Genomic DNA, 115343 nt, shown 5'->3' on the forward strand with positions numbered 1-115343 from the left:
CTCATGCGAGAAAATGGATTATTCGGTATTAGCCCCGGTTTCCCGGAGTTATCCCCATCTGAAGGGCAGGTTGCCCACGTGTTACTCACCCGTCCGCCGCTAACTGAAGGAAGCAAGCTTCCTTCAGTTCGCTCGACTTGCATGTATTAGGCATGCCGCCAGCGTTCGTCCTGAGCCAGGATCAAACTCTCCATAATACTGGCTGACGATATGCCGCGGATTGCGTTGTCAGTTTCACTTGCTCAGTCGGTCACGTACCTAAAGTACGCTCCCTCTTTCGCTCGATCACTTCCTAGCACTCCACAACATCTCGCCAACCAGTTAGATGAAAATTCGATTAGCTCGAGTTTCATTTGCTGGCATCAATTAAGATACTCATTTTGTTTGTGTCACCGCAAGGTGCACAAACTGTATTTCGTTAACGTTTTGCTGTTCAGTTTTCAAGGTTCGTGTTTGTTAGTCGTATAAAAGCGACTTCTCTATCCTACACTCGGTTTTTGTCGAAGTCAACAACTTTTTTAAAAAAGTTTTTTATGTTGTTTTCGATTACGTCCGAAGCGACAAGAACTAATATACAATAGATCGTATAGAGAAATCAAGTGTTTTTCGTAAATAGTTTTTTCTTTATTGCTTTTATATCAATAACAAACAGCAAAACCCCTATCAGGACAACGATTGCACCTCTTAATTGTAGAGAAGTTATTTTTTCGTGCAACACAAAAAACGCAGCAATTGAAGCGAGTACCGGCTCAAACAGAACGGCGATCGACACGACATTTGTGCTCACCCATTTGACTGCCCAGTTGAATAACGTATGCCCCAACAGATTCGGTAAGATAGCCAAAGCTAGAAACCATCCCCAATCCGAAGTGGGATATCCGAAGAAAGGTTCTTGCGTGATGAGCACATAGAAAAACAGTGCAACCGAACTCACGGAATAAATAAGAAAGGTATACGTCACGAGTGATATTCTTTTACGCACATTTTGACCTATTAATAAATATGCGGTAACGAATGCACAAGCGAGTAATGCCAGTATATCTCCAAATAACGCAGCTCCACTTACTTGAAAATCTCCCCAACTAATAATGAAGCTTCCTGTTAATGCAATGAAAACAGCAGTCAGCATCTTTCCTGTAATGATTTCTTTAAAGAACAATGCGGTACCTGCTAAAGCAAAAATTGGTTGCAGCGTCACTAATACAGTCGAGCTGGCAACTGACGTGTAGTTTAAGGATTCGAACCACAGTATAAAATGAACTGCTAGAAGGATTCCTGAACTCGCAGTAAACAGCCAATCCTTTTTTGTTAACGACTTGAGTTCGCTACGATAAGAAATTAAAAATAACGGAAGCATAATAACAACTGAAAAGAACATACGATAAAAGGCGATGACTCCTGCATCTGCAGTAGCCATTTTCACAAAGATTGCGGATAGTCCAATAGTTAGGACACCAATCGCAATGGGTATATAGGGATGTATTAGCGGTTTATTCAAAATATCACTTCTCTTTCTATCTCTCTTCCCATTACAATAGAAGAAGAGGCATGTACCAATCGATTGCCGTATAAAAGAGAGTATATAGGTAATCTTCCTATTTTGTAAGTGAAGGGGGGATAATTTATGTTAACGATCCTTGCCGATTCATTTAATGGAGAAGCATTAATAAAAATCAGTATCGCCCTAGTACTAAGTATCATTATGGGCGTGGAGCGTGAGATCAAAAAAAAACCTATTGGACTAAAAACGAGTGCAGTCATCGCTACCTTCAGTTGTCTATTGACAATCATCTCAATGGAAGCCGCTTATTTAGTCCCCGCTCGTAATGATATTAATATTACAATGGATCCTTTGCGACTATCTGCACAAATCGTCAGTGGTGTCGGGTTCCTAGGTGCCGGAGCTATATTGCGCAGGGACAATGATAATATTACCGGGCTTACTACAGCTGCCATGATTTGGGGGGCAGCGGGAATTGGTATCGCGGTAGGTGCAGGCTTCTATATCGAGGCATTGTTCACTGTAGTGAGTGTAATGATCGTCATCGAGCTAGTAGCGCCTTTATTAGGCAGATTCGGCCCTAAACGCTTGCGCACTAAAGAAGCAAATTGTACGGTCATCATTACTCAAAAGTCTAAAATTGACGATCTCGTCAGGTACTTGAATGAAGAACATATGGAAATTGACCATATGCGTATCAAACAATTTCAAACACCTGAACGCCAATATCACCACGAATTGCAATTCAAACTTATGGCACATCCTAAAAAATCTACCTCCGCACTCTATATAGAACTCACTACGCTTTCCTATGTAGAATCGGTAGAACTCGTTATTTATCCATAATAAAACGCCAAGTCGACGTGACCTGACGTGATAAACTGAAAGCAAACCCTGTACCGGCTATGCTTTCAGTCTTTTTTATGCAATTAACAAATGATTATAGAGGTTACAAACTAGCCTTCAATAAATTGAAAACTTCATCGTTGGATAATTGAGCGAATCTACCGACCGGCCCATTCACAACTGCTTTTTCTACCATTAACTCCAATTTAGAGTCATCAATATCATAATCAGCTAACGTAACAGGTGCGCCAATCTTCTTCCAATAAGCACTTAAAGAGTCAATTCCTTCGATCGCAATTTCCTCGTCCGACTTATCAGCTGGATCTACTCCGAATACACGAACCGCCAACTGAACAAAGCGTTGTGGATTTTTCGGGAATGTTTGCTTCATCCAGTGCGGGAATAAAATCGCTAAACCGCCAGCGTGAGGAATGTCGTAGACAGCAGAGACAGCGTGTTCGATAGTATGCGTACCCCAATCCCCTTTTGTACCCATCGATAGAAAACCATTTAATCCCCAAACTCCTGCAAACATCATGGATTCGCGAAGCTCTACGTTCTCCGGATCTTTCACGAGCTGCTCTCCAGTCTTCATAACGGAACGCAATGCCGCTTCACATAGTTCATCTTGGAACGAAGCATTATTTGCAGTATGGAAGTATTGCTCTAACATGTGGGACATCGTATCAACAATACCATTGACCGTTTGATCGAGCGGTACTGACAATGTATATTCGGGATCCAATATAGAGAACTTTGGATAGTTTAACGGTCCGCCCCATCCATATTTCTCCTGTGTTTCTTCATTAGTAATAACAGAACCCGCATTCATCTCTGAACTAGTCGCAGTAAGCGTCAGCACCGTTCCAAATGGCAATGCTTCTTTAGGTGTTGCTTTGCCTGTTACGAAGTCCCAAGGATCACCATCGTATTTCGCTGCAGAAGCAATCAACTTCGTACAGTCTATAACAGAACCACCACCTGCTGCGATAATCACATCGATATGATGTTCTTTACAAAGGTCTGCGCCTCTTTTAGCTGTTGACAGTCGGGGATTCGGTTCAACGCCTGGCATCTCTACTACTTCAAAATCATTGTCGTTCAATAATGTCATGATCTCATCATACAAGCCATTACGTTTAATACTGCCGCCACCATATACTAAGAGTACCTTTTTACCGTATCTTTCAAGTTCTTCTGGTAAATGCTGCAGTTGATCTTTGCCGAATATTAATTTAGTCGGATTGTTGAAAATAAAATTATCCACATCGTACGCCTCCTTCTTCTTCTTCTTCTTCTTCTTCTTCTTCTTCTTCTTACTTCCTATTATGAAAAAGATGTATTAACGATGCAAGTATAGTGTTCTAAAAACAGGATATACTTTTCATAGGAGGAGATAAAATGGAAACATTGCAAAAAGTTACGTTAGCAATTGCGTTAATCGGCGCATTAAACTGGGGCGTTGTCGGGATTTTTCGTTTTGATGTCATCGCACAACTAACAGAAGGTGCTTACCAGCCATTAGCACGCTTCCTTTATATCTTTATCGGATTATCTGGTCTCATGGCGTTACAAGTTCTTTTTACGTATTGGCGCAGAGAAGAGGAACCGAAATCTACCGAAGAGATCCAATCCACTTCATCCATTAAACAAATATAAAAGGCATCTCCTCACACTCGAGGAGATGCCTTTTATCACTTTTATACCCAACCACGGAAACGGCTTGCTTCCGCTGTTTTACGTACACCAATCATATATGCCGCTAAACGCATATCGATATTACGTGTAGTTGCGATGTTGTAAACATTTTCAAATGCTTGAACCATCTTCGCTGTCATTTTTTCACGTACTTCTTCTTCAGACCAGTAATACCCCATATTATTCTGAACCCATTCAAAATACGATACTGTTACGCCACCAGCGCTAGCCAATACGTCAGGCACTAGTAGAATACCGCGATCTGTTAGGATTTTTGTCGCTTCCGAAGTAGTTGGACCGTTAGCTGCTTCCACTACGATGTTCGCTTTGATATTATGAGCATTTTTTTCTGTGATTTGATTTTCGATTGCCGCTGGAACTAGAATATCACATTCCATTTCGAGTAATTCCGCATTTGTTAGCGTATTGTCGAATAATGTAGTGACTGTTCCAAAGCTGTCACGACGATCAAGTAGATAGTCGATATCTAAACCATCCGGATCATACAATGCACCGTATGCATCGGAAATACCGATTACTTTCGCGCCTGAATCATGTAAAAACTTAGATAGGAAACTGCCTGCGTTACCAAATCCTTGGATGATTACACGTGCACCCTTCATATCAATATTACGACGTTTTGCCGCCTCATTAATAATGATCGTTACACCTTCAGCTGTTGCGCGCTCGCGGCCATGTGAACCGCCAAGTACGACTGGCTTCCCTGTAATGAAACCAGGTGAGTTGAATTCATCAATTTTACTATATTCATCCATCATCCATGCCATGATTTGTGAATTCGTAAAGACGTCCGGTGCAGGAATATCCTTTGCAGGTCCCATTACCTGACTAAGTGCACGCACATAGCCACGGCTTAAACGTTCTAATTCGCCATCGACATTTCTCGCGGATCGCATATGATGCCGCCTTTAGCACCACCATATGGTAGGTCTACAATTCCTGCTTTAAGTGTCATCCACATAGAAAGTGCCTTTACTTCTTCCGCACTAACGTTAGGATGGTAACGAATTCCACCTTTTGTCGGTCCAACAGCATCATTGTGTTGACCGCGGTATCCAGTAAATACTTTCACTTTTCCATCGTCCATACGGATAGGAATACGTACTTCTACCATAAGAAGTGGTTCTTTCAATAGTTCATACATTCCTTCATCATAGCCTAGCTTTTCAAGTGCATCTTTTATAACAACTTGTGTAGACGTAAATAGATTCAGGTTTTCTGTCATTGTATGGCTCGCCTCTTTGTTTGTTTTTGTCTTTCACGGACACATTATAACACGGGCATAGTCAAACATCCAGTCATCGATTCCAAATCTTTTTCGAATTTTTTCGTGATGTAAAATCTCGGTGGTAGTGTATGACTTACTTGTTAAATACTGTGCGAATCTTTTCCAATGCCCAATCCAACTCATCTTTCGTAATAATCAATGGTGGAGCGAAACGAATTACTGTATCATGTGTTTCTTTACATAATAAACCTAGCTTTTTTAGCTCTTCACAATACGGGCGTGCCGGTTCGGTTAATTCCACTCCAATAAACAATCCACGACCACGCACTTCTTTAATTGCAGGATGTGATATTTTTTTCAGTTCATCCATGAAATAATTTCCTAATTCCTTGGATTGTTTCGCAAGCTCCTCGTCTTCCAACACTTCAATTGCCGCTAAAGATACTGCGCACGCCATTGGATTTCCACCAAATGTTGATCCATGAGATCCCGGATTGAATACACCTAGGATGTTATCATTCGCAAGTACACAGGAAATTGGGTATACTCCTCCGCCGAGCGCCTTACCAAGGATATACATATCTGGCGTCACGCCTTCGTAGTTACAAGCAAACATTTCGCCTGTACGACAGAGTCCTGCTTGAATTTCATCCGCTATAAAGAGAATGTTTTCCTCTTTACATAATTCTGAAGCTTCCTTCATGAATCCTTCAGGCGGAATAATGATTCCAGCCTCTCCTTGGATCGGCTCAATTAGGAAAGCAGCTGTATTGGAAGTAATAGCTGCTTTCAATGCATCGATATCCCCGTACTCTACTAACTTGATTCCGGGTAGCAATGGACCGAATCCTTTTTTATATTCAGGATCGGATGACAAGGAAACTGCCCCCAGTGTACGGCCGTGGAAATTTCCTACACATGCAATAATTTCTGCGTGGTTGCCTGCTACGCCTTTCACATCATACGCCCAGCGTCTCGCGGCTTTTAAAGCTGTCTCCACTGCCTCTGCGCCAGTGTTCATAGGTAAAACCATATTTTTGCCCGAAAGCTCTGCCATTTTTTCATACCACGGACCTAATTGATCATTATGGAATGCACGTGAAGTTAGCGTTACACGATCCGCTTGGTCCTTCAGCGCTTGAATGATTTTCGGATGGCGATGTCCTTGGTTGAGCGCAGAATAAGCAGCTAACATATCCAAATACTTAGTACCTTCAGGATCTGTTACCCAAACACCTTCCGCTTCAGAAATAACGATGGGTAGCGGATTATAGTTATTTGCACCATATTTTTTTGTTTTCTCAATCACTCTCGTCGTTTTCGTCATATTCGTTCACTCCTTCAAATTCACCTCAACGATTTACAGCATCTCGGATGTCGTTTTCCCTTGCATATGCAGTTGCAAGTAATCAGGTCCACCGGCTTTTGAATCAGTACCGGACATGTTGAAACCGCCAAAAGGCTGGTATCCAACGATAGCGCCTGTACAACCTCTGTTGAAATATAGATTACCTACATGGAAGTCTTCTCGAGCTTGCTCAATATGGTGTCGGTTCTTCGTAATGACCGCACCTGTTAGACCGTAGTCTGTATCGTTTGCAAATTCAATCGCCTCTGTAAACGATGAAGCTTTTGAAAGCGCCACGACTGGACCGAAGATTTCTTCTTGGGAAATTCGTGCATTTGGATCCACATCTGCGAATACGGTTGGTGCAATGAAGTATCCTTTCGAATCGTCACCAGTACCACCCGCAATGAGACGTCCCTCTCGCTTGCCTATTTCAATATAATCCATGATTTTATCAAAAGCTGCCTGGTCAATAACTGGACCCGCTGTGTTGTTGCCATCGATTGGATCACCCCAGTTATATGATTTCGTGATTTCTTCTACGCGCTTTACTACTTCATCGTAAACATCTTCATGAATGATCGCGCGGGAACACGCTGAACACTTTTGGCCACTGAATCCGAATGATGAAGACACGATAGATTGCGCAGCCAATTCTAAATCCGCTTCATTGTCGACAACAATCGTATCTTTACCGCCCATCTCCGCAATCACACGTTTCAACCAAATTTGACCGTCATGTACTTTGGCCGCACGTTCAAAAATACGTGTACCTACTTCACGTGAACCAGTGAATGAAACGAAACGAGTATCTTTATGGTCGACCAAGTAGTCACCAATCTCAGAACCTGATCCTGGGATGAAGTTGACGACACCAGCTGGCATTCCCGCCTCTTCCAGTACTTCAATAAATTTATAGGCAACGACCGTTGTTGTGGAAGCCGGCTTCAACAGGACGGTGTTTCCTGTTACAAGTGCACCTACTGTTGTACCCGCCATGATCGCAAATGCAAAATTCCATGGTGAAATCACTACCCCTACACCAAGTGGTACATAATCGAATCGGTTATATTCACCTGGTCTACTCTCCACATGCATACCTTCTTTTAGTCTAAGCATCTGACGGGCGTAATATTCCATAAAGTCGATACCTTCAGCGACATCTGCATCTGCTTCATTCCAAGGCTTTCCGGCTTCCTTTGTAAGCAGTGCAGAAAACTCAAACTTACGACGTCTAACGATTGCAGCCGCTTTAAATAATACATCCGCACGAAATTCCGGCTTGACTTTTCTCCACGTTTTGAATGTTTCTTTCGCAGTATTCATCGCTTGTTCTGCTAGATCACGACTAGCTTGCGAGACATCGCCGATGATCTCTTTTTTATTGGAAGGGTTAGTGGATGCTAACTTCTTGTCTGTCATTATGCGTTCGCCACCGATAATTAGCGGATAATCTTGTCCTAGATAACTTTCTACAACTGTTAAGCCTTCTTCATACGCTTGGCGATTTTCTTTAACTGTAAAATCAGTGAACGGTTCGTGTTTGTATGGAATCATTTGGAATCAAATCCTCCTTTATAAGTAGAACGCAAAAATTATTTGCGTTTGATAGCGTTTACATTTATAATGATGCAAGAAAACATTGCACATTGCAAGCTTTTTATTGTAATTATTTTTAAATTCTATTAACTTGGTGACTGAAATACGATAGTACATACAGTAGGAAGGTGTTTCAATTGAAAACATACGAAAAATTATTGAATATATGCAATCAGTTTGCAGTAGACCATGCAAATATCGGTATACACGCTGTGGATCATTCAGGACGAACCATTGTCTATAACCGTAAAATGAAGGACATTGAAGGATTAAATCTTGAAGATATAAAAGATCATTCCATTTTGGAGTTATTTAACTTTGATAAAAATGAGAGTACGTTATTGAAAGTATTACAAAGTGGAGAACCGCAATTGCGTGTGAAGCAGAGATATTGGAATACGAATAAAGTAGAAATCACGACGATGAATGACACGTACCCTATTTATGAACAACAAGAGTTAATCGGTGCGATTGAGTTCGCTCAAGACATTACCGCATTGGAAAGATTTGTTTTACAACCATTGCGTAAAAATCGCGGACCGATTACATTCACTCAAATTACTGCCCATTCAGCTGTCATGAAATCGGTCATTTCCACCGCCGAGAAAGCAGCAGAGGCTGGATTACCAGTTTTATTAATTGGAGAAGCAGGTGTAGGGAAGGATAATCTTGCTGAGGCTATTCACTATGGATCAGTTAAAAACGAGAGGGTTTTCCACACTTTCCATTGTCTACATGCGGATACAGATATCATTCAACAACTCGAAGAAACGTTGCAGCAGCAACCGTCTATGACGTTATTTTGCGAACGTATCGATAATTTATCGATCTCTTTGCAACAGGCATTGCTGTTTGTCTTACAGAAAACATCCAGTCATCAATTCATTGCAAGTATCGGGGATGATCCAGTCGAGCTTATCGCATCGGGCACATTGCTAAAAGAGCTTTACTACTTTTTCGCCTCTTTCACCATTAGGATTCCCCCTCTTCGAAAGCGTCCGGAAGATATTATCCCTTTTGCTGAATCGTATTTAAAGAGTAGAATAGAATCGCTAGGGACAGGATTGACGAAAATCGATGAAAAGGTAAGAGAATCACTTATCGCATACGGTTGGCCGGGGAATTCGCGAGAGCTCGAGCTGCTCCTCGATGAAGTCTCATCCATGCGCACAACAGAAAACACGCTCACTTTTGACATGTTACCTCTGCAATTTAAGATAAAGATAGAATCTACAGCGAATGACGCTTCACAACCAAGAGATTTTATCGTTCAAAGCGATTCAAAGCTAGTACCGTTTGATCAGTATTTACGTGAAGCCGAGAAGTATTATCTTCAAAAAGCAATGGAGCTACATGATCATAACATTACAAAAACTGCGAGCTCTCTCGGTATGAGTAGACAGAACTTGCAGTATCGATTGAGGAAACTGAAGGACTAGATAAGTAGTAACAATAGCAATTTCAAAAACAAAAAGGACAGACGTAGAAGCACTTACCACTTCTACGTCTGTCCTTTTATTAACGTCCGGATTGTTCAATCCAGCCTTGTAGTTTATCTTTCAGTGAATTAAAACCATCAGCGTCTTGCTGATCCACGCGTTCTTGCAATGATTGACGAGAACGAGAGTGATTCAGGTAAGAACTTGGTGGTTCCTGTAATGCACGGATCGACAAGCTGATTTTACTAGCCCCTTCATCCACATCCAATACTTTGACGTGAACTTCTTGCCCAACTTCCAAAAACTCATGAATATCCTTTACGAATCCATACGTGATTTCAGAGATGTGCACTAAGCCTTGCGTTGAGGCATCCAGCGCTACAAACGCACCGTACGGCTGTATGCCGGTAACTTTTCCGGTCAGCTCATCTCCTACTGCAAATTTGTGAGACATGCCAAACAGCTCCCAATCTAAAGTAGTATCTAGTCTGCCACTAAGGCCGCTTCATAGTATACCATATTTTGATGTTTTGAACAAAAAAAGAGCCATCTGAATAGATGGCGTGGAGTAGTTAATATGTAACGATTGATTTGGCTTCATATTTAACAGCAATCAGTTTATAGGATATGTCCATACAGTTCTCTAATGGTATCCAAATTTCATGGGCGTGCTCATAGATATCGCGAATATACTTAGCTAAGTCTGCTGGATGATCTACATGATGGAGTTTCGTCACTATTTCAGTGATTTCTGTACCATATGCATATTCCCCCTCTTGGAATGGATCCCATTGCTTAAGAAGTGAGACTGCTTTTTTATTCATTTCAATGGTTTGCATGATTCGTCACCTGATTTGTGTTTTCTTTTAATGATAGCACAACAGCTAGTAAGAGAACAGTTGGAGGTATTTTGGTAATTTACGAGACTGACTGATTAAAAAAGAACATCCCGATCAATCGATGGGATGTCCTGAGTTGTTATGTTGTTGTCGTTCTTTTAAAATACGTTGTTCCAGCTCTTTCGTTTCTTCTTCCTGCTGTTTGGATTTCTTGATAATCCAACGAAATACGAACAGCATTAGCGTCATGAAGATGACGAAAGAGATTGCTGCTGGGATGTATTCTGATTTATCTTCAGGAAAATAAAGAAACGGCATTAATAGAACGAAGTCCATGCTTGTTTCCCCCTACGAATCAAATACGATTACTTTTGGATAATTTCGATTGATTCAATTTTAATTTCTTCGTTTGGCTTATTATCGCGGTTAGTTTTTGCATTGGCAATGTTGTCGACAACGTCCATTCCTTCTAACACTTGACCAAATACAGTGTGCTTCTGATCTAAGTGTGGTGTTCCACCGTTTTCTTCATATGCAGCTGCAATTTCTTCAGGCCATCCACCCTGTTTCAATTGTGATGCTGAAGCGTTTGCTGAAGAAGCCTGTACGATGAAGAACTGGCTACCGTTTGTGTTGGGTCCAGCGTTTGCCATAGATAAAGCGCCACGCAAGTTGAATAGATCCATAGTAAACTCATCTTGGAATGAGTTGCCGTAGATGCTCTCTCCGCCCATTCCTGTTCCAGTTGGATCTCCACCTTGGATCATGAATTCAGGAATAACGCGGTGGAAAATAATACCGTCGTAGTAGCCATTCTCTGCGTGAGTCAAGAAGTTTTCAACTGTTTTTGGAACGCGCTCTTTAAAAAGTTTTATTTTGATCGGTCCCATTGTTGTGTTCATCGTTACAAGTGCTTCGTTTTCTGCTACTTCAGTTGATAGTTGTGGATACATGATATTCCTCCTCAAATTTGCGTGCTTGTTCATTTTGGTGCATGTTTTGTATATGAAAACAGTCTATCATAGATGATGGCAAAATTCGATCATTGTAACTGTGACAGTTAGTTGACAATGTGTAGTGGGCTGAGAAAAAGCGTAATAGTAGGAAAGGACAACGTTGGTGTACCCGTAGTAGCAATGCGAGTATCGCTCATTAATTCGCGTAACCGCTCAATGGGCCGCGCCATCCGCTCTATCCACGTTTGATGTAAGCACTATGTTTCCTTCGACTGCCGAATTGTTTTATACTGAATATTATCTAAGCATTACAGGAGGAAGGCGGTTCAACGTTGAGTCGACATAAGAAAAATTTCATTATCATCTGGGTCACGAACTTTCTTGTAGCAGGTACGATGACGATGATTATGCCGTTCCTGTCGTTATATATTGAAACATTCGGGGATTATTCTGACGCATATGTCCAGAAGTGGGCTGGGTTAATTTTTGGTGCTACGTTTATTACCGCACTGATCATGTCACCTATTTGGGGACGTTTTGCAGATCGTTTCGGTTTTAAACCTATTTTGCTCATTAATGGTTTTGGAATTACGATTTCAGTTTTTTTAATGGGCTTTGTTAATTCCGTAGAAACCTTTTTCGTGTTGAGACTACTAATGGGGTTGGTTACAGGTTTCTTACCGACTTCATTAGCTTTCATTTCTTCTCAAACGCCACGTGAGGAAGCCGGCAAGATGCTCGGCACGTTGCAAATGGGCGGTGTTGCGGGAATGTTATTCGGCCCCGTTCTCGGTGGTCTGATGGCTGATACGTTTGGGTTTGAGTATGCTTTCATCATCACATCTATTTCCGTTTTGATTGCTACGTTGCTCGTGTTATTTGGAATTAAAGAGCAAGCGCGGGTACAGGTGCGGAAAGTTGCAAAGTATTCACGGAAAGTCATTTTGGGTGGATTGTTCAAGCACCGTCTAATGTTTAACGTGATGGTCGTCACGACGTTGATCCAAGTCGGGAATTTCAGCATTCAGCCATTGTTGTCACTCTACGTAGCGGATTTGACCCATGCTGCGTCCAACGTAGCGTTTCTCGCGGGATTGACGTTCAGTGCAACAGGTCTCGGTAATTTACTATTCGCTAGGTATTGGGGGAAAGTTGGCGACAATGTAGGATATGAAAAAATCCTCGGACTACTGCTGATCATGTCGTTCCTCTTCATTATCCCACAGGCGTTCGTTACGTCACTTTGGCAACTTGTTTTATTGCGGTTCTTATTTGGAATCTCAACTGGCGGGATGATTCCACTTACGACAGCGCTTGTTCGTCGTGAAGCGCCACTGGAAGTTCAAGGTGAGGTCATGGGGTATAACACCAGCTTCCGTTTCCTCGGTAATATTATAGGACCGATGTTTGGTGGAATTGTCAGTGGATATATCGGGATTCCTGCCGTATTCATCGTGACAGGCATATTATTCATCGTCGGGTATTTGTTCCTGTCAATGGCAGTACGACGGCCTACACAGGATTTCGAACATTTCCTAGAAGACCGGCAAGATGAAGCGAATGAACACACATAAATTTAGCCACGCGCGCTTTTCGGTAGCGCGTTTTTTTTATTTCCTATTGATTCAGACGACAGGTGTCGTGTTATGTTATATTTTTCTTTAGCGATATGAAAGTACAGGGGGCTAGTTAGTTGAAACAAACGGTTGGATTAGTGATTACGCTTGCTTGCGTTCCGCTATTACTTTTTATCCAAAATCAAATCTACGCAGAAACCGCGCAGACGAAAACCTTGCATGCTTCTATTCGTGAGGCAGTGCAGTTGGAAGCGCCTGTCATGGTCTCCCCTATTCAAATGAAAGACCGAAACGGGAAATTGTTTGCGGAAGAATATACCGAATGGCGGCAACCCATTCATTTGCAAGATGTGACGTTTTTCACGCGCCAGTTATTTTTAAAAAGTGAAGACCGGACATTTTATGAGCATCGAGGTTATGATATAGCGGCGATCATTCGAGCTTTCACGATTAATGCAGCGGCAGACGCTAAGCAGCAAGGCGCTTCTACCATTACACAGCAAGTCGTGCGAATGCGCCATCTAACAACTGAGAAAACGTACGAACGAAAGTTCAAAGAGCTCTTCTTTGCAGCAGAGTTGGAAAAACAATCGACAAAAGATGAAATCCTGGAAATGTATCTGAATGAAATGTACTTCGGCAATCAAGTGTACGGAATCGGTGGTGCGGCTAGCTACTATTTCAGCCGTCCTCTTGAAAAATTGCATGAGGCAGAAATTGCATTTTTGGCGGCCATTCCAAATAATCCTTCTCTTTATAACCCGGTCAAGCATTTTGATCAAACGAAAGAACGTCAACTACGACTTCTTCGAGTCATGCTCGACCAGCAAGTCATTACACTAGAGCAATTTGAAGAGTATAGTAAGTTGCCCATTCAATTAAACGTTAAGAACAAAGAACAGTTTTATCCAATGTACAGTTCATATGTATTAGAAGAACTGAAAGACCTTATCGCGCAAGCGGAAGGGCTCGATGTGTCGATGGCTAGAGCCAAAACGCCAGAAGAACGACAACGCTGGCAAAGTGAAATCAATCGGCGTACGCAAGAAGTGGCCAGCAAAGGCGTGACAATCGATACGGCACTTGATCCAAACAAGCAACAGCATGATGAAAATCGATTGAATGCACTGATTGGAACAGGCGGTGTGCAGGCTGGAGCTGCTGTCATCGACAATGAGATGCGTGAGATCATCAGTTTATATGCTGGTTCGGGCTATAAAAAAACCGACTTCAACCGGGCTTTTCAAGCTGTTCGACAACCAGGGTCAGCCATTAAGCCATTGCTTGTCTATGCACCGTTTTTCGAAAGTGGGCCGTATCATGCGGATACGCCCGTCAACAGTAGCAATATTTGTATTGCCGGTTATTGTCCGAAAAACTTCGGCCACTATCAGTTTGGTACGACTACGGTACGGGAAGCATTCCGGAATAGTTATAACACAACGGCTGTACGTTTATTGCAACGTGTAGGAATCGACGAGGCATTCTCTCATCTAACACCTTTTCATTTCCGACACATCGTTGCGGCTGACCGCTCCTACCCTGCAGCGCTTGGTGGATTTTCTAAAGGTGTCACGCCACTGGAGCTTGCGGGAGCCACTACGAGTTTTATCGATGGGACGTACGTGACCCCGCATGCCATTCGCTCGGTAAAGGATAGTAAAGGTGAGGTATTGTATAAATGGAAAGATAGGTCAAAAGCGGTTTGGTCCCCATCCACGGTCAATAGCATTCGTTCCTTGATGAAAGAAGTCGTTGTGAACGGTACAGGCGAAGGAATAGCTTACACAACGAGCTATACCGGAGCGAAAACAGGAACGACCGATTCGTTTAAAGACTTGTGGACAATCGGCATGAATGATCGTTATACGTCGGCAGTCTGGATTGGGTATGACAGACCTACACCCATCCCGCGTCTGCGTGATCAAAAAATTCATTTGCGGGCATTCTCCTCAACGTTGCGACCATAAAAGCCTTGCCAGGTCCGTTAGTTGGATCTGCAAGGCTTTTTCATTTATTTCACTGGATTGGCTAACGGGATACTGGCGAGTACTCCGTTGTATAGACGGAAAATGATATACACAAGTCCCGCCACCAAGACGCTCCAAATGATAATTTGAAAGAATATCAAACCGACTGTGTGCGTCAATGGCATAAAGGGACTTAATTTGTACACTACGTAAATAAAGTAAACGAAAGACGTGAGGAAGAAAATCAATGCTAGCATCTTCCAAGATTGAATACCGATTACCGAAGCGAGTGCACCAATAAAGTAAATGATCACACCGGATTTTGAAGCGCTATACGATGCATCTGCTTCTTCTTTTAGGAAAAATAATAAGGCCGTTTCATGAATGGTGACGGCAATCAGTTTTAAAGCTGCAAATAGCATGAAGAATACTAAAGCATACATTGTCAGTAAAAAGAGGCGTAATTGAAGGTCGGTTAAGAACTCCCTCATGCCTTGATAGAGACCAATTTCCTTAAAGAGGATTAGCGTCTCCCCTACGCTATAGACGCCAAAAGTCAAACTGAATAATAAGACGGCGACAAATGGTAAATAGCTGAACAAATATGGATTTTTCATAATACCCCCAAAAAATATTTTTTCCCCTTCTAATAATATAAGAAGGAAGTCGAATAAAGCAATAAATGGTCAACTGTCGTCTATGCAATTTGAAATGTTTTACGCTATACTAACAAATACGCCCACGCTTACGCCTCGGGAATGTGAATAAGTGAAGAACATGGTTGGAAGGAGGATTCTCTTGGAATTCGTGTTATTGATTTTTTTACCTGTAATCTTCGCAATACTCGTTCCTTTTGTTTATAAGAAAATTAAAGGGATACATACAGGTTGGTTTGTTTTAGTAGTACCTCTCGTGTTGTTTGGCTATTACGCTAGCTTTTTGCCGTTAGTCATGGATGGTGGTCATGCTATTTCTGAATTGAAATGGATTCCTTCACTTGGAATTGCGTTTACTTCATACATAGATGGTCTTAGTTTATTATTCACGCTATTGATCACCGGAATCGGCTCGTTAGTAGTATTGTACTCCGTGTTTTACATGGATAGGGAGAAAGAGGATCTCGGTAGCTTTTATGTCTACTTACTGATTTTCATGACCGCTATGCTCGGAGTCGTGCAATCTGACAACACGATGACACTCTATTTGTTCTGGGAGTTAACGTCCATTTCGTCCTTCTTATTGATTGGCTTCTGGTACACGAAGGACAAGTCACGTTTTGGCGCATTAAAATCGATGATGATTACGGTGTTTGGTGGATTAATGATGCTCGGGGCATTCATTTTACTCAGTATCATGGGAGATACGTTCTCTGTTAGGGAATTGATTGCAGAAGCTCCTGAACTCGTGAGTCAACCGTACTTTACTCTGGCATTAGTTTTACTCTTGCTCGGTGCCTTTACGAAGTCCGCACAATTTCCATTCTATATCTGGCTACCGGATGCAATGGAAGCGCCCACACCAGTTAGTGCGTATTTACACTCTGCGACGATGGTGAAGGCTGGTATTTATTTGGTCGCACGATTTACGCCGATTTTCGGCTCAGCGTCCACTTGGATTTGGCTCGTTACAGGAATTGGATTGCTGACGTTGTTCTGGGGTTCATTCTTCGCAGTCAAGCAAACGGATTTGAAAGCGATTTTAGCATTTTCAACAGTCAGTCAACTTGGTTTAATCATGTCATTACTTGGAGCAGGAGCTATCTCGTATCATGCGACCGCAGCCGTGTTTGGCTTCGCGACGTATGCGGCAATCTTCCACTTGATTAACCACGCCGCATTTAAAGGCGGGCTATTCATGATCGCCGGGATTATTGATCATGAAACCGGTACCAGAGATATACGTAAGCTCGGTGGATTAATGAGCGTTATGCCGATCAGCTTTACTGTTGCCGCGATTGGTTCATTATCTATGGCTGGTTTGCCACCATTCAGTGGATTCTTGAGTAAAGAGATGTTCTTGGAGTCTATGGTAGCGCTTCGACACTTTGAATTATTCAACTTCGATACATGGGGGATACTGTTCCCAATCGTCGCTTGGATTGCCAGTGTGTTTACGTTTACGTACAGTATGTATTTCGTTTTAAAAACATTTATGGGACAGAAGAAATTTGATCAATTGCCAAAACAGCCGCATGAAGCACCGATTGGTATGTTAATTTCGCCTATGATTTTGGCATCCATCGTCATTCTAGTGTTCTTCATTCCGAATGTCATCGGAAAGTGGATGATTAAACCGGCCGTTATGGCGATTCAACCAACTTTGTACGCGAATCCATCCGCTATCGATATTCATGTCAAAGCATGGCATGGTTTTGGGGCTGCTGGTTTATGGCTGACAATTGGTGTCGTCGCATTCGGTACGTTACTCTATCTAACCATTCCGAAATGGCAACCGCTTTATCGTATGCAGCCTGACAGCCTATCGCTGAATAACGGCTATGATGCGATGATGCGCGGAAGTGAAAAAGGATTGAATCGGGTTTCTCGTCTTTATATGACAGGCAAGATCCGGACCTACTTATTGTATATGTTCGCATTTATGTCTGTTACGATCATCGCGCTGTTGTTCCTCAAAGACGCATTCGTTCTTGATATGAACAGTTTTGCAGCGATTACTTTATATGGATCACTGAATGCTACCGTGTTGATTTTATCTGTTGCATTTGTGGTGTTTGCGAAGTCACGTCTTGCTGCAATCATCGCGCTTGGCGGTGTCGGGTATTCTGTCGCGTTATTCTTCGTCATTTTCAAAGCGCCCGACTTAGCACTAACACAACTTGTCATCGAGACAGTATCCGTTGCGTTGTTTTTACTGGCATTCAAACATTTGCCGGCACTCAGTACGCACGGGGAAACGAAACGCAATAAAATGGTTAATTTGATTGTTTCATTGAGTGTAGGCGTAATGGTGACATTGGTCGCCCTATCCAGCCACTCACAAAAAATGATTCCTTCAATTTCTCAATACTATAAAGATACGGTCAAGACAGAAGCAGCTGGCGGAAATATCGTCAACGTCATTCTTGTAGATTACCGTGGATTTGATACATTATTTGAGATCGCGGTACTCGCTATTGCAGGGATCGCGGTACTTGGTATGATTCGTTTGCGTGTATCGAGAAAGGAGCCGACTGATGAAAACAAATGATGTTATTTTACAAACCACAGCTAAAGTAGTGTTTTTCATCATCTTCTTGTTCTCCATACACATCTTTTTCGCGGGGCACTATGCTCCGGGTGGAGGATTCGTCGGTGGCTTGTTGACGACAGGTGCGATTGTCCTGTTGTTGTTGGCATTCGATTTACGGACGATTCAACAGATTCTACCGTTCAACTTTACGGTCATGACGGCGATCGGATTATTGCTTGCGTTAGGTACAGCGGCGGGCTCGATTTTCTTTAATGTGCCACTCTTCACGCATGCATTCAGTGATTTTGACTTACCGCTGTTCGGACACACGTCCCTTCACACAGCGATGTTGTTCGATAGTGGCGTGTATTTAGTTGTCGTCGGTTCCGCCATCACGATTATTCAATCGATTGGAGGCGATGACTGATGGAGTTTATTCTTGCGATTCTTATCGGTATATTATTTACGGCAGCCGTCTATTTGATTTTATCGAGAAGTTTACTGAAAGTGATTTTAGGTACTGGTTTGCTCAGTCATGGAGCGCACTTACTCATTCTTACGATGGGTGGACTCGGAGGTTCAGCGCCTCCCGTCCTAATCGACGGAGTGACTGATTTTGCAGATCCCTTGCCTCAAGCATTGATCTTAACTGCGATCGTCATCAGTTTTGGTGTGACGGCGGTCATGCTTGTCATGGCATATCGTATGTATGCTGTACACCAAACAGATAATATGAATGAATTGAGAGGGAATGATGAACATGATTAATCTTCTTTTATTTCCGATCATTATTCCTTTCTTTTTCGCGATGATCTTATTGTTTTTCAAAGAGCAGGTGGTCGTCCAGAGAGTTTTGACACTGATCGGATTGGCTCTCAGTCTAGTTGCTTCTTTTTGGCTTATCGCGACAGTGAAGACAGAAGGAATCCAAACCGTGACACTCGGGAGTTGGCCTGCACCATTTGGAATTACGATGGTGTCGGACATGGTCTCCGCCATGCTCGTCACGACGACAATTATCATTACATTTTTTGTCGTCATCTATAGCTTTTCATCCATCGGTGTAGAAAGAGAGAGATTTTTCTACTATCCTGCGATCCTGTTCATGATTACAGGAATCAATGGCGCTTTCACAACAGGCGATATTTTCAATATGTTCGTATTCTTCGAAGTGCTACTGATCGCATCCTATTTGCTTATTGTGCTTGGCGGCGAGAAACGGCAGCTTCGTGAATCTATCAAATACATATTGGTAAACGTTATTTCATCTGCCATCTTTGTCATTACGGTAGCGTATTTGTACTCTATCGTCGGTACATTGAATATGGCGGATATCTCAGTGAAGATTGCAGAGATCAATCAACCAGGAATTATTTCGGTTATTGCGATTTTGTTTTTGATCGTCTTTGGCATTAAAGGGGCAATCTTTCCCTTGTATTTCTGGTTACCCAATTCGTACGCTGCACCACCGATACCCGTTCTCGCATTATTCGGTGCCTTACTGACTAAAGTCGGTGTATATGCGATTACGCGTACCTATACGTTGTTTTTCGTGCACGACATTGGATTTACGCATCAGTTTCTGATGGTTCTATCCTTACTAACCATCATCGCAGGCTGTATCGGCGCTCTTGCGTATTTCGATGTAAAACAAATCATCATTTACAATATCATCATTGCAGTAGGTGTCATCTTGTTCGGCGTAGCTCAAATGAACACGTCTGGACTCGAGGGCGCGGTTTACTATTTAATTCATGATATGTTGATCAAAGGCGCATTGTTTGTCCTGATCGGTATCATCATCTACGTAACCGGCACTTCGAACTTGCGGCAAATGGGTGGTTTAATTAAGACGCACGGAACGCTTGGTTGGATGTATTTAATTGCTGCGTTCGGTCTGGCTGGCATCCCTCCGTTGAGTGGGTTTATCGGGAAAGTGCTGATCACAAAAGGGGCATTTGAAGCTGACCACGTGATCGGCAGTATCATTATTTTGGCCTCAAGCCTAGTAGTACTGCTGTCTGTCATTCGGATTTTCATTTATGCATTTTGGGGTAGTCAAAAGAACGAGCTACCTGTTCGCGAGCCACGCACGTATCGCCAATTGATGTTCCCGGCTGTTATGTTGGTACTCATTTCGGTAGCGTACGGTGTAGGTACGGAGTGGCTTATGCCATATATGACGGATGCAGCGAATGTACTGGCAGATCCATCCATCTATATAAATGCGGTGTTAAAGGAGTAGAGGTCAATGGCTTTTCAGATACTATTAAATTTCTTTATTGCAGTCGTTTGGATGTTCATGTCAAGTTCATTGACACCTTCTACGTTCATCATCGGATATCTTATCGGGCTATTGATGATCATCATGACACGCCGCTATTTCAGTGGACGCTTGTACATTTGGCGAATCTGGTCTGCAGTGAAACTGACAGCGATTTTTCTAAAAGAACTGATCATGTCGAATATTTCCGTGTTGCTACTGGTGATCAAGCCGGATTTATCGACAATGCAACCGATGTTCTTCGCTTTGCCGACTGAGCTTGAAAAAGATTGGGAAATCACGTTATTATCTAGTTTAATTACGTTAACGCCTGGTACGGTCGTCGTTCATGTTTCAGATGATCAGCGTACTTTGTATATCCACGCGATTGATGTAGACGATGTCGATGAAGCAATCGATTCTATTAAAAACACATTCGAGAAAGCCATTATGGAGGTGAGCCGAGGATGAATGTATTTTATTCTGTCTGTCTCGTGCTAGTTATCCTGTCTATGCTCGGATTACTATACCGTGTATGGAAAGGTCCTTCTGTGCCGGATCGTTTAGTAGCTCTTGACGCAGTCGGTGTCATGCTCATATCAGCGATCGCACTGTTTTCCATCTTGTTCGACACACCTTTCTTCATCGATGCGATTCTATTGATCGCCATTATGTCGTTTATTGGCACAGTGTCCTTCTCCAAATTCATTGAGAGAGGAGAGATTATCGAACGTGGACCTAATCGCTGACATTATGATTGTGTTACTCGTTACGGTGGGGATCATTTTTACGATCGTCACAGTCATTGGAATCTTACGGCTCCCAGATGTCTATACACGCGCACATGCTGCTTCGAAGAGCGCTACGCTTGGCGTTATGAGTTTACTGCTTGGCGTATTTCTCCACTTTTGGTGGAATGAAGGCCATTTCAGTGTGGCGCTGTTACTTGGGATCGTCTTCTTGTTCATCACTTCTCCGATTGGCGGTCACTTAATGACTCGCGCTGCGTATATGTCGGGTGTAAAGCCTACCGAATTAACGGTTGGAGATGATCTAAAAGAAGCTGTAATAGAACTACGCATAGAATCAGATAAAAACACGCCGGATGACGAATAGTCATCACGGCGTGTTTTTTAATAGTATGGATAATAAGGATAATATGGTTGTGGATAGTATGGATAGCTGTTGTAGTAAGGTGGATAATATCCTCCACCGAAGCCGTAACCATAGCCTGGAGAAATAGCATTACCTAAAAATCCGCCAACTAAGCCACCTAGAAAAGGACCTCCGAATCCGCCGAAACTACCAAATCCACCGCCATACCCTCCACCATGATGACGACCGCCACCGTATCCACCTCTATAATTATGTCTTGTCATCCAAGCTCCCCCTTTCCCTATATCCTATGACTAACCGGAAAGAAGGAATGGGGAAAGCGCCTATACGGAATTATTCTTGTGGTTCTGCTTCAGCAGCCAAGCGCTCCACGAAGGTCGCCAATGTACGCACCATTACGCCCGTCGCACCTTTCGGACCGAGCGCATGTGGAGTCGCTGCATCAGACGTACCCGCAATATCTAAATGAATCCACGGTGTATCTCCAACAAATTCTCTGACGAAGCCGCCTCCGAAGATCATATGGCCATCTCGTCCTGGTGAGTTATTTACATCTGCGACATCACTTTTGCGAATTCGCTGACGATCGCTCTCCGTTAAGGGCAGTTGCCAAATGAATTCCCCTGTTTCATCCGCCGCTTCCTGAAACTTTTTATAGAATGCGTCATGGTTGGTCAGTGTACCCGTTTTATCATGACCGAGCGCCACAATGACACCGCCTGTTAGCGTGGCCACGTCAATCAAATACTCAGCGCCCGCTTGCTTCGCATACGTCACTGCATCAGCTAATACTAAACGACCTTCCGCGTCTGTATTCAACACTTCAATTGTCTTTCCGCTTAAGGATGTGATCACATCATCCGGCTTGAACGCTTCACCGGAGATCATGTTATCGGAAGAAGCAATGACCGCAATCACATTTTTCTTCGGTCGTGATTCCCCTATGATCGCCATAGCGCCAAGTACAGCTGCTGCGCCACCCATATCCCCTTTCATGCCAACCATGCCGTCCTTAGGCTTCAACGAATAGCCGCCCGTATCATAAGTAATTCCTTTACCGACTAAACCAATGACATCTTCCCACTGTTCCGTCGCTTGATACTTAAGAACAATGAGTTTCGGTTCTTCAACTGACCCTTGATTGACCGCAAGAATGGCTCCCATGCCCAGCTCTTCCATTTCGGCTTTACCCAGAATATCTATTTCTAAGTCATAGCTTTCCGCCAATTCTTGTGCGTATTCCGCCATCTTGGTTGGCGTCAATAAATTAGGGGGTACATTGACTAGCGTCCTCGCTTCGTTCACTGCATGTGCGGAGATCATGCCCACTTCTCCTGCAGTAGTCACACGATCTTCATCTTCCGTCGTAATGAATGTCACAGTAGTTAAGGAGACATCCACTTCATTGGATGACGTCTTGAACCCTTCATATGTGTAGGAGCCCATTCCAATACCCTCAGAGGCCAGGAACGCTACGTCCTCACTATCTATTTCCTCATTAGAGAACGGCGCTGTCCAGACGCCTACAGTGCGCACACGGTCCTTGTGTAGTTGTTTACCTACGTCAGCGAATAATTCACGCAATAGCTGTTCTGTCAGTCGCTTCTGATTGCCAATGCCCACAAAGTACACCCGGTCGTAACTTTGCTTGGATAGCGCAGGCATTTTGGTAATCGCCTTACACTTCTGTTGAATGTCCTGTGATTTAATCCAGTCTGGCAATAAAGGATGGAAAGATTCAACGAACAAATCGAAACCTTCTACGTTCTCTGGATGATCTGGTATTCCTACAATAAGTACTTCTACTTCTGTCTGATCGATTGCGGATGCTGTTTCTACGTTTATCATGAATGGTTCCTCCCCTTTTCTTTACGCTTTCCCCATACTAGTATAGACTAGTCAGATTAGCACAAGCAACGAGCAGTATTCTGGATTGGAGACAACGAGTAGATCCAGATTATGTTATACTAATTGCTAAACTACTGACAGTAAGGGAGTGGAACCTCTTGGCTATTTTTGAAAACATACCGCTCCTCGTAGCGCTATTCGCCATCTTTTTTGCCCAATTTGTAAAAATTCCTATTCATTTTTTATTGACACGTAAACTCGATTTCGGACTCATGACGTCTACAGGTGGCATGCCGAGTTCCCACTCGGCGGCTGTCACTGCACTCACAACTGCCATCGCATTCGAAGCGGGCCTAGATTCACCATTATTCGCCATATCCGCTATATTCGCAGTCATTGTCATGTTCGACGCAACTGGCATCCGCTACCAAGCCGGACAACAAGCAGTCATCATCAACCAAATGCGCTCCGACTTCCAAATATTCGTCAACGATTTGAAAGATTGGCCGAAGAAAGACAATGACGCAAAAATTCAAGAACTGAAAACCCTACTCGGCCACAAACCAAACGAAGTATTTTTCGGAGCTCTAACAGGTATTCTCATCTCGATCTTTACGTATACCGTTATATTGTAACGTCGATCAACGGTGCCCTCACCTCACCAATCTTTTACTTAGTAGTAAAAAACAAAAAACGGAACTGTCACAAGATGTCGTAATTCACGACTTCCTGTCCAGCTCCGTTTTTTCATATCCACGTATGGAAAAACATCAAAACATCTGATAACCCATCTTGCGTAAAGCTTTCATTACAAAACCTGCGATAATCGCTCCCACCATACCACTCGCCAGAATCACGATATCCACGGCGTGAAGCGACATAAGATTCGCCCCCAGCTCACTAAAAGCAAAACTAGGCTTCGTAATGTACTCATACATCGGCACATCATCAATAATAAAAATTACAATAATCGGATAAATGATAGCCATAAGCCACGTCATACGTAACAACATATTTATTAAAAAACCGATACCGAAAAACATGACAATAAATATCAAGATTGATAGCATCACTTGTGCTATGGATATAGTTTGCATGCTTGCTAACCCCCAGTTCATCACTTCAACATTTTACAGGATGATGCGACGGCTTTCAATAGAATGAGACAGTGTACACAGAACGTTCTTTTCAGATGTCATGAATTCTTAAAATCTGACAGACGATTTTCCCTAATTCAACTACTTCCACAGTTGACTTATTGCCTATTTTCATGCAAACAAAAAGCACTCGCAAAGGCGAGTGCTTTTCTATATTCATTATAATACGTTGAATTTACCTTTTTTAATCGTTAATCCAAGACCGCCGATCATGAATAGAGCACGGTTATCGATCATTTTCTTCATGAAGGACGCCTTCGCACCTGTTACTTTTTTATCGAATACGACACCAATCGCATCGGAATCACCTAGAGAACAAACGCTACCTTTTAAATCCGGTACGAATTCTTTCGTTGGGTTCCCTTTCATCAATGCAATAATATTGTTAGCAATCATCTCGCCTTGTTGCATAGCGATTTGTGCAGTTGGTGGGTACGGACGATTGATCGCTTCGTTGATCATCAATGCACAATCACCTACAATAAATACATCATCGAATCCTGGTGCACGCATATCTTTTTCAACTTTAACACGAGCTCGCATGTTTTCTATACCCGATTCTTCGATCAAGTGGTTACCGCGAACGCCAGCAGCCCATACAACTGTACCCGCTTTGATGAATTCAAACTCATCTTCGCCTTTTTTAATCTTCACGCCTTCAGGAGTCGCTTCAACAACCGGCGTGCCGATAGAGAATTCTATGCCTTTTGCACCCAATTGACGCACCGCGTATTCCACCAGTTCCGGATCGAAACCAGGCAAGACCATTGGCGCTGCTTCTACACAAAGAATGCGCACTTTTTTGGCTGGTACATCATATTCTTTACATAGTTCTGGTACACGGTCTCCTAGTTCACCAAGGTACTCGATTCCTGTGAATCCAGCCCCACCTACGATGATAGTCAAACGGCTATCATCTTTAACTCCTTCAGTAGACCATGTAGCGAATTGATATTCCATGTGATCACGAATGTGACGAGCTGCATTCACATTGGCAATGGATAATGCGTACTTGTCCAAACCTGGGATTCCGAAAGTTTCTCCTTCGAAACCAAGACCAATTACTAAATAATCATATGTGTGAGAACCGAGGTTCGTTTTTACGTTTTTCGTTGCGACATCGATGCCCGTAACTTCAGCTTCGATGAACTTTACTTTATTGCTATTGATTACACTGGATATATCGTAGCGAACTTGTTCTGGAGTTAACGTTCCAGCTGCCGCTTCATGCAACCATGTAGATTCATAGTGATAGTCATTTTTGTTGATTAGAACGATATCTGCTTCATCTGCACCTAATGACTTTTGTAAATTCACAACAGTCATCAAACCGCCATAACCTGCACCCAATACTAAGATTGTTGGTCTTTTCACGTAAATCGAACCACCTTTTAGTTTCTTAAACGCCGAGTACGTGTAAAATCAATCTTACTTATTTTGCAGTGCCGGCATTTAGTTTGATATGAATAGAATCTTACTTTCATTTCCTATAGTAGACCTTTTGCGAACGTATTTCAACAGAATTATAATTGTGCAAATAATCAATTTAGACTAGTAATGTAGCGTCCTTATAATTCCCTCACATTCCGCTCGACTAATCACTTCTTCATTTACTCGCAATCTGCCGGAGCGCCAGCTTTGTTAGCTGTTCTAAATGAAGTACCACAACCACAATTTGCAATGGCATTCGGATTGTCGATGGTGAAGCCGCCACCCATTAAAGATTCTTTATAATCCACTTTTGTCCCTACAAGAATCGCTGCATCCTCTTCTTTAATAACTACAGGAATTCCATGTGCAGTATACGAAATATCATCCTCTTCTTTTTCCTGGGCAAAACCAAGACCGTATGTCAACCCGCTACAACCTCCGCCATTAACGGAAACGCGCAAGAAAGATCCTTCTTCTTCATTATGTGTCATCATTTTTTTTACGTGAAATGCCGCTGCTTCTGTTATCTCTACTGTGTTCGTCATGAATACCACTCACTTTCCACGTTTTCTTTTTATCATATCAATCTTTTTCATCACAATGCAAACAAATAGCCCCCCACTAGGTCTATTATAATGTATAATAAGACTTAGGACAGAAAGGGATGATACTAGTGGAAATTAGCCCGTTTTACGAGAAAAAAATGCAGTGCTTACTGTGTAAAGAGCATTTCCCTACTACTAAAGTTCGTTCTCGCCAAGTACGAGTAGTTGATCATGATAGCGATTTTAGACCTATTTACTTGGACAAGGAAGTTAATCCTATTTTTTATAATGTTGCCGTATGTCCGAATTGCGGTTTTGCATTTACTGATGATTCCGCTCCCTACTTTGCGCCCGGCACAAAAGAAATGATCGCTAAAAACATCACAGCTAAATGGCATAGCCGCTCATTTGGTGGCGTACGGACGAAAGAGCAAGCAATTGAAGCCTATAAATTAGCGTATTTAAATGCCAATTTTAAAAAAGAAAAGTATTTAACGATAGCAGGAATCATGTTACGTATCGCTTGGATTTATCGTAATGAGGGAAACCGTCAGAAAGAAATGCGTTATCTTGAAATATCTCGTGACCTCTACATAAAGGCATTTTCTGAAGGTGATTATATCGGAACACAAATGTCTGAAACCCGTGTGCAATATATCATTGCGGAATTATCTTGGCGCATTCATGATCGCGCAGAAGCCATACGAAACTTCTCACGTGTAATTGAAGCGCAAAACAGATCAACCGAACCTACAATCATCAAAATGGCCAAAGATCGATGGCAAGAAATCCGTGATGAGGAAACCGCTCATAAAACCAGTTGAATAAGGAAAACCGTGCAAAGAAGGTTATACTTCATTTGCACGGCTTTTTTATTTAGTGAAATTAAAATACTTGTTCTACTTCTACTACACCTGGTACTTCCTCAAGTAATGCACGTTCAATGCCAGCTTTTAATGTAATCGTTGAACTAGGGCAAGTACCGCATGCTCCTAATAGGCGCAGCTTTACTATTCCTTCGTCAATATCCACTAGTTCGCAGTCCCCTCCGTCTCGCAAGAGGAATGGGCGCAATTTATCTAGCACTTCTTTTACCGGCTCATATAATTTAATATCTGTTGTCATTGTAAACACACTCTCCTTTCCTTATACTTATTATAAACTGCCCAGCAGAAAAAATCCAATAATGAATCGGAGGTTTGATTAATATGTCGCAATCCCCTGTAACAATTGAAGTATATGGAGCAGAAGTCATCTGTGCCAGTTGTGTAAATGCACCTTCTTCCAAAGATACGTATGAATGGCTTCAAGCAGCAATATCGAGAAAGTACCCTGAACAACCGTTTTCTATTACGTATATTGATATCGATCAAGAATTAACCGAATCACGACAGCGAGAAATCGTCGAAAAAATTCGTGATGATGAGTATTTTTATCCACTCGTCATGATTAATGATGAAATGATCGGAGAAGGCCATATTCAACTAAAGCCTGTTTTTAACGCATTAGAAGCACAAGGTTTTCAAGCCGAATAAATTGAGAAATTGATGGATTAATTGAGAACAATATATTCATTGAAGCGGTCGTTCTATGTGGAACTGACCGCTTCTTTGTATGCAATGAACGATAGGCAATATCATAACTAAAAAAAGCCACTTCATGGAAGTGACTTGCAGATTGTTGAATTTACCCGTTATGCCATTTGTACATCCATAGCAAGCCAGATTTCATTAAACGGGCGATTCTTCCTGTAACGGTACGATCCGCTAAGTACGCAAATCCTTGCTTCTTCCCTAACGAACCCATGAAACCTTTTAATTTCAGCTCCGGCATTTCAAGCATTAGCGGCTCACCTTTCCAAGTGGAGCGTAATACTTGAACGATTTGCTCGCCTTGAACTTCTGCCAACTGAGCGCTTGGTGCATGTGGAAGCGCAGCGATGTCCCCGACAACGTAAATGTTTCGGTAACTTGGAACTTGGTGGTATTGATTGAGTACGATACGGCCTGAACGGTCTTTCTGAATGACTAAATCGTCCACAACCTTGCCTGGCTTAATACCAGCTGTCCAAACGACTGCATCTACATCGATTGTATCTTCATGATTATAGAGAGTATGTTCGCCTACCTTGGTAATGTTCGAATTCGCTACGACTTCTACATCGTTTTGATCAAACCAACCTTTTACGAAGTTACTCAATCGTTCAGGGAAGTCACGTAAAATACGCGGGCTCCGATCGAATAATTTAATCTTCAAATCCGGACGACTCTCACGTAACTCACTCGCTAATTCGATACCGCTAAGTCCCGCACCTACGATTCCCACTGTTGCGCCATCGCCTAGTCCGAGTAACGTCTGATACGTCCGGCGGGATTTCCCAATCGTTTGGATACTCAGCGTATGTTCAGCTGCTCCAGGTACGTTGTGGTAATTATCTTCACTACCTAGTCCGATGACCAATTCGTCGTATGCAAGTGCTTGTCCGTCTGCCAACAACACTTCTTTTTCTTCTGGCTTGATTTCTTGAATCTCGCCTTCTACCACTTTCAATTGGTCATGAACAGGGATCGCGACGCGCACATCGGCATCCGACACAGTTCCCGCTGCCAATGCATAAAATTCTGTTTTCAAACTATGAAATAAGGTTCTGTCGACAAGTGTAATTTCAATATCGCCTGGTAAATCTTTATTTAGTAAACGCAATAAAATTCTCATGTTACCATAGCCGGCACCTAGTAAAAGTAATTTTCTCATAATGTCCTCCTTCTATGTCCATTTTCTCGTGCATCTCATTTGCTAGTATAACAGTATGTGACAACTTTCACAATATGTCATGTTCATTGACGCTTTTGTAAAAAAAGAGTACCATTTCTAGTAGGCGAGGTGAGAAAGATGAATCCCATCGTGGAGTTTTGTATGAGTAATTTGGCTAACGGTGCCTACCCTGTATTCGAAACGTTGGAACGGGACCCAAACATTGACGTACTCGAATACGGCTGTTTGAGCTATTGTACGAAATGTAGCGACACATTGTACGCGATTGTTAATGGTGAACTTGTCGAAGCGGATACAGCGGATGAATTGACGAAGCAAATTTATCAGTTCATTGAAGAAAATCCACTTTTTTAATAAAATACCGTCAACAGGATGTCTTCTAGCGATTACGCTTCTAGAGACATCCTTTTTTTGCTATAATCCACTATCATTGCCCACTATTCCCTAATAGCTACCCTGTTAAACAAAAAGCTATCGCAAGAAGCCGGTGTGTAACGACTTCTTCGATAGCTTCTTATTACTTCAGCCATTCCGCAAGCGAATTCAGCATATAAGTAGGTTGTTGCGCTTTCTTTAGCACATCTTCTCTACGCGTGACTCCTGTCGCGACATACGCTGTATCTATACCATAGCGAATACCCGCCATGATATCCGTATCGTAATTATCGCCGATCAGGATCATGTCTTCCTTCTCGTACATTCCTTGCTGCCGGATGAACTCCAGCATATGCGGCTCTGGTTTTCCAACAATGAGTGGCTTTGTATCAGTCGCCGCCTCCATCAACTTAAGGAAAGAACCGTTAGCTGGTACTAGTCCTTTTTCAGTCGGGAATTTAATATCTTGATTGGTGCCTAAGAAATGAGCACCGTTACGTATCGCCAGACAAGCATTCGCGAGTTTGTCGTATGTAACCTGACGATCGAGTCCCATTACCACCACATCTGGATTCGTTGTGGTGATCGTAATATTTTCGAGTTCCAATGCCTCACGCAATCCTTCTTCACCAATCATCATGACGTTTGCACCGTCATAATGCTGTTTGCAATAACGAGCCAGTGTGGTGGCTGAATTCATGATGAAATCAGTTTCTGTACTCACACCAAAACTTGCTAGTTTCTTCTGTTGCGCAGTACGTGTCAAGGCAGCGTTATTCGTAATGAAATACGTTCCCCTACCCTCAGCTTGGCACGCCGCAACGAAATCTACCGCTTCTTGGATAGGTTCACTACCACGATACATCGTGCCATCCAAATCGAAACAATACGCTTTATATTGTCTCATCATTCTGTCGGAAGAAACGCCGAGACTGGACCTAATTCATTCGTTAAGTAGTCTCGAACTTGTCCTGGGAATTGTTGTAGTTCGTTAAGCGTCTCGCGAATGGATTGTACTACTTTATCCGCATCGACTTCCACGAATTGGCGGACAATCATTGGGCGTAATGAAATGAATGCCTTTAATGGAGTGGCTTGCTCGGATAGGATCACTTTTTCATCTTCAAGAATATCGATTATATCGTCGTAACTTCCAGGGTCACGCATGATGAATCCGTCGATCATAGAATTACCTACGTCAATGATTCCTTCAATCAAACCGTGTGCAATTCGCTCTAAAGCCAGCTTATTTACATCGCTTTGTAGCCAGTTCGTTTCCTTTTTGAAAATATCGATCAACTGCTCCATATACACTAATGTTTTATTGATTTGGTTTTGATCTACAAAATACATACTGTTCTTCCTCCTCATATACCTCATACTTCTATCTTACCATATTTATTGCGAAACGAATGAAGGCTCCGAGCTAATTTGCCCGAAGCTTTCATTTTTATTAGTCTATTTTTGAAGTAGATGGCGTTTCAGAATGTACTTCGTCCACCGCTTCCACTTCCGTTAGTTCCGCTTTTACTTTTCCAATCTTTTTCAAGATAAAATAAGCACAACCGAAATTACAGTATTCATAAATATAATCTTGGACAGTACTAATTTTCGTTTCATATGTGGATTTGGAATTACGGTCATCAAAAAAGCCTTTTAATCGTAATTGACCATATCCCCAGTCACCCAAGATAAAGTCATACTTTAACAGTACTTCGCTAAAGCGTTCGTTCAAGGCTTCTTCATCGAACCCATCGCGAAACTCTTCTGCAATTTCATATTGCATATTCTCTACAATAACCATTCTCTGCTTCACTTCCATTTAACTGCTCGCTTGTCCTTCAAGTTTCAGCAGTTCGTCACCTTGGCGCTGTTTTTCTCTGGCCGAAGCATTAACTTGCTCGTCTGCGTGGTAACTTGAACGCACAAGCGGCCCCGCCTCACAATGAGAGAATCCTTTAGTCATTGCGATTTTCCGCAACTCACCAAACTCGTCAGGCGAATAGTATTTTACGACTTTAGCGTGTTTTTTTGTTGGTTGCAAGTATTGACCAATTGTCATGATATCTACGTTGTGTGCACGCAGATCATCCATTGTCTCAATAATTTCTTCCATTGTTTCTCCGAGTCCTACCATTAGTGAAGACTTTGTCGGGATCTCGGGATACATGTTTTTGGCACGTTGAAGTAATTCAAGTGAACGATCATATGTTGCACGCGCACGAATTCTCGGTGTTAAACGACGTACTGTTTCAATATTATGATTGAGGATATCTGGTTTTGCATCCATCAAACGTTGCAAGTTCTCTATGTCTCCACCCATATCCGATGGCAATACTTCAATAGACGTAAATGGATTCTTCCTGCGTATCGCACGAATGGTTTCCGCGAAAATCGCAGAGCCTCCATCTTTTAAATCATCGCGTGCTACGGCAGTGACAACGGCATGTTTCAAATTCATCAATTCAACTGATTCCGCTACGCGTTCCGGTTCAGCGGTGTCAAGTTCATTAGGTAAACCTGTTTTAACTGCACAGAAACGACATGCCCGTGTACACACAGCCCCTAAAATCATAAAGGTAGCTGTACGTCGCTCTCCCCAACACTCATGAATGTTCGGACAACGCGCTTCTTCACATACGGTATTCAAGTTTTTTTCGCGCATTAATTTCTTTAAACCTGTATAGTTCTCATTGGTGTTCAGCTTAATTTTCAGCCAATCCGGCTTTCTAACATGCTCAGATTTTCTTCCTGTTTCAGGTTTGCATGACAACGCTACCGACTCCATTCTGTTGATAGATTCTTCTCATGTCAATGTAACATAAATTCAGATAACCTTCAATTATAGATGACACACATTGCAAGCAATAAGGTACGCGAGTAGAAATTTGAAATAGGATGACTGATTTTGGATTTCCGCTGTTGTGGTGGATGATTTCTTATACACGTGGCTTTGACCCCTTCCATTGCTTAAGCATCCTCCTGCAGCGTCGATCAATGGTGCACTCACCAACTTACAAAAAAACACCTGCAACCAAATTTCCGGTTACAGGTGTCCATCGTTTACTATTCGATTTTGAATTTCTTTCGAAACTTACTGAGGATCGTAGCGTAAAAGATGCTAATAAATAGACCGCCCCAGATGATTGTTACACCGAGTAGCATCATGAGAATTGCGGAGCCGCTCATTCCTGTATCCATTTATAGCCCCCCTTTTTCTTCTTCATAATCTGTTGTAATTCGTGTGTTGTCTTTCCATTTTAATGATGTGAAAACGATCGACAGAACAAACGCGCCAATTGCTACCGGCCAACCAATCGTCCATAAGAACGATGTGGGATATCCTTCATAGTTTTCTGCGATGTTATCTTTGATGAGGAAGAATAACATAGTTCCTAATACTAATGGTGTGATGAATGTTAATGATACTTTCCACCACCAACCAAGACGAATATCTGATACTGCGTTAGCATGTTGTTCGAACAATCCAAGCTTTCTGAACACCCAAGCCAATAAAATTACTTCGATTAGGCCGATGACCGCGATACCAAATTGGTTGATAAAGTAATCTGCCACGTCTAGGAAGTATAAACCACCGTTCGTTGCATACAGCAGGGAGATGACTGCTGATAATCCGACACCAATCGTAACCGAACGACTTCTTGAAATATTGAATTTATCTGACATACCTGCAATGTACGTTTCACAAATCGAGATGAGTGAGGTGATACCAGCAAGTGTCAGTGACAGGAAGAAGAATGCACCGAAGAGGCCATTTAACCCTGGCATTTGATTAATAATTTCAGGGAATACGACGAACGCTAGCCCTACACCTGCCGTGGCTACGTCTGCTACGTCTACTCCTTGATTCGTTGCCATGAATCCTAGCACCGCGAATACTCCGATACCTGCCAGTAACTCGACAGAAGAGTTTGCAAAACCTGTAATAAAGGCGTTATTTGTAATATCCGATTTCTTCGGTAAATAACTAGAATACGTGATCATAATTGCAAAAGCGATCGATAAACTGAAGAAGATATGTCCGTACGCTGCAACCCATACACGGGGGTTCAGTAACTTATCGACATCTGGTTTAAAGAACGCATCCAGCCCAACCATAGCCCCGTCAAGTGTGATGGCGCGGATGACGACAAATAAGAAGAGTAAGAAAAGAACAGGAATAAATATCCTATTCGCCAATTCAATCCCTTTCTTGACACCACCAATTAGGATGATGTAACAAATCACCCAGACAAGTAGTAAGGGTAATACTACGCCTCCAACGAGTCCTCCGACTTCCCCAGGTTTATCCGCTAAGCTCAGAACATCTCCGAAGAAGAATGCCTCTGGATCTTTCCCCCACGATAAACTAAATGAGTAGACGGTATATTTCATAGCCCATGCAATGATTACGGCATAATAGGTAGAAATAACGAAAGATACAAAGATCCCCCACCAGCCTAGAAACTCGGCTTTTTTTCCATTCAGACGGAAGAATGAAAGGGGAGCTGATCCACGATATTTATGGCCAATCGTGAATTCCATGATCAGGATCGGAATACCTGCTGTTAATAGTGCAAATAAGTACGGGATAAAAAATGCGCCGCCGCCATTTTCATAGGCAACATAAGGAAAGCGCCAAATGTTTCCGAGTCCTACAGCCGAACCCACTGCAGCCAGTATAAAGCCGGCTCTCGTTCCCCACTGTGAACGATTTTCCATACAACTTCACCTCTTTTTTGTTATTTTACAAAACTTTTACCATTCGATTTATTCTGACAACTCTAGTTCTGTATATTTAGTATAAACAGCCTAATTAGAGATGTCAAAACAAATTTAGACTAAGAATGAAGTAATTATCACTCTTAGTCTAAACGGTAAATTATGCTATTTGTTCTGGGTGTTTCTTACCTTTGGCGCTCAAATACGCGAATAAAACTATTAGAGTAATAATAACAGCTGCTAAACCGATCCACACAGAACCCGTCAGCCCGAGCACAACATACCCTATTGCTGCTACAGCAGCCGCGACAAGCGCGTAAGGTAACTGTGTGGACACGTGATCCATATGGTTACAACCTGCTCCAGTAGATGAAAGAATAGTCGTGTCAGAAATCGGTGAACAGTGATCTCCAAATACTGCGCCTGCAAGTACTGCCGCCAATGCCGGTAATAATAATTCGGGTGCTGCATTGACCATAATAGTACCCGCAATCGGCATTAAGATACCGAAAGAACCCCATGAGGTACCTGTTGAGAATGCCATTAATCCCGCTAATATGAAGATCAATACTGGAAGGAACGTGACAGGAATATTCAATTGCTCTACCATGGTAGAAAGGAAAAGACCTGTATCTAAGGAAGCGATTAGCTCAGTCAATCCCCAAGCGAAAATTAAGATGAGAATGGCAGGCATCATCGCTTTCACTCCGCTAATCAATGCACGCCACATCCATGATATACTTGCTGTTTCGTTCTTTTTCATTTGCAGAATATATAACAACATAGCTAGCAAAGTAGCCGTAACACCACCAATTACCAAAGAGAAAGGTACATCAGTATTTTCAAATATTGCCCAAATATCGAAAACGCCCGCTTCTTTATAGCCAGTAACAATCATCATGCCGAGCGTTACCACAATCAACGTCACAATCGGCGCTACCAAATCGCGAACTTTGCCGTGTGTATGCTCAGGGAATTCTTCCTTTAGCTGACCTGGAATTTCTTTACCTTGGTCATAAAGTTCACCTTCATTCATTGCACGGTCTTCATGCTTCTTCATTTCAAAGAAGTCATTATTCGTCCAAGCGAAGAAGAAGACCATGGACAATGTCGCAATGACATAGAAATTCATTGGCGCCATCAAAATAAATGCCGTTAATGGTGAATAGCTCACCGCTGCAGTCGTACCTAAAATAAGTGCAAGTTGTCCAATCAAGAATGCGCCCCAACTCGAGATGGGTGACACGACACAAATAGGTGCTGACGTTGAGTCAATGAAGTATGCCAATTTTGCACGAGAGATTTTGTGCTGATCTGTAATGGGTCTTGCAATCTGTCCAACTGCCAAGGCATTGAAGTAGTCGTCTACAAAAATTGCAATCCCTAGCCCCATCGTCAACAGCTTCGCGCCACGTTTTGTACGGATGCGTTTGACTGCCCAGCGTGCAAATGCGGCGCTCCCTCCGGATAAACTGACGAATGCCGTAACGATACCTAGTAATAATAGAAATAACATAATAAAAATATTGTATGTATTGAGCCCGCCATCCCAAAATGAAACTGTCATAGCCCTCCATACACCTTTTAATGTCTCAAACGGTGCGAAGTTCGCTAATAGTAAAGCTGCTGTAACAATTCCCGCACCTAGTGATAATAATACTCTCCTTGTCACTAACACCATAACGATGGCGATAATAGGAGGCAAAATAGAGACCCATGTTCCGATCATTGTAATTCCTCCTCTTTCTAGTTGCTAGATAATATCGAAATGCAGAAGATCTTTCGAAGAGTGGATAGCAGATACGATCCTGTAATTCCTTAATTTACCGATAAAAAAAGCCAACCCCACAGGCAATAGCATACGTGTAGGAGTCGGCCAGTCAATTGATCAAGCAATACATTCATAAATCGCAGTACAATTGGCAACTGTAGCTCTCCATACATTTATCGCTGTATGACAGTGTCATTCCTCTTTGAAATGACCCCAACTTGAGAAGTTGACCCTTCTCAAACTTCGGCATTGTCTCCTTTCGCTCGCGGTCATAGATGTCACTCTCTCGCCAGGTACTTATAGACAATGCAGCCTCTACGTAAGTCTCGATATTCTTCTGTTCTTAGTGTAGCAATAATCGACTTTGTTCACAATAGCCTTTTACTCCGTCTTCTCTAGCGGAACTTCGATTTGTGCGGGCGTTTGCTCTCCTTTTGAATAAATTTGTGGTACCTTTCCTCTGATCAAGCCAATTGCAATCGGTATTTTCTGCTCCACTACACTTCTGCTAGTTGCTAGCGGAACGATAATCTGCACATTGACTTGCAACATCAGATACACTTCCACATAGGCATTATTAATACCAAATTCACGAATATCGGTTTCTACTGTTGCATGTACATCTCCAATGACGTGGAAGCGGATTGGGATTTTCGGCCCCAAGTTACCGAGCAACGGGATATTCGCTGCTTGCCCAATCGGAACGAAAAATACAATACCTTGTTCTTTTTCCATACGATCAGGATTGTACTCGAGATCTCCGAGTGGCGGTAGCATATCGAGATCTCCGCCTTCTGCACGCTCCAGATGATTTTCAACAAGCTGATGAATTTCTGACATGACCTGGCTGATAATTTCAGCGTTAAACTTCGTTGTCACCGTATCTGTTGTATCATCGGGAACATTTTCTATAATTTCATTGACATCATAAACACTGGTGGATCGATTGTTTATCGCTTGACTGATCACGTAACTGGCTATTTTCTGCGTTTGCACTTCGGCATATTGTGTATAGATTGGCGTTAGCTGTTTATTGACCGTATAGAAAAATATCGCCACTCCCACCATGATGGTTGGGATGACAAAGCGCAGAATAGTTTTTCCATAGTTAAACTTCTTTGGTCGTTTTTGATTCGTATAAAACCGCATGAAAACGCCTCCTACTTCACATTATGCGAAATAGGAGGCGGACATAACTAACGCTCATTGAAATATTTCCTTCCATACCAACCGAGGATATCGCGAAGCATTTCCGGCATGATATATTCTTTCTTCGCTTCTTTTAATATCGGATAGAAAAAGCCAAACGTGAACATATCAAGTGTTGCTAACGTGTACATTTTACCGGGTTCTACCAAACGGTTGCCTGCAAATAATTGTCCGTCCGTGTTACGGTATAAGTGTTCATGTATCATACTACCCATCAGCGTCCCACGAAATCCTAAACCTTTTATCGGAAGTTCCGTCCACTTCGGATCAAGTGATTGCTCATAGACTGTCAGCAAATCCATGCCATCTAAATGAATGAGGCAAGGATTGATAGGGTGTGGCAATAAAGAGTGCAAATCCCCTTTTGTCACCCAGCCTTTATCTAAACTACCAAGGAAAATACCCGCGTTGAAAAGCGCACAGTCGGCATCAAGATACGTAAGTAACGCGCGACCAAACAGCGAGGATAATGGACTGTCTCCTGTAAGACGCTGTGATAATGGAGATGGATTATAAAACACGGGCACTTCTAGTGTCTCTTCCCCTTTAGCAAATAAGCTATTCACCTGTTCCATATCCTCTTCTGACATTTCCATCATCTGTGTTGGAAAAACCTCTGCTTTCATATGAACGACTTGACCTGTCATACGGTCTATATCGATCTGGACGTGACCGACATACTGACCGAATTTTTCCGCAGCCGCAAGTAGCGTGTCGTCAAGCCATTCACCATTTTGTAATAAATGATGCGTGTGTGCTCCTAAAATCACATCGATCTCCGGGGATTGCGCAGCTAAAATACGATCTTCATTGATTCCTAAATGTGAGAGACACACGATGACATCGCATTGAGGACGCAAGTTGCGGGCCATTTCCCGCAACGCCGCGTGCGGTTCGCTTACGCACCAGCCGAGTTGTTCATAAAAATCATAGTATGGCGCTGTGGCACCGATGACACCGACGCGCACACCTTCCGTGGTCTCCAATATTGTGGACGTCTTCGCCCAGTATGGTAGCTTACCACCCTGTTCAGTCAAGTTGCAGAGCACTACATCAAAGTGCGCGTCTTCATATAATCTATTTAACGCTTCCTTTGACATGGTGATTCCTTCATTATTGCCAATCGTTACTGCGTCGTATCCTGCTTTGTTTAATAATTCAATATTTCCTTTCCCTTCTGTTCCTTCGGTAAACGGATGAGACCGATCAATATGGTCTCCAATATCAAATAGAAAACAATGCTCCCCATTCTCTTCAGCCTGTTGCTTCCGCTTAGTAAGAAAGTGATGAATTTGCGGCCAATTCTCGAAATGACTATGGACGTCATTTGTGTGGTAAATATGGATCGTTGCTACCGTCTCCTTCATATGTGTCAACCCCAAATCCCCTCATAGATGGAACGAAGTCCAAAGACGAGTAAAATGATGCGTATGACTAAAACCAATGTATCTGATTTCATTTTGCTGTTTAAATAGGCGCCGAGCATGCCACCAAAATAGGCGCCCGGCACGACAGGTATCGTATACAGCCATGGCACATGACCGAGTGAAATATGAGATACCGAGTTAACGATTGCTGATAAAAACACCATAAGCATAGATGTCGCAACAGCGACGTGTGGCGGGAACAAGAATAGTAAAATCATTGCCGGCACAATCATCGTACCGCCACCTATTCCGAATAAGCCCGACGTAAATCCAATGAACAATGCCAATAAGATGGCAAACCAAATTGGGTAGCCATAGATATGTGTTTTACCTTGAGGATCAGTAAACTTAATCTTTTTTCCATTATCTACAAACCATCTAATCGGTTTCAAATATTTTCTCGTTAATAACAGTGTAGATAAAATGATGAGCAATATGCCAAAATATAAATTAAATGAGGACAAACTTACGCTTTTATTGACTAGCGCTCCGAGAATGATACCCGGTATACTCGCGGCGAAAAATAACCATGCACTGCGATAATCAATCGTCTTTACTTTCATATAAGACAGTGTCGATCCAAGTCCATTCGCAATCATCATGATGACCGATAAGCCCACTACACTTTGCGGTGTAATATCAGGAATCATTCCTAAATTTAATCCGACAAACAATGTGACAGGAACCAAGATGGTTCCTCCACCGAGGCCCGCAATCGAACCGATAATACCGGATGCTAAACCTATTAAGGCGAGTACTACAAATTCCATCAGTGATCCCCCTCAAATAAATCCAGTTGCTTGGTGAGAGGCTGACCGTATTCTATGTTAAGTAATCGTGCAAATTGTTTGGCGTTCTTCGCTGCATGCTGGCCGGAGTTATTATTAAAGATGACAAATACGTCTTCAGTCTGCTTCTGAAGATGTTTCACGATATCACGCATACTCTCTAACTCTTTTTCATTATAATCATAAAGATAGCGGACTTTACGCCATGCTTTACTATCTCCCGTAGTATTTACCCACCCTTTATCATTGCGACCGTGAAGACGTAACAAAACTTTCGGATCCGTTGCAACTGGGACTAGCGGCACACTTCCGTCCCCTACTTGCGGCTCATCACAAACGACATGGATGATGTTCAAGTCGTTCAGAAAGTCGAGTGTTTTCTCTCGATAAGCTGGAGAATACCACGTTTGATTGCGAAACTCTACAGCGATTGGCAACGGCTGTAATTGTTCATGCACATAGCGAATGCGATCCACATTTTCCTTCTTACAATCGAACCAAGGTGGAAACTGTACCAGTACCATCGCAAGCTTCCCCGCTTCAACAAATGACGTCAGGGACAGCTTAAACAGCGAGAACATCTCCTCTTCAGATTCATATGGTAACTTTCCACGCTGATGACCTGTAATACCCTGATACGCCTTCACGACAAATTGAAAATTAGCGGGCGTTTCCTCTGTCCATTTATCCATAACTTTTTTCGATTGTATAGCATAAAACGTCGAATCCAGCTCAACGATTGGAAAGTGTTTACTATAATCTAGTAGTTTTTTATTCGCGACTGTATTCTCATTGTATAGACTTGGATGGTCTCCCCACCCTGTCAGACCAACATGTATCATGGAAAGCCCTCCTCTTATGATCTTTAGCTTAGTGTATCATATCTCATGTATTTTCGGAAAAATCATACTTCCTGATTTGGTAGTATGATTTTCTATAATTCGCCTAGTCAACCGATTTTATTTTCACGCAAAAAAGCGTCCCGAGATAGGATCTCCGAGACACTTCTTTAATAATTAATCTTGCCACGCGCTCATTCCCCCGCGTACATTCGTTACATTCACGAATCCCGCTTTTTTCAGTTGGCTTGCTGCATTGACACTACGCATGCCGCTTTGACAGATGACGATGACTTCTTGATCTTTCTTCAATGTTCCCATCTGTTTTGAAAGCAAATTCAAAGGAATATTTTTAAATTTCTTTATATGGCGTCCTGAATATTCAGCTGGTGTCCGCACATCGATACATTGGACATTTTGATCGTTCACTCTATCTTTTAATTGTGCAGTCGAGATTGAACGCACACCTTTTGCAGGCTTCATACGCCAAACTACGAAGCCGACGAGGAGTGCTATGATAATCCATTCCATAATTAATGCCTCCTATTAGTGAGTCCATTCGATGATGACGAGAATGACTCCCATCACCGCAAATGCTATATGGCCAATACAAAAGCGCGGGAATACGTTCTTTTCCATTTCTTCGGCCGATTGGATTGTGCAGTTTCGATTGAACAAAAAACGTTTATATTTATTCATGCGTCTAGTGCAGCGTGAATACTTGCTGGATCAAAGCCGATAATCCATTTTCCATTCAACTGTGTTTGTGGAACGCCCATCTGTCCGGTTAGTTCCACCAGACGCTCTCCTTCTGCAGGATTTGTAGAGACATTGATTGTCTCATAAGGCACATGGATTTCATCCAGATAATTCGTCATCATCGTACAATAAGGACAAGTAGATGATACATATACGGTCGCTTTTTCAGACATGTAAAAAACTCCTTTTCATTTGTATGTACATCCATTGTATACCCCATTAGGTATGTAATCAATCTATTGATTCGTATATATGATGGGATTTTTCTTTAGTGCAAAGCATGCTAGTATATAGAGGTAACCAAATGAATAAGAAAGGATGGATGAACATGAGCGACGTACTTTTACAACAAATTTTAAGTGAAATGAAAGGCATTAAAACTGACATCTCTGGGATTAAGTCAGATGTTAGTACACTTAAATCAGACGTTAGTACACTTAAGTCAGACGTTAGTGCACTAAAATTACATGTCGAAGTTCTAAATACAGACATGTCAGAAGTGAAAAAGAACAGCAATTGACAAATAAACGGTTGTCTTCTATTGAAACTAAACAGGATACAATTTACATCAACTATGTTTCTTTAACTGAAATACAATCTAAAACCCTCTCCTTACTCGAACAACTCCAAACAGATGTAGAATTCACCTATCAAAAGACCGCAATGAATGATTTAAAAATTAACCGTATTGAAACAAACTCCACTCACAAACACTAAGCAGGCAAATAAAAAACAAGCGTGTCTGGATGGACATACTTGTTTTTATCATGATTCTTTTCTTTATTATGTGCTCGCCGTGTTCACTTTATCTCCTACCAACTTATCCTTTGCCTCTTGGTACTGCTGTGCTAATTGTGCGACGTACTCTTTCGTAGGTTGAACTTTATCGATGATGCCAATTCCTTGACCACAGCCCCAAATATCTTTCCAAGCTTTTTGACCTGCATCACCACCGAAATTCATTTTACTTGGATCACTTTCCGGTAAGTTATCAGGATCTAAACCCGAAGCTCTGATGGACGTAGCTAAATAATTCCCGTGTACTCCTGTGAAGTAATTACTGTATACAATATCATCCGAAGTGGCGTCTATGATGGCTTGTTTATACTCTTCAATGGCTCTCGCTTCTTCAGTAGCGATGAATGGCGATCCGATATAGGCAAAGTCGGCCCCCATGGCTTCGGCTGCCAATACGCTTCTGCCGGTTGCGATAGATCCACCAAGTGCCAGTGGTCCATCAAACCATTCCCGAATTTCTTGAATGAGTGCGAACGGGCTTTTCGGACCTGCGTGCCCTCCCGCTCCTGCAGCCACCGCAATTAAACCATCTGCACCTTTTTCAATTGCTTTCTTCGCGAACGTATTATTGATCACATCATGCAATACAATTCCGCCGTAACTGTGTGCAGCCTCATAGACATCTTCTCTGGCGCCTAGCGATGTAATAATGATCGGAACTTTATACTTTACACACAGCTCCATATCTTCTTGCAATCTTTCATTGGATCGGTGGACGATTTGGTTGATCGCAAATGGCGCGGCTGGTTTATTGGGATTTTTCGCATTATAGTCGGCTAATTCTTCTGTAATCTCGATCAACCACTCTTCGAATTGTGCAACGGGCCTTGCATTTAGAGAAGGCATAGAACCGATTACTCCTGCTTTGCATTGCTCAATCACAGTCTTAGGATTACTAATAATGAACATCGGGGCTGCGATCACTGGAAGACTCATACTCTTTTTCCATTCTACTAAACTCATTAGAACACTCTCCTTTTATCGTAAGCGCTTTCAAAACGTATAAATGTATTCCTGTAACGAACATACACTAAGACGTTTCAAAAACTTTACATTTTCGATACATGTATATACATGTATTTTACTGGATTTTTTCGAGTTGTCAATCAATTTATGAATGGAGATTCATTTTTATGTTACTTAACTTTTGAATTCATCAATCACTTTCTGTAATGCCTTCAACTTCTTCAGTAAGTCCATGTATTCTGCTTTGCTAATAGATCCTTCAATTTGTTCCTGTACTTGTGTCCAAATCGGTGTAGCCTCATTTAATTTGTCGTACCCTAATTCTGTGATCGTGACCACTTTGGTTCGCGAGTCCTGTTTCGCTCTCTTGATCTGTACATATCCGGCATCGTTTAGAATGTTCAAGTTACGCGTAACGGTCGTTTGATCGAGCAACATCATCTCACCTAATTTACTAATCGAAATATCCGGCGATGTATAAATATTGCCGAGCATATAATATTGGGTGATTTTTAATCCAGTAGGTTTCAAGAGATGATTGTACAGTTGTGTAAGTGATCCGGATACCGTACGGAGATTCGCACTGGCACACACGTCAATAATATAATTTGCTTGCTCTTGATCCAATTTTTTTCTCATGATGTCCACTCTTCCCTTAAAATGATGATCGTACTGTTTTAGCCGCTTCGACAATTCATTCTATTGTACATGTACCGGGATAAATTTTAAAGCTGGATTTCCCGCTACACTTAGTAGTATGCTTCTATTACATGTATATACATGTAGTAGAAGTATATCAGTGAAATGGAGGTAAAGAAGAGGATGAAAGAACTTAATTTATTGGATAGTATTGATTTGGAACAGACATTAATAGGTGCTTTAGGAATTACCTTTACACAACTTGACCCTGACAAAGTCGTCTGTGAAATGCCGGTTGGACCGAAAACTGTTCAGCCTATGGGCTTGTTACATGGAGGCGCTTCAGTAGCACTCGCTGAAACTGCGGCTAGCATTGCAGCCGCTTTAAACCTAAATCCCGAGACGCATTATCCAGTAGGACTAGAAATCAATGCGAATCATATACGGGGTAAAAAAGATGGTGTGGTCACTGCTACTGCCGTTCCATTCCATAAAGGGCGCACATCAATGGTCTGGGATATCCAAATCACGGATGAGATAGGTAAATTAATAAGTGTTTCGAGATGCACGATTGCGGTTGTGGAGAAAAAGGTTCGCTAAATAAACAAAACGTGCCGACCATCCGAATTGAATCGGCATGAAATCGGCACGTTGCTTTATTCAACTGTTAGGAATATCGCATAAACGCTGATATTTCAACGCTTACCCAATACTACCTTCCATCTCGAACTTGATCAAACGGTTCATCTCTACCGCATATTCCATCGGTAGTTCTTTTGTGAATGGCTCGATAAAGCCCATAACGATCATTTCTGTTGCTTCCAATTCAGGAATACCGCGGCTCATCAAATAGAAGAGCTGCTCTTCGGAAACTTTTGAAACTTTTGCTTCGTGTTCCAATGAAATATTGTTATTCAAGATTTCATTGTATGGAATCGTATCTGAAGTAGATAGTTTATCCATGATCAACGTATCACACTCAATGTTGGCACGAGCTCCGTCCGCATTGCGTCCGAAGTGGACAACTCCGCGATACGTTACTTTTCCGCCGTGTTGAGAGATAGATTTTGAAACAATAGTAGAAGACGTGTTAGGTGCCAAGTGCATCATTTTCGCGCCGGCATCCTGGTGCTGTCCTTTACCTGCCAATGCGATAGATAGTGTCAAACCGCGTGAGCCTTCACCTTTTAGGATGACTGCAGGGTATTTCATCGTCAATTTAGAACCAATGTTGCCATCAATCCATTCCATTGTCGCATTCTCTTCACATACTGCACGCTTCGTTACCAAGTTGTAGACGTTGTTCGCCCAGTTTTGGATCGTTGTGTAACGGCAATATGCATCTTTTTTGATGATGATTTCAACAACCGCACTGTGTAGTGAGTTTGTTGTATAAACAGGTGCTGTACAACCTTCTACGTAGTGAACGCTTGCGCCTTCGTCTACGATGATCATCGTACGCTCGAACTGCCCCATGTTTTCCGAGTTAATACGGAAATAAGCTTGTAGCGGTGTTTCTACTTTCACGCCTGGTGGTACATAGATAAATGATCCACCAGACCATACAGCAGAGTTTAACGCTGAGAATTTATTGTCTGAGTTCGGAATCACTGTACCCCAATATTGTTTGAACAACTCTTCGTTTTCACGAAGTGCAGAATCCGTATCTTTAAAGACAATTCCTAGATCTGTTAGTTCTTCTTTCATATTGTGGTAAACAACTTCAGATTCATACTGTGCAGAGACACCTGCTAAGTATTTTTGTTCTGCTTCCGGAATACCTAGTTTATCAAACGTACGCTTGATTTCATCAGGTACTTCATCCCAAGAAGTTTCTGCACCTTCAGATGGTTTTACGTAGTACGTGATTTCATCAAACTTCAATGAATTCAAGTCTCCGCCCCATTGTGGCATTGGCTTATTGTAAAAAATCTCAAGAGATTTCAAACGGTAATCCAACATCCACTGTGGTTCTTCTTTCATTGCAGAAATTTCTTCCACTATCTCACGTGTCAATCCACGCTCTGAACGGAACACAGAAACGTCTTTGTCATGGAAACCGTATTTGTAATCGCCGATTTCCGGCATTTGTTTTGCCATTATTATTCCTCCGTTCCATAATTGCTCGTACTATGGCCAAGGTCATTGCGACTCGCCAGAGACTCCCTCTTCCATCGCCTTCCAGCTCAATGTTGCACATTTAATGCGGGCAGGGAACTGCGCGACACCCGATAATGCTTCTAGGTCGTCAAGATCAATCGACTCGTCCAACTCTTTGCCTAACATCATATCTGAAAAAGTATGTGCTAACTTAACTGCTTCTTCAGTCGTTTTACCTTTGATCATCTGTGTCATCATAGATGCGGATGCCATCGAAATGGAACATCCTTCCCCTTCAAACTTGACGTCTTTGACGATGTCGTCTTCCACATTCATTGTTAAACGGATAACGTCACCACAAGTCGGATTATTCATGTCAATTGTGACATTACCGTTCTCTAGAACGCCTTTGTTTTTCGGGTGTTTATAATGCTCCATGATTACAGATCGATAAAGTTGATCTAGTTTATTAGTAGACATCGTTAAAATACTCCTTTGTTGTGCGAAGTCCTTCCACGAGGCGATCTACGTCATCAGTGGTGTTGTAAAGATAGAAGCTGGCACGCGCTGTTGAAGAAACATCCAACCATTTCATCAATGGTTGTGCACAGTGATGACCTGCACGAACAGCAATACCATTCATATCGAGTACAGTTGCGACATCATGAGGATGGACATCATCCAAATTGAATGTGACCAATCCTGCACGCTGATCGGGATCTCTTGGTCCATAAATGGTCAAGCCGTCGATTTCAGACATTTTATCCATAGCATAACCAGCTAGTTCGTGTTCATGCTGTTCGATAGCGTCCAAACCGATTTCTTCCAAGAAGTCGATGGCTGCACCGAGTCCAATAGCTCCTGCAATAATAGGCGTACCACCTTCAAATTTCCAAGGTAATTCTTTCCACGTAGATTCGTATAGTCCGACAAAATCAATCATCTCGCCGCCGAATTCGATGGGTTCCATATTATTGAGTAAATCCTTTTTACCGTAGAGGACACCGATACCGGTAGGTCCACACATTTTGTGTCCGGAAAATGCAAGGAAGTCGCAATCTAGATTCTGTACATCTATTTTTAAATGTGGAGCCGCTTGCGCAGCGTCCACACACATCACCGCACCGTGTTGATGGGCAATTTTCGTGATTTCTTCAATCGGATTCATCGTGCCGAGAACGTTGGAAACATACATGATGGAAACAATTTTCGTTTTATCTGTAATGGTTTCCCGTACTTTATCAAGTGATAACGTACCGTCTTCTTCTAAATCAATATATTTTAACACTGCACCAGTTTCTTTGGCGAGCTGCTGCCACGGAATGATATTGGAGTGGTGCTCCATATGTGTAATGACGATTTCGTCACCTTCCGAGACATTGGTACGGCCATAGCTTTGCGCAACTGTGTTAATCGCTGTTGTTGTACCGCGCATGAAGATGACTTCTTGCGTGGATTTAGCATTAATGAATTTACGGACTTTCTCACGAGCGCCTTCATAACCATCTGTCGCACGATTTCCAAGTGTATGCACTCCACGGTGAACATTGGAGTTATCGAAGCGATAATAGCGATCCAGTGCCTCAATTACTTTCACAGGCTTTTGTGAAGTCGCTGCGCTATCCAAGTAGACAAGTGGATGTCCATTGACTTCTTGGTCTAATATAGGGAAATGATTGCGGATGTCTTTGCTGAGCATTAGCGCACTTTCCTTTCAATAACCTCCGTTAATTGTTTTCTAACTCCTGCGATCGGCAATTTGCTAACAACTGGAGCTAAGAAACCATGAATGATGAGGCGTTCTGCATCTTCTTGTGTAATACCACGGCTCATTAGATAGAACATTTGCAGTGGGTCCACGCGTCCTACTGAAGCGGCGTGACCTGCTGTTACATCATTTTCATCGATAAGCAAAATCGGGTTCGCGTCTCCACGTCCTCTTTCACCTAACATCAGAATACGGGACTCTTGCACCGCGTTCGAGCGAGTTGCGCCTTTCGCGATACGTCCGATACCGTTAAAGATAGCGGATGAGTTTTCTTTCATTACACCGTGCTTCAAGATGAATGCGTCTGTATCAAGTCCCCAGTGTACGATTTCAGATGTGAAGTTTTGTTTCTGGCTACCGCGTCCAACTACAACGGATTTCATATCACTAGATGAGCCGTCACCGACTAAATGCGTGATGTTTTCAGAAATCGTATTGCCGTCGTTCATTAATCCAAGCGCCCACTCAATGCGTGCGCGTGGTCCAGTAACACCGCGACGGTTGACATACGTTGTCATACCTTCCGCTAATACGTCGACTGATCCGTAGACAATTTTCGCATTGGCCATAGCAAATACTTCCGCTACAATGTTCGCTTGTGTTGCCGCATGCTCCATAGTAGAAAGATAGCTTTCTACATAGGTTACTTGACTGTTTTCTTCTGCAACGATGACTACGTGGTTGAACAGTGAGGCTTCTTCATTATCGTGAATGAAGAGTACTTGTAGTGGATCTTCGATTACTACGTTTTTAGGTACGTAGACAAATACTCCACCGTTGATCAATGCCGCGTGAAGAGCCGTTAACTTATGCTCATCCACTTTGACACCGTCAGTCATCAAGTATTTCTGTAACAACTCACTGTATTCGCGTGAAGCCGTAAAGATATCCGTCATAATAACGCCTTGTGATTTCAAATCTTCAGACAGTGAAAGATATGCAGGTGTGTTATTGTGTTGCACGTAAATATTTTGTTGTTGTTCGTCATCGATCAATGCTTTCGCTTCAGTCGGTAATTCTTCCAACCCTGCGAAGATCGAGCTCTCAACTGTATGTGAAGGGAATTCCGTGAAATTCCAATTGGTAATTTTAGTTTTATCTGGTTTTGGCATTTCGAGCACTTCAGCTTTCGCTAGAGCGTTCGAACGAAAATCTGCCATCCAAGCAGCTTCCTCCACTTTTGCGGAATAAGAGCGGACGTCTTGTTCGGTCAATGCCAATGTTGTTTCAACCGTCATTTTGAGTCGTCCCCTTTCTTATGCTTCTTGTCCAACAGTTTCGTCTTCGATACCTAGTTCTTCTTTGATCCAGTCGTATCCTTCAACTTCAAGTTTCTTGGCTAGTTCTGAACCACCCGTTTTAACGATTTTACCTTGCATGATGATATGCACTTTATCTGGCTCGATGTAATCCAACAAACGTTGGTAGTGAGTAATAATTAAGCAACCGAAACCTTCGCCGCGCATTTGGTTGATACCGTTAGAAACAATTTTCAATGCGTCGATATCCAGACCTGAGTCAATCTCGTCAAGTACTGCGAACTTTGGCTTCAACATCATAAGTTGGAGAATTTCATTACGCTTTTTCTCTCCACCTGAGAAACCTTCATTCAAATAACGAGTGGCCATATCTTCTTGCATTTCAAGAACTTCCATCTTGCTATCCATTTCACGAATAAATTTCATCAAAGAAATCTCATCGCCTTCTTCACGACGTGCGTTCACTCCAGAACGGAGGAAATCTGCATTCGTTACGCCAGTGATTTCACTTGGATATTGCATAGCTAGGAATAGACCGGCTCTCGCACGCTCATCTACTTCCATTGCTAATACGTCTTCACCATCGAGCATAATGGATCCGGAAGTAACTTCATATTTCGGGTGACCCATGATTGCTGATGCAAGCGTGGATTTCCCCGTACCATTTGGACCCATGATTGCATGGATCTCATTTGTATTTATTGTTAAGGTAACACCTTTTAAGATTTCTTTGTCCTCAATTCGGACATGAAGATCTTTAATTTCCAAAATTGCCATTCCAATACCTCCAGTATGATCGCGTTGAATGGTTATGATCCATTCTCTATTTAGTATCATTCTAATCTTAACCCATATTCGATTGGGTTGCAAATCTTTAAGAAACATTACACATATTGGCTAATTTCATTACAACTACGCGGATGGCTATATTTTTCACGATATGTATTTTTCATTTGACAACTAGTGAATGAGAATCAACCAGTTCTTAGTACATAAGAATTAGAAAGAAAAAAAGCCGGTCAAGTAACCGACTTTTCTACTACTCTATACTTTTTTAGTGAAACGGTCGACGATCATCGCAAGCGCGCCGTCACCTGTAACGTTCGTTGCTGTTCCGAAACTATCTTGCGCTAAATAGAGTGCAATCATCAACGCTACCATGCCATCACTGAATCCAAGCATAGTCGTTAGAAGTCCAGTTGCCGCGACAACTGCGCCACCCGGTACACCAGGAGCGGCGATCATCGTAACACCTAACATAAAGATAAATTGTAAATACGAACCAAAACTTACATCAAAACCGTTCATCAGCATAACACCAATCGAACATGAAACAATCGTAATCGTACTACCTGACAAGTGGATAGTTGCGAATAATGGAACCGCGAAGTCCGTTACACGCTCCGAAGCACCCGTCTTTTTTGCCTGACGCAGCGTAACCGGAATCGTTGCAGCAGATGACTGCGTTCCGATCGCTGTCAAATACGCTGGCAGCATCGTTTTCATTAACACGAACGGATTCCGTTTGTTCAACGTACCCGCCACTGTGTACTGGAATGTCAGCATGGTCAAATGAAGAATAATAATCATGATGAAAACAAATACAAAGACTGAAAGTACATTTGCCACTTCACCTGTATACGTCATATTCAGGAAAATCCCGAAAATATGGAAAGGTAATAATGGAATGATGACGACAGATATGACTTTATCGATAATTAAATTAAACTCATCGAAGAACGACATCATCGTCTTCCCTTTAATCGCCGCCATTCCAATGCCAAGCACGAATGCCAATAGCAAAGCAGTCATGATCCCCATCACCGGATCCATTTCCATTTCGAAGAACGCTACTCCCGCTTCACGTGCGCCTTCTGCAACGTCCGTCTTCGTCGCCGGCTGAATAAAGTTCGGCAAAATATTTATTGCTACAACATACGCAAGCAATCCCGCAATAACCGTAGATCCATACGCAAATGCAGCAGACATGCCAAGTAATTTTCCGGAACCTGCGCCAAGTTTTGCAATACTTGGTGCGATAAACGCAATGATAATCAGCGGAACGATAAAGTTCAAGAATCCACCGAATAACATATTAAAAGTAGCTGCTAAACGAACGAACCAATGCGCAAATCCTTCATGGATCAACGGCAATACTAAACCCAGTCCGATCGCCAGCCCAATGGCGATGAGAATTCGCCAAATGAGCCCTAATTTAAACTTCACAATACGTCCTCCTCAAATACACATATGTATTACTCAAACAAAATCAACTTTATCACAAGTCGATTGAATAAAGAAGATTTTATTTAGATTTATGTGATGTTTTTCTTGTGGGTTGTTAGGAAGTGGATTTGGTGGTGTTGTTTGGAAATTGGATAGGGTGGATTGTGTGAACACGAAAGCACATTGAGCGAGTCTCCGCCAACATGCAACCACCACTCCAACACACCCACCAAGCATACAATTAAAAAAGCCGGCAGCTGCGATAGCTACCGGCGTTCATTGTATTATTTTACAGGAACAACTGATCCAGACCACTCATTCAAAATGAAATCTTGAATTTGCTCTGAAGTCAATACTTCTACCAATGCTTTGATAGCATCGCTGTCTTCGTTGCCGCTCTTCACAGCAATTACGTTAACATATGGAGACTCTTTGTCTTCCAATGCGATCGCATCTTCCATTGGATTCAACCCCGCATCGATAGCGAAGTTGGAGTTGATTAATAATGCGTCGCCTTCATCGTTATTATACAACTGAGGCATTAACGCTGCTTCGTAGTTCGCATCAAACTCCAAGTTCTTTGGATTTTCTACGATATCGCCTACTTCAGCTTTTACTTTTTCCACGTCATCCGCTAGCTTGATCAATCCTTTTTCTTCAAGCATAGAAAGTACTCGACCGTGATCCGCAACGGAGTTACTGATTAAGATCGTCGCTCCGTCGGGAAGTTCTTCCAACGACTTATATTTCTTAGAATATACACCGATCGGCTCGATGTGAATAGCGCCTGCATTGACGAAGTCATAACCGAAATCGGCAATTTGGCTCTCAAGATAAGGGATGTGTTGGAAATAGTTCGCATCTAGTGTACCTTCGTCCAAATCTTTGTTTGGCAGTACATAATCTGTGTAAGTCTCAATTGTTAAATCATAGCCTTTTTCAGCTAATAACGGCTTAGCTTCTTCCAAAATTATTGCGTGTGGTGTGTTAGATGCACCGACTACCAAAGACGTTTTCTCGCCTTTCCCTGCTTCATCTACATCTGGTGCTGCATTATCTTTGTTACCTTCGTCTTTCGATCCGCAAGCTGCCAATGCAAGCACTAGTACTGCTGCGAATAGACCGAATAAAAATTTCTTCATATCCACATTTCTCCCTTTCTACTATAGAATATTTCTATGGTTAACAGGTTTCCCTGAAAATCCTATTATCGCTTGTCCAAACGTTTTGTAATGAAATCACCAATAAATTGAATGATAAATACGATAATCAATACTAGAATTGTTGCCATTAACGTGACATCTTCGCGACTACGCTGGAACCCTTCCAAATACGCGAGCGTACCTAGACCGCCAGCACCGATCACTCCCGCCATCGCGGTATATCCGACGAGCGCAATCGAAGTTACCGTAATTCCGGAGACTAGTGCTGGCATGGATTCTGGTAACAAAACTTTGAAAATGATTGTGGACGTTTTAGCCCCCATGGAACGCGCTGCTTCGATAACCCCTTTATCGATTTCCTGCAATGCAATCAACACCATTCGGCCATAAAATGGAGCGGCACCGATAATTAATGCGGGTAATGCGGCATTCGGTCCACGCATACTGTCGAATAATAATTTTGTAAAAGGAATCAATAAAATAATCAAGATGATAAACGGAATCGACCGGAATATATTCACGAAGGCGCCTGTAAAGACATTGGTGATTTTATTCGCCCATAACTGACCAGGACTTGTTAAAAACAACAACAAACCAAGTGCGATACCTAAGACAAATGTAAAGAACGTGGAGTAAGCCGACATATAAAGTGTCTCACCCGTTGCTTCCCACATTTTATCCCAATTCACGTTTGGGAACCATTGCTCAATCATGGATCAGCACCTCCGTCTTCACTTCATTGGCATCCAGGAAAGCAATTGCTTCCTCTATAACCGCCACGTCCCCTACTAGTTGCAAGACGAGTGTGCCGTATGCGCCGTCACGTGTTGTCGAAATATTTCCTTGCACGATGTTGACATCGATGGGGAATTTACGGATCAATTCAGCAAGTAGCGGCTGCTCTGTACGGTCGCCAATGAAAGCTAGCTTGATCAATTTGCCGTGCGGCGATTCCTGCTGTAAATGTGCCATCGCTGCGTCCGTATCTGCACTATCAGTCACTTGCGAAATGAAACGCTTTGTAATATCCGCTTGTGGGGATTGGAAGACATCTAGTACATTGCCCATTTCCACGACTTTCCCCGCTTCCATGACCGCCACGCGATGACAGATCTTCCGGATGACGTGCATTTCATGCGTAATCAACACAATCGTTAGTCCAAGACGCTCATTAATATCTGTTAGTAAATCAAGAATCGCATTCGTCGTCTCTGGATCTAGTGCGGACGTCGCTTCATCACAGAGCAGGACTTCAGGATCATTTGCAAGCGCGCGCGCAATGCCGACACGTTGCTTCTGACCACCTGATAATTGCGATGGATACGCCTGTTCTCGACCTGTCAATCCAACGAGATCAATCAATTCCTTCACTTTTTGCTTACGTGCCGATTTCTTTACGCCAGCAATTTCGAGAGGAAACATGATATTCTCTTCTACTGTTCTAGACCACAGTAAGTTAAAGTGCTGGAAGATCATGCTGATTTTCTGACGCGCATTCCGAAGGCCAGCACCTTGTAATGAAGTCATTTCTTGTCCGTGAATCATGATACTGCCGGACGTAGGCGTTTCAAGACCGTTCAATAGTCGAATTAATGTACTTTTTCCTGCCCCACTGTACCCGATGACGCCGAAAATTTCTCCCTCTTTGATGGATAATGTCACGTCATCTACCGCGACAATTTCTGAACGGTTCAATTGGAACTTTTTATGAACGTTTGTTAGTTGAATCATTTTCCGCACCACCTTATTAAGTCTTTTAAATCTGTTTTTTTAGAATACTACAAGCACTAGGCTCTCGGGACGTTACAGACTTACCAAAAAGGCAAAAGGCGCCTTTGTGGTAAGTCTTCCAACGCCTGTCGAGCCTGCACGGCGCTTTCCGCTTTTGTATCATCCAGCTTCAGATGCCAGCTCCTCGGGTCGTTTCGATCTTAAGATCAAGGCAAAAAGCGCCTTGCTTTTAAGCTCTCCAACGCCTGTCGGAGCTAAACGGCATCCTCCGCTTTAGTTTAAAAAAGCCTTCCTGCAGATAAGCAGAAAGGCCGAACGTATGTAGTTATGTACGTTACCATTTCTCTCATCTATCAAAGCATTACGCTTTGAGTGAATTGGCACCATTTCACATATGTGACGGTTGCCGGGCTTCATAGGGCACTTCCCTCCACCGCTCTTTATAAGAGTTACGTATTCAATTGATTAACTACTTATACCATACTTTTATTTCAATTGTCAACTGAGCTTCTCTAGTAGATACGGGACGGATTGAAAGGCGTAAATCTTTTCTACAGGCTGTCCTTTTCGGTGAATGAGTAAACAAGGAACACTTTCCACCTCATATTCAGTTGCGATTTCCTGGACATAATTCAAGTCTGCCTTTCCAATCGGTAGTTGCGGGCGCATTGTCTCGATCACCGTAAGCATTTTTGAAGCGACTGCACACGTTCCACACATTGGTGTATATAAATAAAAAGCGGCTACTTGCTCTGCCGCCTGTGTGCGTTGCCAGTCTTCAATTGTCCAATGATTCATGTTGTCCACCTGCCAAATACTTGGAATGTACTTTAAAATTAGCAGCAGCTAAAATGCTTGCCAATAGCTTAACGGGAGTCGTTTCCACTTGACGGTAGAGACGATCCGTGTATAAATGTCTCGCTTCTGGATACAGTTGTTTGAACAGCTTACGAATGGACTCACCGGAGGCGTCCGCATCCATAAAGACGAACAGATCTTGCTGCTCGTACGGTTCAAGCAGTTCTTCAATATGATACGCACTGATCGTGCCATTCGTACAAAGAATCTCTACAGGCTCTGCAAGGATCGGTACTAGCCGCTTACGATCCGAACCGCCTTCTACAATGAGAACTTTCGGGTCCATCCTGTTTCCTCCTAGCGTGTAAAAAAGCGCTGAGACGTTCCAGCGCTTTTTCTTTTGGAATATTATTCAGCTGTCATTTCTTCGTACTGCTCAGCTGTCATTAACTCATCCAGTTCAGCTTTGTTATCGATTTCAACTACTACCATCCATGCGTCTTCATATGGAGATTCGTTAACCAATTCAGGGCTATCTTCAAGGTTTTCGTTCACTTCTACAACTTTACCAGTTAATGGAGCGTACAATTCAGAAACCGTCTTCACTGATTCAACGCTTCCGAAAGGCTCGTCTGATTTCAATTGATCGCCAACCTGTGGCAATTCAACAAATACGATATCCCCTAGTTCAGACTGTGCGAAATGTGTGATGCCGATACGGTATTTACCGTCTTCTTCTTTTACCCACTCATGCTCTTCTGAATAACGCAAATCTTTTGGTGTGCTCATGTCGTTACCTCCAAAAATATAATAGTTTAACTTCCTTTAGTTTGCCATAGTTCCCCTGTAAAGACAAGAACCTAGATCACTTCTTCCATGTTTCCGTGAACGTGGTTTCATTAAATCCAACGGTCACTTTTTGGTTGTCGGAAACGATTGGGCGTTTGATGAGCATTCCGTCTGAAGCGAGGAGCGCGATCTTTTCATCATCCGTCATAGTTGGCAGTTTGTCTTTCAAATTGAGCTCACGATATATCTTGCCGCTCGTGTTGAAGAACTTTTTCATTTCAAGTCCGGAATTCGCGATCATGTTGCGTAGTTCGTCTTCGCTTGGAGGTTGTTCGGCGATGTTCTTTTCTTCGAATGAAATCCCCTCGTCCGTAAGCCATTTCTTCGCTTTGCGACACGTGGTACATTTTGGATAGCCGTAGTATGTCATAGTCATAATAATCAATCCCTCCTTTTTTTTCAGTATAGCAAATAAAGGAGAATAGATGCGAACTTAGCGGCGTTTGATTGCTGATGTGTTCGTGCGTAAAGAGACTGGCAATGTGTTGGGGTTAGGGATTGGCACTTCGGAGGGGACGCTTTTCTGGAGGGGCCCCTCCTACGCGCCAATCCCTTGCAATGTGAGCGGGTGATACTTTTTGTTGTGCATTGAAGTCAGTGTTGTAATTGATGTTGAATTTCTGTACTTGAACGTAAATAATTCAAGACACAACAATAATTAACACACTACCTCCAGTATGTATCTTAGGTTCCTTCTACTACCCACGTAGGATGGAAGCGGAAGTTGGGGCGACTCCTGGAGGATCAGCGAGAGCCGTAGCAAAGGACGGCTTTTGCGAGTAAAAGCGAAGCGTTAGGAGCATGTGCTTTCATAGACTGCCTTGAGTAAATCACGCCCTCAGGAAAGCGTCCCCAACTGGAGCTTCCATCCCCTCACACTCACTAATTCACTCACCACTGTGAATTCGAGGAGGATTTAAAAAGATGACTCCGGAAAAATACCGAAATCATCTTTTTACGGCATAAGGCTAATCCCTGTCTTATTTAAACTGTGCTTTAAATAGGGTACAGTTTATATACAAGATTAGTACGATTTCTTTATTTGAAAAAGTTCACTAGCAAACTCATTGATCGTTTGCAGCGTTATCCATATCATCAATACGTGTAATAACTTCAACGATGGCTTTAGAAAGATTCATCACTGTAAATAGTCTTGTATCGTTTAAAAACTGTCCCTTTGGTAACGGATCGATATAATTGACAATACCTTTAAAATTATAATCACCGACCTCAGGTAAAATCGTTTTAAGCGCTTTTCCAGGAATTAGTGGCCCCTCTTCAAAAATCACATATCCAACTTGCTCTCTAGTTCCCAAACTAGCGTCAATACTGAATATGAGAGGATTCTTAAATCGTCTATTTATTTTTTTTAGCGTTTCTTTTAAATTAAACGCATGCACTGGTTCTTCTAATGTTCCGTAAACTAGATAAGTTATATTACTTTCATTGAGCATGGATCCAACCAAGGGGCCTAACGAATCACCGATATATCGATCTGAACCGATACATAAAAAAATGACATCTCTTCCCGCATTTACTGGATGTTTAATAATATTTCTCAATTCGGATGTAAGTAATTCAATTTCTAGAATTCTATTTTTTCCTCTTGAATTAAATTTATAAGGTTGAAGATTTCGAACTTCATTTTCTTTAAAACTGTAATAACTACCCATTTCGACACTCCTTTTTCGAAAATAATGAATAGCAGTGCCGTTATTTAATAAAATAAAGCACTAAATCCATAATGAATCCAAGCATCCGCTTATGCAGACGCTTGAGAATGCCTCCTCTTTTTGATATTCCAGTAATTTAAAAGCTTGAAGAAAGGCGGGAGAATTACACAAACTGAAATGACACGGAGTACTTGTACCGCGACGACAAGTGTAGAGTCTGCTCCCAGAACAACGGCGGTAGTGGTCATTTCAGCGATACCACCTGGTGCAAAAGCCAAAACAGAAGTTGTAAATGATAATTCAGTGATTCTTGCCGTGATAACGGAACAGAAGAACATGGAAACAATAAGGAATATAGTACTTAAAAATGAAATGGCTAATGTTTTCTTTAATCCTTTAAACATTTCTTTTTGAAAACGGGATCCGATACTCGCGCCAATTACTACTTGGGATAAGATAATTAGTTCAGAAGGCCACCAAGCAACTAGCTGATAACCAATCACCACTGAACTGGAAGACTTGACGATGGCGATAGCGACCATACTCCCAAGCAACCAGGGTGCCGGAAATTTTAATAATACACCTAAAAAGTAGCCAAGACATGCAATTCCAAGAAAAAGGGCGGTTGTCAATAGATGTTCTCCTTGAAATGTATTAGAAGCTAAATCAGTATGACCAGTTGCCTCTATAGGATGGATCACCCAAAATGATAAACATAATGGAATGGACAGAACGACTAAAAAGATCCGAATCGTTTGTGCAATACTAACAACACCTGTATTAGCACCAAGCTCTTCTGCAATTCCTGGAATTGTGGAAAGTCCTCCCGGAGCCGTGGAAAAAAAGCTTGTCAACATATCCAAATCGCTAAATTTCCATACGATCAGTCCCGATACTAAAGAGAATATAATAGAAAGTAATAGCATGATCGTAATAGTCAACCAGTTCTCCAGAAAAATGTAATAAACAGAGTCATTCACTTTTTGCCCAAGTTCAATACCTAATATACATTGACCAATGGCCATCCAATATTTTGGAATACCTTTTTGATTGAATGACACTTTCAGGATCTTGGGTTTGAATATAAACAGTAAAGTAGCAGTTAGGAGGGTCCCAATCATCCAACCGACAGGTAAACCTGTGAAAGAAAGGAGAAATCCTCCCGTTCCACTAATGACAACGCATAGAGCTGTTTCCGTGAATTCATTTCTCTTGGACATCAAAACTCCCTCTTTCGCTGCCGATCAATAGATAGTTCAATGTTCAAACAATTCGCTCCTTAAACCATTATACTACAATAAAAGAAGTAAAAAATATTGAATTTTTCTATGTAAGCATAAGTATAATTGATTACCTTTTAATGTATATATTTACAGCCGTATTTTGCTATATAAAAACAATGACATTGTTCCGGAGCCATCTTTTTTAATTCTACTGTCTACGTATGTAGTTATGAATGTCCGTTACCAAAACCTTCTCTGGCTCCTATTATTTAAATTGTCCATTCAATACATTACATAACGTAGAATCTCTTGAATAGTCTTAGCCCTGTGTCTATACGGATTGTATCTTTGAATTTTACCAATGAAATTGTATGTACCTACTAATCTACGTTGGCATTCATTGAAGATTTTTTACTTATTTAATACATTCCTTTCCAGATAATTATTTTCAAGATATATAGACCGAACTAGATAAAAACCCCAAATGGAGTCACTTTTTAAAGTGCCTATCATTTGGGGGTCAGTTCAATCCTAAGTTAGAAAGGCTTCTCTTTAATGTAAGTCAAATTACATTTGTTACAAACGCAACAATGATAATAACAGAGGAGCAGAGAAGAACCCACTTAAACGCAAAACGCTGGAAAGTCCCAATATCTGTTTTAACCATTCCTACTAGTAAAAGAGTGGAGGCAACAAGTGGACTTAAGAAGTGTATAGGCTGTCCTAATACCGATGCTCTCGCAATTTCTAAGGCGCTTACGCCATACGCTGCTCCCGCTTCAGCCAAGATAGGCAATACACCAAAATAATACGCATCATTCGATAATACAAACGTAAACGGCATACTGGTGATAGCCACGACTAATGGATAAAACGAGCCTAAAGATTCTGGAATGATGGAAATCAATGAGGTAGCAATCGCATCCACCATATTTGTGCCAGAAAAAATCCCCGCAAATATACCAGCTGCAAACACTAACGAGACTACTGTTATTGCATTACCTGCATGCGAACTAATACGTTCCTTTTGCTGTTCTAAATTCGGATAATTAATCATGGAAGCGATTACAAACCCGATTAAAAACAGAACAGGGACAGGCATGATACCCGTAACTAAAATCCCCATGATTACAACGACTAAAATCAGATTAAACATTCTAAGTTTCGGTCGTTTGATATCTTCTTCCAATGCAACACTCGCAGCCACACCACTCATTACTAGTGCATCATCTGGAATTTCTTTAAGAACAATAACGCCTAATCTTACACGTTCCTTCATTCCAAGTATGTATGCAATAGAAAGTATAGAAGCCATACCTGCTAACATAGTTGGGATGAGAGGAAGAAAGAATTCATTTGCATCAAGGCCCAGTGCTGCGATTGCTCTAGTAGCGGGTCCACCCCAAGGGGTCATTCCACTCATAATACTTACGGATAGCATTGAAATTGTCGCCAAAATGAGTGGATTCATTCCAATTCTTAGATAGAGTGCTAACATAGCCGAAATGGTAATCATGTGCGTCGTAGTTCCATCTCCATCTAATGCCACAATCATCGCAATGATAGCAGTCCCCAATGCGATTTTAACTGGATCCCCTTTTACAATTTTCATCATTTTATTGATAAGAGGGTCAAATAAACCTGCGTCAATCAAGATACCAAAAAACAGAATTGCAAACAGCAGTAAAGCCGCAGAAGGTGCAACAACTTTCATACCATCTAGCATCATGTCTCCAAGTTCTAAACCGAATCCACCAATAAGTGCGAACGCAATTGGAACGACAACAAGCGCTGTAACCGGTGATAGACGTCTCGACATAATTAAATATGTGAATACGACTACCATAGATACCCCTAAGAATGTAAGAATAATAAAAACCCCCTTTTGAGAATCCGCTTACAAAAAAGAAATCGCAAAACATATTTTTCATTTCCAATTCCTCTTTTTTTCTAAGTGAAAACTCTATTTTTTATACATTCTCAGAATATTACATACATTCAAATAAGTAAAATAGATTTTTTTCATTCACACACAAAAAAAAACTTATAATCCTTCAAATAATAGAAGGCATCAAAAAAAGAACAAGGAAATCATACTGCCTCATTCTTTCATTGGCTTTTCTATAGATTGTGATTCTCATTTAAAAAGTCGACAAATCTTTTAACAGTGGCAAGTTGGAGGGAATCCTCGTTGTACATTAACCACGTTTTTCTAAAAACAGGTTCCCCATTTTTATAGGACAATCCTTGAGTAAATAGATTATCTGATGGCTGAAGGCAAATCTCTGGTAAAATGGCAACCCCTAAATCATTCTTAACCATTTCCTTACTTGTTTCTTGTCGATCTGTATCCATTATTACCAATGGCGGTTCTGTAAACCGGTCATGCCACCAATCATTGATCAAGTTTTTTAAAGAACTATCCGTTTTATAATTGATAAAGGGTAAATCCGGTAAATCATCCATATCAATTTCCTTTTTAGAGATTATACATAGTCTTTCCTTATGTAATAATGTCTTCATTCCATGCCAATCATAGTTCCCACGCAATATCCCTAGTTGCACACTAGACGAATCCAAGAGCTTCATAATATCAGTGCTCCAGCCTGTATTTATACTAAATTGCACATTAGGATACTTTGTTGAGAACTTTTTCAATATTTTCGGTAACCGGTATTGAGCAAAGTTACTCGAGACACCTAACCTCAAAGTCCCTCTTACTTCATCTTGCATATTGAGCATATAATCTTTCGTATTCTGTAACTTAACAATCATTTCTTCAGCATATTTCGCTAAATGTATCCCTTCTGTTGTAAACTCAATACCGCCCTTTATTTTAAAATATAAACTGGTTCCAAAACTCTTTTCCAAGTTTTTCAACCGATAGGTCAACGCTGGTTGCGAAATATATAACCTTTCTGCGGCCCTCGTAATATTTTTCTCCTCATATAATATACGGATTGCATCCCAGTCTTTTTCATCCATTTACAGCACTCCAATCAATTGATTATAATTTTTTTTTTGGTTTTGAGTCAAAAAATATCTATTTTACTTATCTCCATCTCTATCTTAAGCTATTTTTAGAAGCTTCGAAACAATAAGTTATTGAGAGGTGGTTATTTTGATGAGAGTGCCTGTTGTTATTATGCGCGGTGGAACAAGTAAAGGTGTTTTTTTGGATTATAAGGACATGCCGAACGACTTTCGTCTTTGGGATGACTTTTTATTAGATATTATGGGTAGTCCCGACCAAAGACAAATCGACGGAATCGGCGGCGCAAATTCATTGACGAGTAAAGCCGCAATCATTAAAAAGTCAGATTTAAATGAAATTGATGTCGAATATACATTTGCCCAAATCAGCATTGAAAATCAGATGGTAGACTTTAAAGGTAACTGTGGAAATATATCTTCTGCTGTAGGGCCTTATGCTATCCAGCAGGGGCTAGTACCCGCTGTAGAGCCAATTACCACTGTAAAAATATTGAATACAAACACACAAAAGGTAATTATTGCTGAAGTTGAAGTTGAAAATGGTCGGGTCAAAACGGATGGTTTGTGTTCAATTCCTGGTGTTCCTGGGACAGGTTCTCCCATTTATCTTTCCTTTACAAATGGCGAAGGTGCAGTGACGGGAAAATTATTTCCGACTGGGAATCCTACTGACAGGATTCAAACATCTAAAGGTAGCATAAATATCTCCATTATAGATGTTGCTAATCCATTAGTATTTGTGAATGCCCATGATGTCGGATTAAATGGAACTGAATTACCACATAAGTTTACAACGGAAAAGATAGATGAGTTAGAGGAAATTAGATCAATTGCAGCTGAAATGTGTGGATTTTGTACAAAAGAGGAAGCCACGGTGAAATCCCCTGCTGTTCCAAAAATGACCGTCATTTCTTCACCAAAGACATATACAGATGTAAATGGAATAGAAAGAAAGGCCGCCAATATGAATTGTACAATTCGGATGATGTCTATGCAAAAACCCCATCAAGCGCTTGCTATTACCGGGGCTATTTGTACAACTGCTGGGGCATTTTTAAATGATACAATCTTGGCAGATGTAATTACCGTCGAAAATGATATCATTCGATTAGGACATCCAGCAGGAATTATGGAAACAAAAGTCGAGCTAATTGCTGGACATATAAATGCAATAAAGGTAGTCCGTACTGCACGGATGATTTTCGAAGGGTATGTCTATACAAAGAAAGAATATGATTTTTCAATTGCATAATATATAAAGTCCATTTAAAGAATAACATTTCATAAAGATTACTGTTCTAAGTGAATCAGATGCAAGACGTTATTAACAGATGTTTGCTCGCCCCTAAATAGAATGTCGAAAAAAGTGTAGGAGGTGATGAACTACGCACAATAACAATGACAGAGGTTTACAATGATGTTGAGGCTTTTATTGACACGACAGAATGAAAATGCATTGGTGAATGAAGTACAAGAATAAATTAAGCTTGCATATCGTCTTGCTTAAATAAACAGGAGGCAGCATATATGTGGAATATTACCCTATATGGAGATGTTGATATTAAAATGTTTGAATTCAAAACGGAAAAAGAAGCAAAAGATGTTTATAAAAACTTGAGTGGTAACAAATATCTTTCATATATTGTTTAAATATATTTAATGCTTACCATAGATGGAAATGAGTTTCAGTAGATTTATCGTTTAGGGCAAACGCTATCAGAGTGGATGATCTGTTGTGATGCAAAATCGGCAATTTTTCTCTTGGCCGGAAAATAGATCCTTCTGAAATGTTTTAGCATATGAAAATCTCCTAGACAAATGGATTTATTACGAATGTTTCTCAGTACATCACGGTTCCAAGTGATGTACTTTTTCGTTTAATAAATGGGATTTCAATTGAAGCTATTTAACTAGTTGCCGTTCACTCCGCTCCCCTAAACTTTACCTACCAAACCAAAAAACGCCCCACATAGGAGGCGTTCTGTCTAAACTATACTCAAACGATATACTTCTCTGCTTCGATCAACTTCTCTGCCGCTTCACGCTTCTTCGCAATGATATTGTACGGATTATTACGAGTCAACTTGCGCAAAGCCGAAATCATCATACGCTGGTTGTCGCCGTCGACCGCTGCAAGCAACGTCTCTTTCGCTGCTGCTTCGATACGCCCGAACGCTTCCTGACAGAAAATCTGTGTATATAGAAGCTTCTGGTTCTCTTTCTCTTCACCATTCTTGTTGATAGCCTTCTCCGTACGAAGCACTGCAGACTCCATACCGAATAAATCATTCGCAATATCTGCGATGTTCACAAGAATCTCTTGCTCCTGATCGAGCTTCGCACCGTAACGCTGTGCTGCAAGTCCCGCAACCAAGATACCGATCTTCTTCGCGTTCTTCACAAGCACCTTCTCTTGAGCCAATGCTTCGTCGCCCACTTCTTCCGGCATCAGCATTAACAACTCTTCTTGCAATGCTTGTGCTTGTTGAAGCAACGGCAATTCGCCTTTCATTGCTTTCTTCAAGAACGTGCCTGGAACGATCATACGATTGATTTCATTCGTTCCTTCGAAGATACGGTTAATACGGGAATCACGGTAGATGCGCTCTACTTCATACTCCGCCATGAAACCGTAACCGCCGTGAATTTGAACGGCTTCGTCAGAAATATAGTCCAAAACTTCTGAACCTACTACTTTGTTAATAGAACATTCAATTGCGTATTCAGCAATGGAAGCCGCCACTTTTGCACCGTCTTTTTGCTCTTCAGGGGTCATCGCCGCGTTCCGCTCTTCGAAGTACCCAACCGTACGATAGATCAAACTTTCTGTTGCGTACAACTTAGAAGCCATCGTACCGAACTTTTCCTTTGTTAAGTTGAATGAAGAAATCGGTGTGTCGAACTGTTTACGCTGGTTAGCATATTTGATAGCCAATTCAAGTGCACGCTTCGATCCGCCAATTGTACCTACTCCAAGCTTGTAACGGCCGATGTTCAAAATGTTGAACGCGATGACGTGACCGCGACCAATTTCCCCTAATAAGTTTTCAACAGGTACTTCCGCGTCTTCTAAGATCAATGTACGTGTAGAAGAGGATTTGATCCCCATTTTCTTCTCTTCTGGTCCTACGGAAACGCCTGGGTACTCTTTTTCCACAATAAATGCTGTGAATTTGTCGCCATCTACTTTTGCGTATACTACGAAGACGTCGGCAAATGCAGAGTTCGTGATCCACTGTTTTTCACCGTTTAGTACATAGTGTGTACCCGCAACATTTAATTTAGCAGTGGTCTTCGCGCCTAGTGCGTCTGACCCTGAGCTCGGCTCTGTCAATGCATAAGCCGAAATTTTTGCTCCACTTGCAGAGTTCGGCAAGTATTTCATTTTTTGCTCATGGTTACCGAATAACACGATCGGCAATGTACCGATTCCTACGTGTGCACCGTGGGTAATAGAAAAGCCGCCTGCCACGGATAGTCTCTCCGCGATCAATGCGGATGAAATCTTGTCCAGCGCAAGACCTTCATACTCTTCAGGAATATCCGCAGCTAGAAGTCCTAAATCTCCAGCTTTCTTCAGCAATGTTACGGAGTTTTCAAACTCGTGGTTCTCCAGCTTTTCAATCAAAGGCATTACGTCGTTTTTTACGTACTCTTCCGTTGTTTTAGCAATCATCTTTTGCTCATCTGTAAAATCCTCTGGTGTGAAAACGCGACTAGCGTCCATGTCCTCAGTTAAAAATGCTCCACCTTTTACGAATTCTGTCATAGTATTTCCCTCCATAGCTTTAGTCATATAATTTCCCCCAATTTGTCTGTCTGTTTATTTTTATAGAACTTCGAACACTCCAGCTGCTCCCATTCCGCCACCGATACACATCGTGACGACACCGTACTTTTTGCCTTGGCGTTTCAATTCATTAATTAATTTCAAAGTCAAAATGGTTCCTGTTGCACCTAATGGGTGACCTGACGAAATCGCTCCTCCATTGACGTTCACTTTATCCGTATCCAATCCAAGTTCACGAATAACTGCGAGTGACTGAGAGGCGAATGCTTCATTGAGCTCAAAAAGGTCGATGTCTTCAATAGATAGACCGGCTAGTTTCAACGCTTTCGGCACGGCTACTATCGGTCCGATCCCCATCACTTCTGGTGGAACGCCGCCTACTGCGAATGAAAGAAATTTTGCTAACGGCTGTAGTCCACGCTCTTCAGCCACTTCTCTATCCATTAATAAAACCATTCCTGCCCCGTCAGAAGTTTGTGACGCGTTACCTGCCGTTACGGAACCTTGCGCTGCGAATGCCGGGCGTAATTTCCCGAGTATTTCAGTCGTTGTCCCTGGACGTACACCTTCATCCATTTCGAATAAAATGGTTTTTTCCTGATACTTGCCGTCTGCGTCGACAAAACGTTTCGTTACTTCAACCGGTACAATTTCATCAACAAATTTGTCTTCTTTGATTGCGGCTTCCGTACGTTTATGTGATTCAACTGCGAACGCATCCTGATCTTCACGGGAGATACCGTATTTCTGCGCCACTTGCTCCGCTGTATGCCCCATTCCCATATAGTATTCCGGTGCGTCTTCCGCCAGTTTATAGTTCGGACGAATCGTATTGCCCATCATTGGGACCATGCTCATCGATTCTACGCCACCTGCTAACACTGCTTCGGAGTGACCCAGCATGATGCGTTCTGCCGCATACGCGATTGACTGCAAACCGGATGAACAAAAACGGTTGACTGTTACAGCTGGTGTCGTGTCGGGTAAACCTGCCAACGCACCGATATTACGCGCGACGTTCATTCCTTGCTCTGCTTCTGGCATCGCACAACCGATGATTAAATCGTCGATTGGTCCATCATAATTCCCTGCACGCTTCAATGTTTCCTTTATAGTCAACGCCCCAAGATCATCCGGACGGACAGTTGCCAACGAACCTTTTCCTGCTTTTCCAATCGGTGTTCGAGCACCGGCTACAATTACTGCTTCGCGCATTCTGTTTCCTCCTTTAGCTATCCTCATCAGTTACGTAACGGTTTCCCCTTGACCAGCATATGCTGCATACGCTGCTGTGATTTCGGTTCTGCCACTAAACTTAAAAATGCTTCGCGTTCTAAATCAAGTAAGTACTGCTCATCGACACGTGTACCATACGGAATTTTTCCGCCTGACAGTACGTAAGCGAGTTTCTTCGCAATCTTTAAATCATGTTCGCTAATGAATCCAGAAATGAACATCCCTTCAGCTGCCAGTAATAGTGTCGCATAGCCTGAGTCACCAGTTACAGGAACTTTCGCTCTCTTCGGTGCTACATAGCCTGCTTCAAATAGTGACAGAGCGGCCTGCTTCGCGTCGTAGATCAGATGATCAGGATTGACACTTATGCCGTCTGCAAAGTCGAGGAAGTTGTTCTCTCTTGCCTCTTCAGCAGAGGTCGACGTTTTCGCCATCGCAATGGATTCAAATACTTTATTCGCAATATATTGATAATCAATAGGGACACCGTTCGGTAAACCTTTTAAGTGCTTCTGATACAAGTTGACGTTTCCGCCACCTCCTGGAATCAAGCCTACCCCTACTTCAACCAGTCCCATATACGTTTCCATAGATGCCTGAATATGTGCAGCTGGAAGACAAACTTCTGCCCCGCCACCTAGCGTCATTTGGAATGGCGCCGCAACAACCGGCTTCCCGCTATATTTAATCTTCAACATGGCATTTTGGAATGAACGGATGACAAAGTCGAGTTCAAAAATATTATCATCTTGTGCTTCCATTAAAATCATGCCAAGGTTTGCACCGACACAGAAGTTTTTCCCTTGATTGCCGATTACAAGCCCTTTGAAATTCCGCTCTACTTCGTCTACTGCGAAGTTGATCATCTGAATGATGTCCAAGCCAATCGCATTTGATGGTGAATGGAATTCAAGTAATGCGATGCCGTCTCCAAGGTCAATCAAGCTTGCGCCAGAATTTTTCTTGATGACACCGTGCTTTTTCTTATACTGCTTCAAGTTAATCGCTTTCTCATTCACTTGCACCATCTGATAGTCCGTGCCGTCGAAGTAGTACGTATCGCCATTCTCTTCTTTATAAAAAGTTTCATAGCCTTTATCGAGCAATGACTGTACGAGTGTAGGAATTTCCTTGCCTTCTTCTTTCAGCATGTCCACAGACTTCTTCACGCCGATCGCGTCCCAAATTTCAAATGGCCCTTGCGTCCAGCCGAAGCCCCATTTCATTGCGTTATCAATAGAAACGATATCGTCTGCAATTTCACCGTGAAGTTGTGCAGCATATAGCATCGTCGGTGTTAACGTATTCCACAAAATCTCGCCTGCACGATCTTTTGCATACAGTAACGTCTTCACTTTATTAGCTAGTCCTTTTTGCTGTTTCGCCATTTCTATTGAAGGCGCTTTCATTTTCTGTGTAGGAACATATTCAAATGTCTTCATATCCAATTCCATAATGTCTCGGCCTTTTTTTACATAGAAGCCTTGTTTTGCTTTTGCGCCGATCCAGCCATTATCGATCATTTTAGTTACGACATCAGGTAGTTCAAATATTTTTTGCTCTTCCCCCGTCGTTTGATCGTAGACGTTTTTCGCAACGTGCATATACGTATCCAGTCCCACAACATCTAACGTACGGAATGTGGCGGATGTCGGACGGCCGATCAATGTACCTGTAATCGAGTCAATTTCTCCGATTGTATAACCGCGTTCTAGCATTTCATGCACTGTCACTTGTAAACCATACGTACCAATTCGGTTAGCAATAAAGTTTGGAGTATCTTTTGCGATCACGACTCCCTTACCTAAACGATCCTCACCGAACACTGTCATGAACTCTACAACTTCAGGTGATGTCGCTTGTGTAGGAATAATTTCAAGTAATTTTAAGTATCTTGGAGGATTGAAGAAGTGCGTTCCTAGAAAGTGCTTCTGGAAATCTTCCGAACGTCCTTCCGTCATCGCTTCAATACTGATCCCCGATGTATTGGATGAAATAATGGTGCCTGGCTTTCGCACATTTTCAATCTTTTCATATAAACTCTTTTTAATATCCAAGTTTTCTACGACGACTTCAATGATCCAATCTACGTCTTTTAATTGATCCAAATGATCCTCGAAGTTTCCTGGTGTAAGTAATGACAAGCTATTCTTCGTTGTTAAAGGAGCTGGTTTTTGTTTTTGTAACTTCTCCAAAGCTGTAGCCGCAAACTTATTGCGGAATTGTGGATTATCATATGTTAAGCCTTTTGCCTCGTCATCTGCACCTAATTTCGTTGGTACAATATCTAGTAATAGTACGGGAATGCCTGTATTCGCCAAGTGTGCTGCGATTCCAGAACCCATAACTCCAGATCCTAAAACTGCCGCTTTTCTAATTTGATAAGTCACGTGTAATCCTCCCCCTTATGTTTCTTGAATGAACGCTCATTCATTTATCGTGTAAAAAAAATACGCGTTGCCTATAATTGCTAGTATAAATCATTTGAAACTATTTCGCAATATTTATTTTGAATATAATCAGACTTTTTAAAATAAGCAATTTAATACCAAACCTTCTCTATTCATTGTACACTATTTACTGAATGGAGGCGATTTTGATGAAAGAAATTAAAACAGCTACGGAGTTTGAAGAAATCATTGCGAGTGACCAACCAGTACTTGTGAAGTTTGAAGCAGACTGGTGCCCAGACTGTAAGCGTATGGATATGTTCATTGATCCAATCGTTGAAAAATACGATACATACACATGGTATGAAGCGGATCGCGACGTTATTCCTGAAATTGCTGAAAAGTATGATGTAATGGGTATTCCAAGTTTGTTAATCTTCCAAAACGGCGAGAAGCATGCACATCTACATAGTGCGTCTGCGAAGTCACCTGAACAAGTTACGGAGTTTTTAGACGAAGTGAAGATTTGAAGATGCTATGTGAAAATGCTGAGAGCCAATAGGTTCTCAGCATTTGCTTTATAGGGCGAGGACGCAACAACTATGAGCGCTACACATCAACCCTTCACAAAAAACAACTTTCCGTAGAAAGAAGGAGTTCTTCATGTCCAAATACATAGAAGTAAAAGGCAAATCCCAATATGACAACGACATTGAACCAAGCTACCGTCCGTCGGCTTGTGGACCTGTTACAGCGTATGTTTTGTTGCGTCATTTCTTTCCCTCTGAACCGATTCCTTCTATTAATGAGTTGTATCGAACATTAGGTAGTACGAAGATTGGTTTGCCTACTTGGCGCTTTGTTCGTCAGCTGAACCGATTGCTCGGCTCGCAATGGCATGTGAAAGTTTGTCATGTGCAGCAGGCGATTGAACAGGTCGATGAAGACCGTCCCGTTGCGGTAAAATTTGATAAGTGGTTCAAGTTCAAATGGTGTAGTCGTTTTTCATTCGATTATCATTGGGTCGTGATGGTCGGGTATGAATATGTAGACAATCAACTGCATGTACTCGTTCATGACCACGGCGGCAGAAATCGCGCGAGCCGTGTACGTTCCATCCCCTATGAACCGAATAAAAAGATTTTGACGTTTGTTAAGATCGAACCGTTAAAACGGTGAAACAGGTAATCCTTGTTTAGCGATCATGGAATATCCTAGTTCGTCCATCACGTTAGCTGTTTCTGCAGTGAACTCGGGAATGATCAATTCTTCTAAAGGATCATCGAGTTTGATTTCACAATGAATGGTTGCGAGTTCCTTCGAAATCATGAGCATTTCCTCTTCTGCATTCAGCTTCTTCTGGACACCAGCTGTTAATCTTTCTCTTGCCGCGAGCACACCATCGACCGAACCATACTCCTGTATGAGCTTTAATGCCGTCTTCGGCCCAATTCCCTTCACTCCAGGGTAACCGTCACTAGAATCTCCAGTGAATGCTTTCATGTCAATGAATTGCTTAGGAGTAATCCCATACTCTTCTATAAAACGAGCTTCCGTGTATTCATCATACTGCGTGAAGCCTTTTTTCGTCAGCGCAATCGACACATCTGGCTGGAGTAACTGAAGTAAATCTTTATCTCCCGACACTACTGTCAATTTCGCTTCGTCTTTCCACGTTTCAATCAGCGAACCAATCAGATCATCCGCTTCCATATTGTTAATTCCATAACTCTTCCACCCTAGTGTTTCCGATACTTCCCGTGCCATATCAAACTGGGGAATTAATTCCGGTGCAGGTGCAGGGCGATGCGCTTTATAGTCTGCGAATAATTCATTACGGAATGTTTTGGATCCCATATCCCAACACACCGCCAAATGCGTCGGTTGGAAAATCGAAATGGCACTCATCGTATGTCGTGCGAATCCTTGCACGCCATTCGTTGGTACATCGAATGCATTGCGGAAAAACTGCCCGCTATGTGCCGTCGCAAAAAATGAACGGAATAACAATGCCATTCCATCCACTACTAAAATATGCGGTTTATTTTCATTCATTCTATTCCACTTCCTTTGTCATTAGTTTAGCACAACTGTCGTGCGAAGAGATAATAAGGTCAAATAACCAACAGACTGCATATGATAAAACGAATAGAAAAGGAGGCGTAAAAAGTTGAATCCACAAGATGATTTTATGGGGTATCCGCAATATACAGATCCATATTGGCAAGGTGCTGACCCACAAGGCTTCTCCACAGCACAATCGTTTTCTTCATGGCAACCTTGGTTTCCAGGTATGCAGGGATCTCAAAGGTTCCCAGGTATGCAATGGTTTCCGAGTATGCCCGGCTTCCCTGGATCACCTAGTTTTCCCCAGCAACCGAATTTCCCTGGACAGCAACCAGGTCGGCCAGGGAATCCAGGCGGTCAGGCGGCAGCTCCTACTTCCGCGCCACCGAATCAAATCCCGAGCTATCCAGAATTTCAGGCGTTCGCGGTAGACCCGGGTGCCATCGCAGGTTGTTTGTATCGCTTTACGTATGTATGGACTTCACGACGGAATGGATTCTGGTTTTATCCGACATTTGTCGGTCGACAATCCGTCGCAGGGTTTCAGTGGAATTCACGCAGATTCCGCTGGGAGTATATAGGCATTGATTTGCAACGTATTGATCAGTTTCGTTGTGTGTGAAATTAGTCTAAATGAAGGAGTGATCGTTTGAATCAGCAGGATGAAGGCATGTGGTATCCGAAGCTACCTGACGGATATCCAGGTCAGCAGAATGAAGGACACCATCAACAGTATCACCCACAATATGGCCAACAACAACAGGGATGGCCAAGTGGATATCCAGGATACCCGCCACCCAATCAACAAAATCCGCAATGGCCGCCTGGTTATCCAGGGTATCCACAGCAACATCAGCCCGGTTATCCAAATTATCCTCATCAACCCGCCTATCCGGGGCACTCGGGGTATCCTGTCCAGCATGGATATCCAGGACATCATCAACAGCATGACAACCACGGTCATCACCAAGACCCTCATCACCATGGACAGCCAGGAGGTCATCCACAGCAAAGTGCACCGACTTCCGCTCCTCCAAATCAAATACCGAGCTATCCGGACGCTCAACTACGCGCAGTTGATCCGGGCGGCATAGCAGGCTGCTTGTACCGTTATACGTATGTATGGACTTCGCGAAACAAAGGGTTCTGGTACTACCCGACATTCGTTGGCAGAACTTCAATTGCTGGGTATCGATGGGATTCACGACGGTACCGATGGGAATATTATGGGTTAGATTTGCAAAAAATCGATTCATTCAGATGTATGTGAATTGAAATATTGCTTTCAAAATAGTTTTAAGAGAAGCCTGATTATTTGTCAGGTTTCTCTTATTTTTATCCATCCCAATACTTTTCTTTATACTTTACGATCTGAATAATGGCTTTTTGAAAAGCCGTATTCATAACTAAAAACCTAGTCACAAGACTAGGTTTTTGTCAGCGCCTTTTCATACTGCGAAGTACTTGTTTCGTCTCTTGATCCACACGCATCGACTCTGTGATTTTCTGTAACGCTTTATTATACGTAAATACATCCAATGAATTTTCCCTAGCCAAATAATCCAGTGTGGGGTCAGGCAACTTTACAAAACAACTAGACAACGCCCAAGCCACCGCCATTTTGACGTAATATCCTTCATGTTGCACATGATCTAGTAAGCCCAGTACTCTGTCGATATAGTCGCGCTCAATATAATAAATGAGCAACATGACAATGCCGAAGCGAAGTTCATATTCGTTCTCCGAAACTACATATGGTTGGAGGAATGACCAAACACGTTCCTTATGTTGTTTGGTCATTTTCAACCCCGAACAAAAACTATCGCAAACGGACCAGTTATCTATTTTCGGAACAAATTTCGCTACGTACGTCAAAAGCTCTTCGATGTCCACTTTTACGTAACCCATCACTAAACCTTGTAACATCACTTCTTCAAAATACTCATCATTCACTGTCTGTAGATACGTCCGCCAATCATCTTTTGCAATGCCTTTTGCAAGTTTACGTAGTGCCGGCATTCGCACGCCAAGAATATTTTCGTTCGTCGGTATGAGTGCGGATGAAAACTTCTGATAGTCCGTATCTATTTGTTCAAAAATTTGTTTTCTAATTGTATTGTGCATATAAGTTCACCTGTTGGTTTGTATTTATTTTTTCGGTTCAATAGTAGGTAATTTTTTATCAACTAGCTTAGGGGGAAGTGGTGTGATGGTACAAAAACAATTGATATTGACTATAATACAGCTTTTCGTCTTCCGAAGGGAGTAAAATTCTTCGCAAATGTCTACTGGATTGCCTTCCATATCAACTGGCTCTAGTAAAGTTAAGCTTGCACAGCATGTGTCTATATCGATTTTTTCCAATCTGAAATAAGGGGTCTTTATACATTTATAATGGGCGCTAAATGGTGTGTGTAACTCGCAGTCGTGAAGTGTAAAGGGTATCGTATCGAAGACAGGAAACGAACAGACGTATTGAAATCCTTGACTGAATGTAGCCATCAACTCTTGTTCTTTCAGTAATTTTTTCATCGCAATACAAATTGCACTTGGGTTATTCATTTTTTCACCTACCCTTCCTATACGTATCTACTATCTATATGACAAAGTCGAAAGAAAGGTTATGTGCGGACAGACATGAATGGATAATTCTTGGAATAACCATCACGTCGATTTATGTTGATTGGCAACATACACGGCATAAGGAACAAGGTTTTTCGCTATAGTAAATGCGAGTTCCTCATTTCCTGGTCTCCAATTCACTTCGAATATCCAAAGCTTATTATTTTCGTCGACACCTATATCAATTCCGAGCTCATCAAATTCTATGTCGTAAGTACTTTCGAATTCATTGGTGAAACGGTCAGCAAACTTCTCTAAAGTCTGTCTCATATTCCTTCGTTCATCGCCAAATTCCCTTTCTAAAAACGATCGAAACGTCCCCATACTGCCTCCACGAGCAAGATTACTCGTCACTCTATCCATCGTACCGATCCGAGGGTAAATAATCGAAATCATCCATTTCCCTTCCCCGTCTTTCTGAACATGTAGTCTGAAATCATAGGGATTCCCGTCTTTCGTTCGGCAGGATATATACGGCTGGACCAAGTAAGCTTGCTCACGGAGTAAGTCTTGAATACTGGAAAGTAGTTGTTCGCGATTTTGGGTCGTCTGTTCCGTATCAATTATCGTATGGAAACGCTCTCCATCTTGCTCGATGAACCAAATCCCCCTTCCTTGACTGCCGGATACTGGTTTCATAATCACTTTTTTATATTTCTTCATAGTGTCTAACACATCTTCAGGTTGATCAATCCGTATCGACGGGATTAAATAATCTACAAATTCGGGCATTTTACTGATCCTTCTATAGACACTCATTTTATTGCCGACTGAGTGTGAAGTGAAAGGAACGATCTTACTTAATTTAGTGTAGACTTCAATGTCCTCATCGGTCTTCATGCCGCAAGCATTGTATATGACATCGGGAAACTTCATGTCTTGTTCTATCCACTGACCTTCTTCATATACATAACCTGAGATTACATTCGCTTCAAAATTAACGCCTTGTGGCGAAAAGTAGTAAAAATTCACTCCTTCCATTTTAGCAACGGCTGCCCAGGCAAAGGCTTTATCTACTTTGCTCGGGTGTTTCCTTGAATGCAACATCCCCACTGTAACCATCTGCTCTCACTCCTCATTAGATTCTATATAAAACTTGATATTCTTCGCGGCATGCATGGCATTTCGTTTCGCTTTTGATGCGGTATCACCAGAAGCTATGACATAGCCATACCGACTGCCCATTGATATCGGCGGTGTCATGAATGTACCTTTACGTGGTTTCACGTAGACTTCCCGCACGCCTTCACGCTTCATTGCATAATTTTTCCCTGTCACTTTCAACAGCGTGCCATACGTGTTCACGGTAATATAATGCGTATAGATATGATGTTCGTGTCTTCTTTTCAAATTGATTTCTTCACCCATAAAGAGCTTCAACGTCTCTTCCATCAAATTAATACCAAAGGCCTCTTCGATCATGCGATTCATGGCGCCACCCGATATTCGTGGATTCAACTCAATCAACTTCCAGGTATCCCTGACATATCGTAACTCGAGATGACAGGCGACATTTTTTGCTCCGAGGTCGTTACAAATCGATTCCACTGCGCTAACAAGCTTGGCATATAGCTTGCTCTCTAGTGATAGCTGAATATCATAACCGGTAATGATGAACTTCAAGTCTTTTTGGATATCCTGTTTAATTACCGCAACTAGATGGAGCTCTCCTTCCACTACCACAAGTTCAACCAAATACTGCGGGCCATCCAAATACTCTTCAATGACAATCTGCTGGGATGGATAGTTTTTCAACATACTTTTCATAACACGCGTCATTTCTTTTCGATCTTCTACGAGGTACACATCTCTTGACGCCTTTGACAGTGGCGATTTGATGATAAGGGGAAATGTCTCTTGCTCGCTGATGAACTGCTTCAAATCTGTCGTTGGCTCAAAAACCATAAATTTGGGTGTCACTTCGTTTTGAGCCAATGCTGTTCTAGTTAACACTTTATCCTCCATTTTCAAATAGGCATCAGCAGAAATTCCTGCTTGGCAAAATTCATTTGCGAGATGCGCGGTCATCGATACAAATGGATCTACAAAACTGAAAATCCCTTTCAGCTTTAATCCCAACTTCTGTATTGCATAAATATGTTCTCGGATTGCTTCTTCCGTTATGCGATCAATATGAATCATTTGTGTAACTTCCGGAAACTCCTCTCTTTGATCGATAAATCTCGCATTCTCGGTTAACAACACCGTGGCGTAGCCTAACCTTTCTGCCGCCTTTATAGCTTCTCTGCTCGAACCACTCTTCGTGGTTTCCACAAACAAAATCGTATTCATTTCACACACTCCTTAGCCAAAGCCTGTTCATCATTTGTATGTGTTAATAAGAATACAAACAAAACAGTCAGTTATTTTTGCGTTCCTTTATTCATATGAAAGGTTACTGCTAGTCAGATAGGCCTTCGAACATGCGTGAATATAGTTTTTATGCTTATGAAACATTGAATTAAAAGAACAAGATGAGTGAACTATCGTTGAATTATTCAGATTAATAAGTATAATAGTATAATGTCCGATACACGAGTTATAAAATTCTAATCAGTAGAACTACCTTCACCATCACTAATTCACCTTTAAGGAGAGAACAACTATGACAGCGACTACTGAAACAATCGTCCAGGCTTTACAAGACGTATTAACCGAACAACAAGTGACCATCAACGAAACCGTGCGTGAACTCCACGGAAAGGACGAATCCTACCATACGATGAAATTACCTGATATTGTCGTGTTCCCTTCTTGCACTGACGATGTAGTTAAAATTATGCGCGTATCGAAAGAGTGTAACGTAGCGGTCATACCATTCGGACTCGGCTCGAGCCTAGAAGGTAGTGTTATTCCCGATAATGGGGGCATTACAATAGACTTTTCAAACATGAACGCGATTCTAGACGTACGCGCGGAAGATTTCCTCGTTACGGTCCAACCAGGCGTCACACGTACTCAATTAAATAAAGAACTGAAGAAACATGGACTGTTTTTCTCTGTCGATCCAGGGGCAGACGCGACACTTGGCGGCATGGCGGCAACGAATGCTAGCGGCACAACTTCCGTCAAATACGGCGTCATGCGCGATCAAGTACGTGACCTCGAAGTGGTCTTAGCAGATGGCACGGTCATCCATACCGGTAATAAAGCGGCTAAATCTGCATCTGGACTTCATTTAAACGGATTATTTGTTGGCTCAGAAGGAACACTAGGTTGCTTCACTGAGCTGACCTTACGCGTTTATGGTATTCCTGAATTCACAACAGCTGCCCGTGCATCATTCCCTACCGTTCATGACGCAGTTGAAGCAGTCGTTTCGATCTTGCAAGCAGGCGTTCCGATTGCACGGGTAGAATTGGTGGATGAGCCTTCTATTAAACAAGCGAATATCTTCAGTGAAACTCATTATCAAGAAAAGCCCACATTGTTCCTGGAATTCCATGGCAATGAAGCGGGGTTACAACAAGATGTCGAATTTACAAAAGAAATTGTTGCAGATCATCAGTGCACAACTATCGAATTTGAAACCGACAATGCAGAACGCAATCGACTATGGGAAGCTCGTCACAATCTGGCCTATGCCTATATTCATGGAAATCCCGGCAAAAAACTCATGGTCACAGACGTCTGCCTACCGATTTCCGAACTGGCGGACGCGGTCAATCATGCACGTGAAGTAGTCGAGTCACTTGAAATGCCAGGGGGAATTGTCGGCCACGTAGGCGATGGTAACTTCCACGTATTGCTAATGATGGATATGAATGATCCGGCAGAACTAGCCAAAGCCGACGAACTAAACGAAAAAATCGTTCACTATGCACTGGAACGTGGCGGTACGTGTACCGGAGAGCACGGTGTCGGAATCGGCAAACAGAAATACCAGCAACAAGAACACGGCGCTGCACTTCTTGTCATGCAGAAAATCAAACGAGCTCTCGATCCGGATAACCTACTCAATCCAAATAAAATTTTCCACCTGGATTCCGAGGTGATGAAACCATGAAAGCGCTCGAAACAATCGGCTCTATCGCAGGAAAGTACTTTGCATTTTGGGTCATCCTGGTCGCTGTGATCGCGTTCCTGTTTCCGAACCCTTTCCTCGGATTAGGTGCATACATCACGATTTTACTCGGTGTTGTCATGTTCGGAATGGGACTGACGTTACGTGCAGTGGACTTCAAAATCATTTTGACCAATCCACTACCTGTGATCATTGGCGTAGCCGCTCAATTTGTTGTGATGCCACTCGCTGCTTTCGGTCTTGCCTATTTATTGAAGCTACCACCTGAACTGGCAGCTGGTCTTGTATTGCTAGGATCTGTTCCAGGGGGCACTGCTTCAAACGTCATGGTCTATCTAGCGAAAGGAAATCTTGCATTATCTGTTGCGATGACATCCCTTTCCACTCTATTGGCACCACTTGTCACGCCGCTATTATTACTAGTGTTAGCCGGTCAATGGCTACCCGTAGATGCGTTGTCGATGTTTAAGTCAATCGTCCAAGTCATCATCATTCCGATTGTGCTAGGACTACTCATTCAACGATTTTTCCCGCAAGCGGTTGCGAAAACTGTATCCGTTGTACCGATCATTTCAGTTGTTGCGATTCTCATCATTGTCGCTGCAGTTACTTCCGCTAACACAGGCAATGTCGCAAGCTCAGGTCTACTCGTATTCATCGCCGTATTCTTGCATAACGGGATCGGATTACTTCTCGGTTATGTGATTGCACTTGGACTCGGATTGAATGAAAACGACAGACGGGCCATTTCACTCGAAGTGGGCATGCAAAACTCCGGACTGGGTGTAGCGCTCGCAACTGCCCACTTCGGACCACTTGCTGCACTTCCAAGCGTATGGGGTGCGATCTGGCATAATATTTCCGGTCCAATTCTTGCGACGATCTGGTCGAAGAAGCCGACGAAGGACATCGAAGAACAGAAAGTCTTGATTCAGACGAAAATACATGTATAGAGAAACCACGCCATGCCTCGATTCCCATGTCGATGTATGGCGTTTTTTATCTATAATAGTAGAGAAAAATAATATATTATTACAATTTACAAATTTCATTGTTTACTATTCTACTAGTGTGCTATCGTTAGTTTTAGAGACTGACAAGAAATAGTCATTATAGATATGGAGAGATTTTTGTGAACAGAAAATGGCTTGTTGCATCACTAGGTTTTATTTGGATTATAGGTGGTCTAATTTTATGGAACGATTGGAATAATAGAGAGTTTGCATTATCGACTAAAACGGATGTGCAAACACCACAGAATGCGGCCAAAGATACGTCTGAAAAATTGACTGAAGTAGAATCAGATCAAAAACTAGAAGAAACGATTATTCATACGGCGACAATCGGTATGGTTGGCGATGTATTATTACATAATCCAATTTATACATATCCTAACTTCGATTTTGCATTCGAAGCGGTAAAAGAGAAGATGGCTAGTATTGACTTTCTCTTGGCCAATCAGGAATCTATGCCTGGCGGTGTCGAACTTGGTTTATCTACCTATCCAAAATTCAACAGTCCAAAACATATACTCCCCGCTTTACAAGATGTTGGTGTTGATATGGTTTCATTCGCCAACAATCACACATTCGACAAAGGGGAAAATGGTGTGCGCAAGGCGATTGAACATGCGCAACAATATGGCATGCAGTATGTAGGGGCTTATGAATCTTTTAAAGACCGCAAAACAGAACGGATTGTCGAAGTTAACGGTATCAAAATCGGTGTACTCGCTTATACGTACGGTACAAATGTAAAGCTAGACTTGCAAGACAAAGAGTACTTGGTCAACTATATTGATCGTGAACGAATGGAAAATGAAATTCAGCAAATGAAGCCAAAGGTAGACGTGACGATCGTATCCTTACATTGGGGTCCCGAGTATCAACTCGAAACGTCCAAAGATCAAGCGGAACTTGCACAATTCGTTTCGGATGCGGGTGCTGATGTACTATTCGGACATCACCCACATGTTTTACAACGCTATGGAGAAGTAGGAAATACTAAAGTATTCTTCTCGCTCGGCAATTTCTATTCTGCCCAACCGTTCGATTATACAAACTTCGGTGGAATCGCGAGACTGTCTGTAACGAAAGAACAAACGGGTGATCAAAAGACTGTAACTATCGAAGATCCACGCTTCTTCCCGACTGGCGTCATTAAAGATCAAGAGAAGCGCTTTAAAGTCGTTCCTCTTAATAAAGCCAATACAACCATTCATTACACGGAAGAATGGGTAGAAAACCATGTCGGTGTACCGAAATGGTAAGTAGATAAAACAAATAACGCCTTTCTAATCAAGTGATTAGAAAGGCGTTATTTTTGACGTATTTCTTTATTTCCCTAACACGGTCTTTACATCCTCTATCAACAATTCATTCTCCCTCGCTGTTAGGCCATCATATCTTTTCACAATTTCACCGTCAGGATTAACTAAATAAAAATAATAGCTATGCGCACGTTGGTCTAAAGCTCCACTTTCCAATATAGAAAGGAAGGTATTTCTTGATAATTCCTGAATCGTTTCAAAATCATAACCTGTCAAAAAACTCATCGTACGGAGATCTGCTCCAAAATCTGCAGCATAGTTCCTTAATACTTCGGGTGTATCATTTTCAGGATCTATACCGAATGAGATAATACGAGGTTCCAAACCCTCTTCCTTTAATCTCTCTTGAACACCGACCATATTAGCGGTCGTTCTTGGGCATACGGTGATGCAGTTGGTATAAGAGAAATAAGCAATCCACCAGTCGCCTTTTAAATCCTTCAAGCCAAGCGGTTGGTCGTCCTGTGTAGTAAATTCAAAGTCTGGCATAGTTTCGGACATATTCGTTTCGATCTTCTTATTGCAGCCACTTAACATAAGAATGGTTGTACATAGAAGAATAGCCATTTTTACTTTCATTAAGATCCTCCTTCGTTTCGTATGACGCAATACATAAAGTGATTTTCCCACAACTAACTCCTGTATATTATTGCTCGTTTTTTAGTACATCATTTATTCCAACCTAACGTACTTGAATAGTTTTACTTGATAACATACAAAACGACACTGTATTACAGTCTACTACTTCTTCACTTACAAAATCAAAAAACTCAATAAAAATATGTTAAATGATTATGATGTTGTCTAAATATGATAAATAAGGGAAGGATAAAACAGTAGAGTTTATGCAAAAATCCCGGTATTCAGTTTACTGATCAATGAAATTTTTATGTATAAGGAGGAGTTTGGATGGCCGATCAACAACCACCCAAAGACGTAAATGGCAAACCGCAACACGAACAAGATAGTAGCCGGAGAAATTTCCTGAAAAATACTGGACTCGTAGCTGGTGGACTCGTCGGTGGATCACTTTTCGGAGGTCTAATCTCAGGCGGTTTGGATAAGAAAAATGATCAACATAACAAAACAGCTGTAAACGAAAGCAATAAAGGTGTCGAAGTAACGCAAGCCCGTCAGTTTTTCACACGTCATCAAGATTTTAAAGTATTACATGCAGCAACAGAACAGATTTTACCTGAGGACGAACTCGGTCCAGGCGCCATTAAACTAGGTGTGCCTTATTATATCGACAAACAACTAGCAGGCCGCTGGGGTGTCAATGCATACGATTACCGACATGCTCCATACGCGATTGACTTGAAGGAAGCCGATCAAACTGCAGGGCCAGGCGGAGAACAGTCGATTTTGGATCGTGGCATGATCTTCTTGCTAGGATTACGTAAAATGGACGAAGAAAGTCAAAAGCGTTTCGGAGTCACATTTGATCAAGCAACTGAAGAGCAACAAATAGAAATCATGACGGACGTCGAAGCAAACAAAGTGAAGATGAAAGGTGTTAAAGCTTCTGAGTTTTTCATTCTGTTAAAACAAGCGACATTAGAAGGCGCTTACTGCGATCCATTATACGGTGGCAATCTCAATATGGAGGGCTGGAAAATGAAAGAGTTTCCGGGCGCAGTGGCTTCCTACTCCAACTATATTGAATCAGATGAATTTGTAAAGCTAGATCCCGTCAGTCTGAGAGATTACCAAGGTCACTAAAAATAGAAACCGTGAGGAGGATATGCAATGGTTAAAAAACTTGAAAAAGTAGATGCAGTCATCGTAGGTTCAGGTTGGGTCGGAGGAATCGCGGCTGCTGAACTTACGAAAGCTGGATATAATGTGGTCATATTGGAACGAGGTAAAAATAAAAAGCATGAAGACTATATTGGCACGAAAGACGAACTGCGCTATTCTAAACGGTATGATCTCATGCAAGAATTGAATAAGGACACGATTACTTCTCGTAACTCCATGAGCAAAGAAGCCATACCGGTTCGGAATAATATGAATGCACGTCTTGGAAACCATACGGGAGGCGCAGGTGTACATTGGAACGGGATAGCTTTCCGCTGGTTGCCATATGATTTCGAAATTTACAGTAAGACTGTAGAGCGCTATGGTAAAGATAAAATCCCTAAAGAATCGACAATTCAGGATTGGGGGATTACATATGATGAGCTCGAGCCATATTATGATCAATATGAAAAAACAGCTGCCATCTCAGGCGAAGAAAACCCAATTGGTCCTCCACGTTCCGATAAGTACCCCAATCCGCCAATGAAGGAAACGCCGAATATTCGTCTGTTCACCAAAGCAACGAAAGCGCTCGGTTACCACCCTTATCGTATTCCGTCTGCGAATGCTTCAAAAACGTACACCAATCCAGACGGTGAAACCATCAACGGGTGCGTATATTGTGCATTTTGTGAAGAGTATGGTTGTGACTTCGGAGCGAAAGCGGATCCGATCGGTACGGTACTCAAGACGGCACATAAAACAGGTAAGATGGAAATCCGTAATGACGCGTTCGTGAATCGAGTAAGCCACGATGGAAAGAAAGCGAACGGATTAATCTATACCGATACAACGACTGGAGAAGAATTCGAACAACTAGCAGATATCGTAGTACTTGCAGGTTTCGTCTTTACGAACACGAAATTGTTGTTACACTCTAAAATTGGACAGCCATACGACCCGAAAACAGGACAAGGCATCATCGGCAAGAACTTCACAGGTCACTTCAACAACTTGTCAACGTATATTGGCGCTCGCGGATTCTTTGAAGACAAGAAGTTCAATAACTTCATGGGTGCTGGTGGTATGGGTGCGACGATCGATGACTTCAGTGGGGACAATGAAGATCACACGAACCTAGACTTCTTGCATGGCTATGAAGTGCACTACAGTCAACTTGGTTCACGTCCTATTGCCAATAACGCAGTTCCATATGATACACCTGGTTGGGGTAAAGAATTTAAAAAGAATTCAATAAAATATTATAATCGTAACCTATTCATCACACCACAAAGTGGCTTCTTGCCGAACAAGAATACGTATATGGATCTGGACCCAACATATAAAGATGCACTCGGCAATCCACTTCTTCGTGTCACCGTTGAATATGCAAAACAAGACATCGCACGTGCGAAAGCAGGCGTCGCACGTTGTGAAGAGATCATGAAAGAAATGGGTGCAGACAAAATGAACGTCGACGTGGTGAAAGACGATACGGTATTTGACCATAAATTCTATACGGATCACTTCTTCGGTGGTGCCATCATGGGAGCTTCTCCTGAAAACTCCGCAGTCAACACCTACTCACAAATGTGGGATATGGAAAATCTATTCGTCGTAGGCGGGTCTTCCTTCCCGCATAACAGTAATTACAACCCGACCGTTACGATTGGTGCATTCGCTTATCGCGCAGCGGAAGGCATGATTAAGTACTTAAAAGAAGGCGGCAATATCGCTGCTAAACCACTTGAAAAGAACGCTTGAGTTCTGAGTGAATAAAAACGCCATCACCTAATCTGAATTGACAAGGTGATGGCGTTTTTTGTATATACATATCTTATATCTCTATGAAATCATTTAATATGCAATATAACTTCTTCCTTCAAACTTGAAAGGATCGGTGAACGTTCAACCGCAATAGCCGCGATCTCTGCTAGTTGTCCTTTATTCGTAGTAGACTCAGCAGATAAAACGATCATCGGTTTCATAATACCGCTATTGCCGCTTTGAATTCCTAGAAATGGGGCTTTATCGCATACGCCAGTGAAAACGATCTCTGCTCTATCCACCGTCACACCCTGATTATAGGCTTCTAAATGAAATGTAACACCAAAACTAGTAGTTGCCGCGGCGATTAATAGTTCAATCGGCATGACTTGTTTTTCTCCTGGCTTCGCAATACCTTTCAGATCAATCTCTTGTAGATCTTTCGTTTCGAGCGACATCATTTCCCCTACTACATAATGGCACGTTCCTTTCCATTCACTAATCGCAAGTGACGGATCTGCCTCTATTAATTTCTTCATTTCATTCATAATTTTTGTTGTGCTCATATTGATTGCCTCCAAATTATACTTCTTGTATCCATTATACATCCACTACCTAAATTTGCTAATGGGGAGCATACCTTTTTTCGAATACTTAATCGTGCAACTTTTTTCTATTTCCAACGTTATGTATACTACTCACCTACTGAAGGGGTGCTCTATATGTGGAAGAAGAAAATTATTTGGTTTGTCTTTGCCACTTTGTTTTTACTAGTATGTAATACGTTTTTTCTTCATCGGGCAACTGAAGATCCTTTGCTTGCTAAAAGAATTGAGGATTTAGCAAGGAGCGGTGTAACCGAAATCTCCTTAACGTCACTAACCGATTTCGAGTGGAACAAAGCGATGGTTTACGGTCCCTATACTTCGAAAGAAATGATTGAAGGATCACTGAATAGTAAATTAAAAGGGAGTACGCAAGGAATTGAATATAGAGATGATCTGTTTTTACTCGTATTCGCAAAAGATCACTACGTGGTCAAAACGGTAGAGCTATCTAGAAGAAGTGTTGATTACTCGAAAAATGATCAACTGCTCACCACTGCGGATGATGTTTTAATGATTCACTAATGCCGCTGCGTCTAATTCTGTTTGAACCATGAATCTAAGAGGATTATTAAGTGTCATAGGTAACGCCTCCTTTGCACACTATATAGAGTCAGAAAGAGAAAAGAATACAAGGTGTGGAAATATTTTTTCCACACGCACTATATCTTTTTTTGTAGTTTGTTTAAATGCTTAGGTTATTGCTGGTAACAAAACACTCGATTGGAATGGAGCAGAACGTTCGCTTGAATAGACTATTTCTATCTCAACGTCGTCAGACAATCTTCATTCTTTGGGTTGAAGCTATCTCAAGTGAAGGCAAGGCACTTGCCACATTCCATTTTTTCATCAATAAAAAACAACAGACAAGTTTTATTAAAAACCTGTCTGCCGTTTGAGATTTTCTTTATGTTTTCAGAACTTATTTCTGGAACATACTTTCAATCAAATCTTCCATATCTTCCGCGGCGTGCTGTTCCTTCGACTGTAGGACATCGAGCTCCCCGCTCTCCATCGCTTCCACGCTAAACTTCTCCGTCTTCTCTTCTACACAATCGACGAATACGGTATAGGCTACTTTCAGTTCATTGCCTTCCGTTTCAAAGGCATTCGGAACTTCCAACGCATTCATGTCAGCGAGGATCTGCTTGAACTCTTCTACTTTCACTAACCATTGTTCTTTCATCGCTGGTATATCCAGCTTTTGTTTTGAAATGAATTGTTCGGAAATGCCTTCGTACTCTTCTGACGCTATGATTAAGCGTTCATGTAATCCAATGATTTTCTGTAAGTACTCTTTTCTACTGAGTGCCATAGTATCATCTCCTAGTATGAGTTTATACGTTTAGTATTTCATCATACATCTCCTCATGCAAAGAGGAAAGTCTAGGCACTTCTTTGTTAATTTTTAAATTGAAATTCTTGCCTTTTTGATCAAACAGAACGAGTTTCGTATCCGTAACATCCAGTATGTATAAACAGCAGACCGGCTCTATATAGCGAGCGGTTGGTTGACGGCTTATGCAAAACAGTTGCCGGTCTGATGTCTTTTCTATTTCTTACTCCCATAATGCTTCCCATTTTCTTAACTAGTAAAAACCAGGCTGGCTCTATAAGCGAGCGGTTGGTTGACGGCTTGTGCTAAACAAATGCCAACCTGGTTTGCGTGAAAGACGTATGCATCACCTCCTTTACAGAGTGCTGTACATTATTTTTCCACTATCCATTGACCGGAGCTTGTATCCCTTCCCATAGTGAACACTTGCTCCACGACGCCTTCACGACCATATTGATAACGAATTTCTACTTTATCATCGGCAATCGGAATCGCTCGACGATACGCCGCCTCAAGGAATAGCTCTCCAATTCGACTCGTTTGTGCGAAGAACTCGGATTCAGGCAGTTTATCCAATCCTGTTAGCTGGTCATATAAATATAAATCAAAGTACTGCTCAGCTGTATAGTCGCTCTTGAGTTGGTCAGTCAGATAATCTATATAGATAGATTCAGTTTTTTCTTCGGTTGCCACGCCAATCAGTTCACCATAAATTTTGTGTACAGGCGTGATCGTCGCTCCTTGCACAGTGTCTTTTGCCGGGAAATGGTTCAATAACAGGTATTCCCTAGCGTTTAACAGCTGATCATAACCGCCCGCAATGGTGATATTTTGTTTCTTATACCGATCCATCAATTCGGAGGATAACTCGTGACCGTTGACGTGCAGCTTGCCATTTTGCAATACAACCCGGTCTCCAGGAACCGCTACGACTTCATAATAGACACCTGTATACGTAGGCAAGTGACTATTCGTATTCGTAAATGTGCGTACCACATCCCCGAGTTCATAGACCGAAGCATCATACAGATCTGCCTTACGTTCTATAACGGGATGATACGTATCCGGACTCCACTGTAATGAAAAGGATTCGTCATCGACATATAATAGACCGTCCACTTTCTTTACTACAGGTAATGAAGAAAATTCTTCGTAGTCAATAGCTGATAGCTGATCTTTCTTTTGTAAAGCAGAAATGATAGCCATATCGTCAAGTGGGTCGTACGGCGTTCCTGGACCTTGATCAGAAGAGAATTGATTATCTGAAACTAGGTTAAACACTAACAACAAAGCCACTACCGGTAGTGCCGCCGTGACCAGCAGCGCTTGCCAAGAAAATCGCCTGCTTTGCGAAGGTTGAAGCGTTTCATGTACCCGTTGTTTGATTCGTCGTTCCTGTTCCGTTGTATCTCCCATCATGTGGTCCAGTTTTTGTTTAAAATCATTCATTGGTTTCTACCTCCTCTTCCGCAAAAAAATCCTTGAGTTGCAACTTGGCTCTTCGTAACCGAGTCTTGACAGTATTTTCATTGAGTCCAAGAAATTCTGCGATCTCCGCAATCGATTGTTCGTCATAATAATATAAAAGTAATGGCTCGCGGTATTTCAAAGGCAGCTGGAATAAATGCTTTTCAAGTGAAGCTAGCTGCTCTTTCTCCAGTAATTGTTGTTCCGAGCTTTTAGAAGATACAAAAATTGTCTCGAACACCACATCTTTTTTATGCTTCCAGGAGCGCAAATAATCTTTTGCACGATTAGCGGTCATTTTGGTTAAGTACGTTTTAATAGACGCTTCATTACGGAACTGGTCACTCTTCTGGAAATACGTAACGAAGACTTCTTGCACGACGTCTTCCGCGGTTGACCAGTTTTTTACGTATAAATAAGCGATACGTACTAAATAACGCGAATGTTCATTCATGATTTGATCCATTTCATTCATCTAGCTAGTCACTCTCTTCTATGGCCATCTCATGTCTCCGTCAACATACGTTGCAAAATCCTTAAATGACCTTTTTTCTGTCATGCCAAAGCGGTTCACTTCATAATTGGATTGATCCCTATTGGCATAACCTTCGACTGTTGTATAGCCGATCAGTAATCCTACATCTTTCGCCGCCGCGATGAACTCTTCATTATATTGTCCATATGGGTAGGCGATGGAAACGGCTGAAGGCACGTGTTGTAAATTCTTCAGTAAGTCTTCCATGATTTCTTGTTCTGTATGTTCGAATACTAAGCCCGCTCCACTTTCTCTACCTAGTTCATGCAATGCACATGTATGGGCTTCGAACTGAAATACATCTTTCAGTTCGATAAGGTCTTCCACAGTCAAATACTTCAGAAGTCCCCCACCGTCAAATGGCGGACCGTCTTTATCTCGATCCATACGAGATGAAATAATATGCTGAGACGAAGTAAAGCCATATTGTTTCAAGATAGGATAGGCGTATTCTTTGGATGACAATAAACCATCATCAAATGTAATAATCAATGCTTTCTCCGGCACGATGAGCCGGCCTTCCAAGTAATCATACAACTGTTGTGAAGTCAGTGTCGTAAATTGCTCATCTGCCAAATACGCCATCTGCTTTTCAAAGTTCTCGAGTGAAACGGTACTGATCTCCGTTTTCATCTGTTTACGGGGTAGCACTTGGTGATACAGCAGTATCGGTAATCCTTCATCCATTTCTACTGAAGGCTTTTGAATATAACCAGCCCGTTCACCTATTTTGATAACATACCAGTCTTTTTCTTCCGCTATGACAGGATAGCGATAGCCTTTTCTTAATTGAATGAGAACAGTACTTTCAAGATTCGCTTCTGTATATACGGCTGTTTGTTGGGCTGTTTTTACAGCACCCAGTTGTTCTGTATGTAAAGGTGTTTTCATCACATTCTTTTCTACTTTTGCCTGACCTTTACGAATGAAAGCCGGCATCTTGCCTACTCGAATTTCGTAATACTCTTCATCTTCTCCGATGAGCGCAACTGCTTGATTGGCTTGCAGTTCACCAATTCGGATAAGGTTTTCTTGCTTCATAAAAATCGGTTGATTGTTTGTCAGCGTCAATACTTGATCAAATTCTTTTTCCATAATGAACGGTTTACTTTGTATCGTTTCCGCAAAAGCTGTCGCTGGTTGCTCATGGAACAATGGTACTTCATTCAATTTCCACTTGGCTTCATTTCCCATTATAAATAGGAGTAAGCTCGCAAGTAACAGCAGACAACTATATATTTTCTTCATGTGAATCCCCCTATTATCATTTGCGCACCCTATAGACGGAGGATTCCTTGAAAAGTTTCAAATTTTTTTAGAAAGATTTTTGCAGGTACTCTTTGTTGTTCAGAATCCGATGTGACTCTTCTAGTTCTTCATCATAAAAAGCACTCCTTCGCTCGTAGTAGAACGAAAGAATGCAGCCACTTGGTTCATTCACTTTACGACCTTTTCCCCTAGCTTATCCCAGTAATCATCCCGGAGCTGTACTTTCAAGATCTTTCCTGATGCCGTTTTTGGAAGCTCCTCCACAAACGTCACACCTGTCACCGCTTTAAAATGTGCTAGCTTCAATCTCGTGAAGTCTATAAGATCTGCCGCGGTCGCTTCTGAACCACGTCGCAATACGATATAAGCATGTGGTGTCTCTCCCCACTTCTCATGCGGCACAGCAATTACCGCAGCGTCTAAAACAGCAGGATGGTCATAGAGCACACCTTCGATTTCTATGGAAGAAATATTTTCACCGCCACTAATGACAATGTCTTTCTTTCGGTCCACGATATTGACGTAGCCGTGTTCATCCATCGTCCCCATATCCCCCGTCATCATATAGCCGTTACGTAACACTTCATCAGTCGCCTCTTTATTCTTCCAATACCCTTTCATGACACCATGACTACGGACCGCGATTTCACCTACTTGCTGACCGTCTTGCACCACGTCTTCTCCGTAGTCGTCAAGTAAACGAACGTCCACACCGATCATCGAATAGCCCGCTTTTGCTTTTAACTGAAGCTGCTCCTCATCCGACAAATGTTGAACCGTCGAGCGAATCGTAGAAAACAAACTTAACGGAGATGTTTCCGTCATGCCGTACACCTGAACAAATTCCCATCCAAGTTCTTTTTCGACTCGTGAGATAAACGAAGGTGGCGGAGCAGAGCCCGCAACAATCACTCGAATCTTATGAGTGAACGTCGGCTTATGTTCTTCGCAATACTGGAAGATTAAATTCAATACAGCCGGTGCCATATGCAAGATCGTCACATTGTGCTTTTCAATCGCTTCGATAATAGTCTGAGCCGACGTTTTACGTAAGCACACTTGAGAAGCGCCGTTCGCTGTATAATAAAATGGTGACCCCCAGCCGTTCACATGGAACATCGGTAGCACGTGAAGGAGAACATCCTCATCAGTGACACGCAAATGATGCATGGCACTCATGGCATGCAAATAATTATTCCGATGCGTTAGCATAACGCCTTTTGGATTACCTGTCGTGCCACTCGTATAAAGTAAACTACACACATCCTCTTCTTGCACATCTGCGCGGTCAAATGATTCTGGAGAGAATGATTCGAGCCACATATCGTAATCAACTGCTTGCGAATCATCAGCTTTATGGTGAATAATAATCTTTTCTACCGTATCGAGCGAGTGCTCAATCGGTTTGATGAGATGATATAAATCCTGGTCAACAAATAATAACTTCGACTCACTATGATTTAAGATGAATACATAATCCTCCGGCTTTAATCGTGTATTCAACGGCACCATGACACCGCCTACTTGATAGAGTCCATAAAATCCTTCAAGCATTTCAATAGAATTGCCACATAAATATGCCACATGATGTCCTTTTTCAATACCCATGTCACGTAACCCGCGTGATAACTGATTCACCCGGCCGTTTAACTGTGCGTATGTAAAAGAGCGTCCTTCTTCCCCAAAAATCGCTTCCTTATTTCCATACAACGTCACTGCACGATCTAGAAATTGCGTCAAAACCAATGGAACATGCATCTGCATACCTCCTCATTCTGTTCTACCACAATTGTATAGTAAACGTTTCCATTTTACTATATTTTCTAATAGTTCAAAACAAAAGCTTAGCGGAAATAGACTTCTTCCTTCGCATTGACGTTTCTATTAAAGAAATGAACTGTTCTATATATAGTGTACATCCGTATTCTCGACTCTCCCGACTAATAACCTTCACTCTACTATTTGAGATAATAGACTATCATCAGCTCATCGATCAACATGTTTTTTTCTTCAAAGCATTTCCCTCGATTTTTCACCAAAAGTAACATCATTTCCACTTGTTCTCATACACTATAATGAGGTGAAAACTATGGCGAGAGTCAAATACCGAGATTCAGATGTCGCATTAATGGCTAGAATGATGAGAGCCGAAGCCGAAGCGGAAGGAAATCAAGGAATGCTCTATGTCGGAAATGTCATTGTCAATCGTGCAGTAGCCGACTGCTTGGACTTCAATGATGTGCGGTCCATATACGATGTAATCTTCCAAATACAAGGTAATAATTATTCATTCGAAGCCGTACAAAAAGGAAACTTGTTTTATCAACGTGCAAGAGAATCTGAAAAAAGATTAGCTGAACGAACTTTAACTAACTGGCGACAACATCCCGCTCAATATGCGCTATGGTACTTTAATCCATATGCTCCCTGCCCCCCTACTTGGTACGGGCAACCGTTTACCGGCCAGTATAAAAATCATTGTTTCTATGAGCCGCAAGCTGGTACGTGCGAAAGTGTGTATATTGGATAAGGCTTGTACCCTATATTAGACTCAATTGAACATTTTGGCCGGTGATGATAAACTAGTTCTATAAACACAATCGAACGTAAAGAGTAACCACCTTCCACTGGGTCAGGGTAGAAGGTGGTTACTTTTCTATTTATATTACTAAATAACTTTCAAACAGGAGGTACTATCCGTGCAAATTATTACTTCACACGTCAATACCGACTTCGACGCGCTCGCTTCGATGATCGCAGCAAAAAAATTGTATCCCGACGCACAGCTCATTATTTCCGATAAGCTCGAAAGCCGCGTTCAACGTTTTCTAAATATGTACCGTGATGTCTTCGACTTTGTGCCGAGCGCTCGGGTGGACTGGGAACAAGTAACAGAAATGATTATCGTCGATGTCGCATCTTTATCTAGAATAGGCAAACTTCCTGACGATTTCGATGCATCGAAACGGAAAATCATCATCTATGATCATCATCAAAAAGGTGAAAACGACGTGCTGTATGATGAAGGCATCGTGGAATTAACTGGCGCTGCTGTCACTCTACTTATTGAAGAAATACGTAAACAAAATATAGCCATTTCCAGTTTTGAAGCTTCATTATTCGGGCTAGGCCTGTATACAGATACAGGGAAATTTACATATGCAAACACGACCGTGCGGGACATGAAGGCAGCTGCCTATTTACTCGAGCAAGGAATGAGCCTTGAAATGGTCAGTAGTTTTGCGGAAGAAACGTTAACATCCGAACAGCAAGATTTATTGGATCAATTGCTTTCACATACAGAAATTCATGACGTCGATGGTCTGGAGATTGCCGTAAGCACGCATGAACTAGATAGCTTCGTCAACGGCCTTGCCTTAATTACAACAAAGGTATTAGGCGTTAAAGGGACGGATGCGGTAATAACCGTCGTTAAAATGAAAAATACCGTGTGCGTCGTTGGCCGTGCGAATTCAGAACGAATCACGTTGCTACCTATTCTAAAAAAGCTTGGGGGCGGCGGACACCAACACGCAGGTTCCGCTACGGTGAAAAAAGGAAATAAAGAAGCAATTCTCGAAGACATCCTTAGCAGCATGGTAACGATACTACGCCCGGCAGTTACTGCAAAAGAGTTGATGACTTCTCCCGTTAAAACATTAACTCCCGATACGACGATTGAAGAAGCTGGCCGTCGTATGTATCGCTACGGACACTCCGGCTACCCTATCGTTGAAAATGGAAAACTAGTCGGTCTCATTACTAGACGCGATCTCGATAAAGCGAATCACCATGGACTTGGTCATGCGCCTGTCAAAGCGTATATGACGACTAAACTCTACACAATCGGACCGGCTGCTTCACTCGAAGAAATTCAGGAACTCGTCATTACACACAACATTGGCCGGTTGCCCGTCATCGAGAATGGAGAAATCGTTGGGATTGTGACTCGATCCAATATTATCCAAGTGCTGTACAGTGATATGACGGCTGATAAAAATGCAACAAGTACTCTCTCTTCTAATGAGCTGATTGAAAAAATGAAAAAGCAATTATCTGAAGAGGCTTTACAGCAGTTGAAAGAAATCGGAGAAACAGCCAGTCACATCGACATGCCTGTTTATTTAATCGGCGGGATTGTACGAGATATTTTATTGGACAAGCCAAATTACGACATCGATATCGTGGCGGAAGGTAATGGAATTGAATTAGCCAACAGATTGATGGAAACATATGGCGGTGACGTCATGGAACATGAAAGCTTCGGCACGGCGACATGGAACACGCCATCCGGTTTATCGATCGATATGGTGTCGTCTCGACTCGAATATTACGAACAGCCTGCTGCTTTACCCGAGATTGAGACATCCGCTCTTGTCGATGACTTGCAACGACGTGATTTTACGATCAATGCTATGGCCATTCGCCTGAATACTGAATCATTCGGTGAATTGATTGATCCATTTGGCGGACAGAACGATCTACACGAGAAGAAAATCAAAATCCTTCATAATATGAGTTTTGTCGAAGACCCTACCCGCATTTTTCGAGCGGTTCGCTTTGAACAACGATTCGGATTTTCGATGGACGAACAGACTGAAAAATTGGCACTTGAGTCTATCGACAAAGTAATCCACTTGTCACCACAACGCATTAACGAAGAGATGATCCGTTTATTTACGGAAGGCAGTCCGCAAGAAGTCATTCGACGTCTGTTCAAGTTGAATGTTTGGCAACAATTCGGTATAAACGAAAAACAGTTGGATGCATCGGTCGCGACAGCTGAAAATCTAGAACACATTTACAACGAACAAGTACGTAAGATTTCTAATTTACAAATTGCCGAAAAACCTAGTTGGTTCAATTACTTTTTACTACCATTCTATTGTAATGATAGTTTGTATGCCGCAGAGAAATTCACATTGCGGAAAAACAGAAAAAAATTGCTAGAAGAAGTCATGGAATTACAACGACATGAACAATGGAAAGAATCCAAACAAACTGGAGACTACCATCTGTTGTTGCATAACTTCTCCGATGAAGCCATCTTGTTTATTCTAGTAGCTGATCATGTGCCTTATCAGGAATCTGTTATTGCGTATTTATATAATCGCAACACACTTCAAAGTTATTTGAATGGTGGCGATTTAGTAAAAGCGGGACTCAAGCCAGGTCCAACATTTTCTAAGATTTTACTTCAGTTGGAAGTGAGTCAGCTAAATGGAGAAGTTTCATCGAAAGAAGAAGCTGATCAGTGGTTGGAAGAGTATTTGTGTACGCTATAACGAATAAACGCAAAACACCTGGCAAGTTAGAGTGACTCTCTAACTTGCCAGGTGTTTTCCTTTACTAAGGATTTTTCTTAATTCGAACCCGCTCTAAATCCAGACTTATCATAGCCGTATTTATCATAACCACGTCTATCGTAGCCGAGTTTATTAAAGCCTTTTCGGTCATAGCGGTCCGCATCATAGCCCGACTTATCATACCCCTGATCATCCCGGTCCGTTCCATTTCGATGGAGTCCTTGAGGAGTGAAGCCATTGCAGTCGAATCCTTTTGTATCATATTTCGTACCATTGGCATGTTTGCCATCCCGATTAAAACCATATCGATCATAACCGAATCGGTTGTAGCCTTCTTTATTAAAACCGTTCTTATCATAGCCTTGCAGATTAAAACCTTTTTTATCGTACCCTTGTCGATTTCGACCGTTCTTCCCGAAACCTTCTCGATCGACGCCTGCTTTGCTGAAGCCATCTCGATTATAACCTTCCCGGTCTATACCCTGTTTATTGAAACCTTGCGCATCATAGCCTTCCGAATCATAGCCAAGCGAATTTAAGCCCGATGCATCGTATCCTGCTCGGTCAAAGCCATCACGATTGTAACCGTGCTGATCATAACCTTCTTCATCATACGTCTTTTCACTAATATGTGCGCCATCGCGGGTAAATCCTTCACGATTGTATCCTCTTTTATTGAAACCTTGTGCATCATAGCCTGCTTGATCAAAGCCGTGGTCATCGAACGGACTATTATTTAAATGAACACCTTGAAAATCAAAGCCTTTGCTGTCATACATCGTACCGTTCATATGCTTGCGATCACGATTAAATCCTCGTTTGTCATAGCCGAATTTATTATAGCCTTGGCGATTAAAACCGTTCTTATCGTAACCTAGCTTATTAAATCCATCCGTTCCATAACCTTGCGCACTCACACCGTATTTATTGAAACCGTACTTGTCATACCCTTGCTTATTGAAACCCGCACGGTTGAAACCATGGACGTCATAACCGTCTCTGTTATAGCCATTCTTGTGAAAGCCTTGGCGATTGAAACCATCCACTTTATAGCCTTCTTTGTCATACCCTTGGACATTATAACCGCTTTTATTATACCCGTCTGCATCATAACCATAACGATCATAACCCGTTCGATCAAAGCCCGCTTTATTATAGCCCGTGGCCCTAAATCCTTCTTTGTCATACCCTTGATTATTATAGCCGTTTTTGTCAAAGCCCTGTGCATCAAAGCCATACTTATCAAAACCACTGGCATTAAATCCTTGTTCATTAAACCCATGACGATCATAACCAAACTTATTAAAGCCGCGTCTGTCAAAACCTTCACTATTATAAATTGTCGTATCTCGTTCTATGTTTTTATCTCTTAACGGATCCCCATAATTCATGTCGTACCTCCGCACACTATGTTATCGAATTCACTCTCTCTATGCATCATACTACAAAAAGAGGGTAAACTCACCAAGTTTTGCAAGGTGATCGGTGAAGTGTGGTGATTTAACCGGAACTAGAGCGTTTATATACGACGACAGACTTACTATGCAGTGTAGCGGGTAGATCTATTCCTTAAACATATGCTTCTTATGCCATTTCAAATACGGCTTGTTCTTTTCCGTTCGGTTCACTCTCATCTTGTTATGCAATCCATACTTCTCGTAATCCCCTTCAGGAATGCTAGATGAAATATGAATTTTGCCTGTTCCGTCAAACGCAATGAAGCCGTTATGATAGAGCGCATCATGATTGCGACAGAGAAGGATGCCGTTGTTCGGATCGATGCGTTCGTTATTCGTGCAATCTTTCCATGGTTTAGCGTAGCTAGCTTGCAATAATTCCGGTAGCTCGATGTCGCATAGAGCGCACTGGTCGTTCCAGAGCTGCATAAGTTCATGGCGGAATCGCTGCTGTCCCATTCGCACTTTCGTTTTCGTTTCCGACTCGGTTTCAGCAAGTACCGGAATGAGGAAATCATGCTCCGTCTTCTGAACGGTCCCCATAACGAACTCCAATTGTTCTTCATCGATTTCATAGATATTTAAATCCGCAATCAACTCAACCAATTTACAAGTCAGTTCTTCGTTACAAGGATAAAGATAGCCTTGATTTCCATTGCCGTTCTCTTGAAATGCCGAGTATTTAATCGGCAATAGTGGTAGAAGTTCATGGAAACAATCCGCAACTGTCAACGGTTTATCGAGTTCGTGATACTCCACTTCCACTAAATACCCTTTGGCGTCTTCACTGTCTGTCAATGGAATCGCAGACGGCTTTCGCTCCTCGCGGTAACTTGACTTCGCTACACTTATGGCGACAATATCCCCTTTTACATAATGAAAGATACGATCTCCTTCACGCACTTCTTTCATCCGTTCCCAAAAATGATGATCATTGCCTATACTGTCTTGTTGCAATGACCAAAGCACACCTAACTCTTTCTCTTCATCGTATGTACGTCCTTGCATAACGATATAACTTTGCATCGTGCTTCACTCCTTTACGAACTGATGTATTGCTTCTCTCTTGATTATAACGAAATTGACAACCTTTCAACAGCCGATTGATAAATTGCATGGCGTTACCTTTCTATTCAGTTAAAACAGTGACTAGTGAAATACAAAATTCTTAGACATTTACGCTAGAAAAAACTCTTTACTTAGTTCATTTCTTTAATAAAGTCTCCTACTCCTTACTAAAATAAGGAACCACTACATTATAATGCGATTATTTTCATCTGCTTCAGCGTTACGAAATGTCCAATTAATTCACCAATCATTTGAACCGTAACGGCTCTTTATGCAACTAAGCCCCTTCTATATGCAGGTCACTGTAAAAGCTATTGTTCGATTTCCATGACCGTGATACGATTCAGCCATGAAGACTAACTGGGGGTGACGACCATACGGCTGAAAATTGAAGAATCCGCTAAATTTCAGGAGATTGAAATCACCATTAAATGTCCTGAAGTGGATGAACGCTTATCCCGGCTTATACAGCAGATCAATCAAATGATGTATAGCTTTACAGTTACAAAAGATGACGCTGTGTATTCGATACAATCCAGTGATGTTCTATATATCGAGACAGTGGACAATGCATCCTTTTTATACACACAAGAAGACGTCTATGAAAGCGAATTGAGGCTTTATGAATTTGAGAATCTATTGAAAAATACGCGATTTCTACGAGTTAGCAAACATATGATGGTCAATACATCCAAAATAGAAAGTGTGCGTGCGTTATTGAATGGGCGATTTGAAGCCACCTTAGAAAACGGTGAAATGGTGATCGTGAATCGACACTACGCAAAAATATTTCGAAAGCATTTCCTAGGATGAGGTGATCCAGTTGAAAAATCTTTTACTCTATATAAGCGGGGCTTGCTTCGCGTTTACATTCAGCACAATCGTCTACTCTTTATTCCGGTTACTTGGAATCTTCCCTCCACTGACAGAAAAAATGACTCTTTCCATGCTAGTCATTTCCATCGTCATTACGATTCTCATTTGGCTTTCGCATCTATTGCCACTAGAGAATCCAATGTGGGTGTATACATTGGAAGCTAGCTGCGTCATGACTGTGATGATCGTAGCGGGTGCATTTTTCAACTTATATCCTTTCGGGCTGTATAATGTCGTGATGGTTGTACTGGTGGGGCTTATTGCGTATGGCTCTGTTATTTCACTTATTTATTTACACAATAAAGCAGACGAGATGAAAATAAATCATATGATTTGGCAGAGGAGGAAACAGGATGCAGACAATCATTGAAGTGGAGAATATCAGTAAATCTTTCGGTCATGTGAAAGCAGTTGACGAGTTGAATTTCTACGTGACAAAAGGAAGTCTATTCTCATTTCTTGGAACGAACGGTGCCGGTAAATCTACCGTGATTTCTATTATTTTAACCGTGCTCCAACCGGACAGCGGCTCCGTAACGGTCAACGGATTTACGGTTGGTAAAGAGGATGAATTCATTCGAAAAGAGATCGGAGTCGTCTTCCAAGAAAGCTTGCTAGATCCACTATTGTCTGTACAAGAGAACTTGGCAATTCGTGCACAATTATATGGAATGGCGAAGCATGAAATACTGTCTGCCATACAGCGATGCGCTGAAATTGTAGATATTCATTCCATCCTGAAGCAGCGATACGGCAAATTATCTGGCGGCCAGAAGCGAAGAGTCGATATCGCACGTGCCCTTCTCCATCAACCCAAAATTTTGCTGCTCGATGAACCGACAACAGGACTCGATCCTCAAAGTCGTCAGCAAATCTGGAAAATGATCGGACACTTACAAAAAGAACATGGCATGACCGTTTTTCTGACTACTCATTATATAGAAGAAGCCGCGAATTCGGATTTTGTTATAGTCATAAAAGAAGGACGGATTATCGCCAAAGGCACTCCGATTGATTTAAAACAGCAATACTCTGCTGATCGCTTATTTATTACGACAACCGATCACACTGCACTGCGCACGCAATTTCTACATGATCATGTGCTGTTTCAAGAAGAAACTGGAGGATACACAATCGATTTGCCGAATACGATAGCAGCTATTCCTATACTACATAAATACCAATCGCTTATTTCGTCTTTTGAAGTACGAAAATCTAGCTTGGATGATGTCTTTATCCGTATTCATGATCGAGAGGGTGTGTAGACGATGCTAGTTTTCGCTAAAAGAAATGTACTGCTCTATTTTCGGGATAAGTCTGCAGTGTTTTTCTCATTGCTAGCTGTGTTCATCTTGATTGCACTCTATGTATTCTTTCTTGGTGATCTGATCGCGGATGGAGTGCCAGACTTTCCAGCAAAGCATTGGCTGTTGCTGTCTTGGATTATTGCAGGAGTCGTCACGGTTACGAGTGTGACGACTACATTAGGCGCATTCAGTGTGATGGTAAACGACCAAGCAACCAATGCCTATAAAGATTTCCGTGTCACACCAATTAAACAATCCGTATTACTCGGTGGCTATATAATTAGCTCACTCTCCACAGGATTTCTGATGTGCAGTATGACTCTTCTTGTAGCAAACGCTATGCTTTTCGCCACTGGGGAGCCGGTACTTTCATTCATACAAATCATTCAATCGGTAGGCGTCATATTTCTAGCCGTTCTGACTGCTGGTTCCATGATCTCTCTACTCGTTATTTTCTTTAAAACCTCCCCTGCATTCGCTGCGGCTAGTACAGTAATTGGTACATTGATCGGTTTTCTTACAGGTATCTACATTCCAATCGGCACTTTACCTGCCTACTTACAAAGTATGATACACATCTTCCCCATCTCACATATCGCTACTTTGCTTCGCCAAATTCTCATGGACGCTCCTATGGCTGAAGCATTCGCTCAAGCACCCGTTGAAGTGAAAGAAAGCTTTCAGTTGAATATGGGCGTATTTTTCAAAGTAAATGGATGGCAAATCTCTCCATTCGTCAGTGTCGTGTATCTCCTACTAATCACCATCATTTTCTTTATACTTTCAGTTAGTGTGATGAAGTATAGTAGAAGATAAGTATTAAACCATTAAATGGCATCCAATCCATAAACGATTTAGAATATTTATGCTATGATACGCATAACCAATATCACTCTAGTAAAAGAGGTGAATGAATGGATTTCATTGCTTGGACGATTATTGCTTGTGAAATAGGCTTTTGGGTCGTTATTCTTGCTGGCCTCATTACACGATATGTATTTAATAAAAAACGGCTCGGCTTATTTTTTCTAGCGTTAACACCAGTCATCGATTTACTATTGCTAGTCGTCACGGCGACTGATCTTTATAACGGCGCTATTGCCACTCAAGTTCATGCCATTGCGGCGATTTATCTCGGGGTATCGATCGCATTCGGAAAAAGTATGATTCGCTGGGCGGATGAATGTTTTCTTTACTACGTCAAGAAGCAAGGCACAAAACCTGCGAAGAAAACAGGATATGCGCATGCACGCCATTCCGTGAAAGGTGCGTTGCAACATGTACTAGCGTTTATCATCGGTGGCGGATTCTTGGTTGCAATGATTTACCTAATTGGAAATGCCAACAAAACGGAAGCTTTATCTCAAATGTTGAAGCTTTGGATGCTCATTGTAGGCCTTGATATCGTGATCTCACTCTCCTACTTCATTTGGCCACGGGCTGAAAAACTTCATCGGCATAGGTAACATGCTGTTCTTATGGAGATACGGGTTCGGTACATGGAAGTTTTTTTAAAATGCATGGCATCTAGGGACTCAATTCGTACATGAGTGGGTGTCCCTATTTTTGTTTTTGAATTAACGTTACAGTCAACTATCCATAGTAAATCGCCTTATGATAGGCAGACGAGTTTTCAACAGCGCATAAATTTATGTACTCCTGCTAATTATGTTGTCAAATGCATGTTCATTGATGAATGGAATGGTTTCCTAGAAAAGAGGATGCAAATTATAAAGAATCTTAATTTGAGGATTTTCCAACTAATATACGAGGGGGATGTATATGACAAAGCAAAAAAGTGTTAAAGGATTATTAATTTATCTTTTAGTTAGTATCATTGCAATGTTTTTCCTTTATCTAATTGGACTATCGATATTATTGACTAATCCGACCGAATTAAAGCAATTGAGTGAAATGATGGGGATTTCGGGACCACCTGAAATTTTAGCCTTACTCGCCATAATCCCTAATTTCATCATAATAATAGTAGTTCTTGTAATTGGATTTTTCACAGCTCATAAAGTTGGTTTGAAATCTGTAGTTATTCACCCTAACGCTAGAGTAAAGTCAAAGTCAGATTGGATAAATGGTATTAAACTAGCTATAATACTAGGGTCGATTGCAGCTGTCGTTGTGATTGGATTCAATTATCTTTTTCAACCGTTCTTACCAGATAGCTTAATCGAAACATTACAACCGTATACTGCATTACACTTTATATCGGCTTTACTCTACGGAGGGGTTGTTGAGGAACTAATAATGCGTTTCGGTGTAATGAGCTTGTTGGTTTTTATTTTTTGGAAATTATTTAATCGAAAATCGAAAAAACCTACTAATTGGATCTTTATCCTTGCCATATTCATTAGCGCATTAATATTTGCATTAGGTCACTATAGCGCAACCTCACATATGACAGAAATGACCGCATTCATTTGGTTCCGAATGATTCTACTAAATGGTATAGGTGGCTTATTCTTTGGTTGGATTTATTGGAAGCACAATCTAGAGCTTGCAATGCTTGGACATATGTTTGCACATATAGTTATGAATTTAATAATGTTAGTTATCTCATTTTCATAATAAGACGAGAAATGACACGACATTAAAATAAAAGCCTAATCCTCATTTCTCTATTTAATAAGTAGAGGGTGGAGGGTTAGGCTTTTTACAATCATTTTGTATTTAGAAAGTTTTAGTGCTTACGCTTAACTTCGATTCTATAGCCATCAGGGTCAGTTACAAAGAAGTAAGAAGGTGTTCCGCCTGCAAGTCCTTTCAAATCACCTGTTTCATAAGAAGAAGCTTTACAAATTTCATGCATTTTCTCTAAGTCATCTACTGTTACGCCTAAATGACTAAAACCATTTCCTATAACATATGGTTCTGCATCATAATTATACGTAAGTTCTATCTGTACGGAAGAACCTGGTGAATTTAGGTAGATTAAATCAAATTTATGCTCAGGGAATTCTCTGCGACTGGCTACTTCAAAATCAAAAAGCTCCGTATAAAAATCTAAAGTAGCATCAATGTCTCTAACACGTAAACAAATTTCAACAAGCACTTGGTTCATTACTATCATCCTCCATCATTTTATTGAACTCATTTTAACATAGATACTATATTACTACACTTGATACGATACATCATTCGGCAAAAAGCAACCCCGTAATGGTTCTAGAAGTTATCACGCGCGTTACGTAATTCGGTAAAGTCCTCCAAGGTGTCCACTTGCAGAAAGACGTTAATTTCCTTCTCCTTGCCGATCGTTGACGGGAGCGTTGGCTGTCCTTTCGCACGCAATTCCTGGACTTCTTCCAATGATTTGGAGATTTTTTTATTATCGGGATGCATTTCGTATGCAAAACGTAAATTAGTTTCGGTATACTCGTGACCGGGATAAACATGTACATCATCATCCAAGCGCTTAAATTTCTGCAAAGTTTCATATTGAGCTTCGTAATCGCCGGTGAAAACCCGACCGCATCCTGCTGAAAACAAGGCATCCCCGCAAAAGAGATGATTTCCCATTAAAAAACTGATATGGCCATGCGTATGACCGCCTGATTCGTAGACTTGGAAAGTTTGGCTCAACAAATTAAAGGAGTCCCCTTCCTTTACAACACTATTCACCAAGTCTTTCGTTTCTTTCGGTCCATAAACAACACTTTCCGGATGACTCTCTAGAATCTCCCGTACCCCGCCGGTATGATCATCATGCATATGAGTTAAAAGAATGGCCGCCAAACGAAGCTGCTTTTTTTCAAGATAATCAAGGACACCTTTCGCTTCTCCTGGATCAACCACAACTGCCTCTGTTTCTTCTTGAATACACCATATATAATTATCAGAAAAGGCTTTGATTGGATGAATAATCACTTTATGATTCCTCCCCTTTTTAACTAGTTAATTTGCGGTTTGGAGACTTTTTCCCCTTCCACCGACAAGTTTACATTTATCCTGCTAGCATAACACAGGGATTATTATTACACATGAAGGAGACCACCTCCTCTGTCTGTAATTCAATCCTTAATCCTGTCATTTTAAAAAAGGTTTGTCTATCATTTTGCAAAACAGTTTTCAAATATCTTCCTAAACGCTTTCAGTTTCGTTATCATTATTTTCCTTCGGGAGCCATTATGAAACAAGGCTTTGCAATTGGAATGGCGGAACTATCAGGATTTTTCTGCATGCTTACGCAATTAAACGTGAAATAGAGTGGGCGGGTAAACGTTTTCTTTACTACGTCAAGAAACAAGGCACAAAACCTGTGAAGAAAACAAGATATGCGCATGCACGCCATTCCGTGAAAGAATCCTTGCATCTTTTACTAGCATTTATCATCGGTGGCGGGTTTTTGTTTGTAATTAATTGAAAATGTAAAAATGTAATAGGAGTTTTATGTTAAAGTGGATTATAAGAGGTTAGCTTATTAAGCAAACCATCCATTCCCTTGAAGAAAGGAGTTTTGATTTGAAGAAAATTGATGATTTAAAAGCTGGAGTTGCTGTAATTATTTTAAACCAAGAGAATCAAGTTCTATTGCAAAAAAGAGCTGATGTGGGCTTGTGGGGAATCCCCTCAGGACATGTGGAAATTGGTGAAACAGTGTCTGACGCAGTCATGAGAGAAGTAAAAGAAGAGACTAATTTAGACATAAGAATTGAAAAGCTGATTGGTGTTTACTCCGATCCCGATTCACAAGTTTTCAATTATCCAAATGGCAAGTCAGTGCATTTTATAACGACTTGTTTTCTTGCTGAAATTACAGGTGGGGAACTTAAATGTAATTCAGATGAATCGCTTGAAATTAAATTTTTTGATCAGGACAACTTACCAGAGGATTTGTTAACAATGCACCCTCAATGGTTAGAGGATGCCCTTTCAAAAAAAGAAGCGGCATTTATTCGCTGATCAATATTCTAGAATTGGGCGCGATTGTGGCACAAGGTGTACGCAGTCACTTAATTGATTGGAGCGAAAGACAGCCGACACCAAGAGAATCAGTGATTGCCGTAACGAAGAACGACTTTTGCGAATGAAGCGTAGCGAGAAGGAGCACATCTTTGCATTGATAGGCGAAACACCCAACGATTGGTAACGCTTCTTTGATCGCATCTAGAAGCAATACCACAAAGAACAACGACTTCCCAAGCACGCTTTCCGCATTAAGCGCACCCTGATTGCCACTACCTTCTACTCGTAAATCTACCCCTTTACTTTTCCCTAAATATAGTGCTGGCAATATTTCATCAACTAGGTACCAAAAGATGAAGAAAATGATGAGCCGTATCAAATGTCGGTGCCCATCCATACTGTATATGCATCCACGACATGTCTAAACAACTTAACTGTCTAGTTCGATTATTTAATGAAATACACTATTTTCAGATATTTTATCTACTTGATACAGAATTAGATCCCGCCAACTTTTTAATGGAAATTATGAAATAAAAAGAGAGCCAAAACAAAAGGCTCTCTTCACGTAATCTACTTCAATTATTCTTCTGATAGTACTGCCGTTGCAACTCTCGCACTTGCTCCGCATACTCTTCTATCGGCCCAACTACTTCTATAGCAGGCACCATTTCTTGAATTGGATAACTATTCACAGGAGCAGGCGTCGTGACACCCATATCTTTCTTCCACTGCGTTAACTGTTTCGATGAACTCGCATACACAATTCGTCCCAAACCGACTAACCCATGGGCTGATGCACACATCGGGCAATGTTCACCTGACGTAAACACTGTCGCTTTCGCTCTGTCATCTGCGTCCAAATGGTCTGCGGCCCAACGTGCTAAAGCGAATTCCGGATGTTGCGTTGGATCGCCACCACTTGTACGATTATGATCTTCAGCTAACACTTCACCACTCGCTGAAACCAACACCGAACCAAATGGCTGATCTCCTTTATGTAGCGCAATTTCCGCTAATTCGACAGATCGTTGTAAGTGCTTCATTTCACTTTCTTGTAACATGAATGAATCCCTCCTTATTCTTCACTTCCCTTTATAGCACTTCTCTTAACATACATACACCATTATGTTTCCAATTCTACCATCTACTTCTCTACTAGGTACCAATAATCATATCCTACTTTCCTAGTTTAGATAGAAGGTAGACGGGTACAAAATAAGCACAACGCAAAAAGGATGTGATGGTATGAAAGCAGTAACATTTCAAGGAAAGAAGTCCATGGTCACTAAAGAAGTGAAAGCTCCAAGTATCCAAGAAAATAGTGATGTAATCGTACGCATTACGACGAGTGGTATTTGTGGATCAGATTTGCATCTATACCATGGCGGGATTGTGCCCGAGCAAGATTATGTAGTAGGCCATGAGCCAATGGGAATTGTCGAAGAGGTAGGTTCCGAAGTGAAAACATTGAAGAAAGGCGACCGGGTCGTCATTCCGTTTAATATAGGGTGCGGTGAATGTTTCTTCTGCCAACACGAAATGGAAAGTCAGTGTGATGAATCCAATCCACATGGAGAAGTTGGAGGACTTTTCGGATTTGCTGAGCCAAATGGAAACTACCCAGGTGGCCAAGCGGAATATTTACGTGTTCCATACGCAGACTTCACCTCATTTAAAGTTCCAGAAGACAGTGAGCTGGATGACGAGCATCTCGCCTTGCTATCTGATGTTATTCCTACAGCTTATTGGAGTGTCCTTCATAGCGGATTGAAAAAAGGCGATACCGCAATTATTTTAGGCTCCGGTCCTATTGGATTAATGGCGCAAAAATTTGCCTGGATGCAAGGTGCAAAACGAGTCATTTCGGTAGACCATGTCGATTATCGTTTGAAGCATGCGGAAAAGACTAACAAAGTAGAAACCTATAATCTCAAAGAACATGACGATATCGGTAAATTATTGCATGAAGAAACGAAAGGCGGCGCGGACGTCGTCATTGATTGTGTAGGTATGGATGGAACGGTGCAACCAGGTGAAACATTTGGATCAAGTGGAGATAACCAATTCGGAACGATCAGCCCGATTATCACAGCGTCACAAGTTGTACGAAAGTTTGGTACGGTGCAATTAACGGGTGTCTATGCGACAGATGCCAACAACTTCCCTTTGGGTGATTTCTTCACACGCAACGTTTCTTTAAAAATGGGCCAAGCCCCTGTCATTCACTTAATGCCAGAGCTATTTAAAAAGATTGAAGCAAATGAATTCGATCCGACAGACATTATTACACACAAAGTAAAATTGGAAGACGCTGCAGATGCTTATTCCATTTTTGATAAGAAAGAAGACGGTTGTATTAAAGTACTTATCCAACCGTAAAATATAAAAACGCGATGGTTTGTTTCATCGCGTTTTTTTGTATGATTAATATGCAAGTAATCTTTTTACTAACCGCTTTATATACATTTGATTGAAGAACCCGATTCGCCTACCTTAATTCAAAGCCCCATATTCTTCCCGATAATCACTTTCATAATTTCATTCGTACCGGCATAAATCGAATTGACCGCTACATCCCGATACCTTCTGGCGATTTCGTATTCTTCCATATAGCCGTAGCCGCCATGAAATTGCATACACTGTATCGCTACTTCTTGCGCCAAATCACTCGTCCACCATTTAGCCATCGATACTTCATCCACGACATGTTGTCCTTGCATATGCTCTATAATTAATCGATCAACGAATGTTCGGCCAATGGTTGCCTTCGTTTGCATCTCCGCCATTTTAAATTGCGTATTTTGGAAGTCACCGATCCTCTTACCAAAAGCCTGTCGCTCTTTAACATAAGCCAAAGTGATATCAATCATTTGTTGCACAGAAGCTAAACTTTGTATGGAGCACATCAAGCGTTCTTGCTGCAATTTCTCCATCAAATAGTAGAATCCTTTGCCTTCCTTCCCAAGAAGGTTTTCTGCAGGAACCGATACATCTTCAAAAATCAATTCACTCGTATCATTCGCATGCTGCCCTACTTTATTCAGTTTTCTCCCTTTTGTAAACCCGGGCATTCCTTCTTCCACTATGATCAAGCTAATGCCTTTATGAGCAGGCGATGCAGTAGGATCTGTTTTACAGACGACAATAACAAGATCGGCAGAAAAACCATTTGTTATGAAGGTCTTTTCCCCATTAATAATATAACGGTCTCCCTTTTTCACTGCAGTTGTCCGAACTGCTGCGAGGTCGGAACCTGTGCCTGGTTCCGTCATAGCAATTGCACTAATCATCTCTCCTGTCACAGCTTTCGTGAGCCAACGTTCTTTCTGTTCGTCCGAACCAAAGGATTGTATATAAGGAATAACGATATCATTATGAAGTCCAATTCCGCCGATTCCGCTTGCCACTTTTTCAAACTCTTCACTAATAACTACAGCATAGCCGAAATCAGCGCCTAAACCGCCATACTTTTCTTCAACTGAAGGTGCAATCAATCCTTGCGCCGCAGCTTTTCTCCAGAATGACCTAGGCACTTGCTTTTCTTTCTCCCATTCCTCTATATAAGGAACGGCTTCCTTCTTTAAAAATTTCTGCACCGCTTTTCTGAGCTGTTCATGTTCTTCCGTCATAAATGGTCTCTTCATGCATCCGCCACTCCTTTACTTCCCATTAAAAAAGCATCTATTTTTATACGTGAGGATTAACAGATCTATTGGAGACCAGTGCTTCACGAATACGATATTTCAACACTTTCCCTGACGCATTTCTAGGTATTTCTTGTTCTTCAATAAATTCGACTGGTACTTTATAATCCGCTAGATGTTCTTTACAAAATGCTTTCAACTCTGCATAGTCAAGATTCTCGTCTTTCTTCGCTACAACAATCGCAACTACTTTTTCTCCCCAAACCGGATCTGGCAAGCCGACTACCGTCGAGTCCAGCAATTGAGGATGCCTGTACAGAGCTTGTTCTACCTCTGTTGAGTAAACATTCTCTCCACCTGAAACGATCATATCTTTCTTTCTGTCTACTAATGTAACGAAACCATCTTCGTCAATAGTCGCCAAATCGCCAGTATAGAGCCAACCGTTTCGTATAGCTTTCGCAGTTTCCTCCGGCTTATTATAATAGCCCTTCATGACCATCTCGCTTTGAATAATAAACTCACCCACTTCACCAGGGGAAATATCCTCTCCATGATCATTCACAACGCGTATTTCTGTATTCAGCGAAGCTTTCCCACCCGTGCCGATCTTGTCTTTATGATCTGCTGGCATGAGAAAAGCACCGCCTCCTGGTCCCCCTTCTGTCTGGCCACACATATTGTAAAACTGATCTGTACGGAAGAGTTTCATAATCTGTTCTAACAACGCGACAGGCATCGGTGCTGCGCCATACCCGCATCGCGTAACAGAAGAGAGATCATATTGCTGTTTGTCTGGAACTTGCAACAAGAAATTATACATCGTCGGTACGCCAAAGAAGAAGCTGATTTTATACTGATCGATAGCTTGTAATACTTTTTGAGGTTCGAAGTTTTGATGGACGATTTGTGTGCAGCCTAAATAAATTCCTGGCACGAGAAATAAATTTAATTGTGCGGAATGAAACAGCGGTGCCGCATGGAGCAATACATCATCGGGATGTATTTTGAGGATTAAGGCGGTGTTAAAAGCTACATGAAGTACGCGGTGATGATCAAATAACGCGCCTTTCGGATAGCCAGTAGTACCGGATGTATATAATATTTCTGCATCATCCGCTTCATCTACAGAGATATCGGGATCATCTGTATGGTCTTGTAGTAAATCTTCGTAAGTGATTTGGTCGCTTATAGCGGTAGCACCCGTCGTGACTTTTACATCTATCTTGCTATTAGCCGCTGTTGCTTTATCGATCAACGAAGCATACTCTTCGTCAAACAACACGACACTTGTATCACTATCATCCAAAATATACGACACTTCAGTAGCTGTTAAGCGGAAATTCACCGGAACCGTAATAGCTCCTGCTTTCAAAATGGCATAGTAGACGATAATAAATGTATCGGAGTTTTTCATCATCAGCGCTACTTTGTCACCTTTTTTCACGCCATGTTGAATGAGTCCATGTAATAGTTTATTCACCTCTTGATTAAGCTCACGATACGTATAACGTCGATCCTCATAAATAATTGCTGTTTTCTCAGGTATTCTGCGTGCGTTACGGGAAAGTGATTGACCGATATCCATTCTTGTTATCCCCTTTCTCTCACTGAACTCTTGTACATACCGTTTCTATTTTCCTGACACGAAAAGTCTCCCCTTCAACACCACTGGCAACATCATACTGATCGAGTTCTTATTAATACTCACCGAGTAACGCAGCTGTATGCTCACCTAACAAAGGTGCTGAACTTTGTATTTTGGCCGGTGTTCTCGACAACTTAATAGGCGATGCGATGTGCTTAACGGGTCCAATTTCTGGATCCTCTATTTCCTGAATCATCCCACGGGCCTTAACTTGTGGATTATCTAGTACTTCATCGAACGACAGAACGGGTGTTACACAGGCCGCCACCTGATCGAATATTTCCATCCATTGCGCGCTCGTCTTGTGCAATAAAATCTCTTGAATTTCTTCTTTCATCTGCAATTGGACGTCTATCGGATCATGCAATTTCGCTACAAATTCTTCTTTTCCAATGACATCGCAAAATACACGCCAAAACTTCAATTCAAATGCGCCAACAGCCAACCATTTATGGTCTTTCGTTTCGTACACAGCATAAGACGCACGCTTGCCACTTAAATCTAATTCACCTCTTTGTGGCTGTTGTCCTGTTGTAAGGTAACCGGGAAAGACTGTTGGCATCCAAGAGAGCACGCCATCCATCATTGAAATATCGACCATTTGCCCCCTGCCTGTCTTCTGTCTTTCAAACAATGCAAGTATAATTCCCATTGCTGCCGGGTAAGCACCCCCTCCAATATCTGCAATTTGGGTAGCGGGAATTTGTGGCGCACCGTGTCGTTCACCCATCATATCCAGAAGTCCCGTATAGCCAATGAAATTTAGATCATGACCGGGCAGGCTAGCGTATGGACCGTCCTGCCCGTAGCCTGTGATTGCACAATACACAAGCCCTGGATTGATCTTGTTCAAAATTTCATAGTCCAATCCGAGCCGTTTCATAACGCCCGGCCGGAATGATTCAATCACTACATCGGAATCTTTCACTAGCTGCTTAAACCGTTGCTTATCTTCCACCTCTTTTAAATTTAGACAAATGCTCTTTTTGCCGCGGTTCAATGAATGAAAAAACGCACTATCTTCCCCTACCTTAGGTAATTCCTCCCGCGCATAGTCACCGATGCTATGTTCTTCAATTTTAATCACCTCTGCACCAAAATCTGCAAGAAGCATCGAACAGTAAGGACCCGGTAACAAGCGCGATAAATCTAGAACCCGAATAGAATGTAATGGCAATGAAATCTCTCCTTTTTACGTGTCTTCATTCAAAGTCAGCAATTAATCTAATCGTTCCAAAATCGTCGCATTTGCCATGCCGTGACCTTCACACATTGTCTGCAGTCCGTAACGGCCACCGGTTCTCTCTAGTTCACTCATCATCGTACTCATCAAGCGTCCGCCACTTGCTCCGAGTGGGTGACCAAGAGCAATGGCCCCACCGTTAGGATTCAACTTCTTCGGATCTACACCTGTTTCTTTCAACCAAGCAATCGTCACAACCGAAAATGCTTCATTGACTTCAAAAATATCTATATCATCAAGGGTTAGTCCTGCTTTCTCCAACGCTTTTTGTGTCGCTGGTATGGGCCCTGTCAGCATGAGAGTCGGATCGGAACCAACCACTACGCGGGTAAGCACTTTAAACCGTGGCTTCAAACCAAGTTCTTCAGCCTTTTCACGTGACATTAGCAAAATGGCATTTGCCCCGTCACTGATTTGACTGGAGTTTCCAGCCGTCACATCGCCATTTTCCCTAAAAGGAGTTTTCAACATACTCAACTTCTCCATCGTAGTATCTTCCCTCGGCCCTTCATCATCCTTCACTGTCATGTTCGTACCGTCAGGAAGTGTTACCTCAATCGGCATGATTTCTTTTTCAAACCTACCTTCCTTTCTAGCAGTTACCGCCTTCTCATTGCTTTCTAGCGAGTAGCGATCCATTTCCTCTCTTGATATTTCCCATTGATCCGCAATTCTTTCCGCTGACTCACCTTGGTGGACCATTTCATATTTCGATGTGAGTTCTTCACTAAACTTCACGTCTAGTCGGCTGCTCCCCATCGGCACCCTCGACATGCTCTCGACACCTCCTGCAACGACAACGTCCATATCTCCACTAATAATAGCCTGCGCTGCAAAATGCACGGCTTGCTGGCTAGATCCACATTGTCTATCCACGGTCGTCCCCGGTACTTCGATCGGATATCCTGCCTGCAAAGCTGCGACTCTCGCGATATCAAAAGATTGTTCCCCTACTTGCGATACGCATCCGAAGATGACATCCTCTACTAGCCCCGCATCAATTCCCGCTCGTTTGATAACTTCCGCCAGCGGCTTGGCTGCTAAATCTTCCGCCCGTATCGCACTCAATACACCATTCCGTTTTCCTACCGGTGTTCTGACCCATTCCACAATTACAGCTTCTCTCATATAAACCCTTCTTTCTTATTTTCATTTGTAAGCCCTTACATTTAATCGATAGTTATTTCCAGCCTTTATTTAGGCTGCATACGGACTGCTCCATCCAGACGTATGACTTCCCCGTTCAGCATCGTATTTTCGCAGATGCTTGTAACCAGTTGTGCGTATTCTTCAGGGTAGCCGAGCCGCGAAGGAAAAGGCACCATCGCTCCGAGAGATTCCTTAGCCTTCTCTGGCAATGAAGCAAACATCGGAGTTTCAAACAAGCCCGGTGCGATTGTCATCACGCGAATGCCTTCAGAAGCCAAATCTCTCGCAAGCGGCAACGTCATACTCACGATACCGCCTTTTGATGCGGCATACGCAACTTGACCTATTTGCCCGTCAAACGCGGCAACAGATGCCGTATTCACAATCACACCTTTTTCTCCTTTATTATTCGGTTCATTTTTCGTCATCTGTTCAGCGGCGAGACGAATTGTATTAAACGTCCCAATTAGATTGATCTGAATGACCTTGCTGAAATTCTCCAAATCATGCGCACCTTTTCTACCACTGTACGTTTTCTCCGCTACACCGATGCCAGCGCAATTAACGACTACATTGATTTTGCCGAAAGTGCTCACTGCATAATCTAAAGCTGCCTGAACACTTTCTGTGCTTGTAACATCCGTTTTGACGAATGATGAAGAATCTCCCAGTTCTTTTACCAATTCATTTCCACGGTCTTCCTGCAAATCCAAAATGGTTACCTGTCCTCCTGCTGCAATAATCTCTCTTGCCGTAGCTTCTCCAAGTCCTGAAGCGCCTCCTGTAATAACTGCTGACACGTGATCCATTTTCATAAGTACTTCGCTCCCTTTCTTATCCTAGTAATGTATAATCCTACAATAGGATTTTCAATAAATAATCTGCAATGGAATGGGCCAATTCTTGTATACTTTTACTACCTTTCGGAGAATACCAAATGACCGCATTGTTCATAGCGCCTAGAATAATATGATTCACAATTTTAATATCTACCTGCACAAAACTTCCGTCCTGAATCCCTTGTTGAATCAGTCCATCCATACACTCACTGTATTGATTTCTAAGGTGTAGGATTTCTTGTAAATGTTCGCCTTCAAACACTTGATCGGGTTTTACACCTATAAAGAAATCCGTTCTTTCTGTAATGACGTATTCCATGTGGACGACCATAGCCTTCCGTAGCTTCGCTACAGATGAGAGTTCTTCCGCCAACACATTTTGGAGTTGCTTTATACTTTGTTCCAGAAGTATTTTATGACTCTCATACACAAGTGATTCTTTATCTTTAAAATAATAGTAAACGGAACCCTTTGTCATGAGTAGCTTCGCTGCAATATCTTCCATTGTAGTGGCATGATATCCCTTTTCCGCAATAACACTCATAGCAGATTGCCGGATCTCTTCTTTTTTCTTTTCTACTTTCTTCTCTCGTAATGACATGACGTTCTCACTTCCTTCATTCACAAGCTTCTACCGTTAACTTAGTATGAATTTTCTGACTTTGAATGTCAAGTCAAATTTTAACGGTAGGGTATTTCCCTGTGAGTACCAGGTACCGAAACAATTCTGAATTGTTTATAATTTGTATCGGGACCTGGTACCTCAATAGTTGTCAGAGTAGTTAACTAACGTAGTATTTCATTGTGATATTTGTGATAAGATGGCTATAGATACATCCTTTCCCAATAGAGTGAGCTGGTAGATTGGTATATAACGTAGTGAACTTTTATAGGTAATGACGGAAACAGGACATTCAAATGGTGGAATGAGACACGATTCATTAACGGAGTAGGATAGAAAAAAGTGAATGAAAAAGGAGGCCATAATGCAAGGATATATTGCTGTTACAACAATCACCCTATTAATCATATTGGTGATCATTCGATCAATTCAATTAAAAAAATTTGGTATTAAGGTATTTAAATTTGGCAAACTGGATAAAAAGGATTTCATCATACCGCCCTTTGCGTTGCTCTTATTCTACGTAATTATGTCAAATGTCTTTCATTTACCAAAGCTAGGAACAAAGCTATTTACCAATGAACTCATCGGCTGGATAGGTGTATTCTTATGCTTCGGTGGGCTTTTGCTATTCGTTTACAGTGTACTTTCATTTGGGAAAAGCTTTAGAGTAGGCATTGATGAAGAAAATCCAGGTTCTTTGATTACTACTGGAGCTTTTTCCATCAGTCGAAATCCACTATATACTGCTTTTGGGATGGTCTTATTAGGTGAGTTCCTCATTTATCCCAATTGGATCGTATTAGTATATTTGATCTTAGGTTTTTGGTTGTTTAACCGACAAGTACGACTCGAAGAACAATCGCTAGTAAAAATTTATGGAGAAGCGTATACAGAGTATTGCCAAAATGTTCGTCGATACATATAACTGGTACCACGAAAAGGGGGGCGTGCAAAATGAATCAAATTCAAAAGCGTACTGTATATATTTCAATTGTCGTAATTGCTTTCTTTTTAGCATTGTCCTTACTGACACAGCATTGGGGTTTCTTTTTATGGAGTGTATTACCTGTTTTTATCGTATTGATGACTGCGTTTTCTAAAAAAAACGACAAAAGAGGTAATGGGAAATGAATGGTTTATTATGTCATCGTGTGCACTTTCTAAAAATGCCGTTACTGGCCTGAATTGGAGCGTATTCATATGAAAAATGTCAAAATTATTTTCAAATCAGTTGCGTTAGCAATGGGTGTCAGTACATTAGTTTTAAGTATTTTAGGTGATTTATCTGTAGACACTGCCCTCACACTATTGTCTATTGGTGTTGCTTGCTTAGCAATTGTACAGCTACAAGACAAGGAAAAGTAGATACCAGATCCCAACACAATTCTGAATTACTCCTAAGTTGTGTGTGGACCTGGTACCTCATTAAAACATTCAATTCTCGTCCCGATCCTAACAATACCAGATGAAAACCAAACTTAAAAACCCACTAGGACTGACTAGTGGGTTTTCTATATTTATTGATAACTAGTAAATTTTGCTTACTTAAAATTCTCATAAAACGCTTCCGGCACTACTTGCAAATCAATTCCCCAAAATAGAGGTAATAGGAAGTAGGCAGCCAATACAATCAGTATGAGTACAAACACATTAATGATAAATCCGACTCGTACCATTTCTCCCAAGCGGAGCTTATTCGTTCCGAAAATAATAGCGTTAGGAGGTGTGCCGACCGGTAACATGAAAGCACAGTTTGCAGCCATCGCAGCGGGTACCATCAAAGCAAATGGGTGAATATGCATGGATAGTGCAAGCGCTGCCAATACAGGAAGAATCATAGTTGCTGTTGCCGTATTCGATGTGAACTCCGTCAATGCTAGCACGAGTAAAGAAGAGGCAGCAATAATAGCGAACATATGGAATCCTTCCAAAGCTGTCAATTGCGAACCAATCCATTCAGAAAGTCCTGTTTCTCGAAAACCTGCTGCAATGGCAAGTCCTCCTCCAAATAATAGCAAAACTCCCCATGGAATTTCTTTTGAATCTTCCCATGCTAGAATACGTTTGCCGATTTTTTTGGAAGTAGGAATAGCAAACAGCATTGCCGCTGCCACTACCGCAATCATGCCGTCTTTTAAACCTGGCAGAATGTTCATCCAAAGAAATTCACGCGTGATCCACATAAACGCTGCAAAGGCGAAGACTGCACTCACCGCTTTTTCTTCGAATGATGTTTTCCCTAAAGCTTTTCGTTCTTCGGTGATCACTTCTTTTCCACCGGGAAGACCTTTGATATTCATCTTAAACGCAAAGCGTCCAAGATAAATCCACGTAGAAAACAACAGCACTATGACAATTGGTACTGCGACGAGCATCCAGCCCGCAAAGGAAATCTCGACATCGAATAATTCTTTAACTTGTGCCGCTAGAATAATATTGGGCGGTGTCCCTATAAGCGTACCGAGCCCACCAATCGTTCCTGCATAACCAATTCCGAAAATAAGTGCTTTTTCAAACTTCGGCAATTCCTTTTCTTCCGGAGTGCCTTTTAACGCAGCAGCTACCTGGGCTGTAATCGCCAATCCCATAGGAATCATCATCATGACCGCAGCAGTATTTGAAACCCACATAGACAGGAATGCTGTAGCCGTCATGAAGCCG

120 protein-coding genes, 1 rRNA gene, 1 pseudogene and 2 riboswitches (1 of these 124 running past the window's edge) are annotated in these 115343 nt (G+C 41.9%); of the genes and pseudogenes, 44 read left to right on the forward strand and 78 right to left on the reverse strand.

Annotated features, from left to right (window positions below; all coding sequences use genetic code 11):
• Together CSV75_RS12700 and CSV75_RS12705 are read right to left on the reverse strand one after the other, a co-directional pair.
• A 16S ribosomal RNA gene (locus CSV75_RS12700) occupies window positions 1–197 on the reverse strand; the annotation flags it as partial.
• 398 nt (window positions 198–595) lie between these two features.
• On the reverse strand, window positions 596–1498 hold the full coding sequence (locus tag CSV75_RS12705; RefSeq protein WP_099632638.1) for a DMT family transporter: 903 nt from the start codon (window positions 1496–1498) through the stop codon (window positions 596–598).
• A 126-nt stretch (window positions 1499–1624) separates the two neighbouring features.
• On the opposite strand from CSV75_RS12705, the gene CSV75_RS12710 reads away from it, so the two are divergent.
• Entirely contained in the window at window positions 1625–2347 is a 723-nt protein-coding gene (locus tag CSV75_RS12710) for an MgtC/SapB family protein (protein ID WP_099632637.1), read from the forward strand.
• 103 nt (window positions 2348–2450) lie between these two features.
• On the opposite strand, the gene CSV75_RS12715 is transcribed toward CSV75_RS12710, so the two are convergent.
• Window positions 2451–3614: an iron-containing alcohol dehydrogenase gene (locus CSV75_RS12715; protein WP_099676139.1), complete on the reverse strand. Its 1164-nt coding sequence runs from the start codon at window positions 3612–3614 to the stop codon at window positions 2451–2453.
• A gap of 134 nt (window positions 3615–3748) precedes the next feature.
• Between CSV75_RS12715 and CSV75_RS12720 the strand changes: the two genes are divergently transcribed.
• Window positions 3749–4006, forward strand: a complete 258-nt coding sequence (locus tag CSV75_RS12720) for a DUF378 domain-containing protein (protein ID WP_099676140.1) — start codon at window positions 3749–3751, stop codon at window positions 4004–4006.
• A gap of 41 nt (window positions 4007–4047) precedes the next feature.
• Here the strand turns inward: CSV75_RS12720 and CSV75_RS12725 are convergent.
• From CSV75_RS12725 to pruA, 3 genes and pseudogenes are all read right to left on the reverse strand, one after another.
• Window positions 4048–5291, reverse strand: a pseudogene (locus CSV75_RS12725) (Glu/Leu/Phe/Val family dehydrogenase).
• Between the two features lie 136 nt (window positions 5292–5427).
• Window positions 5428–6621, reverse strand: a complete 1194-nt coding sequence (locus CSV75_RS12730) for an ornithine--oxo-acid transaminase (RefSeq protein ID WP_099676141.1) — start codon at window positions 6619–6621, stop codon at window positions 5428–5430.
• Between the two features lie 33 nt (window positions 6622–6654).
• Window positions 6655–8199, reverse strand: a complete 1545-nt coding sequence (gene pruA, locus CSV75_RS12735; RefSeq protein WP_099676142.1) for an L-glutamate gamma-semialdehyde dehydrogenase — start codon at window positions 8197–8199, stop codon at window positions 6655–6657.
• 179 nt (window positions 8200–8378) lie between these two features.
• Here pruA and CSV75_RS12740 point away from each other — a divergent pair, with 179 nt between their 5' ends.
• Window positions 8379–9680: a sigma 54-interacting transcriptional regulator gene (locus CSV75_RS12740; protein WP_233191669.1), complete on the forward strand. Its 1302-nt coding sequence runs from the start codon at window positions 8379–8381 to the stop codon at window positions 9678–9680.
• Window positions 9681–9759: 79 nt separating this feature from the next.
• Here CSV75_RS12740 and yugI read toward each other — a convergent pair whose 3' ends face one another.
• The 4 genes from yugI to CSV75_RS12760 form a co-directional block, all read right to left on the reverse strand.
• Window positions 9760–10134: a S1 domain-containing post-transcriptional regulator GSP13 gene (gene yugI / locus CSV75_RS12745; protein ID WP_029054404.1), complete on the reverse strand. Its 375-nt coding sequence runs from the start codon at window positions 10132–10134 to the stop codon at window positions 9760–9762.
• Between the two features lie 118 nt (window positions 10135–10252).
• Window positions 10253–10519, reverse strand: coding sequence for a DUF1871 family protein (locus tag CSV75_RS12750; protein WP_099632631.1), 267 nt, complete (start codon window positions 10517–10519; stop codon window positions 10253–10255).
• Between the two features lie 114 nt (window positions 10520–10633).
• On the reverse strand, window positions 10634–10855 hold the full coding sequence (locus CSV75_RS12755) for a hypothetical protein (RefSeq protein ID WP_099632630.1): 222 nt from the start codon (window positions 10853–10855) through the stop codon (window positions 10634–10636).
• A gap of 29 nt (window positions 10856–10884) precedes the next feature.
• On the reverse strand, window positions 10885–11472 hold the full coding sequence (locus tag CSV75_RS12760) for a peptidylprolyl isomerase (protein WP_099676143.1): 588 nt from the start codon (window positions 11470–11472) through the stop codon (window positions 10885–10887).
• Window positions 11473–11807: 335 nt separating this feature from the next.
• Between CSV75_RS12760 and CSV75_RS12765 the strand changes: the two genes are divergently transcribed.
• Together CSV75_RS12765 and CSV75_RS12770 are read left to right on the forward strand one after the other, a co-directional pair.
• Window positions 11808–13049 carry an MFS transporter gene (locus CSV75_RS12765; RefSeq protein ID WP_099676144.1) on the forward strand — a complete coding sequence of 414 codons (1242 nt, stop codon included), beginning with the start codon at window positions 11808–11810 and terminating at the stop codon, window positions 13047–13049.
• 119 nt (window positions 13050–13168) lie between these two features.
• Entirely contained in the window at window positions 13169–15022 is a 1854-nt protein-coding gene (locus tag CSV75_RS12770; RefSeq protein ID WP_099676145.1) for a transglycosylase domain-containing protein, read from the forward strand.
• A gap of 44 nt (window positions 15023–15066) precedes the next feature.
• Here the strand turns inward: CSV75_RS12770 and CSV75_RS12775 are convergent, their stop codons facing one another.
• Window positions 15067–15639, reverse strand: coding sequence for a DUF5366 family protein (locus CSV75_RS12775; RefSeq protein ID WP_099637064.1), 573 nt, complete (start codon window positions 15637–15639; stop codon window positions 15067–15069).
• Between the two features lie 160 nt (window positions 15640–15799).
• Between CSV75_RS12775 and CSV75_RS12780 the strand changes: the two genes are divergently transcribed.
• From CSV75_RS12780 to mnhG, 7 genes are read left to right on the forward strand one after another with little or no spacing between them, the layout of a single operon-like run.
• Complete coding sequence (locus tag CSV75_RS12780) at window positions 15800–18229, forward strand: Na+/H+ antiporter subunit A (protein WP_199171368.1); 2430 nt, start codon at window positions 15800–15802, stop codon at window positions 18227–18229.
• Window positions 18216–18638 carry a Na(+)/H(+) antiporter subunit B gene (locus CSV75_RS12785; RefSeq protein ID WP_099637062.1) on the forward strand — a complete coding sequence of 141 codons (423 nt, stop codon included), beginning with the start codon at window positions 18216–18218 and terminating at the stop codon, window positions 18636–18638. The genes CSV75_RS12780 and CSV75_RS12785 overlap by 14 nt, the downstream gene beginning before the upstream one ends.
• On the forward strand, window positions 18638–18979 hold the full coding sequence (locus CSV75_RS12790) for a Na(+)/H(+) antiporter subunit C (RefSeq protein WP_085131429.1): 342 nt from the start codon (window positions 18638–18640) through the stop codon (window positions 18977–18979). The genes CSV75_RS12785 and CSV75_RS12790 overlap by 1 nt, the downstream gene beginning before the upstream one ends.
• Complete coding sequence (locus CSV75_RS12795) at window positions 18972–20456, forward strand: Na+/H+ antiporter subunit D (RefSeq protein ID WP_099676147.1); 1485 nt, start codon at window positions 18972–18974, stop codon at window positions 20454–20456. Before CSV75_RS12790 ends, CSV75_RS12795 begins: the two co-directional genes overlap by 8 nt.
• Window positions 20457–20462: 6 nt before the next feature.
• Window positions 20463–20945 (forward strand): Na+/H+ antiporter subunit E, encoded by a 483-nt coding sequence (locus tag CSV75_RS12800; protein WP_099637060.1) that lies wholly within the window; start codon window positions 20463–20465, stop codon window positions 20943–20945.
• A complete protein-coding gene (locus CSV75_RS12805; protein WP_099637059.1) occupies window positions 20942–21223 on the forward strand; it encodes a Na(+)/H(+) antiporter subunit F1 in 282 nt (93 codons plus the stop codon). Before CSV75_RS12800 ends, CSV75_RS12805 begins: the two co-directional genes overlap by 4 nt.
• The gene (gene mnhG, locus CSV75_RS12810) at window positions 21207–21590 is read left to right on the forward strand and encodes a monovalent cation/H(+) antiporter subunit G (protein ID WP_099630812.1); all 384 of its coding nucleotides are present in this window, start codon (window positions 21207–21209) and stop codon (window positions 21588–21590) included. Before CSV75_RS12805 ends, mnhG begins: the two co-directional genes overlap by 17 nt.
• 17 nt (window positions 21591–21607) lie before the next feature.
• Here the strand turns inward: mnhG and CSV75_RS12815 are convergent, their stop codons facing one another.
• Entirely contained in the window at window positions 21608–21853 is a 246-nt protein-coding gene (locus tag CSV75_RS12815; protein WP_099630811.1) for a hypothetical protein, read from the reverse strand.
• A gap of 70 nt (window positions 21854–21923) precedes the next feature.
• Window positions 21924–23438, reverse strand: a complete 1515-nt coding sequence (locus CSV75_RS12820; protein WP_099676148.1) for a leucyl aminopeptidase — start codon at window positions 23436–23438, stop codon at window positions 21924–21926.
• 158 nt (window positions 23439–23596) lie between these two features.
• Between CSV75_RS12820 and CSV75_RS12825 the strand changes: the two genes are divergently transcribed.
• Entirely contained in the window at window positions 23597–24073 is a 477-nt protein-coding gene (locus CSV75_RS12825; RefSeq protein ID WP_099630809.1) for a divergent PAP2 family protein, read from the forward strand.
• Window positions 24074–24208: 135 nt separating this feature from the next.
• Here CSV75_RS12825 and CSV75_RS12830 read toward each other — a convergent pair whose 3' ends face one another.
• From CSV75_RS12830 to CSV75_RS12840, 3 genes are all read right to left on the reverse strand, one after another.
• Window positions 24209–24535: a YuiB family protein gene (locus tag CSV75_RS12830; protein WP_099630808.1), complete on the reverse strand. Its 327-nt coding sequence runs from the start codon at window positions 24533–24535 to the stop codon at window positions 24209–24211.
• Window positions 24536–24754: 219 nt separating this feature from the next.
• Entirely contained in the window at window positions 24755–25969 is a 1215-nt protein-coding gene (locus CSV75_RS12835) for an NAD(P)/FAD-dependent oxidoreductase (protein ID WP_099676149.1), read from the reverse strand.
• A 236-nt stretch (window positions 25970–26205) separates the two neighbouring features.
• Complete coding sequence (locus CSV75_RS12840) at window positions 26206–26571, reverse strand: HesB/IscA family protein (RefSeq protein ID WP_099630806.1); 366 nt, start codon at window positions 26569–26571, stop codon at window positions 26206–26208.
• Window positions 26572–26690: 119 nt separating this feature from the next.
• Here CSV75_RS12840 and CSV75_RS12845 point away from each other — a divergent pair, with 119 nt between their 5' ends.
• Window positions 26691–27395, forward strand: a complete 705-nt coding sequence (locus tag CSV75_RS12845; RefSeq protein ID WP_199171362.1) for a DUF2225 domain-containing protein — start codon at window positions 26691–26693, stop codon at window positions 27393–27395.
• Between the two features lie 61 nt (window positions 27396–27456).
• Here the strand turns inward: CSV75_RS12845 and CSV75_RS12850 are convergent, their stop codons facing one another.
• Window positions 27457–27696, reverse strand: coding sequence for a NifU family protein (locus tag CSV75_RS12850; protein WP_085131439.1), 240 nt, complete (start codon window positions 27694–27696; stop codon window positions 27457–27459).
• Between the two features lie 83 nt (window positions 27697–27779).
• Here CSV75_RS12850 and CSV75_RS12855 point away from each other — a divergent pair, with 83 nt between their 5' ends.
• A complete protein-coding gene (locus CSV75_RS12855) occupies window positions 27780–28106 on the forward strand; it encodes a YuzD family protein (RefSeq protein WP_099637055.1) in 327 nt (108 codons plus the stop codon).
• Window positions 28107–28257: 151 nt separating this feature from the next.
• Here CSV75_RS12855 and CSV75_RS12860 read toward each other — a convergent pair whose 3' ends face one another.
• Window positions 28258–29325, reverse strand: a complete 1068-nt coding sequence (locus CSV75_RS12860; RefSeq protein WP_099676151.1) for an NAD(P)/FAD-dependent oxidoreductase — start codon at window positions 29323–29325, stop codon at window positions 28258–28260.
• 138 nt (window positions 29326–29463) lie between these two features.
• Between CSV75_RS12860 and CSV75_RS12865 the strand changes: the two genes are divergently transcribed.
• A complete protein-coding gene (locus CSV75_RS12865; protein ID WP_085131442.1) occupies window positions 29464–29700 on the forward strand; it encodes a YuzB family protein in 237 nt (78 codons plus the stop codon).
• 163 nt (window positions 29701–29863) lie between these two features.
• Here CSV75_RS12865 and CSV75_RS12870 read toward each other — a convergent pair whose 3' ends face one another.
• The 13 genes from CSV75_RS12870 to CSV75_RS12925 form a co-directional block, all read right to left on the reverse strand.
• Window positions 29864–30631 carry a TIGR01457 family HAD-type hydrolase gene (locus CSV75_RS12870; RefSeq protein WP_233189605.1) on the reverse strand — a complete coding sequence of 256 codons (768 nt, stop codon included), beginning with the start codon at window positions 30629–30631 and terminating at the stop codon, window positions 29864–29866.
• Entirely contained in the window at window positions 30628–31074 is a 447-nt protein-coding gene (locus CSV75_RS12875) for a DUF86 domain-containing protein (RefSeq protein ID WP_099673685.1), read from the reverse strand. Before CSV75_RS12875 ends, CSV75_RS12870 begins: the two co-directional genes overlap by 4 nt.
• Before the next feature lie 100 nt (window positions 31075–31174).
• Window positions 31175–31525, reverse strand: coding sequence for a YutD family protein (locus tag CSV75_RS12880; protein ID WP_233191672.1), 351 nt, complete (start codon window positions 31523–31525; stop codon window positions 31175–31177).
• Between the two features lie 18 nt (window positions 31526–31543).
• Window positions 31544–32509 carry a lipoyl synthase gene (gene lipA / locus CSV75_RS12885; RefSeq protein WP_099637051.1) on the reverse strand — a complete coding sequence of 322 codons (966 nt, stop codon included), beginning with the start codon at window positions 32507–32509 and terminating at the stop codon, window positions 31544–31546.
• 278 nt (window positions 32510–32787) lie between these two features.
• Window positions 32788–32922 carry a methionine/alanine import family NSS transporter small subunit gene (locus CSV75_RS16130; protein WP_232319208.1) on the reverse strand — a complete coding sequence of 45 codons (135 nt, stop codon included), beginning with the start codon at window positions 32920–32922 and terminating at the stop codon, window positions 32788–32790.
• Window positions 32923–34443 carry a sodium-dependent transporter gene (locus CSV75_RS12890; protein WP_099676152.1) on the reverse strand — a complete coding sequence of 507 codons (1521 nt, stop codon included), beginning with the start codon at window positions 34441–34443 and terminating at the stop codon, window positions 32923–32925.
• 160 nt (window positions 34444–34603) lie between these two features.
• Entirely contained in the window at window positions 34604–36172 is a 1569-nt protein-coding gene (locus tag CSV75_RS12895) for a Na+/H+ antiporter NhaC family protein (RefSeq protein ID WP_099676153.1), read from the reverse strand.
• Between the two features lie 192 nt (window positions 36173–36364).
• Window positions 36365–36540, reverse strand: a riboswitch (Lysine riboswitch).
• Between the two features lie 55 nt (window positions 36541–36595).
• A complete protein-coding gene (gene yunB / locus CSV75_RS12900; RefSeq protein ID WP_099637048.1) occupies window positions 36596–37363 on the reverse strand; it encodes a sporulation protein YunB in 768 nt (255 codons plus the stop codon).
• 47 nt (window positions 37364–37410) lie between these two features.
• A complete protein-coding gene (locus CSV75_RS12905) occupies window positions 37411–38790 on the reverse strand; it encodes a bifunctional metallophosphatase/5'-nucleotidase (protein WP_233191673.1) in 1380 nt (459 codons plus the stop codon).
• Window positions 38791–38795: 5 nt separating this feature from the next.
• On the reverse strand, window positions 38796–39620 hold the full coding sequence (locus tag CSV75_RS12910; protein WP_099637046.1) for a sulfite exporter TauE/SafE family protein: 825 nt from the start codon (window positions 39618–39620) through the stop codon (window positions 38796–38798).
• Window positions 39620–40480, reverse strand: a complete 861-nt coding sequence (locus CSV75_RS12915; RefSeq protein WP_099676155.1) for a DUF72 domain-containing protein — start codon at window positions 40478–40480, stop codon at window positions 39620–39622. Before CSV75_RS12915 ends, CSV75_RS12910 begins: the two co-directional genes overlap by 1 nt.
• A 174-nt stretch (window positions 40481–40654) precedes the next feature.
• Window positions 40655–41008, reverse strand: a complete 354-nt coding sequence (locus CSV75_RS12920; RefSeq protein WP_099676156.1) for a rhodanese-like domain-containing protein — start codon at window positions 41006–41008, stop codon at window positions 40655–40657.
• 164 nt (window positions 41009–41172) lie between these two features.
• Entirely contained in the window at window positions 41173–41409 is a 237-nt protein-coding gene (locus CSV75_RS12925) for a glutaredoxin family protein (protein WP_099637043.1), read from the reverse strand.
• Between the two features lie 131 nt (window positions 41410–41540).
• Between CSV75_RS12925 and CSV75_RS12930 the strand changes: the two genes are divergently transcribed.
• Window positions 41541–41756: a hypothetical protein gene (locus CSV75_RS12930; protein WP_099676157.1), complete on the forward strand. Its 216-nt coding sequence runs from the start codon at window positions 41541–41543 to the stop codon at window positions 41754–41756.
• Between the two features lie 263 nt (window positions 41757–42019).
• On the opposite strand, the gene CSV75_RS12935 is transcribed toward CSV75_RS12930, so the two are convergent.
• Both CSV75_RS12935 and CSV75_RS12940 read right to left on the reverse strand, forming a co-directional pair.
• Window positions 42020–42997, reverse strand: a complete 978-nt coding sequence (locus tag CSV75_RS12935; RefSeq protein WP_099676158.1) for an NAD(P)H-dependent flavin oxidoreductase — start codon at window positions 42995–42997, stop codon at window positions 42020–42022.
• Between the two features lie 177 nt (window positions 42998–43174).
• Window positions 43175–43639, reverse strand: a complete 465-nt coding sequence (locus CSV75_RS12940) for a MarR family winged helix-turn-helix transcriptional regulator (RefSeq protein ID WP_099676159.1) — start codon at window positions 43637–43639, stop codon at window positions 43175–43177.
• Window positions 43640–43822: 183 nt separating this feature from the next.
• Between CSV75_RS12940 and CSV75_RS12945 the strand changes: the two genes are divergently transcribed.
• Window positions 43823–44239, forward strand: a complete 417-nt coding sequence (locus tag CSV75_RS12945) for a PaaI family thioesterase (RefSeq protein ID WP_199171363.1) — start codon at window positions 43823–43825, stop codon at window positions 44237–44239.
• Between the two features lie 102 nt (window positions 44240–44341).
• Here the strand turns inward: CSV75_RS12945 and sufB are convergent, their stop codons facing one another.
• The 17 genes from sufB to CSV75_RS13030 all read right to left on the reverse strand — a co-directional run bounded on the left by sufB (window position 44342) and on the right by CSV75_RS13030 (window position 61414).
• Window positions 44342–45739 carry a Fe-S cluster assembly protein SufB gene (gene sufB, locus CSV75_RS12950; RefSeq protein ID WP_099676160.1) on the reverse strand — a complete coding sequence of 466 codons (1398 nt, stop codon included), beginning with the start codon at window positions 45737–45739 and terminating at the stop codon, window positions 44342–44344.
• Between the two features lie 42 nt (window positions 45740–45781).
• The gene (gene sufU / locus CSV75_RS12955) at window positions 45782–46219 is read right to left on the reverse strand and encodes a Fe-S cluster assembly sulfur transfer protein SufU (protein ID WP_099630789.1); all 438 of its coding nucleotides are present in this window, start codon (window positions 46217–46219) and stop codon (window positions 45782–45784) included.
• The gene (locus CSV75_RS12960) at window positions 46209–47438 is read right to left on the reverse strand and encodes a cysteine desulfurase (protein ID WP_099676161.1); all 1230 of its coding nucleotides are present in this window, start codon (window positions 47436–47438) and stop codon (window positions 46209–46211) included. Before CSV75_RS12960 ends, sufU begins: the two co-directional genes overlap by 11 nt.
• Entirely contained in the window at window positions 47438–48745 is a 1308-nt protein-coding gene (gene sufD / locus CSV75_RS12965; RefSeq protein ID WP_099676162.1) for a Fe-S cluster assembly protein SufD, read from the reverse strand. Before sufD ends, CSV75_RS12960 begins: the two co-directional genes overlap by 1 nt.
• Before the next feature lie 18 nt (window positions 48746–48763).
• A complete protein-coding gene (sufC, locus tag CSV75_RS12970; protein WP_099676163.1) occupies window positions 48764–49543 on the reverse strand; it encodes a Fe-S cluster assembly ATPase SufC in 780 nt (259 codons plus the stop codon).
• A gap of 267 nt (window positions 49544–49810) precedes the next feature.
• On the reverse strand, window positions 49811–50992 hold the full coding sequence (locus CSV75_RS12975; RefSeq protein WP_099676164.1) for a dicarboxylate/amino acid:cation symporter: 1182 nt from the start codon (window positions 50990–50992) through the stop codon (window positions 49811–49813).
• Window positions 50993–51276: 284 nt separating this feature from the next.
• The gene (locus CSV75_RS12980) at window positions 51277–52134 is read right to left on the reverse strand and encodes a MetQ/NlpA family ABC transporter substrate-binding protein (RefSeq protein ID WP_099637035.1); all 858 of its coding nucleotides are present in this window, start codon (window positions 52132–52134) and stop codon (window positions 51277–51279) included.
• Window positions 52135–52199: 65 nt separating this feature from the next.
• Window positions 52200–52868, reverse strand: coding sequence for a methionine ABC transporter permease (locus CSV75_RS12985; RefSeq protein ID WP_099630783.1), 669 nt, complete (start codon window positions 52866–52868; stop codon window positions 52200–52202).
• Window positions 52861–53886 (reverse strand): methionine ABC transporter ATP-binding protein, encoded by a 1026-nt coding sequence (locus CSV75_RS12990; protein ID WP_099676165.1) that lies wholly within the window; start codon window positions 53884–53886, stop codon window positions 52861–52863. The genes CSV75_RS12985 and CSV75_RS12990 overlap by 8 nt, the downstream gene beginning before the upstream one ends.
• A gap of 343 nt (window positions 53887–54229) precedes the next feature.
• Window positions 54230–54335, reverse strand: a riboswitch (SAM riboswitch).
• Window positions 54336–54384: 49 nt separating this feature from the next.
• Window positions 54385–54684 (reverse strand): thioredoxin family protein, encoded by a 300-nt coding sequence (locus tag CSV75_RS12995; RefSeq protein WP_099676166.1) that lies wholly within the window; start codon window positions 54682–54684, stop codon window positions 54385–54387.
• Window positions 54665–55030 carry a toprim domain-containing protein gene (locus CSV75_RS13000; protein ID WP_099630780.1) on the reverse strand — a complete coding sequence of 122 codons (366 nt, stop codon included), beginning with the start codon at window positions 55028–55030 and terminating at the stop codon, window positions 54665–54667. Before CSV75_RS13000 ends, CSV75_RS12995 begins: the two co-directional genes overlap by 20 nt.
• Before the next feature lie 62 nt (window positions 55031–55092).
• The gene (gcvH, locus tag CSV75_RS13005; protein WP_085131467.1) at window positions 55093–55473 is read right to left on the reverse strand and encodes a glycine cleavage system protein GcvH; all 381 of its coding nucleotides are present in this window, start codon (window positions 55471–55473) and stop codon (window positions 55093–55095) included.
• A gap of 76 nt (window positions 55474–55549) precedes the next feature.
• Window positions 55550–55909 (reverse strand): arsenate reductase family protein, encoded by a 360-nt coding sequence (locus CSV75_RS13010; protein WP_099676167.1) that lies wholly within the window; start codon window positions 55907–55909, stop codon window positions 55550–55552.
• A 688-nt stretch (window positions 55910–56597) separates the two neighbouring features.
• Window positions 56598–57206, reverse strand: a complete 609-nt coding sequence (gene yyaC, locus CSV75_RS13015; RefSeq protein WP_099676168.1) for a spore protease YyaC — start codon at window positions 57204–57206, stop codon at window positions 56598–56600.
• A gap of 89 nt (window positions 57207–57295) precedes the next feature.
• On the reverse strand, window positions 57296–58426 hold the full coding sequence (locus tag CSV75_RS13020; RefSeq protein ID WP_099676169.1) for an AbrB family transcriptional regulator: 1131 nt from the start codon (window positions 58424–58426) through the stop codon (window positions 57296–57298).
• A 565-nt stretch (window positions 58427–58991) separates the two neighbouring features.
• Window positions 58992–60299: a CitMHS family transporter gene (locus CSV75_RS13025; protein ID WP_099676170.1), complete on the reverse strand. Its 1308-nt coding sequence runs from the start codon at window positions 60297–60299 to the stop codon at window positions 58992–58994.
• Between the two features lie 251 nt (window positions 60300–60550).
• A complete protein-coding gene (locus CSV75_RS13030) occupies window positions 60551–61414 on the reverse strand; it encodes a LysR family transcriptional regulator (protein ID WP_099637027.1) in 864 nt (287 codons plus the stop codon).
• Between the two features lie 136 nt (window positions 61415–61550).
• Here CSV75_RS13030 and CSV75_RS13035 point away from each other — a divergent pair, with 136 nt between their 5' ends.
• Window positions 61551–62675, forward strand: a complete 1125-nt coding sequence (locus CSV75_RS13035) for a 2-methylaconitate cis-trans isomerase PrpF family protein (protein WP_099676171.1) — start codon at window positions 61551–61553, stop codon at window positions 62673–62675.
• A gap of 275 nt (window positions 62676–62950) precedes the next feature.
• Window positions 62951–63073: a hypothetical protein gene (locus CSV75_RS16665; protein ID WP_255397327.1), complete on the forward strand. Its 123-nt coding sequence runs from the start codon at window positions 62951–62953 to the stop codon at window positions 63071–63073.
• A gap of 346 nt (window positions 63074–63419) precedes the next feature.
• Here CSV75_RS16665 and CSV75_RS13040 read toward each other — a convergent pair whose 3' ends face one another.
• The 3 genes from CSV75_RS13040 to CSV75_RS13050 are packed head-to-tail and all read right to left on the reverse strand — an operon-like array spanning window position 63420 to window position 68839.
• A complete protein-coding gene (locus tag CSV75_RS13040; RefSeq protein ID WP_369825384.1) occupies window positions 63420–65192 on the reverse strand; it encodes an acyl-CoA dehydrogenase family protein in 1773 nt (590 codons plus the stop codon).
• A gap of 60 nt (window positions 65193–65252) precedes the next feature.
• Window positions 65253–66428, reverse strand: coding sequence for an acetyl-CoA C-acetyltransferase (locus CSV75_RS13045; protein ID WP_099676172.1), 1176 nt, complete (start codon window positions 66426–66428; stop codon window positions 65253–65255).
• 26 nt (window positions 66429–66454) lie between these two features.
• Window positions 66455–68839, reverse strand: coding sequence for a 3-hydroxyacyl-CoA dehydrogenase/enoyl-CoA hydratase family protein (locus CSV75_RS13050; protein ID WP_099676173.1), 2385 nt, complete (start codon window positions 68837–68839; stop codon window positions 66455–66457).
• Window positions 68840–69048: 209 nt separating this feature from the next.
• Between CSV75_RS13050 and CSV75_RS13055 the strand changes: the two genes are divergently transcribed.
• A complete protein-coding gene (locus CSV75_RS13055; protein ID WP_099676174.1) occupies window positions 69049–69369 on the forward strand; it encodes a thioredoxin family protein in 321 nt (106 codons plus the stop codon).
• Between the two features lie 133 nt (window positions 69370–69502).
• The gene (locus tag CSV75_RS13060) at window positions 69503–70018 is read left to right on the forward strand and encodes a C39 family peptidase (RefSeq protein WP_099676175.1); all 516 of its coding nucleotides are present in this window, start codon (window positions 69503–69505) and stop codon (window positions 70016–70018) included.
• Here the strand turns inward: CSV75_RS13060 and CSV75_RS13065 are convergent.
• Window positions 70007–70894 carry a 5'-3' exonuclease gene (locus tag CSV75_RS13065; protein ID WP_099676176.1) on the reverse strand — a complete coding sequence of 296 codons (888 nt, stop codon included), beginning with the start codon at window positions 70892–70894 and terminating at the stop codon, window positions 70007–70009. The two genes, CSV75_RS13060 and CSV75_RS13065, sit on opposite strands and share 12 nt — an antisense overlap.
• A 115-nt stretch (window positions 70895–71009) precedes the next feature.
• On the opposite strand from CSV75_RS13065, the gene CSV75_RS13070 reads away from it, so the two are divergent.
• Both CSV75_RS13070 and CSV75_RS13075 read left to right on the forward strand, forming a co-directional pair.
• On the forward strand, window positions 71010–71528 hold the full coding sequence (locus CSV75_RS13070) for a hypothetical protein (protein ID WP_199171364.1): 519 nt from the start codon (window positions 71010–71012) through the stop codon (window positions 71526–71528).
• Window positions 71529–71555: 27 nt separating this feature from the next.
• Complete coding sequence (locus CSV75_RS13075) at window positions 71556–72176, forward strand: hypothetical protein (protein ID WP_099676177.1); 621 nt, start codon at window positions 71556–71558, stop codon at window positions 72174–72176.
• Between the two features lie 167 nt (window positions 72177–72343).
• Here the strand turns inward: CSV75_RS13075 and CSV75_RS13080 are convergent, their stop codons facing one another.
• From CSV75_RS13080 to CSV75_RS13095, 4 genes are all read right to left on the reverse strand, one after another.
• Window positions 72344–73030: a DNA alkylation repair protein gene (locus CSV75_RS13080; protein WP_099676178.1), complete on the reverse strand. Its 687-nt coding sequence runs from the start codon at window positions 73028–73030 to the stop codon at window positions 72344–72346.
• A 24-nt stretch (window positions 73031–73054) separates the two neighbouring features.
• A complete protein-coding gene (locus tag CSV75_RS13085) occupies window positions 73055–73468 on the reverse strand; it encodes a CotY/CotZ family spore coat protein (protein WP_099676179.1) in 414 nt (137 codons plus the stop codon).
• 102 nt (window positions 73469–73570) lie between these two features.
• Window positions 73571–74590 carry a YheC/YheD family endospore coat-associated protein gene (locus CSV75_RS13090; protein WP_099676180.1) on the reverse strand — a complete coding sequence of 340 codons (1020 nt, stop codon included), beginning with the start codon at window positions 74588–74590 and terminating at the stop codon, window positions 73571–73573.
• Window positions 74591–74596: 6 nt separating this feature from the next.
• Window positions 74597–75820, reverse strand: a complete 1224-nt coding sequence (locus tag CSV75_RS13095; protein ID WP_099676181.1) for an ATP-grasp domain-containing protein — start codon at window positions 75818–75820, stop codon at window positions 74597–74599.
• Window positions 75821–76133: 313 nt separating this feature from the next.
• On the opposite strand from CSV75_RS13095, the gene CSV75_RS13100 reads away from it, so the two are divergent.
• From CSV75_RS13100 to CSV75_RS13110, 3 genes are all read left to right on the forward strand, one after another.
• Window positions 76134–77534, forward strand: coding sequence for an FAD-binding oxidoreductase (locus CSV75_RS13100; protein ID WP_099676182.1), 1401 nt, complete (start codon window positions 76134–76136; stop codon window positions 77532–77534).
• On the forward strand, window positions 77531–78505 hold the full coding sequence (locus CSV75_RS13105) for a bile acid:sodium symporter family protein (protein WP_099676183.1): 975 nt from the start codon (window positions 77531–77533) through the stop codon (window positions 78503–78505). The genes CSV75_RS13100 and CSV75_RS13105 overlap by 4 nt, the downstream gene beginning before the upstream one ends.
• Window positions 78506–78684: 179 nt before the next feature.
• The gene (locus tag CSV75_RS13110; protein ID WP_099676184.1) at window positions 78685–79821 is read left to right on the forward strand and encodes a CapA family protein; all 1137 of its coding nucleotides are present in this window, start codon (window positions 78685–78687) and stop codon (window positions 79819–79821) included.
• Window positions 79822–79887: 66 nt separating this feature from the next.
• Here CSV75_RS13110 and CSV75_RS13115 read toward each other — a convergent pair whose 3' ends face one another.
• On the reverse strand, window positions 79888–80460 hold the full coding sequence (locus tag CSV75_RS13115; protein WP_099676185.1) for an SCO family protein: 573 nt from the start codon (window positions 80458–80460) through the stop codon (window positions 79888–79890).
• Window positions 80461–80790: 330 nt separating this feature from the next.
• Here CSV75_RS13115 and CSV75_RS13120 point away from each other — a divergent pair, with 330 nt between their 5' ends.
• Window positions 80791–81603: a gluconate 2-dehydrogenase subunit 3 family protein gene (locus CSV75_RS13120; protein WP_099637012.1), complete on the forward strand. Its 813-nt coding sequence runs from the start codon at window positions 80791–80793 to the stop codon at window positions 81601–81603.
• Between the two features lie 27 nt (window positions 81604–81630).
• On the forward strand, window positions 81631–83385 hold the full coding sequence (locus CSV75_RS13125) for a GMC family oxidoreductase (RefSeq protein WP_099637011.1): 1755 nt from the start codon (window positions 81631–81633) through the stop codon (window positions 83383–83385).
• Window positions 83386–83474: 89 nt separating this feature from the next.
• On the opposite strand, the gene CSV75_RS13130 is transcribed toward CSV75_RS13125, so the two are convergent.
• On the reverse strand, window positions 83475–83954 hold the full coding sequence (locus tag CSV75_RS13130) for an OsmC family protein (RefSeq protein WP_158231664.1): 480 nt from the start codon (window positions 83952–83954) through the stop codon (window positions 83475–83477).
• Window positions 83955–84110: 156 nt separating this feature from the next.
• Between CSV75_RS13130 and CSV75_RS13135 the strand changes: the two genes are divergently transcribed.
• Both CSV75_RS13135 and CSV75_RS16135 read left to right on the forward strand, forming a co-directional pair.
• On the forward strand, window positions 84111–84518 hold the full coding sequence (locus CSV75_RS13135) for a hypothetical protein (RefSeq protein WP_099676186.1): 408 nt from the start codon (window positions 84111–84113) through the stop codon (window positions 84516–84518).
• A gap of 164 nt (window positions 84519–84682) precedes the next feature.
• Entirely contained in the window at window positions 84683–84892 is a 210-nt protein-coding gene (locus CSV75_RS16135; protein WP_144034784.1) for a hypothetical protein, read from the forward strand.
• Between the two features lie 23 nt (window positions 84893–84915).
• Here the strand turns inward: CSV75_RS16135 and CSV75_RS13140 are convergent, their stop codons facing one another.
• The 5 genes from CSV75_RS13140 to CSV75_RS13160 form a co-directional block, all read right to left on the reverse strand.
• On the reverse strand, window positions 84916–85308 hold the full coding sequence (locus tag CSV75_RS13140; protein ID WP_099676187.1) for a hypothetical protein: 393 nt from the start codon (window positions 85306–85308) through the stop codon (window positions 84916–84918).
• Window positions 85309–85701: 393 nt separating this feature from the next.
• Window positions 85702–86778 carry a S26 family signal peptidase gene (locus tag CSV75_RS13145; RefSeq protein ID WP_099637007.1) on the reverse strand — a complete coding sequence of 359 codons (1077 nt, stop codon included), beginning with the start codon at window positions 86776–86778 and terminating at the stop codon, window positions 85702–85704.
• The gene (locus CSV75_RS13150) at window positions 86771–87271 is read right to left on the reverse strand and encodes a sigma-70 family RNA polymerase sigma factor (protein ID WP_099676188.1); all 501 of its coding nucleotides are present in this window, start codon (window positions 87269–87271) and stop codon (window positions 86771–86773) included. The genes CSV75_RS13145 and CSV75_RS13150 overlap by 8 nt, the downstream gene beginning before the upstream one ends.
• An 18-nt stretch (window positions 87272–87289) precedes the next feature.
• Window positions 87290–88579 carry a polysaccharide deacetylase family protein gene (locus CSV75_RS13155; protein ID WP_099676189.1) on the reverse strand — a complete coding sequence of 430 codons (1290 nt, stop codon included), beginning with the start codon at window positions 88577–88579 and terminating at the stop codon, window positions 87290–87292.
• Window positions 88580–88768: 189 nt separating this feature from the next.
• The gene (locus CSV75_RS13160) at window positions 88769–90358 is read right to left on the reverse strand and encodes a long-chain-fatty-acid--CoA ligase (RefSeq protein WP_099676190.1); all 1590 of its coding nucleotides are present in this window, start codon (window positions 90356–90358) and stop codon (window positions 88769–88771) included.
• A gap of 331 nt (window positions 90359–90689) precedes the next feature.
• On the opposite strand from CSV75_RS13160, the gene CSV75_RS13165 reads away from it, so the two are divergent.
• Window positions 90690–91130, forward strand: a complete 441-nt coding sequence (locus tag CSV75_RS13165) for a cell wall hydrolase (protein WP_099637003.1) — start codon at window positions 90690–90692, stop codon at window positions 91128–91130.
• A gap of 169 nt (window positions 91131–91299) precedes the next feature.
• A complete protein-coding gene (locus tag CSV75_RS13170) occupies window positions 91300–93885 on the forward strand; it encodes a CBS domain-containing protein (RefSeq protein WP_099676191.1) in 2586 nt (861 codons plus the stop codon).
• 77 nt (window positions 93886–93962) lie between these two features.
• On the opposite strand, the gene CSV75_RS16450 is transcribed toward CSV75_RS13170, so the two are convergent.
• Together CSV75_RS16450 and CSV75_RS13185 are read right to left on the reverse strand one after the other, a co-directional pair.
• Window positions 93963–95297: a hypothetical protein gene (locus CSV75_RS16450; RefSeq protein ID WP_199171365.1), complete on the reverse strand. Its 1335-nt coding sequence runs from the start codon at window positions 95295–95297 to the stop codon at window positions 93963–93965.
• Between the two features lie 171 nt (window positions 95298–95468).
• Window positions 95469–96389, reverse strand: coding sequence for an HNH endonuclease (locus tag CSV75_RS13185; RefSeq protein WP_099676192.1), 921 nt, complete (start codon window positions 96387–96389; stop codon window positions 95469–95471).
• A gap of 408 nt (window positions 96390–96797) precedes the next feature.
• Between CSV75_RS13185 and CSV75_RS13190 the strand changes: the two genes are divergently transcribed.
• The 6 genes from CSV75_RS13190 (at window position 96798) to CSV75_RS13215 (ending at window position 101194) form a co-directional block, all read left to right on the forward strand.
• Window positions 96798–97244, forward strand: a complete 447-nt coding sequence (locus CSV75_RS13190) for a LytTR family DNA-binding domain-containing protein (RefSeq protein WP_099676193.1) — start codon at window positions 96798–96800, stop codon at window positions 97242–97244.
• A 10-nt stretch (window positions 97245–97254) separates the two neighbouring features.
• On the forward strand, window positions 97255–97677 hold the full coding sequence (locus CSV75_RS13195; protein ID WP_099676194.1) for a DUF3021 family protein: 423 nt from the start codon (window positions 97255–97257) through the stop codon (window positions 97675–97677).
• Entirely contained in the window at window positions 97661–98572 is a 912-nt protein-coding gene (locus tag CSV75_RS13200) for an ABC transporter ATP-binding protein (RefSeq protein ID WP_099676195.1), read from the forward strand. Before CSV75_RS13195 ends, CSV75_RS13200 begins: the two co-directional genes overlap by 17 nt.
• A gap of 3 nt (window positions 98573–98575) precedes the next feature.
• On the forward strand, window positions 98576–99430 hold the full coding sequence (locus CSV75_RS13205; protein WP_099676196.1) for an ABC transporter permease: 855 nt from the start codon (window positions 98576–98578) through the stop codon (window positions 99428–99430).
• A gap of 98 nt (window positions 99431–99528) precedes the next feature.
• Window positions 99529–100080: a hypothetical protein gene (locus tag CSV75_RS13210; RefSeq protein WP_099630750.1), complete on the forward strand. Its 552-nt coding sequence runs from the start codon at window positions 99529–99531 to the stop codon at window positions 100078–100080.
• 316 nt (window positions 100081–100396) lie between these two features.
• Window positions 100397–101194 (forward strand): CPBP family intramembrane glutamic endopeptidase, encoded by a 798-nt coding sequence (locus CSV75_RS13215; RefSeq protein WP_158231665.1) that lies wholly within the window; start codon window positions 100397–100399, stop codon window positions 101192–101194.
• Window positions 101195–101306: 112 nt separating this feature from the next.
• On the opposite strand, the gene gloA is transcribed toward CSV75_RS13215, so the two are convergent.
• Both gloA and gloB read right to left on the reverse strand, forming a co-directional pair.
• Window positions 101307–101687: a lactoylglutathione lyase gene (gene gloA / locus CSV75_RS13220; protein ID WP_085131504.1), complete on the reverse strand. Its 381-nt coding sequence runs from the start codon at window positions 101685–101687 to the stop codon at window positions 101307–101309.
• Between the two features lie 104 nt (window positions 101688–101791).
• On the reverse strand, window positions 101792–102493 hold the full coding sequence (gene gloB, locus CSV75_RS13225) for a hydroxyacylglutathione hydrolase (RefSeq protein WP_099676198.1): 702 nt from the start codon (window positions 102491–102493) through the stop codon (window positions 101792–101794).
• A gap of 594 nt (window positions 102494–103087) precedes the next feature.
• Here gloB and CSV75_RS13230 point away from each other — a divergent pair.
• On the forward strand, window positions 103088–103528 hold the full coding sequence (locus CSV75_RS13230; RefSeq protein WP_099676199.1) for an NUDIX domain-containing protein: 441 nt from the start codon (window positions 103088–103090) through the stop codon (window positions 103526–103528).
• A 46-nt stretch (window positions 103529–103574) separates the two neighbouring features.
• Here CSV75_RS13230 and CSV75_RS13235 read toward each other — a convergent pair whose 3' ends face one another.
• Complete coding sequence (locus CSV75_RS13235) at window positions 103575–103928, reverse strand: glycerol-3-phosphate acyltransferase (RefSeq protein WP_099676200.1); 354 nt, start codon at window positions 103926–103928, stop codon at window positions 103575–103577.
• A 181-nt stretch (window positions 103929–104109) separates the two neighbouring features.
• Window positions 104110–104595 carry a nucleoside deaminase gene (locus CSV75_RS13240; RefSeq protein ID WP_099676201.1) on the reverse strand — a complete coding sequence of 162 codons (486 nt, stop codon included), beginning with the start codon at window positions 104593–104595 and terminating at the stop codon, window positions 104110–104112.
• 184 nt (window positions 104596–104779) lie between these two features.
• Between CSV75_RS13240 and CSV75_RS13245 the strand changes: the two genes are divergently transcribed.
• On the forward strand, window positions 104780–105913 hold the full coding sequence (locus CSV75_RS13245) for an alcohol dehydrogenase catalytic domain-containing protein (RefSeq protein ID WP_099676202.1): 1134 nt from the start codon (window positions 104780–104782) through the stop codon (window positions 105911–105913).
• A gap of 119 nt (window positions 105914–106032) precedes the next feature.
• Here the strand turns inward: CSV75_RS13245 and CSV75_RS13250 are convergent, their stop codons facing one another.
• The 6 genes from CSV75_RS13250 to CSV75_RS13275 all read right to left on the reverse strand — a co-directional run bounded on the left by CSV75_RS13250 (window position 106033) and on the right by CSV75_RS13275 (window position 112658).
• On the reverse strand, window positions 106033–107178 hold the full coding sequence (locus CSV75_RS13250) for an acyl-CoA dehydrogenase family protein (RefSeq protein ID WP_099676203.1): 1146 nt from the start codon (window positions 107176–107178) through the stop codon (window positions 106033–106035).
• Window positions 107179–107221: 43 nt separating this feature from the next.
• Complete coding sequence (locus CSV75_RS13255; RefSeq protein ID WP_099676204.1) at window positions 107222–108766, reverse strand: class I adenylate-forming enzyme family protein; 1545 nt, start codon at window positions 108764–108766, stop codon at window positions 107222–107224.
• A 112-nt stretch (window positions 108767–108878) separates the two neighbouring features.
• A complete protein-coding gene (locus CSV75_RS13260; RefSeq protein WP_199171366.1) occupies window positions 108879–110003 on the reverse strand; it encodes a CaiB/BaiF CoA transferase family protein in 1125 nt (374 codons plus the stop codon).
• A gap of 42 nt (window positions 110004–110045) precedes the next feature.
• Window positions 110046–111197: a thiolase family protein gene (locus tag CSV75_RS13265; RefSeq protein ID WP_099676206.1), complete on the reverse strand. Its 1152-nt coding sequence runs from the start codon at window positions 111195–111197 to the stop codon at window positions 110046–110048.
• 65 nt (window positions 111198–111262) lie between these two features.
• Window positions 111263–112033 carry a 3-hydroxyacyl-CoA dehydrogenase gene (locus tag CSV75_RS13270; protein ID WP_099676207.1) on the reverse strand — a complete coding sequence of 257 codons (771 nt, stop codon included), beginning with the start codon at window positions 112031–112033 and terminating at the stop codon, window positions 111263–111265.
• Window positions 112034–112073: 40 nt separating this feature from the next.
• The gene (locus CSV75_RS13275; RefSeq protein WP_099676208.1) at window positions 112074–112658 is read right to left on the reverse strand and encodes a TetR/AcrR family transcriptional regulator; all 585 of its coding nucleotides are present in this window, start codon (window positions 112656–112658) and stop codon (window positions 112074–112076) included.
• Window positions 112659–113043: 385 nt separating this feature from the next.
• Here CSV75_RS13275 and CSV75_RS13280 point away from each other — a divergent pair, with 385 nt between their 5' ends.
• The 3 genes from CSV75_RS13280 to CSV75_RS16345 all read left to right on the forward strand — a co-directional run bounded on the left by CSV75_RS13280 (window position 113044) and on the right by CSV75_RS16345 (window position 114047).
• Window positions 113044–113607 (forward strand): methyltransferase family protein, encoded by a 564-nt coding sequence (locus CSV75_RS13280; RefSeq protein WP_099676209.1) that lies wholly within the window; start codon window positions 113044–113046, stop codon window positions 113605–113607.
• 29 nt (window positions 113608–113636) lie between these two features.
• The gene (locus tag CSV75_RS16455; RefSeq protein ID WP_199171367.1) at window positions 113637–113813 is read left to right on the forward strand and encodes a hypothetical protein; all 177 of its coding nucleotides are present in this window, start codon (window positions 113637–113639) and stop codon (window positions 113811–113813) included.
• Window positions 113814–113882: 69 nt separating this feature from the next.
• Window positions 113883–114047 carry a hypothetical protein gene (locus CSV75_RS16345; protein ID WP_158231666.1) on the forward strand — a complete coding sequence of 55 codons (165 nt, stop codon included), beginning with the start codon at window positions 113883–113885 and terminating at the stop codon, window positions 114045–114047.
• A 176-nt stretch (window positions 114048–114223) separates the two neighbouring features.
• Here CSV75_RS16345 and CSV75_RS13285 read toward each other — a convergent pair whose 3' ends face one another.
• Window positions 114224–115343, reverse strand: the 3' portion of a protein-coding gene (locus CSV75_RS13285) for an SLC13 family permease (RefSeq protein WP_099676210.1). 548 nt of this gene lie beyond the right edge of the window; the window shows 1120 of its 1668 coding nt (coding positions 549–1668); the start codon falls outside the window, past its right edge — the gene reads right to left on this strand; it ends in the stop codon at window positions 114224–114226.

The organism is Sporosarcina sp. P18a (assembly GCF_002743135.1).
GTDB lineage: Bacteria > Bacillota > Bacilli > Bacillales_A > Planococcaceae > Sporosarcina.

Bases quoted from the DNA above. Each gene is read 5' to 3' on its own strand.
- CSV75_RS13090 (WP_099676180.1), bottom strand. From the start codon at position 74,590: ATGGTTACAGTGGGGATGTTGCATTCAAGGAAACACCCGAGCAAAGTA.
- CSV75_RS12760 (WP_099676143.1), bottom strand. From the start codon at position 11,472: ATGTATCCACAACTATCAACTGAAGTAGCAGAAAACGAAGCACTTGTA.
- CSV75_RS12830 (WP_099630808.1), bottom strand. From the start codon at position 24,535: ATGCAAACTATATCCATAGCACAAGTGATGCTATCAATCTTGATATTT.
- CSV75_RS12910 (WP_099637046.1), bottom strand. From the start codon at position 39,620: ATGGAATTTGTAGTACTCGCCTTAATAGGTTTAGCATCCGGTATTATC.
- CSV75_RS13250 (WP_099676203.1), bottom strand. From the start codon at position 107,178: ATGAAGAGACCATTTATGACGGAAGAACATGAACAGCTCAGAAAAGCG.
- CSV75_RS12875 (WP_099673685.1), bottom strand. From the start codon at position 31,074: ATGTATTTTGTAGATCAAAACCAAATCAATAAAACATTAGTGTATATG.
- CSV75_RS12980 (WP_099637035.1), bottom strand. From the start codon at position 52,134: ATGAAGAAATTTTTATTCGGTCTATTCGCAGCAGTACTAGTGCTTGCA.
- CSV75_RS12925 (WP_099637043.1), bottom strand. From the start codon at position 41,409: ATGTCTGAAAAAGCGACCGTATATGTATCATCTACTTGTCCTTATTGT.
- CSV75_RS16135 (WP_144034784.1), top strand. From the start codon at position 84,683: ATGCTTAGGTTATTGCTGGTAACAAAACACTCGATTGGAATGGAGCAG.
- CSV75_RS13255 (WP_099676204.1), bottom strand. From the start codon at position 108,766: ATGGATATCGGTCAATCACTTTCCCGTAACGCACGCAGAATACCTGAG.
- CSV75_RS12850 (WP_085131439.1), bottom strand. From the start codon at position 27,696: ATGACAACAGATATTAAATTATATGAGCCGGTAAAAGAAGTGCTAGAT.
- CSV75_RS12905 (WP_233191673.1), bottom strand. From the start codon at position 38,790: ATGAAGGAGACGGTAGCAACGATCCATATTTACCACACAAATGACGTC.
- CSV75_RS12935 (WP_099676158.1), bottom strand. From the start codon at position 42,997: ATGAGTTTAGTAGAATGGAAAAAGAGTATGAGTCTTCCAGTGATCGCA.
- CSV75_RS13165 (WP_099637003.1), top strand. From the start codon at position 90,690: ATGGCGAGAGTCAAATACCGAGATTCAGATGTCGCATTAATGGCTAGA.
- CSV75_RS12985 (WP_099630783.1), bottom strand. From the start codon at position 52,868: ATGATTGAGCAATGGTTCCCAAACGTGAATTGGGATAAAATGTGGGAA.
- CSV75_RS13020 (WP_099676169.1), bottom strand. From the start codon at position 58,426: ATGTCCAAGAGAAATGAATTCACGGAAACAGCTCTATGCGTTGTCATT.
- CSV75_RS12790 (WP_085131429.1), top strand. From the start codon at position 18,638: ATGGAGTTTATTCTTGCGATTCTTATCGGTATATTATTTACGGCAGCC.
- CSV75_RS13235 (WP_099676200.1), bottom strand. From the start codon at position 103,928: ATGGATGGGCACCGACATTTGATACGGCTCATCATTTTCTTCATCTTT.
- CSV75_RS16345 (WP_158231666.1), top strand. From the start codon at position 113,883: ATGAAAAATGTCAAAATTATTTTCAAATCAGTTGCGTTAGCAATGGGT.
- CSV75_RS13120 (WP_099637012.1), top strand. From the start codon at position 80,791: ATGGCCGATCAACAACCACCCAAAGACGTAAATGGCAAACCGCAACAC.
- CSV75_RS13100 (WP_099676182.1), top strand. From the start codon at position 76,134: ATGACAGCGACTACTGAAACAATCGTCCAGGCTTTACAAGACGTATTA.
- CSV75_RS13245 (WP_099676202.1), top strand. From the start codon at position 104,780: ATGAAAGCAGTAACATTTCAAGGAAAGAAGTCCATGGTCACTAAAGAA.
- sufU (WP_099630789.1), bottom strand. From the start codon at position 46,219: ATGTCTACTAATAAACTAGATCAACTTTATCGATCTGTAATCATGGAG.
- CSV75_RS13095 (WP_099676181.1), bottom strand. From the start codon at position 75,820: ATGAATACGATTTTGTTTGTGGAAACCACGAAGAGTGGTTCGAGCAGA.
- CSV75_RS13210 (WP_099630750.1), top strand. From the start codon at position 99,529: ATGGATTTCATTGCTTGGACGATTATTGCTTGTGAAATAGGCTTTTGG.
- yugI (WP_029054404.1), bottom strand. From the start codon at position 10,134: ATGTCTCACAAATTTGCAGTAGGAGATGAGCTGACCGGAAAAGTTACC.
- CSV75_RS13130 (WP_158231664.1), bottom strand. From the start codon at position 83,954: ATGAGCACAACAAAAATTATGAATGAAATGAAGAAATTAATAGAGGCA.
- CSV75_RS13045 (WP_099676172.1), bottom strand. From the start codon at position 66,428: ATGCGCGAAGCAGTAATTGTAGCCGGTGCTCGAACACCGATTGGAAAA.
- CSV75_RS13265 (WP_099676206.1), bottom strand. From the start codon at position 111,197: ATGAGAGAAGCTGTAATTGTGGAATGGGTCAGAACACCGGTAGGAAAA.
- CSV75_RS13160 (WP_099676190.1), bottom strand. From the start codon at position 90,358: ATGCATGTTCCATTGGTTTTGACGCAATTTCTAGATCGTGCAGTGACG.
- CSV75_RS12840 (WP_099630806.1), bottom strand. From the start codon at position 26,571: ATGACGAACACAGTAGAGATAACAGAAGCAGCGGCATTTCACGTAAAA.
- CSV75_RS12775 (WP_099637064.1), bottom strand. From the start codon at position 15,639: ATGAAAAATCCATATTTGTTCAGCTATTTACCATTTGTCGCCGTCTTA.
- sufB (WP_099676160.1), bottom strand. From the start codon at position 45,739: ATGGCAAAACAAATGCCGGAAATCGGCGATTACAAATACGGTTTCCAT.
- CSV75_RS12855 (WP_099637055.1), top strand. From the start codon at position 27,780: ATGTCGCAATCCCCTGTAACAATTGAAGTATATGGAGCAGAAGTCATC.
- CSV75_RS12800 (WP_099637060.1), top strand. From the start codon at position 20,463: ATGGCTTTTCAGATACTATTAAATTTCTTTATTGCAGTCGTTTGGATG.
- CSV75_RS12820 (WP_099676148.1), bottom strand. From the start codon at position 23,438: ATGATAAACGTAGAAACAGCATCCGCAATCGATCAGACAGAAGTAGAA.
- CSV75_RS12815 (WP_099630811.1), bottom strand. From the start codon at position 21,853: ATGACAAGACATAATTATAGAGGTGGATACGGTGGCGGTCGTCATCAT.
- CSV75_RS16455 (WP_199171367.1), top strand. From the start codon at position 113,637: ATGAATCAAATTCAAAAGCGTACTGTATATATTTCAATTGTCGTAATT.
- CSV75_RS13125 (WP_099637011.1), top strand. From the start codon at position 81,631: ATGGTTAAAAAACTTGAAAAAGTAGATGCAGTCATCGTAGGTTCAGGT.
- CSV75_RS13215 (WP_158231665.1), top strand. From the start codon at position 100,397: ATGACAAAGCAAAAAAGTGTTAAAGGATTATTAATTTATCTTTTAGTT.
- CSV75_RS12865 (WP_085131442.1), top strand. From the start codon at position 29,464: ATGAATCCCATCGTGGAGTTTTGTATGAGTAATTTGGCTAACGGTGCC.
- CSV75_RS13000 (WP_099630780.1), bottom strand. From the start codon at position 55,030: ATGGACCCGAAAGTTCTCATTGTAGAAGGCGGTTCGGATCGTAAGCGG.
- CSV75_RS13135 (WP_099676186.1), top strand. From the start codon at position 84,111: ATGTGGAAGAAGAAAATTATTTGGTTTGTCTTTGCCACTTTGTTTTTA.
- CSV75_RS12920 (WP_099676156.1), bottom strand. From the start codon at position 41,008: ATGGAATGGATTATCATAGCACTCCTCGTCGGCTTCGTAGTTTGGCGT.
- CSV75_RS12730 (WP_099676141.1), bottom strand. From the start codon at position 6,621: ATGACGAAAACGACGAGAGTGATTGAGAAAACAAAAAAATATGGTGCA.
- CSV75_RS12795 (WP_099676147.1), top strand. From the start codon at position 18,972: ATGATTAATCTTCTTTTATTTCCGATCATTATTCCTTTCTTTTTCGCG.
- yyaC (WP_099676168.1), bottom strand. From the start codon at position 57,206: ATGGGTAGTTATTACAGTTTTAAAGAAAATGAAGTTCGAAATCTTCAA.
- CSV75_RS12780 (WP_199171368.1), top strand. From the start codon at position 15,800: ATGGTTGGAAGGAGGATTCTCTTGGAATTCGTGTTATTGATTTTTTTA.
- CSV75_RS12940 (WP_099676159.1), bottom strand. From the start codon at position 43,639: ATGAGAAAAAAATTGGATCAAGAGCAAGCAAATTATATTATTGACGTG.
- CSV75_RS16665 (WP_255397327.1), top strand. From the start codon at position 62,951: ATGTGGAATATTACCCTATATGGAGATGTTGATATTAAAATGTTTGAA.
- CSV75_RS12860 (WP_099676151.1), bottom strand. From the start codon at position 29,325: ATGAGAAAATTACTTTTACTAGGTGCCGGCTATGGTAACATGAGAATT.
- lipA (WP_099637051.1), bottom strand. From the start codon at position 32,509: ATGGAGTCGGTAGCGTTGTCATGCAAACCTGAAACAGGAAGAAAATCT.
- CSV75_RS12915 (WP_099676155.1), bottom strand. From the start codon at position 40,480: ATGATACATGTTGGTCTGACAGGGTGGGGAGACCATCCAAGTCTATAC.
- CSV75_RS12895 (WP_099676153.1), bottom strand. From the start codon at position 36,172: ATGATCGGAACATGGGTCTCTATTTTGCCTCCTATTATCGCCATCGTT.
- CSV75_RS16130 (WP_232319208.1), bottom strand. From the start codon at position 32,922: ATGGATACAGGAATGAGCGGCTCCGCAATTCTCATGATGCTACTCGGT.
- sufC (WP_099676163.1), bottom strand. From the start codon at position 49,543: ATGGCAATTTTGGAAATTAAAGATCTTCATGTCCGAATTGAGGACAAA.
- CSV75_RS13080 (WP_099676178.1), bottom strand. From the start codon at position 73,030: ATGCACAATACAATTAGAAAACAAATTTTTGAACAAATAGATACGGAC.
- CSV75_RS12805 (WP_099637059.1), top strand. From the start codon at position 20,942: ATGAATGTATTTTATTCTGTCTGTCTCGTGCTAGTTATCCTGTCTATG.
- CSV75_RS12750 (WP_099632631.1), bottom strand. From the start codon at position 10,519: ATGCAAACCATTGAAATGAATAAAAAAGCAGTCTCACTTCTTAAGCAA.
- CSV75_RS13055 (WP_099676174.1), top strand. From the start codon at position 69,049: ATGAAAGAAATTAAAACAGCTACGGAGTTTGAAGAAATCATTGCGAGT.
- CSV75_RS12930 (WP_099676157.1), top strand. From the start codon at position 41,541: ATGAATAAGAAAGGATGGATGAACATGAGCGACGTACTTTTACAACAA.
- CSV75_RS13155 (WP_099676189.1), bottom strand. From the start codon at position 88,579: ATGAAGAAAATATATAGTTGTCTGCTGTTACTTGCGAGCTTACTCCTA.
- CSV75_RS12890 (WP_099676152.1), bottom strand. From the start codon at position 34,443: ATGGAAAATCGTTCACAGTGGGGAACGAGAGCCGGCTTTATACTGGCT.
- CSV75_RS13200 (WP_099676195.1), top strand. From the start codon at position 97,661: ATGCAGACAATCATTGAAGTGGAGAATATCAGTAAATCTTTCGGTCAT.
- CSV75_RS13275 (WP_099676208.1), bottom strand. From the start codon at position 112,658: ATGTCATTACGAGAGAAGAAAGTAGAAAAGAAAAAAGAAGAGATCCGG.
- CSV75_RS13030 (WP_099637027.1), bottom strand. From the start codon at position 61,414: ATGGATGAAAAAGACTGGGATGCAATCCGTATATTATATGAGGAGAAA.
- CSV75_RS13060 (WP_099676175.1), top strand. From the start codon at position 69,503: ATGTCCAAATACATAGAAGTAAAAGGCAAATCCCAATATGACAACGAC.
- CSV75_RS12845 (WP_199171362.1), top strand. From the start codon at position 26,691: ATGATACTAGTGGAAATTAGCCCGTTTTACGAGAAAAAAATGCAGTGC.
- CSV75_RS12995 (WP_099676166.1), bottom strand. From the start codon at position 54,684: ATGAATCATTGGACAATTGAAGACTGGCAACGCACACAGGCGGCAGAG.
- CSV75_RS13270 (WP_099676207.1), bottom strand. From the start codon at position 112,033: ATGAAAATGGATCACGTGTCAGCAGTTATTACAGGAGGCGCTTCAGGA.
- CSV75_RS13140 (WP_099676187.1), bottom strand. From the start codon at position 85,308: ATGGCACTCAGTAGAAAAGAGTACTTACAGAAAATCATTGGATTACAT.
- CSV75_RS13115 (WP_099676185.1), bottom strand. From the start codon at position 80,460: ATGAAAGTAAAAATGGCTATTCTTCTATGTACAACCATTCTTATGTTA.
- CSV75_RS12945 (WP_199171363.1), top strand. From the start codon at position 43,823: ATGAAAGAACTTAATTTATTGGATAGTATTGATTTGGAACAGACATTA.
- CSV75_RS12755 (WP_099632630.1), bottom strand. From the start codon at position 10,855: ATGGACTTCGTTCTATTAATGCCGTTTCTTTATTTTCCTGAAGATAAA.
- CSV75_RS13240 (WP_099676201.1), bottom strand. From the start codon at position 104,595: ATGTTACAAGAAAGTGAAATGAAGCACTTACAACGATCTGTCGAATTA.
- CSV75_RS13145 (WP_099637007.1), bottom strand. From the start codon at position 86,778: ATGAATGATTTTAAACAAAAACTGGACCACATGATGGGAGATACAACG.
- CSV75_RS13280 (WP_099676209.1), top strand. From the start codon at position 113,044: ATGCAAGGATATATTGCTGTTACAACAATCACCCTATTAATCATATTG.
- CSV75_RS12870 (WP_233189605.1), bottom strand. From the start codon at position 30,631: ATGATGAGACAATATAAAGCGTATTGTTTCGATTTGGATGGCACGATG.
- CSV75_RS13085 (WP_099676179.1), bottom strand. From the start codon at position 73,468: ATGAATAACCCAAGTGCAATTTGTATTGCGATGAAAAAATTACTGAAA.
- CSV75_RS13185 (WP_099676192.1), bottom strand. From the start codon at position 96,389: ATGCAAAGTTATATCGTTATGCAAGGACGTACATACGATGAAGAGAAA.
- gloA (WP_085131504.1), bottom strand. From the start codon at position 101,687: ATGAACCAAGTGCTTGTTGAAATTTGTTTACGTGTTAGAGACATTGAT.
- CSV75_RS13065 (WP_099676176.1), bottom strand. From the start codon at position 70,894: ATGAATGAAAATAAACCGCATATTTTAGTAGTGGATGGAATGGCATTG.
- CSV75_RS12990 (WP_099676165.1), bottom strand. From the start codon at position 53,886: ATGATTCAACTAACAAACGTTCATAAAAAGTTCCAATTGAACCGTTCA.
- CSV75_RS16450 (WP_199171365.1), bottom strand. From the start codon at position 95,297: ATGAATTATGGGGATCCGTTAAGAGATAAAAACATAGAACGAGATACG.
- gcvH (WP_085131467.1), bottom strand. From the start codon at position 55,473: ATGAGCACACCAAAAGATTTGCGTTATTCAGAAGAGCATGAGTGGGTA.
- CSV75_RS13105 (WP_099676183.1), top strand. From the start codon at position 77,531: ATGAAAGCGCTCGAAACAATCGGCTCTATCGCAGGAAAGTACTTTGCA.
- CSV75_RS12720 (WP_099676140.1), top strand. From the start codon at position 3,749: ATGGAAACATTGCAAAAAGTTACGTTAGCAATTGCGTTAATCGGCGCA.
- CSV75_RS13040 (WP_369825384.1), bottom strand. From the start codon at position 65,192: ATGACAGAATTCGTAAAAGGTGGAGCATTTTTAACTGAGGACATGGAC.
- CSV75_RS13010 (WP_099676167.1), bottom strand. From the start codon at position 55,909: ATGACTATGACATACTACGGCTATCCAAAATGTACCACGTGTCGCAAA.
- CSV75_RS12880 (WP_233191672.1), bottom strand. From the start codon at position 31,525: ATGGTTATTGTAGAGAATATGCAATATGAAATTGCAGAAGAGTTTCGC.
- CSV75_RS13205 (WP_099676196.1), top strand. From the start codon at position 98,576: ATGCTAGTTTTCGCTAAAAGAAATGTACTGCTCTATTTTCGGGATAAG.
- CSV75_RS13150 (WP_099676188.1), bottom strand. From the start codon at position 87,271: ATGAATGAAATGGATCAAATCATGAATGAACATTCGCGTTATTTAGTA.
- CSV75_RS12710 (WP_099632637.1), top strand. From the start codon at position 1,625: ATGTTAACGATCCTTGCCGATTCATTTAATGGAGAAGCATTAATAAAA.
- pruA (WP_099676142.1), bottom strand. From the start codon at position 8,199: ATGATTCCATACAAACACGAACCGTTCACTGATTTTACAGTTAAAGAA.
- CSV75_RS12785 (WP_099637062.1), top strand. From the start codon at position 18,216: ATGAAAACAAATGATGTTATTTTACAAACCACAGCTAAAGTAGTGTTT.
- CSV75_RS12960 (WP_099676161.1), bottom strand. From the start codon at position 47,438: ATGCTCAGCAAAGACATCCGCAATCATTTCCCTATATTAGACCAAGAA.
- sufD (WP_099676162.1), bottom strand. From the start codon at position 48,745: ATGACGGTTGAAACAACATTGGCATTGACCGAACAAGACGTCCGCTCT.
- yunB (WP_099637048.1), bottom strand. From the start codon at position 37,363: ATGCGGTTTTATACGAATCAAAAACGACCAAAGAAGTTTAACTATGGA.